Here is a 112,931-nt window from a genome sequence, read left to right on the forward strand (position 1 = left end):
GCTGGGCGTGCCGTGGCGCAGGGCCAGCACTTCGCGGAACTCCGCCTCGTGGGCGGAGGCGAAGTCGGCGATCTCGACGCAGGTCTTCTCGCCGCACACCAGCCCGCACAGAGCCAGGAACAGCAACTCCCCCAAGTCGTGGCGGGCCGTGAAGTCACGCGGATCGCGCACTTCACGCAGGATGACGAGCAGATCCTCCACCACAGCCAGGCCCCTCACAGAGAAAAGCTTGGTCAGAATCGATCAAACTCAAAAACGCAACGCCAACGATACTCATATGCGATTCCCCTGCCGCAGAGGGGGAGGGAAGAGCATCGGGCTCTTCGACGCCGCGAAAACTACTCGCTGACGATCTTGTAGCGCTCGCCGATCTTGAGCGACGCGCCGCGTTCCAGACCGTTGAGCACGAGGAAGCGCTCCAGCGCCTTGTCCGGCACCGCCATGCGGCGGGCGAGCTCGTCGGCGGCGGCGCTCTCCGCCGTCACCACCTCGATCCGCAAGGGGCGCAGGGAGCGCGCCTCCTCCGGCGTCACCGCCGAGAGGCTCGCCGTCCAGCGCCGGAAGGCGGGATCGGGATCGACGGCGCCCTTGGCCGCCATGATCATGCGGAAGGTCGCGTCGCCGACGCGGATGGCGGCGAGCCGGAAGGTCCAGTCCTTCCCGCGCGACAGGGCGACCGCCGCCGGGTGCCCGCCGATGGGGCGCGTCTCGACCGAGTTCGTCTCGATGGCGTCGTTCCAGGTGGCTTTCAGCACGTCGCCGAGCTCCTGGCCGTCCTTGGCTTCCACCTGATCGAACAGCAGGCGCCGGCTACCCTCGTTGGTGGTGCCGAGCACAGCGTTGCGGGTGTTCTCGATGGAGAAGGCGTCGGGCACCTCGAAGGCGATGCCGAGGCCCGGATGGATGAAGCGGCGCCCGCGCACGGCGCCTTCCGCCGGGTTGTCGCCATAGGCGATGCCGTCCACCGCCGCGAGGTAGCGCGCCCGGTCGTCGGCGCCGAGGCCCGGCGCGCCGATGAGACGCGCCGCGCGGGTGACGAGGGCGATGCGCTCGCCCGTCGCGGGATGGGTGGCGAGCATGTCGGGCTCGGCCTGGCCGCCGCCGGACTTGAGCGCGGAGGTGCGGTTGAGGGCGGTCAGGAAGCGGGCCGCGCCGAACGGGTCGTAGCCGGCACGCGCCAGGGTCTTCACCCCGGCCGCGTCCGCCTCGAACTCCTGCTCGCGCGAGAACTTGGCCAGCGCGAAGCGGGACTGGCTCTGCAACTGCATGCCGGTGGCCGGATCGTTCAACACGTCGGCCACCACCTTGCTGACGAGCTGGGCGCGCAGCTCCAGCTCGGTGCGGGCGTTGGCGTGGGCGAGCGTCACATGGGCGATCTCGTGGGCGAGCACCGCCGCCATCTCGGAGGTGTCGGCGGCGAGCGCGACGAGGCCGCGCGTGGCGTAGAGCCGCCCGTTCGGCAGCGCGAAGGCATTGACCACGGGCGAGTCGAGAAGCGTCACGGCATAGGTCTGGTCCGGCCGCTCGCCGGCCTTGACCAGCTTGTCCGTGACCTCGGTGAGGAGCCGCAGCGTCGCCGGCGCCCTGTACTCGCCCCCGAAGGCTGCGACGAGCTTGGCATGGTCGGCATCCGAGCCGCGCTCGCGGGCGGTGGTGGTGCGCGGGGCCTCCGGCGGCACCGTCACCGCCGCCGGCACGATCACCGAGCCCGTGCGGTCGCCCGCGCAGCCGGCGAGCCCGAGCAGCGCGGCGGCCAGCGCGGGCAGCACCGCGCGCGGCATCGCATGCGGCGATCGGCGCCCCGCGCCCCGCCGATCCCCCTCGCGGCCGATGAAAAGCTCCCTGCCCATCCCGATCAGCGCCGCGGCGCCCGCTCCCCTTCCGCTTCCCCGCCCTCCGGCGCCGCCCGGACGCCCGCGGGGTCCCTGTCGTCCAGAACCTGAATCGCCTCCGCGCTGGCGATGTCGAGGGTCGGCCCGCGCCGGATCTCGACGATGCCGCGCGCGCGCACGGTTCGGCCTGTCAGCCCGGCGGCAGTCAAACCACGTTCCAGCAAACGACGCCAAGTGCGTTTCGACACGATGACGGTCAGCCCGTCCTCGCCCCGTCGCGCGAAGTCGAGATAGATGCGCGCGCGCCGCTCTCCGACATGCAGCAGCCGCCCCGAGACGACGGTGAAGCGGCCGGCCCGCCCCCGCAGCGCCGGCCCGTCGCCGGCGGCGGCGACCGGCTCCGCCCAGACGCCGGTTCCGGCGGCTCTCGGGGCGTCCTCGAGGGAGAGCAGCGTCGGGCGGCAGAGCACGTCGCCCTCGTCGGCTTCCGCGAAGGCGAGCCCCGCCGCGACGAGCCCTTCCGCGAGGTCGGCCTCCGCCGCGCCGTCCCCGCCCGAGAGCCGCGCGTCGATGCGCCGGCGCCCCCAGCGGTCCGGCTCGCCGCGCGCCGTCACGACGAGGGGCCGCCCCCGGAACTCCGCCAGGAAGCGATAGGCCGCCGCCGCCATCGCGGGCTCGTCGGGCCAGCGGACCGAGCCGAGCACGGCCTTGCCGCCCGAGGAAAGCCGCATCTCGCCGCGCGCCCCGACCGAGGCGATGGAATCGCCCGTCGGCGGGGCGGTCCGGCATTCCGCCGGTCCGGGCGCCGGGGCCGCCAAGGCGGGCCATGCCGCGACTGCCAGGACGGCCGCCGACACCATCCGGCGGGCGCCGCGCGAAGATCTCGCCCCGATCGGACCCGTCGACACGGCCGCTTCTCCCGCTTCGCCCCCCGCATCATGCCGGACATCGGGGGCGGATTCTGCCCCGCCGCGCCGCTTGCCGGCGGGCCGCGACCGGAAGACCACAGCGCGTCGCCGATCCTGTTGGCCTTCGCCTGCGCGCGGTGCTAGGAACGGCGCCGGTCAGTCTCCGTAGCTCAGCTGGACAGAGCACAGGTTTCCTAAAAGACGTGAATTGGGCGCCGCGACCGGGAAACCGCGCGGCGGATCCGCTCAAATTCGGGGAACGCTCCCGGCGCCGCGAGGCGCCCTGCCGATCCCGAGCCAAGCCCGTCCGGCCACGGACGGGAAGGTGTAGAGACTAGACGGGCGGCACCTAAAGGCCCTCTGCCGGAGAGCCCAGGGTGAAGGGATAGTCCAGGCCACGAACGCTCCGCATGCGGGGCGGCGGCGAAAGCCGAAGTGGTATGAAACCTGGGGTCGCAGGTTCGAGCCCTGCCGGGGACGCCATCATTCATGGTCGAGGGGGCTGCCTCCCCTTCGCCGGGCGCGGGAACAGGACCGCGCCGCCGAGGACTCCCATGAGCGCGGCGAGAGCCCATCCGAGCCGGCGCGGCCGGTTGCGTCGGCTCGCCATCGTTCCTCCTCGCGCGTTTCCTCGAAAAAGCTTCAACGTCCCGCGTGCGGTCCGCGTTGCCTCGCGGGCGGGCGGCGGCCTATAACCCGCTCCCTCCCGACGCCTTTTTAGCGACCGATCGCACGCCATGGCCGGCCATTCCCAGTTCAAGAACATCATGCACCGCAAGGGCCGGGTGGACGCCGTCCGCTCGAAGCTCTTCGGCAAGCTCGCCCGCGAGATCACGGTCGCGGCCAAGCTCGGCACCCCCGATCCGGCGATGAACCCGCGCCTGCGCGCGGCGGTGCTCGCGGCGCGGGCCGAGAACATGCCCAAGGACAACATCGAGCGCGCCATCAAGAAGGCGACCGGCGGCGAGGGCGAGAACTACGAGGAGATCCGCTACGAGGGCTACGGCCCCGGCGGCGCGGCGCTGATCGTCGAGGCGCAGACCGACAATCGCAACCGCACGGCCTCCGACGTGCGCTCGGCCTTCACCAAGTCCGGCGGGAGCCTCGCCGAGACCGGCGCCGTCGCCTTCCTATTCGACCGCGTCGGCGTCATCGCCTACCCGGCCGCCGTGGCGAATGACGACGCGATGCTGGAGGCCGCCATCGAGGCCGGCGCCGACGACGTGCGCTCCGACGAGGAGGGCCACGAGGTCACTTGCGCGCAGGACGCCTTCGGCGAGGTCTCGAAGGCGCTGGAGGCCCGCTTCGGCGAGCCGAGCCGCACGGGGCTGGTCTGGAAGGCCCAGAACACCATCGACGTCGACGACGAGACCGGCGAGAAGCTGGTGCGGCTGGTCGAGGTGATCGAGGATCAGGACGACGTCCAGAACGTCTATGTCAACTTCGCCCTCTCCGAGGCGTTGATGGCGAAGCTCGACGCCTGACCTGAGCGGGGCCTCCGCGGGCGGTTTTCGCCCCGCGGAGATCGCCGATGTCAGCTCTTGAAATCGAACAGCAGCGCCGAACTCTGCTGGCCGTAGGCGTTGCTGGAGCCGCTGCCGGTGTAGCCGGCGGCGCTCGACTGGCTCGCCTGCACCTGCGCGATGAAGCTTTTCAGCAGGTCGCTCACCGAATCCGTGCCGGAATCGCTCGACGCGGAACTCGTCGCCGAGGATGAGCCGTCGGCGGCATCGTCGCTCGGCGGCGGTCCGGGCGGCGGCCCCCTGTGGCCGTGGCCGACGCGGCCCGTGCCGCCGCCCGAACCCGTCGCGTCGATGCCGAAGCCGTCCTGATCGTCGCCGCCGGACTGCTGGCCCTGCTGCTGGCCGGGGCCTTGCGCGGAAAAGATCTGCTTCAGGGTGTCGGCCTGGGCGCTGGTGAGCGTGCCGCTCGTGACCTGATCGGCGATCAGGCCGTCGATGCGGTCCTTGATCTTGGACGGGTCGAGGCGGCTGTCCGAGCCCGAGGAGGCGGGGGTCGCCGAGGACGAGCTCTGCGCCGAGGCGCGGTCGGCCGACAGGCTCGAATCGATGGAATCGAGGGCGCTCGTCAGCGCGGTGGCGTCGGTGGCGCTGATCTGGCCGGAGGCGGCCTCAGACTGGATGGCGTCGGAGACGCGGGTCTTGCCGCCGGAGGGCGGCGGCGGTCTCTGGGCGGCGAAGAGCTGGGACAGGTTGGTGCTGGAGATCGAGGTCATCGAACGGCTCAGGGCTCGGGGTCGGCCGGCTGCGCCCGGCGGCGGGTCCGCTGACGAGTGAGCGTCGATCGTGGTTAAGCGCGGGTTTCCGGCCCGGTGCCCCTCGGTATCGCCGCGTTGCGGAACGGGCGCCGGAAACGTTCGGATACCGAATTCCCGGCGCGCGCGGCGCTATTCCGCCGCCTGAGCCAGCGCCGGGGCGTCCTCGCCCGGCTGCGGCGGCGTCCCCTGCGCCGCGAGCGGCAGCTCGATGCGGGCGCGCAGGCCCCCTTCCGGCCGGTTCGAGAGCAGCAGGCGGCCGTGATGCGCCTCCACGATGGCGAGCACGATGGAGAGCCCGAGCCCGAAGCCGCTGGCGCCGTTGAGGTTGCGCGCCCGGTCGCCGCGCACGAAGGGCTGGAGCATCACCTCGCGCTCCTCCTCCGGGATGCCGGGGCCGGAATCGCAGACCTCCACGAAGACCGTGCGCGGGCCAGCGCTCATGGTCAGCTCGGCGCGGCCGCCGTACTTGACGGCGTTGTCGACGAGGTTCGTCACCGCCCGCTGCAACTCGTCCGGCCGGCCCCGCACCAGGATGTGCCGGCTCTCGCCCACGCGCACGTCCGCGCCCATGTCGACGAAGCCGTCGCAGACCGTCTGCACCACGGAGGCGAGGTCGAACAGCGTGGTGCCGCCGGAGGCCCCCCCCTGGCCGTCGCGCACGAAGGAGAGGGCCGCCTCGACCAGCGCGTTCATCTGGTCGAGGTCGCGTAGCGTCAGGGTGCGGACATGTTCGTCCTCGATGAACTCGGCCCGCAGGCGCAGCCGCGTGATCGGCGTGCGCAGGTCGTGGCTGATGGCGGCGAGCATCTGGGTGCGGTCGTCGATGAGCCGGCGGACGCGCTCGCGCATCCGGTCGAGGGCGCGGGAGACGGCGAGCACCTCCTTCGGGCCGCGCCGGGGGGGCGCCACCGGATCGCTCCGCGTGCCGAACGCTTCCGCCGAGCGGGCGAGCCGGGCGAGCGGCGCCGTCAGGGCGCGGGCGGCCCACATGGTGAGCAGCGACAGGGTCAGGCCCAGGAACACCACCGAGAAGAGGATGGCGCCCTGGCGCGGCGGCCCGAGGAACTCGTCGGGCAGGCTCGCCTGGAGGGAGGCGCCGCGCGGCGAGGTCACGCCGATGCGCAGGTGGCTCGCGCTCTCGGCGAGGTTGGTGACGGTGATCGGCCGGCCGGCGCCGTCGCGCATGCGCTGGACCACCGGATGGTCCGACAGGTCCGCCGGGACGGGAGCGCCGCTGCCGTCCCAGGCGGCGATGTGCAGGAACGGCAGGGCGGCGGCGGCGTGGCGCAGCAGCGCGGGGCGCTCCTCGGGCGGGGCCTCGTCGAGGAGGCGGACGATCACGGCGAGACGGTTGGCGGCGACCCCCGGATGATCGTCCGGCCGCCAGGGCTCGCGCAGCAGCACGAAGGCGATGGTCGCCACCGCGTGCGCCACCACGATGGCCGCGACGACGAGCAGCGCGATCTGGCCGGCGATGCTGCGCGGGCGCAGCCGGGCGAAGAGCGCGGCGAGGAAGCGGGGCCGACTCACGAGCGCGTCACCTCCGGCGTGAACAGGTAGCCGCCGGACCGGATCGTACGGATGATCTCGGGGTTGCGCGAGTCCCGCTCGATCTTCTGGCGGATCCGGCTGATGAGCACGTCGATGCTGCGCTCGAAGGGGCCGGCGGCGCGGCCCTGCGTGAGGTCGAGGAGCTGGTCGCGCGAGAGCACCCGGCCCGGCCGCAGGCAGAGCGCGTGGAGCAGGTCGAACTCCGCCCCCGTCACCGCGATGCGCGCCCCCTCGGGGCTGAGCACCTGCCGCAGGGACACGTCCAGCGTCCAGCCGACGAAGTGGAGCCGGCGCGCGCCCTCGTCCCCCGGAGGCTCGGCGGACGCGCGCCGCAGCACCGCCCGGATGCGGGCGAGCAGCTCGCGCGGGTTGAAGGGCTTGGCGAGATAGTCGTCCGCGCCGAGCTCGAGCCCGACGATGCGGTCGATCTCCTCGGATTTCGCCGTCAGCATCAGGATCGGGATGGAGGAGGCCGAGCGCAGGCGCCGGCACAGGCTCAATCCGTCCTCGCCCGGCAGCATCAGGTCGAGCACGATGAGGTCGACGGAGGCGTCGGAGAGGACGCGGTCCATCTCGCGGCCGTCGCCCGCGAGGCTGACCCGGCAGTCGTTGGCGCGCAGGTAGCGGGCCACGAGGCTCGAGATCTCGCGGTCGTCCTCGACGAGCAGGATGTGGGGGGTCGGAGAGGTGGTCATCGGCGGTTTCGCGTGAGGGACGCGATCCTTATGCCCGTTCGCGCGCAGGCGTCGAAGGGCGTTCCCGAAGGGGATTTGTAAGGCTGTGTTTCCGCTCCGCGCCCGGAAACCTCCCGCAATCCCTTGCGGGGAGGTGCCTTCGGCCGGCGCGGCATGTGGATGAGGCGCCGGGCGGCCCCGCCGCCGGGCCGTCACGCATTGCCCTGGACTCCGCCGATTCCTATGTCGGCACGCATGGGCCCGCATGACGGCGCGCCCCGCCATCGGAGTGCATCATGCCGCCCTCGAACCGCATCCTCGACGAGTTCGCCCGCATCGTGACCGACGCGGCCGGCGCCGCGCAGGGCGTGCGGCGCGAGGCCGGCACCCTGGTCAAGGGACAGGTCGAGCGCGTGATCCGCGATCTCGACGTCGCCACCCGCGAGGAGGTCGAGGTGCTGCGCGACCTCGTGGCGGCGCTGCGCGCCCAGAACGAGGCGCTCGCCGTCCGCGTCGCCGCGCTGGAGGCGAAGGCGGGGACGCAGGCCGGGCCGGCGGCCGGCGCCACCGAGATCGCCTGAGGCGTTTTCGGGGCGTTTCGCGCCTCCTCGGCGGGCCGAGGCGGGCGCGAAGAGGCTGTTTGTGCACAGGAAGCCGCGAGTCCCGTGCGTTTTCTTGTTCACCGGAGCGAAGGAACGCTTTGAACCGCGAGTCCTGCGCGGTTTATAGTCGGTGAGGCACTGATTCGTCTCACCCCCGGTGGAGCCGGCAACACCTAAGCTTTCCCGTCGAGACGCCGAACCTTTCCGGGGCGGCCCTGTCCTTGATGCGGGGCGCTGCGACGCCGCGTTTACTGCTTATCCCAATCAAGCTTCGGGCCGCATGGCCCGCGAGCCCGGAATCCCATGACCCAGTTGCACGTCGACATCGAAGTTCACGACCGGCCGGAGCATCCGCTCGACGTGGTGGAGCGCCTCGCCTCCCTGCGCGACTGGATCTTCGACCGCGCCGAAACCGACGAGATGTCGGTGGAGGTGGCCGGGCGCTGGGCGGACTACCACGTCGCCTTCACCTGGATCGAGGACGTGGAGGCCCTGCACGTCGCCTGCGCCTTCGACATCAAGGTGCCGGAGCGTCGCCGCCCGGAAGTGCTCAAGCTCGTCTCGATGATCAACGAGCAGCTCTGGATCGGCCATTTCGACCTGTGGTCGACGGACAGCGTGGTGATGTTCCGCCATTCGCTCGTGCTCGCGGGGGGCGCCGTGCCCACCGCGCCGCAATGCGCGATGATGCTGAAATCCGCCGTCGAGGCCTGCGAGCGCTACTATCAGGGCTTCCAGTTCGTGCTCTGGGCCGGCAAGCCCGCCCGAGAGGCCATGGACGCGGTGCTGTTCGAGACCGAGGGCGAGGCCTGAGCCGGTGACGGGGAGCGGGACGCCGGGCCGCCTGCCCGGATCGCTGACCCTCGTCGGCGCGGGCAAGATGGGCGGCGCCATGCTCTCGGGCTGGCTCGCCGGCGGGCTCGACCCCGCCCGGACCGTGATCCTCGATCCGGCGCCCTCGCCCGAGATCGCCGCCCTCTGCGCGGCCCGCGGCATCCGGCTGAACCCGAAGGCGGCCCCCGTCTCCGACGCCCTCGTGCTGGCGATCAAGCCGCAGGGGCTGGACGCCGCCGCCGGGGCGCTGGCCCCGCTCGCCGGGCCCGAGACCCTCGTCGTCTCGATCCTGGCGGGAAAGACCGTCGCCGACCTGCGCCGTCGGCTTCCGCAAGCCCGCGCCGTGGTGCGCGCCATGCCGAACCTCCCCGCCAGCATCGGGCGCGGGGCCACGGGCGCCGTCGCCAGCCCCGAGACGACGCCGAACCAGCGCGCCTCGGCCGATGCCCTGCTCGCCGCCGCCGGGCTCGTCGAATGGCTCGACGACGAGGCGCTCATCGACGCGCTCACCGCCGTCTCCGGCTCGGGGCCGGCCTATGTCTTCCTGCTGGCCGAGGCGCTCGCAGAGGCTGGCGTCGCGGCGGGGCTTCCCGCCGAGATGGCGGCCCGGCTGGCGCGCTCCACCGTGGCGGGGGCCGGCGCGCTCCTCGACGCCAGCCCGATCGAGGCGGGGCAGCTGCGCCGCGACGTGACCTCGCCCGGCGGCACCACGGCGGCGGCGCTCGCCGTGCTCATGCGCGAAGGGGGGCTGCCGGACCTCCTCGAGGAGGCCGTCGCCGCCGCCGCCGCCCGCGCCGCCGCCCTCTCGGGCTAAGCGGACGGGCTGCCGGATCGCGGGCGAGGCCCTACATGGGAGGCGGCGGGATACGCCTCACCCCGGACCACGGAGCTCGAAGCGCCATGACGCGTCCCACGGACGAGACCACCGGCACGGCCGCCCCTGCGGAGACCCCGAAGGCCCATCCCCGCGAGGCGGCGGTGGAGGCGCTCATGCGGCTCGCCGCCGAGCAGCCCTGGAACGACATCGAGGTCGGCGACATCGCCCGCGAGGCGAACCTGAGCCTGGCGGACCTGCGCGACCTCTTTCCCTCGAAGGGCGCCGTGCTCGGCGGCCTCGCCCGGATGCTCGACCGCAAGGTGCTGGAGGGCGACACGTCCGACCTCGCCGACGAGCCCACCCGCGAGCGCCTGTTCGACGTGCTGATGCGGCGCCTCGACGCCATGGCACCCTACAAGCCGGCGCTCCGGCGCATCGCCTTCGCGATGAAGGGCGACCCGCTCTCGATGCTGGCCCTGAACGGCGTGGCGCTGAACTCGCACCGCTACATGCTCGCCGCGGCCGGCATCGACACCGAGGGCCCCCTCGGACGGCTGAAGCTCCAGGGCTCGGTGGTGGCCTTCGCGCGCGTGGTCGAGACCTGGCTCGACGACGACGATCCGGCGCTCGCCCGTACCATGGCGCGGCTCGACAAGGAGATCCGCAAGGGCGAGAACGTGATGGAGCGGGCCGACGACCTGCGCCGCCTCACCGCGCCGCTGCGCGCCCTCGGCAGGGCCGCCCTGGAGCGCCGTCCCCGTCGCGAGCGCCGCGACGAGGGCGATTCCGCAGCTGTGCTCTGAGGAAAGGCGCCGATGCTCCTCCCGACCGCCCTTCCCGTCGAGCGCCGCTACGGCGCCGTCGCCCAAGCGCTGCACTGGATCACCGCCGCGCTCGTCGCCGCCGTCCTGCCGCTCGCCTGGGTCGCGGCGAGCCTCGCGCGCGACGCGCCGGCCAAGGGCACCTACTTCACGCTCCACAAATCGGTGGGGATCACCATCTTCGCGCTGGTGGTCGGGCGCATCGTCTGGCGGATGCTGCGCCCGGCGCCCCCCGATCCGGCGACGCCTCGCGGCCTCGCGCTTCTGGCACGCGTCAACCACTGGCTGCTCTACGCGATCTTCCTGATCATGCCGGTGAGCGGCTACCTGCTCTCCGCCTTCCGGGGCCGCGCGACGCCGTATTTCTGGCTGTTCGACATTCCCGGACTGCCCAAGAACGACGCGCTGCACGAGGTCTTCGAGAGCGTCCATCTCGTCGGGCAATGGGCAGTCTACGCGCTGGTGATCCTGCATGTCGCCGGCACCGTCTGGCACGTCGCCATCCGCAAGGACGGCGTGCACGAGCGCATGCTGCCGGCGCAGGCGCCCCGTTAAAGGCGGTTCAGGGTTCGATCCGGCGCAGCACGAAGGTCGTGCCGGTCTCGGGCTCGCGCCGCCAGGCCCCCTCGCCCATGGGGACGAGCTCGACCGTGTGGCCGCGCCGGGCGTTGAGCGTCAGGCGGCCCTTCGCGAAGCTCCAGGATACGGGGTCGAACACCGCGAGCCCGCTGTCGCGGCAGCCCTCCAGGATCCGCGCCGGGGCGGGGGCGGCCCCGGCGGCGAGGTCGATCCGGCAGACGTCCTTCTCGCGGTAGCGGTCGAGGGCGTAGACCCCCGGCCGGCCCGGCATCGGCCCGGCCTCCTTCGGCGAGGCCGCCGGGGGCACGGTCCCCGTCGTCGCCCCGTCGAGGGGCGGCGCGGTGGGCGCGTCGAATTCCGGGGTGGACCTCAACGCGGCGGAGTCGGGGGCAGCGGCGTCGGGAGCGGCGGCCTCTCCGGCGGGCTTCGGCGGCGCCATCGCCACGATATCGAGGGGCACGAGGCTGTAGGTCTCGCCGGTCTGGGCCAGGGCGAGCAGGCTGCGCTGGTCGGGCCGGCGGCCGAACATCAGGATCGGGCGCAGGTCCTTGTCCACGAGGCGCAGCCCCGCGTCGGTGAAGAGCCAGCCGGCGACGGCGCCGAGGATCGGCAGGGCGCGGCGGCAGCCGGCCGGGTAGCGCAGGCGGCGCCCGGCGGGGCCGGATTCCTCGGCCAGCGTCATCACGCAGCGCCGGAGCGAGCCGTCGCGCGACAGGTCCCAGGTGCCCGGCACCCCCGAGACGGTCTTCGGCAGGCTCGGGACGAAGAGCGCCTCCGTCGCGGGCGGGAGCGGGGCGGCCGCGTCCTGCGCGCCGGCCGGGCCTGTCGCGGCGCCGAGCGCCAGCGCGAGAAGGGCACCGGCGGTCCGTCCCGTCCGAGCGGACGGACGCGGCAGGGAGCGGCACGCGGGCAGGTGGGAACTGGACACGATGACGACGGCTCCCTGTCCGACCGGAAACGGCCCCGCCGGAAGCGGTTCCGGGGGGATGCCGGCGGCGGCGGATCATGGTCGCCGGCTCGCCGGGCGGCAAGCGCCTCGGGCGTCGCGGATGCGGCCTCGGGAAGACCCGCGCCGCGAGGCGCCCGCGCCGCCGCCACTTCCGAAATGGCGCCGCCGCCATTACTAAAGGGTCACGCCCTTCACTTCCGGCGGCGACTCCGATCGCCCGGCATCGCAGAAAACCGAACCCATGACGGCCCCGCGCACCCTCTACGACAAGATCTGGGACGACCATGTCGTCGACGTCGAGCCGGACGGCTCCACGCTCCTCTATATCGACCGCCACCTCGTCCACGAGGTCACGAGCCCGCAGGCCTTCGAGGGCCTGCGCGTGGCCGGCCGCACGGTGCGCCATCCCGAGAAGACCCTCGCCGTCGTCGATCACAACGTGCAGACCTCGGACCGCTCCAAGGGCATCGAGGACCCGGACAGCCGCGTCCAGCTGGAGACGCTGGCCCAGAACGTGCGCGACTTCGGCATCGAGTTCTACGACGCCCTCGACCGGCGCCAGGGCATCGTCCACATCATCGGGCCGGAGCAGGGCTTCACCCTGCCGGGCCAGACCATCGTCTGCGGCGACAGCCACACCTCGACGCACGGCGCCTTCGGGGCGCTGGCGCACGGCATCGGCACCTCGGAGGTCGAGCACGTCCTCGCCACCCAGACGCTGCTCCAGCGCAAGGCGAGGAACATGCGCGTGACCGTCGACGGCCGTTTGCCGGCCGGCGTCAGCGCCAAGGACATCGTGCTCGCGATCATCGGCGAGATCGGCACGGCGGGCGGCACCGGCCACGTCATCGAGTACGCGGGCGAGGCCATCCGCTCCCTCTCGATGGAGGGGCGCATGACCGTCTGCAACATGTCCATCGAGGGCGGCGCGCGCGCCGGTTTGGTGGCACCGGACGAGACCACCTACGCCTATGTGAAGGACCGTCCGAAGGCGCCGAAGGGGGCGGCCTTCGACGCGGCGCGGCGCTACTGGGAGAGCCTGCCCACCGACGAGGGCGCCCATTTCGACCGCGAGATCCGGCTCGATGCCGCCAACCTCCCGCCGCTGGTGAGCTGGGGCACGAGCCCCGAGGACGTGGTCTCGGTGGCGGGCAGCGTGCCCGATCCGGCGGGGATCGCCGACGAGAACGTGCGCCAGTCGAAGGAGCAGGCCCTCGCCTATATGGGCCTGACGCCGGGCATGCGGATGACCGACATCGCGCTGGACCGGGTCTTCATCGGCTCCTGCACCAACGGGCGCATCGAGGACCTGCGGATCGTCGCCAGGATGGTCGAGGGCCGCAAGGTCCATGACGGCGTCTCCGCCATGGTGGTGCCGGGCTCCGGCCTCGTGAAGGCGCAGGCCGAGGCGGAAGGGCTCGACCGCATCCTCAAGGCCGCCGGGTTCGACTGGCGCGAGCCGGGCTGCTCCATGTGCCTCGGCATGAACCCGGACAAGCTGCGGCCGCAGGAGCGCTGCGCCTCCACCTCGAACCGCAATTTCGAGGGCCGCCAGGGGCCGCGCGGGCGCACCCATCTGGTGTCCCCGGCGATGGCGGCGGCGGCGGCGGTCGCCGGCCGCTTCGTCGACATCCGCGAGTGGCCGCAGGGCTGAGCCCGGCGCTCATTTCGGCGGCAGGGAGCCGGCGAAGGCGAGGGCGGCGGCGATGAGCCGCTCCCGCAGGGCGTCGTCGCCGAAGGCGTCGGCGGTGGCGCGCACCCAGCCGCGCATCGCCCGTTCGCCGGAGGTCATCACGGCGATGCCCGGCAGCGCCAGGGCCCAGCCGTCGCGGTCCCGGCCGAGTCTCGCCAGCATCCCGTCGTCGCGCGCGCCGCAGACCAGATGGCCGTGGAGGAGCCAGGCGCGGCCGCCGAACATCGTCGTCTCGACGATGCCGGGCATCCCGTCCAGGCGCTCCCGGATCAGCTCCTCCAGCCCCCTGTCGCGCGCCATGCCGATCTCCCTTCTCGCCGGGAGGATGCCGGAGGGTGCCGTGACTGCAAGTCGAGACCGTCTGGCTTTCGCCGCGTAGCCCCTATCGCCGCCTGCCACCGGTGATAGACTCGCGCGCGGTATTTCCGAGTTGCGCGCCCAGCGCGTCGCGTAGATGGCCCGAGCCGCATCGCATGCACGACGTCGAGCCCGCGCCGGTCCTGCCGACCCTCGCCACCGCCTGCGCCACGCCCGTGCAGCGCCGTTTCGCGGTCTTCGTCTGCGCGCTGTTCTCCGCCGCCACCCTCGCGCTGCTGCCCGTGGCGAGCCGGCCGATGCCGCCGATGCCGGGCTTCGTGCCGGTCTACCAGTCGGCGCTGCTGACGGTCTACGCCGTCACGACCTGCCTGCTCTTCACGCAATATCGGCGCACGCGCTCGGCGGGCCTGCTGATGCTCGGCGCCGGCAGCCTCGCCACGGCGCTGATCGTGCTGGCGCAGCTTTTGTCCTTCCCGAACGGGCTGGCGCCGGGGCGCATCCTCGGCAGCGGGCCCGAGACGACGATCTGGCTGTGGGTGCTCTGGCATGTGGCGCCGCCGCTCTTCGCGCTGCCCTATGCGATCATGGAGGGCGGCGGCCGCAGCCGGCTCGTGCCTTCCGCCTCCGTGACGGCGGCGGAGGGCCTGTCGATCCTGGCGACGGCGGCGGCCGTGGGCCTGCTGACCTTCGGCGTCTCCGGCTACGCCCATCTCCTGCCGAAGGCGGTGGAGGGCGACGACTACTGGCTGCTGACCACCTCCGGGATCGGGCCGGCTGTGGTCGCGCTCACCGTGCTGGCGCTCGTCACGCTCTGCTGGACCACCCGCCTGCGCACGGTGCTCCAGCTCTGGCTGGCGGTGGCGCTGTTCCTGCTCGTGCTCGACAACCTCGTCACCCTGCCCGGCGCCGCGCGCGGCACGGTGGGCTGGTTCGCCGGGAGGCTGGAGGCGCTGATCGCCGGCATCGTGCTGCTCGGCGTCTATCTGCGCGAGGTCGATTTCCTCTACGGTCATGCGGAGCGGACCGCCGTCGCCACCGAGCGCCAGCGGGCCGAGCTTCAGCGCGCCCGCGACAACCTCGCCATCGCGCTGGACGCGTCCTGCATGGGGGATTGGGAGCTCGACCTCGCCACCGGCGTCTCGCGCCGCTCCCCGCGCCACGACCGGATCTTCGGCTACGACACCCTCCAGCCCCGCTGGGGCGTCGCGGAGTTCCGCGCGCATGTGCTGCCCGAGGACAGGCCGTCCGTCGACACCGCCTTGAAGGAGGCGCTGGAGCAGGGGGCGTTCGAGGCGGAGTTCCGCATCCGGCGGGCCGGCGACGACGCCCTCCGCTGGGTGGCGGTCCGCGGCAAGGCCCATCGCGACGCGGCCGGCGAGCCGCTGAGCCTCGCCGGCATCGTGATGGACACCACGGACCGGCGGCAGGCCCAGGAGCGCGCCGCCCAGGCCCAGAAGATGGAGGCCATCGGCCAGCTCACGGGCGGCGTGGCGCACGACTTCAACAACCTGCTCACCATCGTGGTGGGCAATCTCGACATGATCATGCGCCGGCCCGAGGACAGGGGGCGGGTCGAGCGGCTGGCGGGTTCCGCGATGACGGCGGCGCGGCGCGGCGCCGAGGTGACGGAGAAGCTGCTCTCCTTCTCGCGCCGGCAGGTGCTGCGGCCCGAGACCGTCAACCCCAACCGCCTGCTCACGGATTTCCGCACCCTGCTGCGCCGCGCGGTCGGCGAGACCGTTTCGGTGGAGTTCGACCTCGATCCGGCCCTCGATCCCGTCCGGCTCGATCCGGGCCAGTTCGAGAGCGCCGTGCTCAACCTCGCCGTCAACGCGCGCGACGCCATGCCGGGGGGCGGCACGCTCGCCATCGCCACCGCCAATGTCGTCGTGCCCGATCCCGAGCGGCCGGCCCCGCCCGAGCTCGCGCCCGGCGCCTATGTGCTCGTCTGCGTGAGCGATACCGGCGTCGGCATGGACGCGCAGACGGCGGCGCAGGCCTTCGAGCCGTTCTTCACCACCAAGGACGTCGGCAAGGGCACCGGGCTCGGCCTCAGCCAGGTCTACGGCTTCGCCAAGCAGGGCGGCGGCCATGTCGCCCTCGCCAGCGCGCCGGGGCGAGGCACGACGATCCGCATCTACCTGCCGCGCTCCTCCGAGCGGGCGGCGGAGGTCCGGCCCGAGGGCGGCATGCCCCTGCGCCGCGCGTCGGACGGCGAGGTCGTGCTCGTGGTGGAGGACGAGCCGGGGGTGCTCGAGATGGCCGTCGAGAGCCTGGCCGAGCTCGGCTACCGCACCCTGACCGCGACCCACGCCGTCGCCGCCCTGGACCGGCTCAAGGGCCCCGAGCGCATCGACATCCTGTTCTCCGACGTGGTCATGCCCGGCGGCACCAACGGCGTGCAGCTCGCCGTGGAGGCGCGGCGCCACCGGCCGGGCCTGCGGGTGCTACTGACTTCGGGCTATACCGGCTCGGCGCTCGGCGAGCACGGCGTCCCGGCGGATCAGCCGCTGCTCAGCAAGCCCTATCTGCGCGAGGATCTGGCCGAGAAGCTGCGCGTGGTGATGGGCCGGCACTGAGCCGGCACCGCCCGCGAACGAAGAGGGGCGGCGCTCCCGCGCCGCCCCTTCGGTCCCGTTCCGTCCCGCCTACCGCGTCGTCGGCAGCAGCAGGTCCGGCAGCCACAGGGCGATGCCCGGCATGAGGCAGAGCAGCAGGATCGCCACCGCCATCAGCATCACGAAGGGCAGCGTGCCCCAGATGATGTCCTTGAGCGGAATGTCGGGCGCGATGTTCTTGATGACGAAGATGTTGAGGCCCACCGGCGGGTGGATCAGGCCCATCTCCATGGTGATGGTCATCACCACGCCGAACCAGACGAGGTCGAAGCCGGCGGCCTTCAAGGGCGGCAGGATGATCGGCGCCGTCATCAGGATGATCGAGACCGGCGGCAGGAAGAAGCCGAGCAGGATCACGAGCCCGAGGATCGTCACCAGCAGCACCCAGGGCGAGAGCTGCATCGCCACGATGGCCGAGGCCGCCGATTGCGAGATGTGCAGGTAGCTCATCACGTAGGCGTAGAGCAGCGACATGCCGATGATGAGCATCAGCATGGTCGACTCCCGCAGCGTCGCGGTGAGGATCGGGCTGATGCCGCTCGGCCGCCAGACCCCGTAGATCACCGCGATCAGCGCCAGCGCCAGCAGCCCGCCGAGGCCCGCCGTCTCGGAGGGCGTGGCGTAGCCGCCGTAGAGCGCCACCATCACGCCGGTGAGCAGGATGACGAAGGGCATCACCCGTGGCAGCGTCGAGAAGCGCTCGCGCATGCTGTAGGCATCCTCCTTGAGGATCGCCGACTGCGTGCCGGAGCGTTCGTAGGCGGCCTTGGCGGCGGCGTATTCCGAGCGGAACCGGAACATGGCCCAGCCGGCGAACAGCGCCACCAGCAGGAAGCCCGGCCCGATGCCCGCGAGGAACAGCCGCCCCAGCGACTGCTCGGCCGCCACCGCGTAGAGGATCATGGTGATCGAGGGCGGCAGCAGGATGCCGAGCGTGCCACCGGCCGCGATGATGCCGGCCGCGAAACCCGGCGAGTAGCCGCGCTTCCTCATCTCCGGGATGCCCGCCGAGCCGATGGCCGAGCAGGTGGCGGGCGAGGACCCCGCCATGGCCGCGAACAGCGCGCAGGCGAAGACGTTGGCGATGCCGAGCCCGCCGGGGATGCGGTGCATCCAGGCATGCATGGCCGAGTAGAGATCCTGGCCGGCCCGTGAGCGCCCGATCGCGGCGCCTTTCAGGATGAAGAGCGGGATCGAGAGCAGGGTGATCGAGGCCATCTCCTCGTAGACGTTCTGGGCCACCGTATCGAGGGAGGCGGCGGGCATGAACGCGAACATGAAGGCCAGCGCCACGAAGCCCAGCGCGAAGGCGATGGGGATGCCCGCGAGCATCGCCGAGAGCGTCGCCCCGGCATAGAGGAAGCCGATCGCGGCGGTGCTCATGAGCGGGGTCCCATCACGTCGGGGCCTTTCGGGGTCACGTCCGGGCGGCCGTGCATGTCTGCGTTCACGTCGGCGCCGACGCCGATCTTCGGCTTGTCGAAGCCGGCCGCCTTCGGGCCGTGGAGGACGGCTTCCGCGATCTGGAGGAGGAGCTGGAGCCCGAGCAGGCTCATGCCCGCCGCCATCAGCGCGTAGGGGATCCACAGCGGCGGCCCCCAGCTCGATTGCGAGACCTGCCCGTCGACCCAGGCTTCGTGGAAGAGCGACCAGCTCTTCCAGGCGAAGAACGTCACGAAGACGAAGCTGATCGCGTCCGCCATCAGCAGGCGGGCGCGGTTGACGCCCGGCGAGAGCAGCCCCGTCAGCGCCTCGATGGCGACGTGCCCGCGCTTCGACTGCACGGCGGCGGCCGAGAAGAAGGTCGCCCCGACGATGAGGAACACCGCCATCTCGTCCTGCCAGTCGGTGGGCTGGTGGAGCACGTAGCGCACCACCACGCTGTAGCTGAGCACCAGGCAGGCGCAGACCAGGGCCACGCCGCCCAGGAGCATGATGGCGTGGTTCAGGCCGCGCACGGCCCGGTCGATGCTCCCGAGGACGCCCGGCAGGCGGGTCGTCTCGGGGGGGCGGCCGGCATCCGCCGCCGCCGAGGCCGCGTCGAAGGCGTGGCTCACGCGGCCTGCTCGGCGAGCTTGAGGAGATCGGCGCAGGAGGCGCTCTTGTTGGCGAAGTCCTTCCAGGCGGTATCGCGGGCGATGTCGCGCCATTTGCCCAACGTCGCCTCGTCCATGGACTGGACCTTGGCGCCGGCCTTGCCGAAGACCTCCTCGACCTTGGTGTCGTCGGCCTTGGCGCCGGCCTGCCCGAAGGATTCGAGCTCCGCGCCGACGCTCATGATGAGATCCTGCTGGTCCTTCGGCAGGCCGGAGAAGACGATCTTCGACATCATGATCGGCTCGAGCATGAACCAGTAGGAGCGCTCGCGGCCCGAGGTCAGGGCCTTCGACAGCTCCTCCAGGCGGAACGAGATCAGGCTGGTGGAGGAGGTGATGACGGCATCGCACGCGCCCGTCTGCATGGCGGCATAGGATTCGTTCGAGGGGATCGAGAGGGTCGCGGCGCCCGCCTGCTTCATCATCAGGTCCATCTCGCGCGAGCCGCCGCGGACCTTCATGCCCTTGGCGTCGTCGGGAACGAGCAGGGGCCGCTCGCGGCTCGCGACGCCGCCCGCCTGCCAGACCCAGGAGACGAGCACGATGCCCTTGGAATCGAGGATCTCGGTGAGCTTCCGGCCGACCGGGGCGGCCTTCCAGGCGACGGCCTGCGCGTAGGACGTCACCAGCGCCGGCATCAGGCCGATGTTCAGCTCGGGCACCTCGCCGCCGGCATAGGGCGAGGGATAGAGCGACATGTCGAGCGCGCCCTTGCGCATGGCGCCGAACTGGGCGTTCGTCTTCATCAGCGACGAGCCCGGATAGACCTGCACCTCCATCGCGCCCTTCGAGCGCTCGGCGACGGCCGCCGCGAACTTGCGGCACATGCGGTCGCGGAAGTCGCCTTCCTCGATGGTGCCGCCGGGGAACTGGTGGGAGAGCTTCAGGGTGGTCGCGGCCCGCGCGCCGCCGAGGCCCAGGCCGAGGATGGCGGGGGCGGCGAGGCCCGTGGCGAGGAGGCTGCGTCGTGTCACAGGCATGGCGTCTCTCTCCCGTGTCCGCCGGTGCGGCGGTTATTGTGCAGTGCAATATTTTATACGCAATGCACTATCTGTTATGAAGAAAGCCAGTTCTTGTATATTTTGTCAACGCTCTTGCATAATTTTGCGTGAGGGAAGAGGTTTGCCGGGAACGGGCCGGCGCGAACGGCCGGGAGGACGGCCATGAACCACGCCAAGCGCCTCAAGCAGGCGATCGAGGACGAGATCGTCGAGGGGCGTCTCGCGCTCGGTTCGCGCCTCGACGAGGTGCAGCTCGCCGAGCGGTTCGGGGTGTCGCGCACGCCGATCCGGGAGGCGCTGATCCAGCTCGCCATGACCGGGCTCGTCGAGACCAAGCCCCGGCGCGGCGCCATCGTCAGCGCGCCGGAGCCGCAGCACCTGCTGGCGATGTTCGAGACCATGGCGGAGCTGGAGGCGGCCTGCGGACGGCTCGCGTCGCGCCGGCTCGTGGCGGAGGACGAGGCGGCGCTCAAGGCGGCGCTCGCCGCCTGCACCCTCGCCGCCGAAGACGAGGACCCGGAGCGCTACTACCAGGAGAACTATGTCTTCCACGCGGTGGTCTACCGGGCCTGCCGCAATCCCTTTCTGTGCGAACAGGCGCGCACCCTGCATCGGCGGCTCGCGCCCTATCGCCGGCTCCAGCTCAGGGCCCGGCACCGGCTCGGCCAGTCGCTCGCCGAGCACGCGGCGATCGTCGAGGCGATCCTGTCGGGGGACGAGCTGCGCGCGGCGGATGTGCTGCGCGCGCATGTGGTGGTGCAGGGCGACCGCTTCACCGACCTCGTGGCCAACCTGCGCTCGCTCAACGACGCGGCGTGAGGGTGCCTCACGCCTCGACGGCGGCGTCTCCGAAATTCTCGGCGATGACGGTCTTCTTGCCGCGGATGTGCTCGCGCATCAGGCGGGAGAGGGCGGCGCCGTCGCGGGCGTGCAGGAGCGCGATCATCTGCTCGTGCTCGGAGACGGCGCGGGCCCATTGCGCGGCGGTCTGGTGGGCGGTGTAGCGCGAGCGCTGGATGCGGCCGGACAGGCTCGTGTAGATGCCGGTCAGGGTCGTGTTGCGGGCCGCCGCCATCAGCGCCTCGTGGATGAGGCGGTTGAGCCGGAAATACTCCCCCTCGTCGCCCCGCTTGAAGGCGACGACCATCTCGTCGTGGTCGGCCTCGATGGTCGCGATCTCGGCGTCGCTGACGGTGCGGCAGGCGATGTCGGCGGCGGTCGCCTCCAGGCCGGCGATGACCTCGAGCATCTCCTCGATCTCGACCTGCGAGATGCTGGCGACGCGCGCCCCGCGATTCGGCAGCAGCTCCAGCAGCCCCTCGGTGGCGAGGATCTTGATCGCCTCGCGCAAGGGGGTGCGCGAGATGCCGAAGCGCTCGGTCAGCTCGCCCTCGTTGACGCGGGCCTTCGGCTCCATCTCGCCGGACTGGATCAGCTCGCGCATCCGGTCCGCGACCTCGTCGTGGAGGTAGCGCCGGTTGATGCCGAGGCCGGGCTCAATCTTGTTCATGTGTCAACGATGTCGAACGGCGGAAAAGCGATATCCTGCAACGTTTAGGCCCGAGCGTATTCAGTGTCGAGACGTCATGGCGCGATCGAGTGTTCTGGCCACATGTTCCGCCTCGCGGCCGAGCCCGTCATGGATCTGGTGGCGGCAGGAGGTGCCGTCGGCGACGACGAGATCGTCGGGACCGGCCTCGCGGAGCGCCGGAAACAGCGACAGCTCGGCCATGGCGAACGAGGCGTCGATGGTGGCGGCGCCGTAGCCGAAGGCGCCGGCCATGCCGCAGCAGCTCGACTCGATGACCCTGACGTCGAGGCCCGGCACCCGGCGCAGCACGCTCTCCACCGCCCCCATCGCGCCGAAGGACTTCTGGTGGCAATGGCCGTGCAGATGCGCCACCCGGCCGCCCTGGTCGGCGAGCGGCAGCGCGATGCGCCCCGCCGCGAGATCGGCCGCCAGCAGCTCCTCGAAGAGCAGGCTGCCGCCCGCCAGGATCGCGGCGTCCTCGCCAGGCAGCAGCGCGGCGAACTCGTCGCGGAAGGTGAGGAGGCAGGAGGGCTCCAGCCCTACGATCCGCGCGCCGGCCTTCACGAAGGGCACCAGCGCGTCGAGGGTGCGCCTGGCCTCGGCGCGGGCCCTGTCGGTCTGGCCGGAGGCGAGATAGGTCCGCCCGCAGCAGAGCGGACGCCGCCCGCTCGCCGGGAAGACCCGGTGCAGGCGGTAGCCGGCGGCGATCAGCACGCGCTCGGCCGCCTCCAGGTTCTCGCGCTCGAAAGCGCGGTTGAAGGTGTCGCCGAACAGGACGACGTCGCGCAGGTCGCCGGCGACGTCCTGCGGATGGGCCGGCTCGCCGGTCTCGGCCCAGGGCCGGCGCCAGCGCGGCAGGCTGCGCCGCGCCGAGAGCCCGGCCACCCGCTCGGACAGGCGCGCGAGGGCGGGGATGCGGTCGCGCAGGTTCAGGAGAGGCGCGAGCAGCGCCGCGACGCCAGCATAGCGCGGGAGTTCGCCGACGAGCCGCTCCTTCAGCGGCAGCCCGTGCCGCGCGTGGTAGTGGTGCAGGAACTCGATCTTCATCCGGGCCATGTCGACGCCGGTGGGGCATTCCCGCCGGCAGGCCTTGCAGGAGACGCACAGGTCGAGGGCGCGCTTCATCTCGTGGCCGGTGAAGGCGTCCTCGCCGAGCTGGCCGGAGAGGGCGAGCCGGAGCGCGTTCGCGCGGCCTCGGGTGAGATGCTGCTCGTCGCGCGTGGCGCGGTAGGAGGGGCACATGGCGCCGCCCGCGAGCTTCCGGCAGGTGCCGTTGTTGTTGCACATCTCGACGGCGCCGCCGAGCCCGCCCCAGTCCGACCAGTCGAGGGCGGTGGCCACGGGCGCCACCGCGTAATCCGGCTTGAAGCGGAACAGCGCGCGGTCGTCCATCCTCAGCGGGCGGACGATCTTGTTGGGATTCAGGTGGTTGTCGGGGTCGAACCCGTCCTTCACCGCCTCGAAGGCGCGGGTCAGCCGGGCCCCGAACAGCGGCTCCACGAATTCCGAGCGCGAGATGCCGTCGCCGTGCTCGCCGGAATAGGAGCCGTGATAGCGCCGCACCAGCTCCGAGGTCTCCTCGGCGATGGCGCGCATCCTGGTGACGTCGCCGCCGTCCTTCATGTTCAGGATCGGGCGGACATGCAGGCAGCCGACGGAGGCGTGCGCGTACCAGGTGCCGCGCGTGCCGTGCCGGGAAAACACCTCGGTGACGGCGTCTGTGTAGTCGGCGAGGTGTTCGAGGGGGACCGCGCAGTCCTCGATGAAGGAGATCGGCTTGGCGTCGCCCTTCATCGACATCATGATGTTGAGGCAGGCTTCCCGGACCTCCCAGACCGATCGCTGCCGGGCGGGCTCGACCACCTCCACCACCGCGTCGGGAAAGCCGTGATCGGCCATGCAGGCATCGAGGCGCTTGAGGTCCGCGTCGAGCGCGGCGCGGTCGTCGCCGGCGAACTCGGTGAGCAGCAGGCAGTTCGGGCGGCCACGGGTGATGTCGGCGAGGGTCGCGCGGAAGAGCGGGATGTCGGCGCCGAGCACCAGCACGTTGTTGTCGACGAGCTCCACCGCCACCGGGTTCAGCCCGACGATGTGGCGCGTCGTCTCCATGGCGTCGCGGAAGCTCGGGAAATGACACACGCCCATCACCCGGTGCGCCGGCAGGCGCGAGAGCCTCAAGGTCACGGAGGTGGTCGCGGCGAGCGTGCCCTCGGAGCCGACGAGGAGATGCGCGAGGTTCGGGCGCGGCTCGATCAGGCTGTCGAGATTGTAGCCGCCGACCCGGCGCTGCACCTTCGGATACATCCGCTCGATCTCGGCGCGTTCGGAGGCCGCGAGCGCCAGCATCCGCCGGGCGAGGTCTTCCGCGCGCGCGGAGCCGGTGGCGCCGCTGGCATCGTTGCCTGTCAGGCCGAAGCCGAAGGGCTCGCCGTCGTGGAACAGCGCCTCCATGGCGAGGACGTTGTCGCTCATCTTGCCGTAGCGCAGGGAGCGGGCGCCGCAGGAGTTGTTGCCGGCCATGCCGCCGATGGTGCAGCGGGTCGCCGTCGAGGGCTCGACGGGGAAGAACCAGCCATCGGCCTTCACGCGGCTGTTCAGCCGCTCCAGCACCATGCCCGGCGCGACGGTGACGGTGCCGCCCTCGGGATCGTAGGCGAGGACGTCGTTGAAGTGGCGCGAGCAGTCGACCACCAGACCCGAGCCGATGGGCTGGCCGTTCTGCGAGGTGCCGCCGCCGCGCATGATGACGGGCACCTCGTGCTCGGCGGCGATCGTCAGGGTCGCGGCGATGTCGGCGGCGGTCCTCGGCAGCACGACGCCGGCCGGCATGATCTGGTAGATCGAGGCGTCGGTGGCGTAGCGCCCACGCGTGAAGGCGTCGAAGCGAACCTCGCCCTGGAGGGCTTCCGCCAGCCGCCGGGGCAGACCCGCGGCCGCGCGTGCCGTGGCGCGCGGGCTGGCCTTGGGCGAGCCGGCCCCGGTCGCATCGGCTTTGGGCACGCCGCCCTCGGGCTGCGCTGTCGCTGCCATCGTGTCGTTCTCTCCCGAAGGCGCCGTGCCTCGTTGGACCCGTTCAAATTGAATGCATAATGCAAAATTCAATTGGAATGAAGGCGCTTTCGGCGCTTATAGACCGATGACGGCGGAAAGGCTCGCGGGACCGTGCCGGCGGCCCGGAGCCCGCGCGATCCGCACCGGCCAGTCCGTCCTCAGGCAAGGCGAGCGAGCGACCCGTGACCATCGATCTGTTCAGCGACACCCAGACCCGCCCGACGCCGGGCATGCGCGCGGCGATGGCGAGCGCGGTCGTCGGCGACGAGCAGTCGGATTCCGACCCGACCACGCTGGCGCTGTGCGAGCGCGTCGCGGCGCTGCTCGGCAAGGAGGCGGGGGTGTTCATGCCGTCGGGCACGATGTGCAACCTCACCTCCGTCCTGGTGCAGACGCGGGCCGGCGACGAGATCATCGTCGACGACCAGTCCCACATCTACAACACGGAAGCGGCCGGGGCGGCGGCCATCGGCGGCGTCTCGGTGGCGCCGCTGAAGACGCGGGCCGGCGTCTACACGCCCGAGCAGTTCGAGGCGGCGATCCGCGCCCCCGGACGCACGGCCCCGAAATCCGCCCTCGTCTCCGTCGAGCAGACGACGAGCTTCTCCGGCGGCTCGGTCTGGACGCTCGAGGACATGCGCCGCATCCGCGACATCGCCCATGCCAGGGGCATGAAGGCCCATATCGACGGGGCGCGGCTCCTCAACGCCGTCGTCGCCACGGACATCCCGGCCAAGGACTACGCGGAGGGGTTCGACAGCGTCTGGCTCGATCTCTCGAAGGGGCTCGGCTGCCCGGTCGGCGCGGTGCTCTGCGGGTCGAAGGATTTCGTGAGCCAAGCCTGGCAGTGGAAGTACCGGCTCGGCGGCGCCATGCGCCAGTCGGGGGTGCTCGCGGCCGCCGGGATCTACGCCCTCGACCATCATGTCGAGCAATTGCGCGCCGACAACGCCAACCTCAAGCGCATCCATGAGGCCATCGCCGACATCCCCGGCCTCGGCTTCGACGAGACGGCGGGGCAGTCGAACATCCTGTGCTTCACCGTGGCTGGCTTAGGAGTCACGGCGCCCGATTTCGCCGCCGCCTGCCTGACGCATGATGTCCGTATCCGCGCCATCGGCTCGGTGATCCGGGTGACGACCCATCTCGACGTCAGCGAGGCGGATTGCGTCCGCGCGGCGGAGGTGATCCGGGCGGTGGCCCTGGCCTTCGCCGGGAAGCGCGCGTAGCTCGGGCGGGACGCCTCACGGGAGAGCCGCATGGACGCCTACGCCGCCCTGGAACGCAGCTTCGCGCGCCTGCACGCCTTGCAGGACGCCTCCGGCATCCTCGGCTGGGACGCGCAGACGCTGATGCCCGAGGGCGCCGCCGACACCCGCGCCGACCAGCTCGCGGTGCTGAAGGGGCTCGCCCACGACATCCTCACGGCGCCCGAGACCGCCGACCGGATCGACGCGGCGGCGCGGGCCGGCGGGCTCGACGGCTGGCGGGCGGCGAACCTCGCCGAGATGCGCCGCGCCCATCTCCACGCTTGCGCCGTGCCGCGCGACCTCGTGGAGGCCGAGGCGCGCGCCACCTCCCGCTCGGAGATGACCTGGCGGCAGGCCCGGCGCGATAACGACTTCGCGCTGCTCGCCCCTGATCTCGCCGAGGTGCTGCGCCTGGAGCGCGAGATCGGGCAGGCCAAGGGCGAGGCGCTGGGGCTGTCCCCCTACGACGCGCTCCTCGACAGCTACGATCCGGGCCTGCGCGGGGACGCCATCGATCCGCTCTTCGCCGAATTGCGCGCGGTGCTGCCGGGGCTCGTCGCGCAGGCGCGCGACAGGCAGGCGGCCGAGCCGGCGCCGCTGCCCCTCGACGGGCCCTTTCCGGTGGAGACGCAGCGCGCGATCGGGCTCGCGCTGATGGAGGCGGTGGGCTTCGATTTCAGGCGCGGGCGGCTCGATGTCAGCCTGCACCCGTTCTGCGGGGGCGCCACGGACGATGTCCGCATCACCACCCGCTACGACGAGACGGACGTGCTGCGCGCGCTGATGGGCGTGCTGCACGAGACCGGCCACGCCCTCTACGAGCAGGGCCGCCCGGCCGCGTGGCGCAGCCAGCCGGTGGGATCGGCGCGCGGCATGAGCCTGCACGAGAGCCAGTCGCTCATCGTCGAGATGCAGGCCTGCCGCACGCCGGAATTCGCCGAATACCTCGCCCCGCTGCTGCGCGACGCCTTCGGGCGCGACGGCGCCGCCTGGAGCGCGCGGAACCTGCACCGCCTGCACACGCGGGTGGAGCCGGGCCTGATCCGGGTCGATGCCGACGAGGCGACCTATCCGGCCCATATCCTGCTGCGCTACGGCCTGGAGACGGCGATGATCGCGGGCGATCTTCAGGTCGCCGACCTGCCGGGCGCCTTCGACGAGGGCATGCGCGACCTGCTCGGCCTCGCCGTGCCGGAGGACCGCCTCGGCTGCCTCCAGGACATCCACTGGCCGAGCGGCGCCTTCGGCTATTTCCCGACCTATACGCTCGGCGCGGTCGCGGCGGCGCAGCTCTTCGCGGCGGCGACGGGGGCGGATGCCTGCATCCGGCCCGGACTGGCGCGGGGCGACTTCTCCGGCCTGCGCGGCTGGCTGCGCGCCAACGTGCACGAGAAGGGGAGCCGGCTCGATACCAACGCCCTGCTCGCGGAGGCGACAGGCGCCCCGCTCTCCGCCGGGCCGTATCTCGCGCATCTGAAGGCGCGCTACCTCGACGCCTGAGCCTACAGCGCCAGCACCTCCACCGCCCCACCGAGACGCGCCCGCGCGATCTCGGCGACATGCGCGTGGTGGGTGAACAGGATCGGCTGGATCGCGCCCCCCAGGGAGGCCAGCGCCTCGATCCCGTGGCCGGTGCGGGCGTCGTCGAAGGTGAGGAAGAGGTCGTCCCCGACGAAGGGCGCCGGCTCGCTGCGCGTCGCGTAGTCCTCCAGATAGGCGAGGCGCAGCGCCAGGTAGAGCTGGTCGCGGGTGCCCTCGCTCATCTCCTCCACCGTGATGGTGCCACCCGAGGCCCGGCGCCCGGCGATGCGGGGGCTGTCCGCCTCGTCGTAATCCTGGGCGAGCCCGGCGAAGGCGCCTCCGGTGAGCCCGGAGAACAGAACGCCCGCGCGCGCCACCAGCGGATCCTGCTGCCCCGCCCGGTGCCGGCTGATGGCGCTGCCGAGCATCAGGCCGGCGATTCTGAGCACCGCCCAGTCCCGCGCCGCCGCCGCCATCTCGGCCTCCGCCGCCTTGCGCTGCGCGAGGGCGAGCTCCGAGCCCATGCCGGTCTCGAGCTGAAGGCGCTGCCGCTCGCAGGCGTCGCGCTCGGCATGCGTCCGCTGGCCGCGCTCCACCGCCTCCTCCTCCTCGACCGCGAGCCGGGCGAGAGCGGCCTCGATCTCGTCGGCCGAGACGGCGCCGAGTTCCTCCCGGAGCGCCGCCTCCGGCAGGCCGTCCGCGTTGCGTGCCAGCGCGTCGCGCCGCAGCGCGAGTTCCGCGCGCAGCGTGCGGCGGGCGGACAGCCGCTCGTGCAGGTCCGCCGGCGCGAAGGCCGCGGCGGCGGGGCCGGCGGCGAGAAGATGATCCGCGAGGTCGCGGCGCGCGGCCTGCGCCGCCGCCACGGCCGCCGCATGGGCCGCCTGCGCCGCGTCGCGGAACCGGCCGAGCTCGTCGCGCCGCGTCGCGTCGCCGATGGCGGCGCGCAGCCGGGCGTGAAGGGTCTTGACCGCCGCTTCCGGCGGCAGGGCCGACAGCTCGGGATCGAGGCCCTCGGTGACGCGGGCGACCTTCCGCAGATAGGCGTCCCGGTCCCGGCGGATGCCGTCGGCGCGGCTGCGCCGGTTGTCGCGCTCCCCCAGCGCGTTCGGGACGGCGCTCCAGGCGGCCAGCGCGCTCGCCGCCTCCTCCGGCGTCGCCGTGCCGGGAAGGCCGATGGCCGCCACCGCGTCCGCCCACAGGGAGGCCCAGGCGGCCTGTCTCGCCCGCGCCTCGGCGATGTCGCCTTCCGTGCGCGCGACCTGCTCGGCGGCGGCGCGGATGGCGCCTTGGGCCGCGCGCGCCGCTTCCCAGGCATCGGCGAGAGCGGTGAGACGCATCTCGATCCGGTCGAGGATCGATCCGACGTCGAGCCCGTCGAGATCCGCCAGACCGGCGCGCCGGCTGAGGTCGAGCAGGGGCACGCGCCGGCTCTCGATCCGGGCGGCCAGCGCGGCGTGGTTCCGGCGTTCGGCGGCGACGGCCTGCTGCGCCTCGATCAGCGCGTCGACCTCCGTGCGCCAGACCGCCATCTCGGCCGGATGCGTCGGCAGGATACCCGCTCCGTCCCAGGCCCCGCGCCAGTCGCGGGCGGCCGCCTCGCCGCGCTCCTCCGCCTCCTCCGCCGCGATCCCGGCCGTCCGCGCTGTCTCCTCGTCGAGGGCGAGCTTGCGCAGGTCCGCCGCGTGCTCGGCGGCGCGTTCGGCATCCGCCGCGAGATCGTCCGCCGCCCTGTCGGCCGCCGTCATCGCCGTCTCGAAACGCGGCAGAAGGTCCCCCGGCGCCGCTTCGCCGGAGAGGAGCGACGGCCGCAGGGCGGCGAGCAGCCCGTCGCGTTCCGCCCGCAGCGCGGTAAGATCCTCCTGCGTCCGGATCGGGCGTCCGCCCTCGCGCCGCCGCAGTCGCTCGCGGGTCTCGGCGACGGTCCGCCCTGCGAGCAGCATCGCGTCGCGGGCCTTCTCGCGCTCGCGTTCCAGGCTCTCGCCGTCGCGCCGGAAGCGGGCGATGGTCTCGTGGGAGGGTAGCGGGCTGCGCTCCAGGGCGGCGATGTCCGCCACGGGGGGAAACAGCCGCGCCGCCTGGGCCAGCACCGGCTCGGCCTGCCGCCGGATCGCCTCCTCATGCGCGTCGAGCCGCAGGAGATCGGCTTTCAGGGGCGCGAAGGTCTTCAGGTCGAGGCGCAGGGGGGCCGGGTCGAGGGCGGGCGCCGCGCCGGCCTCGGCGCGCGCGAGCCGGGCGGCCTCCTCCCTGCGTCGTTCCAGCTCCTGCCCGAGCCGGGCGAGATCGCCCGCGATGTCGCGCCCGCTCGCGATCAGGCCCTCGATGCGCGCGCGGACGGGGTCCGGGGGCTGGCGGTCGCGCAGGGCGTCGGGCGCCACGCCGATGCGGGCGGCGAGATCGGCCAGCGTGCGGGCGAAGCCGGCTTCCTGGTCCGCGACGCGGGGCAGATCGTCGCCGTCCTTCTCGAAGCGGTCGATGCCGCGATAAGCGTCCGTGATGGCGTCGGCGCGGGCCAGCAGGGGCTCGTCCACGCCGACCGCCTCGAAGGCGCGGGCGGCCTCGACGAGGGCGGCCTCCGATTCGCGCGCGGCCTTCGCGCTGGTCCCCTCGGCCGCGATGCGCCGCTCCAGCCCGTCGATCCAGGCGTCGCCGAGCCCGTCGGGCAGGCCGGCGAGGGCCGTATCCGCCTCCGCCCGTCCCGCGAGGGCGTCGATGGCGGCCACGAGCGGGCCGACGCGCTTCAGCCGCTCCAGCCGCGCCCGCTCGGCGGCCCGTGTCCCGCGCTCCGCCTTGAGCCCGTCGAGCAGGGCGCCGGAGGCCGCGATGCTCTCGTTCAGGGCGCGCCAGGGGCCGTCGCGCAGGGTGCTCTCGGCGGCGGCCCTGCGGGCGTCCTCGTAGCGCCGCAGCGCCTGATAGAAGATGCGGTCCCGGCTGGCGCGCGGGCCGAAGATGGCGTCCGCCTCGCTCTCCAGCCCCTTCTGGAGGGCGGCGTAGCCGCGAAGGCCGGAGGCGGCGGCGGCGAGGCTCGCGCCGACCTCGCCCTCGCTGCGCATCATCTCCTCGCCGCCCTCGCGCAGCTCCTCCGAGCCGAGGCCGAAGGCGTGGCGGAACACCTCGCGGGTCAGGCCGCCGAGGAAGGGCGCGAGGGCGTCGTCGGGCAGCGCCCGGTCGGCGGCGTCGATCAGCGTGTTGCGGTTGCCCTTGCGGCGGCGGAAGGCGAGGCGGCGGCCCTCCCGGTCCTCGATCTCGGCGCCGACGCGCAGGTTCGGCATCTCGTGGACGAAGGCGTGGCGGGTGCGCGCCTCGATCCCGAACAGCAGGTCGGTGACGGCGGACAGCGCCGAGCTCTTGCCGGCCTCGTTGGGGCCCAGCACCACATGCAGCCGCGCGTCCGGCCGGAACGAGAGGCTGCGCCCGGTGAAGGGGCCGTAGGCTTCGAGATCGAGGGAGAGCAGGCGCATCAGCGGGCCTCCCCGGACAGCCGGCCCAGGATCAGTGCCTCGGCCTCCGCGCAGAGCCCGTCGAGATCGCCCGCGAGGAGGCCGCCTTCCGCCGCGAGGGCCGGCGGCATCCTTTTCGCGATCTCGTCCAGGATCCCGGCGGCCTTCTCCCGGAAATCCGCATCGCGCTCGACGGAAGCGAGCAGGGCCGCCGGGTCGATGGAGAGCCCGGCCTCCGGGGTCCGCGTGGCGGAGCGCGGCCGGGTGGTGGCGAGGCTCAGCCGTTCGAGCCAGATGTCCTCGTGGACCCTCTGGGCCGCCGCCTGCACCTCGGCGGCGATGCCGGCGCGGTCGGCGGCGATGCGGTCATGTGCTTCCGTCTCCCCGTGCAGGCGCACGCGGACGGCGAGGAGCCGCCCCTCCGCTTCCGCCGCCAGCGGACGCAGCGCCTCCTCGACGGCGGCGGCCGCTTCCTGCGGGCCGGCGATCCCGGCGAGATCGACGTCGAGCCGGTGGAAGCGGGCATGGTCCACCACGAGGCGGCGGACGGCGCGGACCCGGCCGTCCTCCACGTCGACGGCCACCGCCCCCTTCGGCCCGCATTCGCGCACGCTGCGCCCTTGCAGGTTGCCGGGAAAGACGATCCACGGGTCGGTGGCGAGCTCGGCGTAGTCGTGGACATGACCGAGCGCCCAGTAGTCGTAGCCTCGCGCCGCGAGGTCGGCGACGGAGCAGGGGGCGTAGGTCTCGTGCGCCGCGTGCCCGGCGCAGGAGGTGTGCAGCACGCCGATGTTGAACCAGCCCGGCACGGCGGCGGGGTAGGTGAGCGCGTAGTTCTCGTCCACGGCGCGGTCGGGGAAGCTGCGCCCGTGCAGGGCGACGCGCAGGTGCTCCAGGCGGTGCGTGGCGGCGCGCTGGGTCGGGAAGGTCGTCACCGAGGGCGGCAGGCCGAGCTTCCTGGTGACGACGCTCTCGGCATCGTGGTTGCCCTTCACCATCACCACGGGGATGCCGGCGCGAGCCAGCTTGGCGACCTGCTGGGCGAAGAACAGGCCGATGGTGTGGTCCGGCCAGTCGCCGTCATAGACATCCCCGGCGACGACCATGAAGGCGGCCTGCTCCTCGACGGCGCGGGTGACGAGGTCCTCGAACGCGCGGCGGCCGGCGCCGGCGAATCGCTCGGCGATGGCGGCGTCCTTGGAGGCGAGCCCGGAGAGCGGCGAGCCGAGATGCAGGTCGGCGGCGTGGACGAAGGTGAAACGCGTCATGGGGTCCGGGTGTCGGAGGCCGGCGCCGCCGGTCTCGGCCGGCGATAGCACAGGGCGGGCGGGTTCCGGGAATGGGCCCGGCCGCGCGCCTACCGGATTCGAAAGCGATCCGTTTGCCAGGGCGGCGATGGCGGCGCAGTCTCCGCACGCTCTCGCGAACGTGAGACGCGTGGACGACGCGTTCAGCGCAAGTTCACGCGCCCGATCCTTCGATCGGCGCGTCACCAGGGGAGGTCGCCATGTCCCGATCGCCGTTCCGATCGCTGCCGCGTCTTCCGATGCTGCTGCTCGCCCTGGCCGCGCTCTGCGCCCTGCCGGCGGCGGCCGGGGCCCAGAGCCCGCCGGCCGGATCGCAGAAGCGGATCGCGCTCGTCGTCGGCAACGCCGCCTATGCCGCCGCGCCGCTCTCCACCGCCGCCAACGACGCGGGGCTGGTGGCGCAGACCCTCCAGGCGGCGGGCTTCGACGTGGTCGGCGCGCGTGACCTCGACGAGGATTCCCTGCGCCGGGCGCTGCGCGACTTCGCCGACAAGGCGGCGGCCTCCGGGCCCGACACCGTGTCCTTCGTCTATCTCGCCGGCTACGGCGTTCAGCTCGACGGCGAGAACTACATCGTCCCGGTGGACGCCAGGATCGCCTCGGCCGCCGATGTGCCCACGGCGGCGCTGCGCGTCTCCGACTACACCAAGCGCCTCGCCGCGCTGCCCTTGAAGGCGCGCTTCGTCGTGCTCGACGCAGCGCGTGCCAACCCCTTCGCGAAAGGCGGCGAGCCGCTCGCCGGCGGGCTCGCCCTGACGGAGGCGGATCCGGGCAGCCTCGTCGCCTTCAACGCCGCGCCGGGCACGGTCGGCCCGGTCGAGACCGGCTCCTACGGCGCCTATGCCGAGGCGCTGGTGGAGATGATCCGCGAGGGCGGCCTGCAACCGGCGGAGCTGTTCGACCGGGTGCGCCTGCGCGTCAGCGAACGCACCGGAGGCGGCCTCGTGCCGTGGGACGCGAGCCGCATCGAGGCGCCCTTCGTGTTCTTCGAGCGCGCCCCCGATGCGCCCCCCGCCGGCCGCCCGGCCGAGGTGGCGGCCCTGCGCGCCCGCCCGATCCGCGAGATCGGGGCGCAGGATGCCTTCGCCCTCTGCCTGGAGCGCGACACGCTCCAGGGCTACCAGGACTTCCTCGCCGCCTATCCGCAGGACCCGCTGGCCAAGCGCGTGCGCGCCATCCTCGCGGCGCGGCGCGAGGCGCTCACCTGGCGGCGGACCCTCGTCGCCGGCTCGCCGGAGGCGTTCTGGTCCTATCTCGACCGCTATCCGCGCGGGCCGCATGCCGCCGACGCCCGCCGCCGGCTGTCGCGGCTCGCCGCCGCCCTCGAGCCGCCGCCCTCCTACACGCCGATGGCCTTCGACGTGCCGCCTCCGCCCCCGGAGGAGATCGTCTATGTCGAGCGACCGGCGCTCTATTTCGACGATCCGGTCTACGCCTTCGCGTCGCCTCCGCCGCCGCCGGTGTTCTTCCTGCCGCCGAGGCCGGCCTATATCGTCGCGCTCGCGCCCCCGCCTCCCCCGGACGAATACTACGCCCTGCCGGTGCCGGCCTTCGTGCCGGTGCCGACCTATGTGAGCGCGCCGGTCTACGTGGCGCCGCCGCCGAACGCGGTGCTCTACGAGAACATTCACAACACCACGGTCATCAACCAGATCAACGCCGCCGCGCTCCAGCACGGACCGGCGCTCTCCCCCGGCGTCGCCATCGGCGCGGGGGCGGTGGTCGGGGCGGCTGCGGGATTCGCCGCCGCGCGCGTCGCCCTGCCGCCCTCCGTCGCGCAGAAGGCGGCCTTGCCGCCCGGAGGCGGTCAGCCGGGGCTTGGACAGATCGGACCTGGACAAGCGGGACCCGGACAGGTGTTCCACGGTCATGCGCCGGGCCAAGCCGGGCCGGGCCAAGCCGGGCCGGGGCAGATGGGGCCGGGGCAAGGGGCCCCCGGACAGGTGCAGGGGCCGGCTCAGATCTTCCAGGGGCAGGGCAAGGGCCTCGCTCCGGCTCAGGGGCTGCCCGTGCAGGCCGGGCGCCCCGGCCAGCCGCCGGGACAGGCGCTGCCGGGTTTCAACGGCGGCCAGCCGCTGCCGCAGCAGGCGGGCCGGCCGGGCGCTCCCGGCGCCGCGACGGGTCTCGGAAAGCTCCCGCCGCCCGCCGCCGGCCCCGGACAGATCCCGATGCAGGCGATCGGCCAAGGACCGGGTCAAGCAGCGGGTCAAGGGCTCAAGGGACCGGGCATCGCTACCGGACAGCAGGGCGCGCCCGCGACGGTGCAGGGTGCCGTTCCCCGGCCCGGCCGTGCGCCCGGCCAGCCGGCGGCCGTGTCCGGGCCGGCGAATGCCGCCAAGGTCCCGCCGGCCCCGGCCGGCGATCCGCGACAGGCGGCGCAGCAGCAGAAGCTCCAGGCGGCCCAGGAGCGTCAGCAGGCCATCGCCCAGCAGCGCCAGATGCAGGCGCAGCAGAGACAGCAGCAGATGCAGTCTCAGGCCGCCCAGCAGCAGGCGGCGTCCCAGCGTCAGCAGATGCAGGCGGCCCGGCAGCAGCAACAGATGCAGCAGCAGGCCGCCCGTCAGCAGCAGATGCAACAGCAGCAGGCGGCGCGCCAGCAGCAGATGATGCAGCAGCGTCAGATGCAGATGCAGCAACAGCAGGCGGCCCGCCAGCAGCAGATGCAGGCCCAGGCCGCCGCCCGCCAGCAGCAGATGATGCAGCAACGCCAGATGATGCAGCAGCGCGCCGCCCCCGCGCCGCGCGCGCCTCCGCCCCAGGCCGGCCGCTGCCCGCCGGGACAGCATTGCCGGTAGCGGACCGGGAACGGACCCGTCCGGCGCCTTCCGCGTTGACGTGCCGCCGCCGCGCGCCGAGAGACGGGCGCGAGACGAGGGAGGGGCCGCGACCCGCCGCATGGACGATTCCCGCCTGTTCACCCCGTTCGTGCCCGCGGGCGCGTCCGACGCGCCGATCCACCACGCGACGGTCCCCGCCAGGGCCCGCAAGATCGTCAGCTGGAACCTGCTCCGCCGCACCGGCGCGGCGGTGGAGAACGTCGTCGCCCTGATCGAGCAGGAGGCGCCGGACATCCTGCTGATGCAGGAGGCGACGCGCGGCATCTCGGCGATAAGGGAGCGCGTCGGAGGCGCCTATGCCTGGGCGCCGCTGCCGGGGCGCATCCACGGGCTCGCGATCTGGAGCCGGGTGCCCTGGGCGCATCCGCCGGCCGTGGTGGTGCTGCCCTCGGGCGCCCTCGTCCACCGGGTCTGCCAGGTGCTCGATCTCGGCGATTTCGGCATCGCCAACGTCCATCTCTCGCACGGGCAGGTGCTGAACCGGCGGCAACTGCGCTGCATCGAGCGCTCGCTGCCGAAGCGGGCGGCGGTGCTCGGCGATTACAACATCGTCGGGCCGGCCCTCCTGCCGGGCTTTCGCGACGTCGGCCCGAGGGCGCCGACGCATGCCATGGTGGACGTGCTGCCGCTTCGGCTCGACCGCTGCCTCGTGCGCGGGCTGACCTGCCATGACAGGGGCGTGCTGCCGCGCGGCCCCTCCGACCACCGCCCCATCGTGGTCCATCTCGCGCCCTCGGACGACGACGGCGCCCGCGAGCGGCGCATGGTGCAGCGGGTCAGAGGTATGGCAGCAGCAGTCGGACGGCTGCGTCGCGCAGGCGCACGGGCAGGGCGCGCGCCCTGAGGTCGTGCCGCGTCAGGCGCTTGTGCCGCTTGGCCCGGATGAAGGCGTCGAGATCCCCGGCGAGCGCCGGCTCGTAGAGCTCCACGTTCAATTCGAAGTTCAGGCGGAAGCTGCGCATGTCCCAGTTGGCGCTGCCGACGAAGCACCACGCCTCGTCGACGACGAGCAGCTTCGAGTGGTCGAAGGGCGGCGCGTCGAGCCAGATCGCGACGCCGGCCTCCAGCAGCGGGTCGAAATGGGCGCGGGACGCCCAGTCGATGAAGCGGTGGTCGCTCTTGCCGGGGATGACGACATCCACGGCGATGCCGCGCAGGGCCGCCAGGCAGAGCGCGTTCACCACCATCTCGGCGGGCAGGAAGTAGGGGGTCGCCAGCCGGATGCTGCGGCGGGCGCAGGAGATCGCCTCCAGCACCACGAGCTCGATCTTGCGCACGTCGGCGTCGGGGCCGGAGGTGACGACCCGCGCCGCCGTCGCGCCGGCCGGGGAGAGCGGCGGAAACCAGCGCGGCCCGTCGAGATCCTCGCCCGTGACGAAAGCCCATTCGCGGGCGAAGGCGAGGGCGAGCTGTTCCACCACCGGCCCCCGCAGGCGGAAATGCGTGTCGCGCACCGGATGCGGGGGATCGCGCGCCACGCGGTTGGCGTCGGAGATGTTGATGCCGCCGGTGAAGGCGGTGCGGCCGTCGACGATGAGGATCTTCTTGTGGGTGCGCAGGTTCAGGAACGGCATCCGCCAGGGCAGCGCCGAATGCATGAACAGCCCCGCCGGCACCCCGGCGGCGCGCAGGCGCTTGTAGGCGGCCGGGTTGAAGTAGCCGCCGCCGACCCCGTCGATGAGCACGCGCACCTCCGCGCCGCGCGCCTTGGCCGCCGCCAGCGCCTCGCAGAACGCCCGTCCCGTGTCGTCGTCGCGGAAGATGTAGCTCGACAGGGCGACGCTCTCGCTGGCTTGGCCGATCGCCTCCAGCATGGCGGGATAGGCGGCGTCGCCGTTGCGGAAGAGATCGACCGCGTTGCCGCCGACCAGGGGCAGCCCGGAGATCCGCCGCACCGCGTGCTCCAGCGGCTCGAACCCGTGCACGGCGGCGACGCCCGGTCCGCGCGCGCCCGCCTCGGTCTCCGACGGCTTGGGGCGCAGCTTCTGCGCCCGCCGCGACACCCGGTTGACGCCGAACAGCGCGTAGAGCCCCGAGCCGAAGACCGGCGACAGCCAGGCGAGCCCGATCCAGCCGATGGCGACGCTGACCTCGCGCTTGCGCAGCAGGGCATGCACGGTGACGGCCAGCGTGAGGGCGAACCCGATCCCGCGCAGCACCTCGGCGCGCACGGATGCCGTGGCCTCGATCCAGCGATACAGGACTTCTTCCAACGCGCGCGGCTCGGGCTCTCGGAGAATCAGCCCTGCATAGGCCAGGACGGGGAATGGAGACAGCCGGCGGCCTCGTTTTCCGAAAGCGCCGCCGGCCTCCTCAGTCTCGACGCATTCGTGGCCTCTCGTGAGGGCTCGTCGCCGCATCGGCGCGGTGGCTCGGCGAGGAGACGGACATGCCTGTCATCGGATTGTCGCTGGCGGTGGTGCCGATCGTCGCGATCCTCGCCGTGCGGGCGCTCCTGAAGCTCGCCCTGATGCCGGTGCGCGGCGTCTACGCCTATGCCCGCAACAAGCCCCGGCGGGCGCTTCCGGTGATCGCCCTGTGCGGGCTCGGCCTCCTCGCCGTCTCGCAGGCGGGAAGCGGCGGCGGTGCCTCCGTCACTAAGGCGTTCGCCCTGGTCGCGGCCCGCTAAAGTCTATCCAGGAAAAACGGTTTCCGGTTCTCCGTCCGGATGGACGGCAGACCCTTAGCACCGCTCGCGCTTCGCGACAGGCGGAGCCGCCGCCCGACGCGGCCGCTCATGCGCCCCAGGTCATGCGCCCTCGGTCATCGCGGCACCCGTCGCGGAACCCTTGGCGGCGGTCGTCTCCGGCGGCGCCTTGCGCGACACGTAATAGAGACCGACCGCGTGCCAGAAGGCGCCCTGCTCCTCGCTGGTGCGCCGCTCCAGGGCTGCCTGGAGGACGGCCATCGCCGCCTCGGCGGCCTCGTTGCACTTCACCTCGTCGATGAGGCTGGCAAGAACGTTCATGGCACGCACTCCGGGCTCGGCCTCAGGACGGTCAACCCCCAAGCTCGGGGATCGATCCGTGCGAGGCAAGCCCCATCCGCGCGCCGTCCTGCCGGCGGCCGCGCGAACGAGGGCCGCCTCAGGCGGCGGCGACGTCCACCGCGATGTTGCCGCGCGTGGCATGCGAGTAGGGGCAGACCACATGGGCGCGCGCCACGAGATCGGCCGCCTTGTCCGCGTCGATTCCGGGCAGGGTCGCGCGCAGCGCCACCGTGAGACCGAATCCGGCGCCGTCGTCGCGCTTGCCGATGCCGACGCGGGACTCGACCTTCGCATCGTCGGAGAGCTTCAGCCTGTCCTGCGCCGCCACGAACTTCAGGGCGCCGAGGAAGCAGGCGGCGTAGCCGGCGGCGAAGAGCTGCTCTGGGTTGGTGCCGGGGCCCGCGCCGCCGCCGAGCTCCTGCGGCGTCGAGAGCGTGACCGACAGGCGGTCGTCGTCGCTGGCGGCGGAGCCCTCGCGGCCCCCGGTGGCATGGGCGCTGGCGGTGTAGAGGACTTGCATCATGTATCCTTTCATACGTCCTGTGTCTTGTGCGAAGCAGGTTCGGCCGATACCCGCATCGCGCGGTACGGCCGTTCATAGCAGGGTATATAGATTGCGCACAATCTAGTTTGCCGTTTCCAGTTATCGATTGTGCGTGTTCATCGTGTCGGCTAAAATCCATCTTGACGAGCGTACGGGGCTTTGCGCCGTCGAGCATGCCCCGAGGAGTTCGCCCATGCCGGGCCATGGCAAGACCGAAGAGGTCCGCGACGCGCGGACGGCAGCGACCCCGGCGGGTCTGGACGGCGCCGCCCTCGATCCGCGCAACCCGCAGCTGCTGTCGAACCAGCTCTGCTTCGCGGTCTACGCGGCGGCGCATGCCTTCGGCCGGGCCTATCGCGGCCTGCTCGCCGCGCACGACCTGACCTATCCGCAATATCTCGTGCTGCTCGTGCTGTGGGAGGCCGAGGGGCTGACGGTCAAGGAGATCGGGACGCGGCTCTTCCTCGATTCGGGCACGCTCACGCCCCTGTTGAAGCGGCTCGAGGCGTCCGGCCATGTCCGGCGCACCCGCGACCGGGCGGACGAGCGGCAGGTGAGCATCTTCCTGACGGACAAGGGCCGCTCCCTGCGGGGAGTGATGGCCTGCATCCCCGACGAGGCCGGCGGCATGACGGGGCTCGACCTCGCCGCGCGCGATGCGTTGCTCGACCGGCTCGTCACCCTGCGCGACGGCCTGCACACGGGCGCCGCCTCCGCCGATTGAGGGATCGGGGCGCCGCTTTCCGTCCGCTTCGCCCTTCCCATGAAAAACGGGCCGCCCCCGCGAGGAGGACGGCCCGCCACGACACTTTCGGCAAGGCCTGCGCGCGGCCCCGAGCGGGCGGCGCGCCGGGCCCGTCCGATCAGGACTTCGTCTTGAGATAGGCGATGACGTCCTGGACCTTCTTCTCGTCCTTGATGCCGGGGAAGACCATCTTGGTGCCGGGGACCTTCTTCTTGGGGTCCGTCAGCCACTCCTTGAGGTTCGCCTCGTCCCAGGTGATGCCGGACTTCTTCATCGCGTCGGAGAAGTTGTAGCCATCGGCGCCCTCGCCGGCCTTCGCGCCGACGACGCCCTTGAGGGTCGGGCCGACGCCGTTCTTCTCGAAGCTGTGGCAGGCCTTGCAGGGCGCGAACGCCTTCTCGCCGGCGGCGGCATCGCCCTCGGCATGGGCCGTGAGCGGCAGCAGCGCGAGGGCGGCGCCGAGGATGAGGTGACGCATCATGTTTCCTCCTGAAAGACGGTTCGAACCGCCGATGCTTATAGCCGAGCTTATGCTTTAGAACAGGTCAAGTTCGAATCTGCGATCCGGGAACATAGGGCAACCGCGACGAAAGGAAGCCCCTGCCGGCGGGTTCGGTTCCGGGTGGAGTCTGGAATCGTTTCAGCTACACTTCCCCGATCGCGAGCCGTGGCCCGACCGTCAAGGAGGCTACGCCGCCCCGGCTGAGCGCTGGCTGAAGGGCGGGCGCCGGCCGCGCCAGGGAGACCGTCCATGTCGATCCGCTTTCCCGACCCCGACGCGGCGATCGTCGCCCGCCGCGAGGCGATCATCGAGGGCCTGCGTCCGCTGCTCGCCCCGGAGGCCCTGGTGACGAGCGAGGACGAGCGCCGCGCCTTCGAGACGGACGGGCTCACGGCCTATCGCAAGCTGCCGCTCGCCGTGGCGCTGCCCTCGACCACGGCCGAGGTCTCGGCGGTGATGGCCTATTGCCACGCGAACGGCGTGCGGGTGGTGCCGCGCGGGGCGGGCACGTCGCTCGCCGGCGGCGCCATCGCGCAGGAGGACGCCATCATCCTCGGCGTCGGCAAGATGACCCGCGTCCTGGACATGGATTTCGAGAACCGCACCGCCCGCGTCGAGGCCGGGATCACCAACCTCGCCATCTCCGGCGCGGTGAGCCACGAGGGCTTCTTCTACGCGCCCGATCCGTCGAGCCAGCTCGCCTGCACCATCGCCGGCAACATCGCCATGAACTCGGGCGGCGCGCATTGCCTGAAATACGGCGTCACCACCAACAACCTGCTCGGCGTCACGCTGGTGACGAACGACGGCACCGTGGTCGAGATCGGCGGCGCCCATCTCGACGCGCCCGGCTACGACCTGCTCGGGCTGATCTGCGGCTCGGAAGGGCAGCTCGGCATCGTCACCGAGGCGACGGTGCGGATCCTGCGCGCGGCGGAAGGGGCGCGGCCGGTGCTGGTCGGATTCTCGTCCGTTGAGGACGCGGGCGACTGCGTGGCGGCGATCATCGCCGCCGGCATCATCCCCGTGGCCATCGAGTACATGGACAAGGAAGCGATCCTCATCACCGAGGATTTCGCGAAGGCCGGCTATCCGCGCGACGCCGAGGCGATGCTCATCATCGAGGTCGAGGGGTGCGACGCCGAGTGCGAGGCGATGCTCGCCCGCATCGAGACGATCGCGCAGGGCTTCCGGCCGACGAGCATCCGGGTCTCGAAATCCGAGGCCGAGAGCGCCGCCATCTGGAAGGGCCGGAAATCCGCCTTCGGTGCCACCGGCCGGATCTCGGACTATGTCTGCATGGACGGCACCATCCCCACCGGCCGGCTCGGGCATGTGCTGGAGCGCATCGGCGCCATCTGCGCCGGGCACGGCCTGCGCGTCGCCAACGTCTTCCATGCCGGAGACGGCAACCTGCACCCGCTGATCCTGTTCGACATCAACAGGCCCGGCGAGCTCCAGAAGGCGGAAGCGGCCGGCGACGAGATCCTGAAGCTCTGCGTGGAGGTCGGCGGCTGCCTCACCGGCGAGCACGGCGTCGGCATCGAGAAGCGGGAGCTGATGCGCTTCCAGTACACGCAGGCCGATCTCGACCAGCAGATGCGGGTGCGCAACGTGTTCGATCCCCTCTGGCTGATGAACCCGGCCAAGGTGTTTCCGCTGGAAGGCCGCGTGGCGGCCTGAGCGCGTCGCGTCCGCCGCGATGGCCGCCCCCGCCTTGGCCGCCGCCGGGCCCGCGCGCCCGGCGCCCTCGCCCGTCAGCCTGCGCGAGGCCGTGCCGGTCTGGGCGCGGATCGCGGCGCTCTCCTTCGGGGGACCCGCCGGCCAGATCGCGGTGATGCACCGCGTGCTGGTGGAGGAGCGGCGCTGGATCTCGGAGCGGCGCTTCCTGCACGCGCTCAACGTCTGCACCCTGCTGCCGGGCCCCGAGGCGCAGCAACTCGCCACCTATGTCGGCTGGCTGATGCACGGGACGCGCGGCGGCCTCCTCGCCGGCGGGCTCTTCGTGCTGCCGGGCCTCCTCGCGATCATGGCGCTGAGCTGGCTCTACGCGCTCGCCGGCAACGCGGGCGCCGTCGCCGGGCTGTTCTTCGGGCTGAAGGCGGCGGTGCTCGCCATCGTGCTCCAGGCGGTGCTGCGCATCGGCAGGCGCGCGCTGAAAGGTCCGGCGATGGTCGGGCTCGCGGCGGCGGCCTTCCTCGCGATCTTCCTCTTCGGCGTGCCGTTTCCCCTGATCGTGCTGGCGGCGGGGCTCGTCGGCTTCCTCGGGGCCCGCGCCGGCCTGGCGTGGTTCACGGCCGGCGGCGGCCACGGCGCCGTCGCGTCCGCGGACGACGGACCCTATCTGCTCGGCGACGACGACCTCGCGGCCGAGGTCCCGCGCGGCCGCTCCCTGCGGGTGCTCGCCGTCTGGGGCGGCCTCTGGCTCGCGCCGGTGCTGGCGCTCCTGGCGCTCCTCGGCCCCGACGACGTGTTCGGCCGGATCGCGGTGTTCTTCTCGCAGATGGCGCTCGTCACTTTCGGGGGCGCCTACGCGGTGCTCGCCTATGTCGCGCAGCGGGCGGTGGAGGATTACGGCTGGCTCACGGCCGGCGAGATGCTCGACGGGCTCGGCATGGCCGAGACCACCCCCGGCCCGCTCATCATGGTCACGCAGTTCGTGGGCTTCATGGCGGCCTTCCGCCATCCCGGCGCGCTGCCGGCGCTGGCGGCGGGGACGCTCGGCGGGCTTCTCACCACCTGGGTGACGTTCCTGCCCTGCTTCCTCTGGATCTTCCTGTGCGCGCCCCATGTCGAGCGCCTGCGCGGCGACCGCGTGCTGGCGGGCGCGCTGGCGGCGGTGACGGCGGCGGTGGTCGGGGTGATCCTGAACCTCGCCGTCTGGTTCGCGCTGCACACGCTGTTCGCGCAGGTCCGCCCGCTCCGGGCCGGGCCGCTGCGGCTCGAGCTTCCGGTGCCGGCGAGCCTCGACCCCTACGCCCTGGCGCTCGCCGTGGCGGCGCTGGCGGCGGTTTTTCGCTTCCAGGCCGGCGTGGTGCCGGTGCTGGCGGGATGCGCCGCCGCCGGTCTCGCCCTGCGCCTCGGCGGTCTGGTCTGACGCCTCACTTCACCTGAACGCTGTCGACCACCTCGCGGAACTTCGCGAGCGTGCCGTCGCGCTGGTCCTCGCGCACGACGCCGAGCGCGCGCAGGTAGCCGTCGGGCGCGAAGCGGATGGTCTGCGAGACCACCACCGGCGTGTTCGAGGGCAGGTCCTTGGCCCGCGCCACGATCTCGTGCCAGTCGACGCCGTTCTGGCGGTAGCTCTGGGCGCGTTCGATCACGAAGTCCTTCATGGTCTGGTTGGCGTAGAGCGCCGCGCGGGCGAAGCCGTCGCGCTGGTCGGCGGAGGGCGGCTGCTGGACGGCCTGGGCCAGCACCAGGATCGGCTGCTCCAGATTCGCCATCTGGTCCTTGGGGCCCGAGGTGAGCAGCACCGAGTTGCCGGCCAGCACCCGCACCGGGCGGAAGCCGGCCGCGTCGGTGATGACGAAGGGCAGCGCCTGCACCTGCTGGTCGAGGCTCAGCGCCGGCCGGATGGTCACGCCCGCGAGCATGGCGCGCATGGTCGCCTCGGTCTCGGCGTCGGGCAGGCACTGGGCGACGATGATCCCGGTGACGGTGGGATCGCCCACGAGCAGCAGCCACTTGCGCACGGTCGGCGTGCCCTGGGCCGCGTCGGCGGGCTGCTCGCCGGAGAACAGCATCGCCTCCGCGCCGCCGATCTTGAGGGCGTCGCGCTTCTCGACGATGAAGCCCTGGCTCTTCAGGTTGTCGTCGGTGAAGTTGGCGGCGAGGTCGGGGAAGGCGCCCGGCGGCAGCTCCACCACGGAGACGGTGGCCCCGCCCTCCTTGCGCTCGAACCCAGAAAAGCGCCGCGAGGGAGCCATGTCCGGGGGCGGCTCGAAGCCGAAGCGCGAGCCGGAGGGGTAGACCGGCTCGGCCGCCGGAGCGGCGCCCGCGAGGACGAGGGTCAGGCACAGCCCGGCGAGGGGCGCTGCCAGGGTCCGCACGAGGTCACGCAACCGCATCTCGACCTGTCTCCGCATGCCGCCCCGCCGCGCGCGGGGCCTGTCCGTCCGCTGTCCGATGCGATGGGTCGGCTCGCGCCGGGCACCTGTCAAGCGGAGCGGGGGACGCATGGCGCGGTGACACGGCGCAGCGTCAGGTTGCAGCGCCAGCCGGCGGGCAGGAAGGGCGGTCCGCTCTCCGTCTCCGCCAGCAGGTCCGGCGCGGCGGCGAGGATGCGGTCGATGCCGTGGAAGGCGAGGCGGGAGGGCCCTCCCATCACGATCGCGTCACCGGGCTCCAGCCGGATCGAGCGCGTCGGGTCGGACCGCGACAACCCGCCGTAGCGGAAGCGGGCCGGGGCGCCGAGCGACAGCGACAGGACGGGGGCCGAGAGGTCGGCTTCGTCGCGGTCCTGGTGCAGGCCCATGCGGGCGTCGGGCGCGTAGAGGTTGACGAGGCAGGCCTCCGGCGGGGCGGCATCGGGCGCCAGCGCCGCCCAGGTCTCCAACGCCAGCGGCGGGATCGGCGGCCAGGGGCGTCCCGTCTCCGGGTGCGTCGCCTGATAGCGGTAGCCGGCCTCGTCCGAGACCCAGCCGAGCGGCCCCCCGTTCGACATCCGCACCGAGAACGGCTTTCCCGTGCGCGGCATCCGGGGGATGAAGGGCGGCGCGGCCGCGAGCAGCTCGGCGACCTCCGCCGCGAGCCTTTCGCGGGCGGCGGCGTCGAGCCGGCCGGGATGGTGGATCAGCCCCGGCGCGAGGACGATCGCCGCGGGGCTCACGCGGCGCCTCCCCGGCCCCGATCGGTCCGGCCCGTCGTGGTGTGGTCGATGCTGGACAACGGCAACGCTCTGTTCGACACGGGTATCCGGCTGAGAAACGGCCATGCGCCGACGCGCGATCGACGATTCCGGGCCGGGCGATGACTGCATACGAACCCCTCGAATCCGCCGAGGTTGCGGCCCCGCTGATCCATGACGGCGATCATCTGGTCGTCCGGCGCGAGGAGGGGGGCTCCGACTGGACCCTCGTCACCTTCAACGAGAGTTCGATGGTCGCGTCCGGCGGCCGTTACTGGGCCCAGAGCTTCGCGCGCAGGAACGGCCTCCGCGCGCTGGGCTTCGTCACCAGGGCGCCGAACTGGTTTCCGGTCGCCGGCATGACGACCGCGATCGGGCAGCTTCCGACTGAAGCGGGAGATCGGCGACCCCGGATTCTCTACGGTCATTCGATGGGTGCCTATGCCGCGATCAAGTTCAGCGCCGCCTTGCGGGCGGAGACGGTTCTTGCCTTTTCTCCGCAGTTTTCCATCGCGCCCGAGGATACGGGAGAATTCTCCCTCTATACGCCTTACTATTCTGCCCAAAATTCCGGCATGAAGATCGGGCCTGCGGACGTGTCGGGGCGTGTCTATCTCTTCTACGATCCATGCCTGGATCACGATCGATTCCATGCCGGCCGGATCGCTGACATCCACGACGTCGTGCTGATCCCCGTCAGGCATACGGGCCACGATACGATTCGCTGTTTCGCGTCGTCGTCGGTCGCGTTGCGATTGATCGCCGCCTGCCGATCCGACGATCGCACGAGCCTGCTGCGGCTTGTGGCTGCCCGACGGCGGCTATTTCCGAACCGCTATCGGAACGTGGCTCTCGCCGTGGCGAGACGGCGACCGCATCTTGCCGTCAGGATCATATCCCTCAAGGCCGAGAGCTTGAGGGTCGAAGACATCGCCGGCATCTATGCCGCCGCCGGAGAAGCGTATTTCAAGCGTGGCCGCATCGCGCTGGCGGAGCACTGCATCATGGCCGCGACCGAGTTGAACTCTCGGAACGTGATGCATCTGCTTCTTCGCAGCGCTTTCCTTCTCCACACGAAGCGACAGGAGGAAGCCCTTATCTGGGCCAGGGCGGCCCTGGAGAGGGCTCCCGACAATGCTTTCGCGCGATCGAGAGTGAGGGAGATCGAACAGGTTCTCGCCGATGCCCCGCGGAACTGAACGTAAAAATTATTGTCACTCGGAGGTGACGATGGTCGCCCTGGGCGCAAAAACCTTCGATTTGCTCGGTACGTCGAAGTGAACGACGGCATTCGCGCCGATGGTGACATCGCTGCCGATGGTGATCTTCCCGACGACGACCGCGCCGGTATGGATCGTGACGCGGTCCCCGATGACGGGAATGCCGCTCTTGCCGTCATATCCGATGGTGACGTTCTGGTTCACGAAGAAATCGTTGCCGATCGATTCGGCATGAACGATCGTGCCGTGACCATGGGAAACGATCAGTCCCGGACCGACATTCCGGCAGCCGATGTAAAGCTCCACCGTCCTCGGCAGGTGGTTGTAAACTTTTATTCTGCTTTCGAAGAGTCCGCTCAGATTGATGCGGTAATCCGTGATGGTCCTGAACTCGGCAAAGTTCGTGAGCAGGAAGATGATCGCGGCCTCCATGTTCTCCGGCGTCGGATCGATCGGCTTGCCGCGCCACATCATCCACCGGATCACGTCGCCCCTGTATGGGGAGGCATGGGGCGACGCCAGAAGCGTTTTCACTTCATCAGGGAGAACCATCGGATCGATCCCGAATTCATGGACCCGAACTCATGGATCGCGCGCTGCCGCGATCGCTGGCGGTCGCCCGGCCGATCCTGGCTTGGGGAAACGGATGCGCCTCCCCCTCAGCGCCGTCAGTGCTCGTCGATGTCCCGGTCGAGCACGGTCTTCATCGCGACCGTGGTGTCCGCCTTGAGGCGGTAGACGAGCGGCACGCCGGTGGCGATCTCGACCCCCGCGATGGTGGTCGGCGTCATCCGGTCGAGCACCATCACCAGGGCCCGCAGGGAGTTGCCGTGGGCGGCCACCAGCACCCGCTCGCCCGCCATCACGCGCGGCAGGATGGTCTCGATGTAGTAGGGCAGCACCCGCGCGGCGGTGTCCTTGAGGCTCTCGCCGCCGGGCGGGGGCACGTCGTAGGAGCGGCGCCACTCGTGCACCTGCTCGGCGCCCCAGCGGTCGCGGGCGTCGTCCTTGTTGAGGCCGGAGAGGTCGCCGTAGTCGCGCTCGTTGAGGGCCTGCGCGCGCACCACCTCGATGTCGGCGAGATCCATCTCGCCGAGGATGAGCGAGGCGGTGCGCTGGGCCCGCTTAAGGTTCGAGGTGAAGGCCACGTCGAAGCGGTAGCCCTGGTCCACCAGCCAGCGCCCGGCCTTGCGGGCCTCCTCGACGCCGAGATCGGTGAGGTCCGGGTCGCGCCAGCCCGTGAACAGCTTCTTGAGGTTCCATTCGCTCTGGCCGTGGCGAGCGAGGACGAGCAGGCGCTCCATCGGGATTGGGTTCCTTCGCGACCGGACGAGACTGGGCTGGCCCTTGGCTGTACCTTGGCCGGGCTCCTAGCAGAGGCCGGGCCACCGCCCAACCCGCACCGAAGACGGAGGGGCCGTGCCGGCTACAGTCCGAGCACGTCCGTCATGCCGTAGAGGCCCGGCTTGCGGTCGAAGGCCCAGAGCGCGGCCCGCACGGCGCCGCGCGCGAAGATCTCGCGGTCGGCCGCGTGGTGGCTGAGCGTCAGCTGCTCGCCGGGCCCGGCGAAGATCACGCTGTGGTCTCCCACCACGCTGCCGCCGCGCAGCGTCGCGAAGCCGATGTCCCCCGGCCGGCGCGCGCCGGTATGTCCGTCGCGGATGGAGACCCGCTTGTCCGCGAGCGCCGCGCCGCGCCCCTCGGCCGCCGCCTCGCCGAGCAGCAGCGCCGTCCCCGAGGGCGCATCGACCTTCATGCGGTGGTGCATCTCGACGATCTCGATGTCGAAATCCTCGCCGAGCGCGGCGGCGACCTTGCGCACCAGCCCGGCGAGCAGGTTGACGCCGAGCGACATGTTGCCCGAGCGCACGATGCGGGCGTGGCGCGCGGCGGCGGCAAGGCGCGCCAGTTCCACCTCGCCGAGCCCCGTGGTGCCGACCACATGGACGATGCGGGCCTGCGCGGCGAGCTCGGCGAAGAAGGTGGTGGCGGTGGGTGTGGTGAAGTCGAGCACGCCTTCGGCCGCCGCGAAGACGGGCAGCGGATCGTCGGTGATCGCGACGCCGAGTGGCCCGATGCCGGCGAGCGTGCCGGCATCCTGCCCGAGCGCGGCCGATCCCTCGCGCTCGATGGCGCCGGACAACTCGCAGCCCTCGGTGGCGGCGACCGCGCGCACCAGCATCCGCCCCATGCGCCCCTCGGCGCCGACCACGACCAGCCGCATTCCCGGCCCCCTGTTCATTCGCCAGACGCGGCAGGCGGTACAGGCTCCGGGCGGGGCGGACAAGCGAGGCGGACGAACCGGCGGCCTCCCGGCGGGTTGTCGAAGGACACGGCCCCGCGCGGCCGGTCCGGGAGAGCCTCATGGACATTGCCACCGACACCGTCACCGAGATCATCCTGCGGCTGCGCGCCGTCGAGGTGAAGGAGGGCGCCACCGACCCCGATTCCGGCTCGAACCCCACCGACGACGGCGCGACCGACATCCTCGTCTCGGGCACCGACGAGGCGACGGAGGCGGAGCTGCGCGGTCTCGTCGCGGGCCTCGACGTCGACGAGCGGGCCGATCTCCTGGCGCTCCTCTACGTGGGGCGCGGCGACATGGAGCCGGAGGAATGGGAGGGCGCGGTGCGCTTCGCCCGCGAGCGCGACGCCGCCGGGGAGGGGGGCGCCCGCGCGCTGCTCGCCGTGCCGGACGCCGCCGACTTCCTGGCCGAGGGGCTGGAGCGCATGGGGATCGCGCAGGATGTGGGACAGGGCTGAGCGCCGGCCGCCGGCCCGCGTTATCCGCGCGGATAGACGATGATCGACAGATAGGTCATCGGCGTCTCGACCAGCGACGCCGGGCCGTGCAGCGCCGCCGAATCGAACAGCAGCGCGTCGCCAGGCTCGAGGCGGTAGTCCCGGCCGGCATGCCGGTAGAGCACGATGCCACTGAGCATGTAGATGAATTCAATGCCCGCATGCCGGAAGCCCGTATAGGGCTCGGCATCCTTCTCCAGGGTGATGAGGTAGGGCTCCACCACCACGTCGCCGCGCAGGCCCGCGCCGAGCAACTCGTAGATGTGCCCGGCCTTGGTGCCGCGCCGCTCGATCACCACCCCCTGCCCGCGCCGGACATGGGAGCAGTCGCGGCTCTCCTCGAAGGCCGCGAACAGCGCCGTGATCGGCACGTTGAGGGCGCCGGCCACGGCGTTCAGGGTCGAGAGCGAGGGCGAGATCTGGCCGTTCTCGATCTTCGAGACCATGCCGGACGAGATCCCCGCCGCGCCGCCGAGATCGGCGACCGACAGGTCCCGCTCGCGCCGCAGCGCCCGCACCTGCTGGCCGATGGCCCGCTCCAGGGTGCGCGGTTCCTCGACGGGGGCGTTCGATGCGGTCTCGAGCATGGGGCGTCCGGTCGTTGGGCGCGGGGCGGGCGGCGGCGGCGCCCGGTCGGTGGAGGCTCTTGGTGGCAGGCGGGCCGCTGCCGCGCAATCCCGGTGCGTTCGCGCACGCGAGACGGAGGAGCGCCCGTCCCGTCCGCCGCCCCGAGCCGGCGCCGTGGTAACATCCGGCACATCAGTATTCGGCGGCGGGGGCTATCGCTGTCGAGGTCCGGTGACTGCATTCATCCGCCGGAGACCAGAGGAGGTCATCGCATGAACAGCATCAGGTTGCTCGCCATCGCCGCCGTCACGGCCGCCGCCGGCTTCGTCGGCTCGGCCCAGGCCGCGCCCTTCAGCCCGGCCCCGGTGGCGGTCGTCTCGGAGGAAGCCACCGTCGAGCGCGTCGCCGGGGGCTGCGGCTGGGGCTACCACCCGAACCCGTGGGGCATGTGCCGGCCGAACGGCTACGGCCCGCGCTACGGCTATTACGGCCCCCGGCCGTTCTACCGTCCGTCCGTGTACGGCTACGGCTACCGTTGGCACCGCCGGTTCTTCTGATCCGTCCCGGCGCCCCGCATTCGTCGCGGGGCGCCGTCGTTCTTGGGACCCCATCGCCGCTGCGCGGCGACCGTGACGGGAGAACAGCCATGAAGAATCTCAAGCAGAGCTTTTCGGACCTCGACGCCGAGGGCAGGAGCGTGGTCTTCGCCTATGCCATGATCGGGCTCGGCGTCGCCGTCATCGTCGGCGGCCTGATCGCCCAGTAACGTCTTTCGCGCGGCGTTCAGGCGCCGTGCATCCTCTCGAAATCGAGGGGCGCGGTCTCGATGACGATCTGTGTCCGGGAGATGACCTCGAGCTTTCGGAGGATCTCGGAGACATGGGCCTTGACGGTGGAATCGCCGACCTGGAGCTCGTGGGCGATCTGCTTGTTGAGCTTGCCCTGGCGGATCATCATCAGCACGCGCACCTGCTGGGGGGTGAGGCGGGCGACGCGCTCGGCCAGCGGCGCGCGGCGTCCCGGCGTGCCGCGCGCGGCGGGGTCGGGGGAGCGGCCGGGGGCTTCCGCGCCGGCGGCTCCGTCGACGCCCGGCGGCAGGTAGAGGGCGCCGCCGAGCACGGTGGCGATGGCGGTGGTGAGCGTCGCCTTGTCGACGGCCTTGGGCACGAAGCCGGCCGCCCCGTGATGGAGCGCCTCGCGCATGACGCGGGGGTCCTCGTGGCCGGAGACCACCAGCACCGGCAGGCGGGGGAAGCGGGCGCGCAGCGTCAGCAGGCCCTCGAAGCCCGAGACGCCCTGGAGGGCGAGGTCGAGCAGCACGAGGTCGAAGCCCCGCTCCGCCGACAGCAGCGCGCAGGCCGCCTCCAGCCCGCCCGCCTCGTGGAGGGACGCCTCCGGGTAGGCCAGGCGCAGCGCGCTCCCCAGGGCCTCGCGGAACAGCGGATGATCGTCGACGATCAGAAGACGCATGGCCGGGGCGGCCTCGGCCGCCGGCGGGGCGTCGACCCTGGACTGGACGTCAGGCGCGGCAGCCGACATCGATTCGACCTCTCCCTCGGCGTCTGGCCGACCCCGTCGCGGCAGGCGCGCGACAGGCTCGGTTCCCGCATCCGAACGGCTGTTGAGGGGGCCGCGCGGGGTGCGGGAACCTCGCTTGCACGGATCGGAGGCCGCCGCGAGCACGGCGGGCCGCCGGATCCGGAAGTTTGCCCTTCGGCGCACGGGCCGGAGCGGGGCTCCGGTTTCCGCGCGCCGCCGGTTTCTCAACGGGAGGCGAGGCCCCTCAGCGGGAAGCGAGGCTCTTGGGCAGCTTGAAGGCCCAGAAGCTGCCGCCCTGGTTGATGCCGGCGGTGGTCTTCGCCACCTCGCCGCCCCAGAGCGGAACCGCGCCGCCCCAGCCGGCCGCGACGCCGACCCACTGCTCGCCGTCCTGCTCCCAGGTGATCGGGGAGGCGACGACGCCGGTGCCGACCTGGAACTTCCAGACTTCCTCGCCGGTCTTGGCGTCGAAGGCCTTCAGGAAGCCCTCGGGGGTCCCCGTGAACACGAGGTTGCCGCCGGTGGTGAGCACGCCGGCCCAGAGGGGAGCCTTGTTCTTGTACTCCCACACGATCTTGCCGGTGGCGGGATCGACGGCCTTGAGAGAGCCGATATGGTCTTCGAAGACCGGCTTGATGGTGAAGCCGGCGCCGAGATAGGCGGCCCCCTTCTTGTACGAGACCGGCTCGTTCCAGATGTCCATGCCCCACTCGTTCGAGGGGACGTAGAACAGCTTCGTGTCGGGGCTGTAGCCGATGGGCATCCAGTTCTTGCCGCCGAGGAAGCCCGGCACCGCGAACACGCTCTTGCCCTTCTTGCCGTCCTCGCCCTTCGTCGGGTCGCCGGGACGGTTGGCGTCGTCGTAGATCGGACGGCCGTTCTCGTCGATGCCCTTGGCCCAGTTGATCTTGCTCACGAACGGCGAGGCCGAGATGAACTTCCCGTTCGTCCGGTCGAGGACGTAGAAGAAGCCGTTGCGGTCGGCGGTGGCGCCGGCCTTGATGGTCTTCCCGCCCTTGTCGAGCTCGAACGGCACGAACTCGTTCACGCCGTCGAAGTCCCAGCCGTCATGCGGCGTGGTCTGGAAGCCCCAGACGATCTCGCCGTTCTCGGGGTTGAGCGCGATGCGCGAGGCCGACCACTTGTTGTCGCCGGGGCGCAGGTGCGAGTTCCACGGGCCGGGGTTGCCGGTGCCGAAGAATATCAGGTTGGTGTCCGGGTCGTAGGTGCCGCCGAGCCAGGTGGCGCCGCCGCCGAACTTCCACATGTCGCCGGGCCAGGTCTCGTTGACCTTGCCGGTCATGGTCGAGGGCTTGCCGTTGAGCTCGCCCATATGGCCTTCGATGACCGGACGCTTCCAGACGATCTCGCCGGTCTCGGCGTCGCGGGCCTCGACGCGGCCGACGATGCCGAACTCGCCGCCGGACACGCCGGTGATGACCTTGCCCTTCACGATCAGGGGCGCGGCGGTGTAGCTGTAGCCGGCCTTGAAGTCGTCGATGTCCTTCTTCCACTTGACCTTGCCGGTCTTCTGGTCGAGCGCGACGAGCTTGGCGTCGAGCGTGCCGAAGATCACCAGATCCTTGTAGAGCGCGGCGCCGCGGTTCACGACGTCGCAGCAGGGCAGGATGCCCTCGGGCAGGCGGGCATCGTATTCCCAGATCTTCTCGCCGGTGCGCGAGTTGACCGCGTAGATGCGCGAATACGAGCCGGTGACGTAGATCACGCCGTCCTTGATGAGCGCCTGGCTCTCCTGGCCGCGCTGCTTCTCGCCGCCGAACGAGAACGAATAGGCCGGCACGAGGCCCTTGATGGTGTCCTTGTTGAGCGCCTTCAGGGGCGAATAGCGCTGCGCCTGCGGCCCGAGGCCGTAGCTGACGACGTCGCCGGTGGTCTTGGCGTCGTTCAGGATGTCCTGATCGGTGACCTCGGCATGCGCCGGTAGCGCCGTGGCGAGCCCGACGAGGAGGGCAGCCGCCCCCGCGGCGCCCAGGAAGCGATCTCTGACTCTCACGGCATATCCTCCGACTTGATTATGCGGCGCCGGTTTCTCCGGTGCCGTCAGGGCCCGCGTCTCCGTTCGGGGACCGCCCATCGCCGGCAGCTTAGAGGAGACGCGCGGCGTCCATTATTGGCCTTTAGTATGATCTTATGATAATAAGCGTTTGGAAAGGGCGGCTTTCATCGAAGCGAACGCAAGACGCGCCGGAATGCTGTGCATGTCCGGCGTCGATGACTTGCGGATTCTTGCGCCCGGCCCCCTGGGGCCGCCGCCGTCGCGTCAGTAACCTTCGGGCGGGGCGTATCCCACCCCGTAGCCGCCGCAAATCGCCTTCAGCCTGCCGTCTCCCGCCATGGCCGTGACGATCTCGCCCACGGCATAGGCGAGGTCGCGGGAATCGCTGCGCACGGCGCCGCCGAGCGCCCAATGCGTCTTGACGAGGCCCGGCACCGCCACCTCGACCACCGGGTTCTCCTCCGGCGAGGCGCCTGCCGCCCGCAGCGACGCCTCGATGCCGGCTCGGGTGCCGGCCAGGATCGGCGCCTCGCCCGCGAGATAGGCCTGCGCGGCGGCGTCGAAATCCTTGAAATGCTTGAGCCCGTTGCGATAGCGGCCGCCCTCGGCGGTCAGCAGCAGGGTGTCGGAGGCGCTGGCGCCTTCCACCGCGACCGGGTGGCCCTCGATGTCGCGGATCGCGTCGAAGCCCTCCAGCTTGCCCTTGCGGTAGGCGAAGGCGAGGCGCTGCTCGAAATAGGGGGTGGTGAGGAAGATCTGCTCGTTGCGGTTGGCGAGCATGCGGTCGTTGGGGACGTGCAGCATCAGGTCGGCCAGGGCCGAGCCGGCGAGATCGCCCTTCCAGAGGTTCAGGCGGAAATCGCCGTCGACGTTCTCGCCCGCGTCCACGAGGCGCAGGTCGAGGCGCACGCCGAGCTTGTCCGCCACGGCCTTCGCGAGATCGACGTCGATGCCGTGGGGCTTGCCCGCCTTCTCGAAGGAGAACGGCGCGTTGTCGGCGTAGAGCGCCACCCGCAGCACGCCCTCCGCCTTGACCTGATCGAGGGGGCGCGCCTCTCCCGGCGCCACGGGGCCGAGGAGCCCCGCCGCGACGACAAGACCGATGCCGAGCCGGCGAAGCACGGGGGGCACCGGGGCTATTCCTCGTGCTTGGATTCGAGGTAGCTGCGGATCGACCACAGCGCTTCCTGCGAGATGATGCCGTCGAAGACCGGCATCTTGGTGACGCCGTTGATGACGGCGCCGTGGCGCATGCGCTCGATGAAGATCTCGTCGCCTTCCTTTCCGGTGGGAAGGTAGCGCAGGTCCGGCGCGAGGCCGCCCGAGATCATCTGGAGGCCGTGGCAGCGGGCGCAGTTCTGGGCATAGCCGGAGGTGCCGATCTCGATGGCCCTGGCATTGCCGAGATAGGGGTTCTTGTCCTTCCACTCGGTCCCGAGGGAGTCGAGGCCGGTGGTGTCGACGGGCTGGGGCTGGACGTCGCCGTGGCCGAGCACGGTCCCGCAGGACATGGCGAGACCGAGCAGCAGACCACCGACGCGAACGGGCAACTTCACCATCGACTCTTGTCCTCCCTGGCCGGCGGCTCTTCTCGGCTTGCCCGCGAAGGGGGCGCCAAAGCTCGCCGATCGTTGTCGATGCGCGGGTCCTCGGACATCATCCGACCGGAAGCGCGCAGTTTGATTGCGTCCACGGTAGCAAGCGGGTCCGGCCAAACCCATTGTGCTTTGGTACCCCCTCGATCCTGGGTTGCGGGGGCTCCGCTCCCGGCGGCCGAGTGGACCTTGGTCCAATATCGAGGCCCGGCCCGGCCGGGCTACCGTTCCGCAAAACGGAAAGCATCGGGTGGAAACAGGATCGGCGCAGAGGCGCGGCCATGTGGGCTGCGTAGGGACGTGGTGTCGCCGGTGCGGCGCCGGTCTTGTCGCGCGCCGGACCCTGGCTCTCGCGGCGCTGGCCCTGGCGCTCCTCGCGCAGGCCGCTCCCGCCGCGCCGGCTCCGGTATCGATCCACTACATCGAGCGGCGCGTCGAGCGTCCGAGCCCGCTGAACAACGAGGACCCGATCCCGGCGGACGAGGGCCTGCGCGGGGCGGAGCTCGGCATTGCCGATTCCAACGCCGCCGGCCGCTTCGTCGGGCTGTCCTTCGCGCTCAAGACCACCGTGGTGGAGCCGGACGCGGACCTGCGCGCCGCCTTCGCCGCCATCGCCAAGGCGGAGGCGCCGCGCTTCGTCCTCGTCAACGCGCCGGCCGAGGACGTGCTGGCGCTCACCGATTCCGAGGAGGGCAAGGGCGTCGTCTTCCTCAATGTCGGCGCCCCCGATACGCGCCTGCGCGACGGCGACTGCCGGGCCGGGCTGCTGCACGTCCTGCCGTCCCGCGACATGCTCACCGACGCGCTGGTCGAGCTTCTCGTGTTCAAGCGCTGGACCCGCATCCTGCTGCTCTCTGGGCCCAACCCCGGCGACGCGCTCTACGCGGAGGCGCTCAGGCGCAGTGCCAAAAAATTCGGGGCGCGGATCGTCGCCGAATCGCGCTTCGACGCGCGCGGCGCGGACCTGCGCGATTCGGCGCTGCGCGAGTTCGCCACGGTCACGCGAGGCCCCGAGCACGACGTGGTGGCGGTGGCCGACGAGCTCGGCGAGTTCGGCGGAAACCTCGTCTACAACACCGCCTCGCCCCGTCCCGTGGTCGGCACGCAGGGGCTGACCCCTGCGGCCTGGGGCCGTCCGGTGGAAGCCTGGGCGGCGGTGCAGCTCCAGAACAGGTTCAAGAAGCTCGCCGGCCGGGCGATGGGAAGCGTCGACTATGCCGGCTGGTTCGCCGCCCATGCGGTCGCCGAGGCGGCGATCCAGCTCAAATCCGCCGATCCGGCCGCCATTCGCGCCCTGCTGCTGGGCCCTCGCTTCGAGGTCGGCGGCTTCAAGGGCCGTCTCCTCAGCTTCCGGTCCTGGAATGGGCAGCTGCGCCAGCCGGTCTTCGTGCTCTGGCCCGGAAACGTGGTCGCCGCCGCCCCCGTCGAGGGGTTCCTGCACAAGCGCACCGACCTCGACACCCTCGGCCTCGATCAGCCCGAGAGCGCCTGCCGGGCCATGAACGAGTGAGGACGGGCGGGTGAGGAGGAATGCCATGAGCCGACTGCGCGCGCCGCTCGCCCGCCTCGCCCTCGCGGCCCTCGGCGCGGCGGCTTTCGGGGCGCAGGCGCTCGCCCACGAGGTCTTCGTCTCGAACGAGCGCGACAACACCGTCTCGGTGATCGACACCGGCACCTGGGAGGTGACGCGCACCTTCCCCGTGGGCCGGCGCCCGCGCGGCCTCGTCTTCTCCAAGGACGGCAGCCGCCTCTTCCTCTGCGCCAGCGATTCCGACGCGGTGCAGGTGATCGATCCCGCCACCGGCAAGGTGCTGCACAACCTGCCCTCCGGCGAGGACCCCGAGCAGTTCGCGCTCGCCCCCGACGGCCGGACCCTCTTCATCGCCAACGAGAACAACGCCACCACCACGGTGGTCGACGCCGAGACCCGCAAGGTGCTCGCCCAGATCGATGTCGGCATCGAGCCCGAGGGCATGGCGGTGAGCCCGGACGGCAAGACCGCCGTCACCACCTCCGAGACCACCAACATGGTTCACTGGATCGACGCCGCGACCCTGAAGGCCGTCGACGCCACGCCGGTGGGCCAGCGTCCGCGCCACGCCGAGTTCAGCGCCGACGGCAAGCTGCTCTGGGCCTCCTCCGAGATCGGCGGCACCGTGGCGGTCATCGACGTCGCCACGCGGCAGGTGCTGAACACCGTCGAATTCGCCATCAAGGGCGTCGCCGGGGACCGCATCCAGCCGGTGGGCATCGCTCTCGGCGCGGATGGCCGCTTCGCCTTCGTGGCGCTCGGCCCCTCCGATCGGGTCGCGGTGGTCGATACCAAGACCTATCAGGTGGTGAACTACATCCTCGTCGGCCGCCGGGTCTGGCATCTGGCGCTGACCCCGGAGGGCGACCGGCTGCTCACCACCAACGGCGTCTCCGGCGACGTCACCGTGATCGACGTCGCCAGCCAGAAGGCGGTCAAGAGCATCAAGGTCGGCCGCTATCCCTGGGGCGCCGCCGTACGGCCGGAGGGCGCGGCGCGCGTGCCGGACAAGTCGGCCGGGGCGGCTCCGTGACGATCTGGCTGCGGATCCTCGCCTTCGCCGGCTGCCTTCTCGCCACCCCGGCCCTCGCCGGCCTCCTCGACCGCGCCGGCATGGAGAAGCACTTCCCGCCCCCCCTCGTCGTCGGCGAGAAGGACCCCGCGCTGCCGATCTGGCCGATCCTGAAGCAGCAGGCCGGCTCCTACGAGGTCTTCGCCTACGCCTTCGAATCCGTCGATTTCGCCCCGATTCCGGGCTTCGGCGGCACCCCGCCCGACATCCTGGTGGCGCTGGCGCCGGACGGCACCTTCCGCGACGCGCGCGTGCTCTCGCATCACGAGCCGGTCTTCCTGGAGGGCCTGGGCGAGGCGCCGCTCTTCGCCTTCGTCGAGCAATATGTCGGGCTCTCGGCCAAGCGCTCGATCCGGGTGGGCCGCCCCAACGCCCGCGCCGGCGGGGCGCCCCCCCAGACGGTGGTCGACGGCGTCTCCATGGCCACCGCCTCCACGCGGGTCATCAACGAATCGATCCTCGCCGCATCGCTCGCCGTCGCCCGCAGGAAGCTCGGGTTCGGAGCCTCGAATGCCGGGCTCAAGGTCGAGGCGCGCCAGGACGGGTTCACGCCGCTCTCCGTGGCGGAACTGGAGGAGCGCGGCTGGCTCAAGCGCTTCCGGCTCACCAACGCCCAGGCCGAGGCGGGGTTCGCCGGCACCAGCGTCGCCGGACAGTCGGAGGGGCCGCCGGACGCGGTGCTGGCCGATCTCGCCATCGCTTATCTCAACGTGCCCTCCATCGGGCGCAACCTCATCGGCGAGGCGGCCCATGGCAGGCTGATGCGCGAGCTCGGCCCCGGCGACCACGCCGTGCTGGTGGTCAGCTCCGGCCCCTGGAACCCGCTCGGCGAGGATTTCGTCCTCGGCTCCATCCCCGACGGGATCGCGGTGACGCAGAACGGCCTCTCGGTCACCGCCCGCGACATGGCCATCGAGCGGCGCGGCCTCGGCGCGCCCGGCCTGCCCGAGGGGCCCTGGACCATCCTCAAGATCGTGCAGGAGGCCGGCTTCGACCCCTCCGCCCCCTGGAACCTGTCAGTGCGCATGACCCGCGAGCGCGGCCAGATCTTTCCCGAGAAGGTCTCCCACGAGTTCGGCACGGGCTACGCGCTGCCCGCGGACCTGTTCATCCGCGAGAAGCCGGACGAGGGGCCGAGCTGGATCGATTCCTGGCGCGCGCGCGGGGTCGAACTCGGCGTCATCGCCGCCGCCTTCGGGTTGTTGGTTCCGGTGCTGGTGCGCCAGCGCGGATTGGTCGCCGACACCAAGCGATTCACGCCCTTCCGCCTCGCCTTCCTCGCCTTCACCCTTCTCTTCATCGGCTGGTACGCGCAGGCGCAGCTCTCCATCGTGACCCTGATCGGGCTGGTGCGGGCGGCCGTCACCACGCACGATCTCGGCTTCCTGCTCTACGATCCGCCCTCGCTCCTGATCTGGGCCTTTGCCCTGGCGAGCCTCGTCGTCTGGGGGCGGGGCACCTTCTGCGGCTGGCTCTGCCCCTTCGGCGCCCTTCAGGAGTTCGTCGCGCTGCTGGCCCGGCCGCTCGGCATCCGCCAGGTCGCCGTGGGCCCGCGCCTCGACCGGGCGCTGCGGACGCTCAAATACGGCGTGCTCGCCGCGATCCTGATCGCCGCCGCCTTCGCCTCGCCGCTCGCCGACAGCGTCGCCGAGGTCGAGCCGTTCAAGACCGCGATCACGCTGTATTTTGTGCGCAGCCTGCCCTTCGTGCTCTACGCGGCCGCGCTCCTGGCGCTCAACCTCTTCGTCTACAAGGGGTTCTGCCGCTATCTCTGCCCGCTCGGCGCGAGCCTCGCCCTCCTCGGCCGGGTGCGCCTGTTCGACTGGATCCCGCGTCGGGCCGAATGCGGAAGCCCCTGCCAGCTCTGCAAGGTGCGCTGCCGCTACGGCGCCATCGCGCCCTCCGGCAAGGTCGACTACGCCGAATGCTTCCAGTGCATGGACTGCGTCACCATCGTCCACGATCCGCGCCAATGCGTGCCGCAGGTGCTGGCCGCCAAGCGCGGGCGCCGCGTCCCCCTCCAGCCCCTGGCCGCCGAATGACCGGCAACGAACCCCGCGTCCGGCTGCGGCCGGCCCCCGAACGCCGCCGGGTGCTGCTCGGCGCGCTGGGCTCGCTGGCGGGCCTCGCGGCGGCGCCGGGCGTCTTTCGGACGATGGCGGCCGAGCATGGGCTCGTCGCGCGCACCCGCGCCGGGCTCGCCTTCGGCACCACGGTCTCGCTGACGCTCGCCGCCTCCGACGCGGATGCCGTCGAGGCCGCCTTCCGCGACGCCTTCTCGGCGATCCGCGCCGTGGAGGCCGCCGCCAGCCTGTTCCGGCCCGACAGCGCCCTCGCGCGGCTCAACCGCGACGGCGTGCTCGCCGATCCCGATCCCCTACTGGTGAGCCAGCTCCGCTTCGCCCTCGATCTTGCGCGCAAGAGCGATGGCGCCTTCGACCCCACCGTGCAGCCCCTGTGGACGCTCTGGGCCTCGGCCTCCACCGAAGGGCGCCGCCCGGACGCGGCCGAACTCGCCGCGACGCTCCGGCTGGTGGACTGGCGCGCCGTTTCGCTCAGCGACGACAGGATCGCCTTCGCCCGGCCCGGCATGGGCGTGACCCTGAACGGGCTCGTCCAGGGCTTCGCGGCGGACCGGGTGATGGCGGCGCTCGAGGCGCGCGGCATCGCCCATGCCTTCGTCGATACCGGCGAGTTCGGCGCGCGCGGCCGCCACGCCGACGGCACGCCCTGGCGGCTCGGCATCGCCGAGCCCCGGCCGCCGCACGCGCTCGCCGCCGTCATCGACCCGTTCACCGGCTTCGCTTCGACCTCGGGGGACGACGCGACATCCTTTTCCGCCGACCGCAAGGACCACCACATCTTCGATCCGGAGACCGGCTTCTCGCCGCCCGCCCTCTCCTGCGTGACCGTGACGGCCGGCAGCGGCCTCCTGGCCGACGGCCTCTCCACAGCAGCATTCGTCCTTGGCCCCGTGGCAGGCGCCGCCCTGGTCGCCGCCTATCCGGGCGCGCAGGCGCGCTTCACCGCCAAGGTCTGAGCGCACCCGCGCCGTCTCCGGCGTTGGTGGTGGCGTAACCCTTCGGCTGCTACCACCGGGACGCGCCCCGGCGGCACGGGGCGGGAAAGCGCCATGGTCCGATCGGTCCCGCATCGACGTTCCCGCCGCGCGCCGGCTCGTGGCGCGCGCGGATGAGCGCGCGCGTCCCGCCGGCCCTTGTGCTGAGCCTGCCCGTGCGCCTGTCCGGCTACGGTGCCATGGCGCTGCCGGCCGCAAGCTTCCGCCCCGATCAGGTGCTGTTCGGCGGCGATGCGCAGGCGGCGGTGCTGATCCGCCTGCTGGAAGCCGCGCGGGTGCCGGCGGTGTTCGTGCCCGCGCCGGAGATCTTCCACGACGCGGCGACCTTCGCCGCCATCGAGCGCCTGCTGCCCGATTCCTGGCGGGCGGGGGACGCGCCCCTGCGCCATCTCCGCCTCGGCCCGCTGAAAGATTGCCGGCTCCTGAAATTCTCCGAGAACGCGCATCTCCTCGCGGAAGCCGCGCGCCGGCCCGAGGTCGCGGTCAGCGGCAACCCCTTCGCCGGCCGGCGGGCGGTGCCGGCCGCCCTGCGGCGCATCCTGCGCTACGGGACGCAGGACAGGTTCGCCCGCCTCGACGGCACGCGGCCCGCCCATGTCGACCTGCCGGCCGATCTCGCGGTGGCGGATGCTGCCGCCTGGAGCGGCCCGGCCGGGCCCGATCCCGCCCGCGCGATCGCCGGGGAGATCACCCGCGACAGTCTCCACATCGAATCCTTCGCCGGCTATCGACGGGCGCGCTCGGTGCCGCCCGAGCCCTCGACCGCCCCCGTCAGGCTGTGTCCGAGCCTGGCGCTGCCGTTCAACTGCGCCGATCCGGGCAGTGCCGTGCCGGAGATCGTGTTCAACTTCGCCCGCTTCCCCGGCCCGGCGGAATCGGGCATCGCGCTGACGCTCCTGCCCTACAACACCTGCGACGGCGAGCCCCGGCTGGAGCGGCTCGTCAACCGCGCCGCGATGATGCTGGAGCGCCGCGAGGGCGCGGTGGCGGAGGACCGGCTCTTCGTCGCCCATCTGCGCCGGCCGCTGTCCGCCGCCCTGCTGCGCCACCTCTTCCCCGCCGCGATCCTCGACGGGGGCGACCCGGAATGCGCCTGGGTCGCGGCGCGGCTGGAGGCGCTCGGGCTGCCGGCGGTGGTCCACGGGCCGGCGGAGGAGCCAGAGGACGGCCTGCCCGTCGTCGGGCGCCGCTTCGAGCGCTTCGAGGATGCCCAGAGCCCACGCCTGATCGAGACCGACCGGCCCTCGCGCATCCGCTGCATGGAATTGCTCGCCGAGGTCCATGCCCTCGGGGCGCGCGCCGCTCGGGCGCCGGCCCCGGCTCCCCCGCGCCCCATCGATCTCGGCCCGTTCCTCGGAGGGGAGGCATGAGCGCGGCCGACCCCATCGCCACCTTGCGCGAGAAACTCGATGCGGCCGACGCGCGGCTCTATTGCGATATCACGCCGCTGCTGCCCGAGTTCTGGACCGGCATTCCCGTGGTGGCCGCAGCGCTCGCCGAGCGCTTCCTGGCGCATCTGCCCGAGCGCGTGACCTTCTTCCACGACGACACCCTGATCGAGCACGAGGATGTCGGCGAGGCGCTGGAGCGGCGCACCGGCGCCTTCCTCTCGCACGAGATGCACCGCCGCTCGCGGCCCTTCCGGGCGCTGGACCTCTATGCGCGCAGCGGGCCGAACATCGGCTTCTACCCGAGCGCGAAACGCGAGCCCGGCATGTTCGACCGCGAGGTCAGCATCGTCCACGACATCTCGACGCTGGTCACGCCCGAGTACCATGCCGCCAAGAACATCCGCTACCATCTCGAATATCTCCACGACGAGATCGCCAGCAACGACCTGACCGTCTGCGTGTCGGACGCGACGCTGGAGGACGTGGTCCATTATTTCGGCACCGATCCGTCGCGCCTCGTGCAGATGAACAACGCCGTGTCCTGGCCGGAGGATCACGCCCTGCGCTTTGCCGCCGAGATGGGGGGACACGCGGTCGAGCCCTTCGTGCTGGTGCTCGGCACCCGCGAGCCGCGCAAGAACCACCAGCTCATCTTCGACATGCTGGCGCGCGAGCCGGGCATCCTCGACCATTACCGCTTCGTCTTCGTCGGCGGCGCGGGCTGGCTGGAGGACAGGGTCTCGGTGCCGGAGGCGGTGCGCAAGGGGTTCGAGAGCGGCCGCATCCTGCATGCGGGCTTCATCGACGAGTACACCAAGTACAAGCTGCTGCGATCCTGTGCCTTCTCGATCTATGCTTCGCTGTTCGAGGGGTTCGGGCTGCCGGTACTGGAGAGCCTGTCGGTGGGCCGTCCCTGCCTCTCCTCGTGCAGTTCGAGCCTGCCCGAGGCCGGGCGCGACGCGGCGCTCTATTTCGATCCGCTCTCGGTGGCCGATCTCCATGCCCGCATCGTGGAGATGCACCACATGGCGCCGCAGGAGCGGGCGGCGCTGTCGCGGCGCTGCCTCGCGGCGGCGCAAAGCTTCTCCTGGGACGCCTCGTTCCGGGTGCTGTGCGCGGCGCTGGCGCGGCTGGTGTGAGCCACGGCCGCATCGTCTTCACGCGAACGAGTCTCCACCTCGCTCGATGATGTTTCAACCTGCGATCCGCGCTTCCAGCCGCCGCAGGGTGCGCCCGAAGACCTCGGGATCGTCCAGCGCCCGCGCCGTCACCAGGCCGCCCTGGATGCCGGAGACGACCTCCTCCGCGCGATCGCGCGCGTCCGCCGGGTCTCGGCCGGCGCGTTCGAGGGCCGAGGCGAGCGCGTCCCTCCAGGCGGCGAAATAGCCGTCGATGCGAGACGCGAAGCGGTCGCGCACCTCGCCGAGCGCGAAGACGCCGACGAGGCAGACCCTCCGGCCGGAGCGAAAGTAAGTGTCGGTGGCGGAGAACATCGCGGCGATGGCGGCGAGCGGGTCGGGATCCTCCCGCAGGGGCCGGTACATGGTCGTCTCGAACCATGCCTCGATCTCGTCGAGGACGGCCGCCGCCATCTCCTCCTTGCCGCGGGGGAAGAGGTTGTAGAGGCTGCCCTTGCCGAGCCCGGTGCGGGCGGTGATGAGCGCGAGGCTCGCCCCCTCGAAACCGTGCTCGCGAAACACCTCCCCGAGCAGCCCCAGCAGCTCCGCGCGTGTCCTCGCCATCAGAGTCCGAGTTCGGTCAGCCCCGGATGGTCGGCGGGGCGCGGCGAGCCGAGGTCCCAGTGGAACTTGCGCTCCGATTCGGCGATGGCGATGTCGTTGATGCTGGCGTGCCGCACCCGCATGTGGCCGCTCTCCGAGAATTCCCAGTTCTCGTTGCCGTAGGCGCGGAACCACTGCCCGGCCCCGTCGCGGTACTCGTAGGCGAAGCGCACGGCGATGCGGGTCTCCGTGAAGGCCCAGATCTCCTTGATGAGCCGGTATTCGTGCTCGCGCTCCCACTTGCGGGTGAGGAAGCCGACCACCTCCTCGCGGCCGTTCAGGAACTCCGAGCGGTTCCGCCAGCGCGTGTCGGGGGTGTAGGCCAGCGAGACCTTTTCGGGGTTGCGCCCGTTCCAGGCATCCTCGGCGGCGCGGACCTTCCTGACGGCGGTCTCGTAGGTGAAGGGCGGCAGCGGGGGACGGGAATCGGTCATGCGGAGACTCCGGCGGGGTTCTGTACCGATCGGTACAAAGCCCGGCATGAGCCGTCAAGCCCTGTCATACGACCGCACTCATGGCGACCAGCGTGAAGCCAATCGCTACCGTGCGGCAGCCGCCCGGTACGCATCCCGAAATTCGGTCTCGCGGTCGTGATGCGTGATGTGGACGATGAGCGTGTGGGTGAGCCCGACGCTCGGGTGATGGGCATGGTTGGCAGCGAAACGGAACACCTCCGCGAGGGTGTCTTCCTCGTGCCACGTCGTCATGACCGCCTGGCCTGTCGGCACCTCGCCATAGCCGAAAGCGGCGAGGTTGGCGTGGTCGACACTGTCATCCCATTCGCTGCATCGGTCGCCCCAAGCCAGCATGTAGAGGCATCCGCTCCGGACGAGCCATTCGCTGACCCGGTCGCGCCAGCCATCCGTGACCGCCTCATCGATCACGACGACGGCGCGGTAAGCACCCGCATCCAGAATGGGAAGCGGTTGCCCTGGCGAGAGCCCGATGTAGGTTAGTCCATCCATATCCATGGATCGGCGCTCATCCGAAGGTCGCGGACCCAGGTTCTTCCATCGCGGACCGACGTGCGGATCACGGGCACACGTAGAGCCGCACCCTCTCGCCCGCCACGCGCAGGAGCCGGGTGATGGGGGTGCGCGCCGGGTCGGCCTCCGGCGCCATGGCGGCGGCGAGCGCCGCGTTCTTCTGCGGGCCGTTCACGACGAGGACGATCTCGCCGCAATCCCGGATCGCCGGGATGCCGAAGGTGATGCGGGCATGCTTGTGGGGCGCCGTCTCGGGAAGGGCCGCCACGAAGGCGTCGCCCATGATCTCCGGCCGGTCCGGGAAGAGCGAGGCCACATGCGCGTCGGTGCCGATGCCGAGATAGGCCACCGCCGGCGGCCAGGGCAGGGCGCGGATCCGCGTCTCGTACGCCGCCACGGCCGCATCGAGCGGCAGGGCGGCGTCGATGCCGTGATAGGCGATCGGGCCGGCGGCTCCGGCGAGGGCCTTGCGCGCCGTGCCCTCGTTGGAATCGGGATGCTCCGGCGGCACCACGCGCTCGTCGCTGGAGACCACCGCGATCCGGCTCCAGTCGAGCCCGGCGCGCGCCACCAGCGGCAGCACGCGACCCGGCACCTGCCCGCCCGAGACCATGAAGGTCACGGCCTCCCGCTCGGCCAGCGCCGCCCGGAGCGCGGCGACGATCCGCGCGGCGCAGGCCGCCACCGCCGCGTCGAGGGAGGCGAGGGTCTCGACGACGACCATGCGCGCCGGTCCGCTCAGGCCTGCCCGACCCGGCGCAGCTCGCTGTAGAGCACCTTCCCCAGGGCGTGCTCGTTCTCGTAGATGCGGTCGATCAGGGTCATCACCTCGAGCGCCTGCTCCGAGGTGCCGAGCTTCACCGGCAGGCCGAGGCTGACGGCGTCCATGAAGTGCTCGGCCTCCTTGTCCCAGGAGGTGTCGACCTCGTAGGTCAGCTTCTCCTCGTCGGCCCAGCTCGCGGCCGGCGCCACGGAGCGGTTCTTGGCGATGGTGAGAACCTCCTCGCCATAGGTGCCCGACGAGGTTTTCAGCCCGTTGAGCACGAGATAGCCGCGCTCGGTGAAGACCTCCAGCGAAAACAGGTGCCGCCACTGCGTCATGGTCGAGTGGAAGGACACCTCCATGCCGGTCCTGGTGTCGCGCATGATGGCGAAGACGTTGTCCTCGATGCCGGGGATGTTCCAGTAATGGCTCGAGACGAAGGCGTTGACCTGATCGAAGGTCGTGCCGCCGATATACTGGAACAGGTCCAGCATGTGGATGCCCTGGTCCATCAGGATGCCGCCGCCGGCCATGGAACGGTCGGCCCGCCAGGTCTTCAGGTAGTCGGCATCCACGCTCTTGCCGTAGCGCCCGCGCATCCACAGCACCCGGCCATAGGCGCCGCTGTCGATGATGCGCTTGAGCTTGTCGACGCCGGCATGGTGGCGGTGGTTGAAGCCGTACATCAGCACCCGGCCGGATTCGGCCTCCGCCGCCATGATCTCGCGCACCTCGGCCGCGTTGAAGGCCGGCGGCTTCTCGCAGAAGACGTGCTTGCCGGCCTTGAGCGCCGCGATGGTGGTCGGCCGGTTGAGGTGGTTCGGCATGCACACGACCGCGATGTCGACCTCCGGATCGTTTACGATCGCCTCGATGCTCGGGGCGACGCGGTACTCCGTGTCGGTGGGCGTCTCGATGTCGTAGACGACCGTGACCTCGGCGCGGCCGTCCTTGCGCAGGGCCTCCGCGCGGATGCGGCCCATCTTGCCGAAACCGATGATCCCGACCCGGTGTGCCATGCTGCCCTCGTGACGATCTTTGTCGTGTGTGCCCGTTCGGGCCCCGCGCGACCGGCGCGGCAAGAACCGCGCCCGGTCTTCCCTTGTCCGGCGGATGCCGGCCGCGAATGTCAGCTCACGCTGTACTCGGCCTTGCCGACGAGCATGTCGACCACCGTGGTCAGCCAGATCATGTGCGTGCATTCGACGATGTTGTAGGCCTTGCTGTCGCACCAGAAGGCGATGTCCGACGCGGCCTTGAGCGGATTGTCGGCATTGGCGCCGGTGAAGCTGACCACCGTGATGCCGCGCTCGCGCGCGGTCCCGGCGGCGTTCACGGCGTTCTGCGAGCGGCCCGAGACCGAGATCAGCACCAGCGCGTCGCCGGCATCGCCATGGTGCTCCACGGCCTTGGCCATGAAGTTCTCGAAGCCGAAATCGTTGGAATAGGCGGTGATCAGGTTCGGCTCGTTGAAGTCGACGCCGCGCACCTTGGCCTGCTTGGTGAAATCCACCGCCCCGTGGGAGGCGATCGAGGCGCTCGCCCCGTTGCCGGCGAACATGAGCTTGCGCCCGTCCGCCCGGACCTTCACGGCCACGTCGTGGAACTGCCGCAACGCCTCGCGGATGCCGGGATCGAAGATCGCGGCCCGGTAGCGCGCATAGTAGTCGTCGAGCCAGCTATTCCATTCCACCACATGATCCCCCGTTTCAGGACCGGCCTCCGGCAGACCCTCCGGGCCGGCCGAAATGGTCGCGACTAAAGGCCGCGACGATCTTCCAGGCTGTCCTGTCTCTGCATTGGCGGAAAACAGCACGACACTCCCCGTCCGCGCAAGTCGCTGCAATGCGGGAAATCGCGATACCCTTAAGGATGGCGCGCGTTCCGCCGCTCAAAGGTCGATGGACAGCGCCTCGACCGCCGCGAGCGCGATGGACAGCACGCGGTAATCGGCCTCGCCGCGGTTGGTCGGCGAATCCGACAGGGCGGCGTCGATGTCGAGGCGCATCACCTGCGGCGGGCCGGGATCGCCGGGGACGGGCCGTGCGACGAGGACGACGCCCTCGCGCCCCTGCGTGATCGCCACGCTTGCCCAGGCGCCCTTGTCGAGGGAGACCTTCACCAGGGGCAGCGCCTCGCGCACGAAGACGCCGTAGAGGTGAAGGCGCACCTCGAGCGGGGCTTCGATGCGCGGCAGGTAGAGGGTGGCGCGGGGCTCCGGCCCGATCCAGCGGAAGCTGCGGCCCTGCGGCGAGAGCTCAGCCTCGTAGAAACCCTTGTGGACCAGCGAATCGTCGCAGCTCGCGATCACCCGCCGGGGCAGGGCCGGCTTGGGCGGCGGCGGGGGAGCCGGCGGCGTCGGCGCGGGCGCGGCGACGGGGGCGGATCTCGGAGCCGGGGCCGGGTCGGGAGGCGCGGGATCGGCCTTGCGGGCGGCCGGGGGCTTGCGCGCGGGCCTCGCCGCCGGCGGCGCGAAATCGACCTCGGGTTCCAGGTTCGCCTGTCCCTGCTGCAAGGTGATGACCTGGGCCTCGATGCCGGCGAGGCGGTCGAGCAGCCAGACCAGCGTGTCCGGGTTCGCCGTGCCGTCGAGGCTCTTGCGGTATCCGGCCAGCACCCGGCGCCTCAGCGTCTCGTGCTTGAGGCTGCCGGCATGGGAGAGGTCGCCGAGGCGCATGCGCCGGGCGAGCGCCTCGGTCAGCGCGACGGAGAGAAGCTCCGCGCCCGGCAGAGCGTCCGCGTCCTTCGCCTGCACGACCTTGGCGTCGGCCCCCTTCGCTTCCGTCTGCTTGGCCTCCGCCTGCTTGGCCGACGCCTTGTCGCCGCCTTTGCCCGCGATCTTCTCTGAGGTCTTGGCCATCGTTGTCAGCTCATGCTCCTGCGCGGCCGTTGGCGGCGTGCCGGAAGGTCGCGTCGAGGAGCCGCAGGCCGGCCCCGGCGCCTCCCGTCCCGGCCGGCCGCACGGTGATCTCGACGTCGACGAGCTCGGGCGTCGCGGCGAGCGAGAGCGTGCCGGAGGCGGGCGTCCCCGGCGGCACGGTCTCCGACAGCTCCGCGACCTCGCGCCGGCTCAGGCTTTCCCGGATCCGCATGCGCAGGTGCACCGGGTCCGCCGCGCCCTCCAGGGCGGCGGCGCGGTACTCGAACCGCGTGCGGCTGCCGAGCGACAGGCAGGGCACCACGAGCGCCACGCCCTCGCCGCCCTCCGCCGCGGGGGTGAGGGCGACGGCCGAGCGGTCCTGACGGTCGAGCCCGATGGCGCAGCCGGTCAGCGGGCGGCCCTCCCAGGCGGCGAGGCATTCGGTCAGCCGCAGGGGCTGGCGGCGCATGGCGCCCTCGCGGTCGAGGGGGTAGCCGGCCGCCTCCATGGCCTCGCCGCAGAGCTCGGAGAAGACCTCCTTCTCGGCATAGGACCAGGACACGTCGGCGAGCGTCGGCCCGCGCGCCCCGCCGAAGACCCCCGAGCGCCCGAGCCGGCGCATCCGCACCGCCGACACGAACCGGGTGCGGGCCTCCTCGCTCCAGCCGAGGAAGGCGCCGAGCTCCGCCGCGACGGCATCGGGGGAGGCGGAGAGCCGCCCCTGCTCGACCTCCAGGGCGCGGCGGCCGAGGGAGCCCTTCATGGCGGCCCAGGCCTCGGCATCCTCGATCCAGGCGAGGCAGTGGGCGGCGAAATCCACCTCGGGCAGCACGCGCATCCGGCTCTGCACGAAGTCGATGCCGTTGCGGCGCACATGCACGCAGCGCGCGGAGGGGATGGCGGCGGCGGCCACCGGCAGGGCGTGCAGGGCCGGCACGCCGGGCAGCAGGTTGGCCGCCCGCAGCACGTAGCCGTCGCGCGCCGGCAGGCGGTCGAGGAAGTCCTTGAGCACGGTCTTGCGCAGCCAGGGCTCGGCCTCCTGCACGGGGCCGGGCGCGAGCGCCGCCTCGAACGGCGCGAGCGCCGCCTCGTAGCCGCGCAGGGCCGCTGTCAGGGTCCAGAGCAGACCGAAGGTGGGGCCGGCCTCGACCGCCTCGTAACCGGCGGCGGCCGCGATGCCGGCCGACACGGCGGCCGTTCCGGCGCGCGCGGCGCCCGCCACGATGACGACCGGCAGGCCGTCGTTGAGCACAGTCATCGGGCTTCCCGGCTGCGGATACGGCCCCGGCCCGCCCGAAAGAGCGTCCGGCCGTCTCCACTCCCCTGTTGCAAATCCTCCTAGCCGGTCCCGCCTGTCATCGGAAGACGGGCCGCGCGCCGAATTCTCGCGCCGGCCAATAGGGGCGGGGTTTTCTACAGGGCTATCCTGCCGTTTTCCGCCGCCGGCGGACGGGCGATGGCGGCGGCGACCGCCTCCGCCGTCAGGCCGGGGGCTGCGTCGGCCTCGCCCTCCGCCCCCGCCATCGCCAGGACGGGGATGCCGGCGGTCCGGGCCGTGGCGATCAGCCCCGGCGTGTCCCCGTCCCAGCCCGCGACCACGAGCGCGCGGCAGCGCGGCAGCCATGCCTCCGGCGCCGCTGGCAGGAAGACCGCCGCCCGGCCCGTCCGGTAGCGGCGGGCCGCCAGCCGGTCGGGCACGATCACGTCGAGGTCGAGCCCGGCCCCGCCCAGTGCGTCGAGCAGCCCGCGCGGACCGAGCACGCCCTGGGCGTCGGCGAGCGCGACGGCGCCGCGCGCCTCGTCGAGGCCGGCGCGCTGGTCGGCGATCTGGATCGGCGACCAGGGGTCCGGCCGGCCGCCGTCCGGCGCGGCCTCCACGACGGGCCATCCCGTCGCGGCGAGGGCGGCGCGCGCCGCCGAAGCGGCGGCCCCCTGGGGTGCCGTGAAAAGGAGCAGCGCCTGCGACGGCCCCTGTCGTCCGAGGCTCGCGACGGCGGCCGCCCAGGCGGCGGTGGCGGCGGGATCGGCCGGCCCGCCTTTCGCCGCCTCCCGGTGGAGGCCGGGCGCGCGGGCGCGCAGCAGGTCGCCAGCGTCCAGGGCGAGCGGCAGGTGGCGCTGCCAGCCGGCGGCCGAGCCCTCCGCGCTCGCCGCAGCCGCCGAGATCGCCGCCAGCGGCCGGTCGTCCTCGCCCCCGATCCCGTCGAGCCGGCCTTCGAGCAGGCGCGGGCGCGGGCCGCCCTGGAGCGGCAACGTCACATCGAAGGCGTCCTCGAGGGCGATCGGCGGATACGCGACGCCTCCGCCCCCGCCGAGCTGGCGCGAGGACAGGCGCAGGACCAGGGGCGCCTCTGTCGTGCCCGACACGCGCAGGGCGCGGGCGCGGGCCGGCAGCAGCAGCGCGAAGGCGGCGCCGATCCGCCAGCCGGGCCCGTCCGGGGCGTCCGCCGGCTCCAGCCCGGCGACGGCCAGCGGCGCCGGATGGTTGAGGAAGCGGGCGCCCGCCTCGACGAGGCGGATCCGGGCGGCGGCATCCGCCCCCGCCGACCCGCCGGGGCCCACCGCGACGATGCGGTCGATGCGGGCCGAGGCGGGGGCGGGGCCCGAGAGCGGTGCCACGACGTCGATGCGCTCCGCCCCCGTGCCGAGCCGGTCTATGGCGGCGAGCAGCGCCCGCAGGCCCTCCTCGGTGTCGAGGGCGAGATCGGTGGCGACAACCAGCCCGGCGGAGGTGGGAAGCCGGCGCGGCCGGGCCATCAGCGCGGCGATCTCGGCCCGGTAGGGCAACGTCAGCCGGTCCCAGGAGAGGTGCGACTGCGCGAAGGCGCGCGCGCGGGCGCCGGCCTGCCGCCTGCCCTCCCGGTCGGCGAGCACGGCCTCGACGGCGCGCGCGAAGCCGGAGCGCGGGACGACATGGCCGAGCCCCTGCCGCGCCAGGGGCAGGCCGCGCCCGCCGAAGGGGGTCGCCAGCACCGGCAGGCCGTGGGCGAGGTAGTCGGCCAGCTTGAGGTTGGCGCCGCCGCCGCTCTCGACGGGGTTGAGGGCGAGCGCCCAGCCGTGGAGGGCCTCGGTCTTGTCCCGTGGCGGCAGCGGTCCGCACAGGCGGACGTTCGGCGGCAGCGGGCCGTCGAGCGCCGCGCAGACCTCGCCGACGATCTCGAAGACGACGCCCGGCAGGCGCGGGGCGATCTCGGCGGCGAGGAAGGCGGCGGCCTCCCGGTTCGGACCGTGGGCCGAGCCGAGGAAGCCCGCCACGGGCGGTCCCTCGGGCTCGACCTCGGCCGCCGGAACCGCCTTCGCGCCGTGCGGGACGAGGAGCGTGCGGGCGCCGAGCCTCTGGAAGACCGCGGCGTCGTCCTCGGCGCAGGCCACCACCAGCGCCGCCTCCGCGACGAGGCGCCGCTCCACGCCCTCCGCGATCCCCGCCGCGAGGGCGCCGGCGGCATGGCGCCCGCCGAGCCCGCGCTTGAGGGCTCCCTCGACGTTGTGGGAGGCGTAGACGACCGGAAGCTCCGGCCGCGCACGGGTCAGGAGGTCTAGGAGCGGGGCCATGTAGCCGTGCTCGAGGATCGCGGCGCCGGCATCGCGCGCGAGGTCCGCCGCGACGGCCGCGACCGGCCCGTTCCGCGCGACGAACAGCGCCGCGACGACATCCTCCGAGGGCACCTCCCAGACGGTGGCGAGGTCGCGCTCGAAGGCGCGGTGCGGGGCCGATTTCGGCAGGCCGAGGGCGACGACGTTCTCGGCGATCCGGCGGATGGAGGGGCGCGGGGCGAAGCCGAGAAGCACCACGTCCGCGTCGAGCCGCGACAGGGTCTCGCGGATGCGCACGGCGCCGCCGGTCTCCCGGCCGGCGACCGGGTAGTCGTTGAGGGCGAGCACCCGACGCTGGGCGGTGGGTGCGTGCGGGCCGAAACGGCCCTCGGCCGCCTCCGCGAGCAGGCGGCCGACCCCCTCCGCGATGCGCGGCCAAGCCAGCAGCTCCAGGGCGCCCATGGCGTTGGCGCTGACGAGGGCGGCGCGCATCGGATCGGCGAGCACCTCCCGGATACCGTCGACGAAGCCCGGTCCGCGCTCGCGCAGCAGCGCGTGCTGGCCGTCCCTCAGGTTCAGGCCGCGCACCCCGAAGGGCGTCGAGACGAGGGGGATGCCGGCGGCCACCGCCTCCAGCGCCTTCAGGCTGGTGCCGGAACCCGAGTCCACGGGGTTGAGGAAGGCGGCGGCGTCCGCCAGCAGGCCGGCCTTCTCCGTCTCGTCGAGGAGGCCGATCCGGTGCAGGTTCTCCGGCGGATCCTCGGGCAGGGCGTCGCCCGCCGCGCCGCCGATCACGATGTCCGCCTGCGGCAGCTCGGGGGCGATCCCCGCGAGGTAGCGCGCCGCCTCGACATTCGGCGGATGCGCCGAGCCGACGAAGAGCAGCGCCGGCCGCCGCCCCCGCGACGGGCCGAGCCCGCGCCGCGCCGCGACGGAGCGCGCCGCCTCCGGGTCGAAGCCGTTGGGGGCCTCGGCGAGGCGGTGCGGCTCGACCCCGTAGAGGATGCGCATCCGGTCGAGATCCTCGACCGAGGGGGCGAGCACCAGGGCGGCGCGGCGCGCCAGCCGCCGCTCCAGCCGCCAGACCCGGAGCCACGCCTCGGCCGCCCCCTCGCCCTCGCCGCCGGTCATGTCGCCGATCAGGCTCGCCTCGTGGTTGTGGGCGGAATAGACCTCCCTCACCCCGTCCCCGTCGCCGAACAGGGGCTCCGAAAACGGGGATTCGTGGACGACGAGGCTCGCCTTGCCGGCGGCGGCGCGGGCGAGCCGGCGCAGCGGCCAGTCGGGATCGGCGGCGGCCAGCGCGAAGGCGAGGCCCGCGACGTCCCCGGCGACGCCCGAGCGGCCGAGCGCGGCGGCGGCCCGGCTCCAGGTCGCGTCCTTCGGCACCCGCATCTCGCGGAAGCCCTCGGCATGCTCGACCTCCGCGAAGGCGGCATTGCCGTCGGTCGCCGAGATCAGCGTCACCGACCAGCCCTTGGCGAGCGCCCGGTAGAGATGCCCGAGCCGCATCTCCCCGCCGGACCGGGCCGGCCAGAAGGCGGGGAAGTAGCTGAGGACGAGGAGCGAGCGGGTCATGCGGGCTCACGGTGGCGGCGGCCACGATCCGAAGCGGGCCCCGGCTCCGGCGTCAAGCGTCGGGGCCGGCTGCCGCGGCGAGGAAGACGAAGTCGAGCCCGCGCGCCTTCCCCTCGTCGGAGCGGGCGAGCGCCTCGAGCAGCCCGCGCCGGCTCAGGCGCCCGGCCCCCACCGCCTCGACATAGCCGGCCGCCCCCTCGGCATCCGCCGCCCGGCCGAGCACCGCCTCGTAGGCGCGCCCGACGAAGGCCGCCGGCGCGAGGTCGGGGCCGAGGACGGTGCGCAGGCGGTACTGCGCCCTGGCCGGCGCGGAGGACGGCCTGGCATAGGCGCGCAGCTCCGAGGGCCGGGCGGGATCGGGAACGGCGCGCTGCGCCTTCGCGAGGGAGGCCGCGTCGAGGAAGGGCGGCCGCGCCGCTCCGGCGGGGCCTGCGTCGAGCCTCGCCGCCAGCAGGCCGGCCACCGCCTCGCGCAGGTCCCAGCGCGCCTTCGCCACGAACGGCGCGAAGGCCGCCGGCCGATCCTCGGGTCCGTCCATGGTCCGAGGGCTATCGCCGCCCCTCGGCGATGGCAAGGCTCGGCCTTCCCCGGCGACCGGGCGTCGGCCGTCTCCGTCGAGACTACCGAGGCCGGTCCGTTTTTCGCGCGCGCGGCTAGGCTCGGCGTGGCCAATTCGGCTATCGCGCCCCACACTACCAGACGTGAACCGGCTTGACCGTTCGGCAACTTGCGGTACGGCCAACGCCCCGCGTGCGTCGCGGCGCGGCGGCAGGGAGATCGGGCGTCCGGCGATGGAGAACGGGTTTCTCTCGGCGATCCTGGAGAGGCTGTCGGCGGCGAACCTCGTCGCGCTCGGCACCCTGCTGGGCACGGCGCTCGCCTGCGCGACCTATGCCTATCTCAGGACCGTGGCGGCCGGGGATCGGTCGCTGCGCGACTTCTTCGCCTTCATGCTGCCGCCCGACATCCTCACCCATCCCTCGGCCAAGGCGGATTTCCTATTCTGGATCACCAAGCGCGCCCTGATGCCGCTTCTGTTCCTGCCGGCCGGCGTCACCTTCGTGGTGGCGGTGGGCTATGCCACGAACAAGCTCGTCGGCGGCCTCCTCGGCATCCATGAGCCGCTGCTCGGCGGCCCCGCCGGCCCGGTGACGATCCTGGTCTTCACCGCGACCATGCTCGTGGCCTACGACATCTCCTACTATCTCTACCACGTCGCCCAGCACCGCTTCCCCTTCCTGTGGGAGCTGCACAAGGTGCACCACTCGGCCGAGGTGATGGTCGGCGTCACCAAGGACAGGGTGCATCCGCTCGACGAACTGATGAACCGCATGTGGGACGGCGTGATCCCCGGCATCTGCTTCGGGCTGTGGACGCTGGTCGCCCTCGATCCCGTCGAGGTGACGATCTTCGGCGTCAACGTCTACGTGATGCGCAACATCCTGATGATGGACTTCGTGCGCCACACCCACCTGAAGATCTCCTTCGGGCCGTTGAACGGCGTCATCCTGTGCCCGCACTGGCACCAGCTCCATCACTCGACGGCGCCGCGTCACTACGACAAGAATTTCGGGCTGCTGTTCTCGTTCTGGGACCGGATGTTCGGGACCCTCTGCGTGCCGGCGCCGGACGAGAGCTTCACCTTCGGCCTGATGGACCGCGACGTGCGCGACTACCAGTCGTTGAGGGGGCTCTACGTCATGCCGCTCAAGCGGATGTGGGGCCATGTCGCCGGCAGGTTCCGGCCGCGCGCCACGCCCTCGGAGCCGGCGGAGGAATCGCCGCGATGAGCGGCGGCGAGCGCATCGAGATCGTGGCCACGGCGGCGCGGCTCGCGGAGATCGGCCCGGCCTGGATGGCGCTGTGGCGCGCGGCCGGCGGCCTCGTCTTCCAGAGTCATGCCTGGGTGAGCGCCTGGTGGGAGACGGCTCCCGATCGCCGCCGCCGCTCCCTCGCGGTCGCCGTGGCCTGGAGCGGCGACGCGCTCCTGGCGGTTCTGCCGCTCGCGACCCGCCGTCACCGGGGCCTGCGCGTGCTCGAATGGGCCGCCAAGGACCACTCGGATTACGGCGACGCCCTCGTCGCGCCGGATGCCGATCCGGCCATCGTCGCGCGCCTGTGGGCCCGGCTCTGCGGGGAGGGCGGCTTCGACCTCGCCTATCTCAACCGCCTGCTGCCGGAGGCGGCCGCCCGCGCGCTGCTGGCGCCGGGGGGAGGGCGCTCGGTGCGCCTCCGGCCCAGCCACCGCAGCGAGGAGAGCCTGCGCGTCGTCGGCGACTGGCCCAGCGGCAAGGCGTGGTTCGAGGCGCAGTCCAAGAAGACCCGCCAGAACCACCGTCGCGGCCAGAAGTTCATCGGCGAGAAGGGCGCGCTGAGGTTCCGCCTCCTCGGTCCCGAGGAGCCGCTGGAGCCGGTGCTGGAGCGCGTCGCGGCGCTCAAGCGCCTCTGGCTCAGCGGCAACGCGCTCGAATCCGACCTCTTCGACGAGGGCTCGCCCACCCTCGCCGCCCTGGTGCGGGTGCTCGCCGAGACCGGCCTGCTGCGGCTCTTCGTGCTCGAATGCGACGGGGTCGTCGTCGCCGTCTCGATCAATTTCGAGCAGGCCGGCACGATGATGGCCTTCGTCACCACCTACGATCCGGCGCTGGAGCGCGGCTCCCCCGGCATGGTGCTGATGATGGACTACATCCAGTGGTCCATCGACCGGGGGCTCGGCGCCGTGGACTTCCTCTGCGGGGCGGAGCCCTTCAAGCTGAAATTCGCCACCCGGAGCGTGCGGCTCGATTCCCTCGTCGGCGCCCGCACCGTGGCGGGTGCCGCCGCCCTGCTGCTCGACCGGGGCCGCCACGCGGTGCGCACGCTGCGCGCCCGCCCGGTTCGGCCCGCGCGGGAGACCCCGGCTTCCGTCATCGTGGCCTGAGCGGACCGCAGGGCGAATTGCCTAGGCGCGCATCCTCGTGCATGCCTCCGGCCATGTTGCGCGGCACCATGTCCGCGCCCAGCCCGGAGACCTCGCCTTGACCCAGGACAACCCGCGCCGGCCCGACCATGCCGTCGATCCGCAGTTCCCGGAACGGCGCTCGCCCCGCGCCTTCACCGGCGAGGCGGTGCCGGAGGCCGAGCTGATGCGGATGTTCGAGGCGGCGCGCTGGTCGCCCTCGGCCTACAATTCCCAGCCCTGGCGCTTCGTCTACGCGCTGCGCGGCGACGCCCATTGGGACGATTTTTTCGGACTCCTGGTGCCGGCCAACCAGCGATGGGCCAAGGACACCGGGGCGCTCGTCATCCTGGTTTCCAGCGAGCGCATGAAGGTCGGCGAGGAGTTCAAGCCCGCTCCCAGCCATTCCCTCGATACCGGCGCGGCCTCCCTCGCCTTCCAGCTCCAGGCCAACCGCCAGGGCTGGCACGCCCACGGCATGGGCGGCTTCGACCGCGAGCGCGCGAAGACCCTGCTGAACGTGCCCGAGCATCACCGCGTCGAGGCGGCCTATGCCGTCGGCCGGGCGATCCCGCCGGACCGGCTCGACGAGGAGCAGCGCGTCAAGGAGGCCCCGAACGGCCGCCGTCCGATCGCCGATTTCGTCTTCGCCGGCCGCTTCCCGGCCCGCGAGGCCTGAGCCCGCCGTGCTGCGGCCCGCTCCCGACTACGACGCCCTGAGGGCGGGGTTCCGCTGGGAGATCCCCGACCGCTACAACATGGGCGTCGCCGTCTGCGACGGTTTCGGCGCGGCCGAGCTCGACCGTCCGGCGATCCTCGAGGTGTCGCCGGAGGGCGGCGTCCGCAGCGTCGCCTACGGCACGTTGCGGACGGATTCGAACCGCCTCGCCGACGCGCTCGGGCGGCGCGGGATCGCGCCCGGCGACCGGGTGGCGGTGCTGCTGCCGCAATCGGCCGACGTGGTGGTCGCGCATGCCGCCGCCTACAAGCTCGGCGCCGTCGCCTTGCCGCTGGCGGGGCTGTTCGGCGCGGAGGCGCTCGCCTACCGGCTCGCCGATTCCGGCGCGCGGGCGATCCTCACGGACACGGCGGGGCTCGCCAAGCTCGACACGATCCGGGAGCGCCTGCCCGATCTCGCCCTCGTCGTCTCCCGCGACGGGGCCCGCGGCGACGCGGTGGCCTATGCGGACCTGCTGGCGGAGGGCTCCCCCGGCTTCGTCCCCCGCGAGACCGGCCCCGACGATCCGGCGCTGATGATCTACACCTCCGGCACCACCGGGGCCGCCAAGGGAGCGCTCCATGCGCACCGGGTGCTGCTCGGCCACATGCCGGGCTTCCTGATGATGCACGACTTCCCTCCGAAGGGCGGCGACGTGATGTGGACGCCCTCCGACTGGGCCTGGGCCGGGGGGCTCCTCAACGTGCTGATGCCGAGCCTGACGCTGGGCGTGCCCGTCGTCGCCTGGGGCGCCACCCGCTTCACGCCGGAGGCGGCCTTCGGGCTCATGGCGGAGCGAGGGGTCACGAACGCCTTCCTCCCGCCGACGGCCTTGCGCATGCTGCGGACCGTCGAGACCCCCCGCGCGCGCTACGACCTCTCGCGCCTGCGCAACATCGCCTCGGCCGGGGAGGCGCTCGGCCCCGAGACCTTCGCCTGGGCCGAATCCGCCCTGGGCCTGACCATCGGCGAGGCCTACGGCCAGACGGAGTGCAACCTCGTGCTCGCCTCCTGCCGGGCGGCTGGAGTTGCGCGCGCCGGCTCCACCGGCCGCCCGGTGCCGGGCCATACCGTCGCGATCCTGCGCGAGGACGGCTCGGAGGCGGGCATCGACGAGCCCGGCGAGATCGCGGTGAAGGCGCCCGATCCCGTGATGTTCCTCGGCTACTGGAACCAGCCCGAGGCGACCGCTCGGAAGATCCGCGACGGCTGGATGCTCACCGGCGACACCGCGCGGCGGGACGTGGATGGCTACATCCATTTCGTCGGGCGCGAGGACGACCTCATCACCTCGGCGGCCTACCGCATCGGCCCCACCGAGATCGAGGACGGCCTCACCCGCCATCCGGCGGTGGCGCTCGCGGCCGCCGTGGGCAGGCCGGACCCGCTGCGCACCGAGATCGTGAAGGCCTTCGTGGTGCTGCGCGACGGGTTTTCGCCCTCCGAGGAACTGGCCGCCGAGATCCTCGCCTTCGGCCGCCGGGTGCTCTCCGGCCACGAGGCCCCGCGCGAGATCGAGTTCCGCGACAGCCTGCCGATGACCACCACCGGCAAGATCATCCGCCGCGCCCTCAGGGACGGCACCGGCTGAGGGCGCCCGCAGCTTGGAATTCGCATAAAGACATCTTTATGTCTTGATTGCCTGTTAGGCCGATCCCTGCTACACGCCTCGCCGAGAACGAGAGCAGCAAGGACAGGACGGACATGGCCAAGGACTACATCGTCAAGGACATCGGGCTCGCCGACTACGGCCGCAAGGAGATCTCGATCGCCGAGACCGAGATGCCGGGCCTCATGGCCACCCGCGAGGAATACGGCGCCAGCCAGCCCCTCAAGGGCGCCAAGATCGCCGGCTCGCTGCACATGACGATCCAGACGGCGGTGCTGATCGAGACCCTCAAGGCCCTCGGCGCCGACATCCGCTGGGTGTCCTGCAACATCTACTCGACCCAGGACCACGCCGCTGCCGCGATCGCCGCCGCCGGCATCCCGGTCTTCGCCGTGAAGGGCGAGAGCCTCACCGAGTACTGGGACTACACCGCCAAGCTGTTCGACTGGCATGACGGCGGCATGCCGAACATGATCCTCGACGACGGCGGCGATGCCACCATGTTCGTGCATCTGGGCCTGCGTGCAGAGAACGGCGACACCGCCTTCCTCGACAAGCCGGAGTCGGAGGAGGAGGAGATCTTCTTCGCGCTCCTCAAGAAGAAGCTCAAGGAGAAGCCCAAGGGCTGGTTCGCCGGCCTCGCCGACGCGATCAAGGGCGTCTCGGAGGAGACCACCACCGGCGTGCACCGCCTCTACACCCTCGCGCGTGAGGGCAAGCTGCTCTTCCCGGCGATCAACGTGAACGACTCGGTCACGAAGTCGAAGTTCGACAACCTCTACGGCTGCAAGGAGTCGCTGGTCGACGGCATCCGCCGCGGCACCGACGTGATGATGGCCGGCAAGGTCGCCATGGTCGCGGGCTTCGGCGACGTCGGCAAGGGCTCCGCCGCCTCGCTCCGCAACGCCGGCTGCCGCGTCATGGTCTCGGAGATCGATCCGATCTGCGCGCTCCAGGCCGCGATGGAGGGCTACGAGGTCGTGACCATGGAAGACGCGGCGCCCCGCGCCGACATCTTCGTCACCGCCACCGGCAACAAGGACATCATCACCATCGAGCACATGCGCGCCATGAAGGACCGCGCCATCGTGTGCAACATCGGCCACTTCGACAACGAGATCCAGGTCGCCGGCCTGAAGAACCTCAAGTGGTCGAACATCAAGCCGCAGGTGGACGAGATCACCTTCGCCGACGGCCACCGCATCATCCTGCTGTCGGAAGGCCGCCTGGTGAATCTCGGCAACGCCACCGGCCACCCGTCCTTCGTGATGTCGGCCTCCTTCACCAACCAGACGCTCGCCCAGATCGAGCTCTGGACCAACCCCGGCAAGTACGAGAAGCAGGTCTACACCCTGCCGAAGGCGCTCGATGAGAAGGTGGCCAAGCTCCACCTCGAGAAGATCGGCGTAAAGCTCTCCAAGCTCCGTCCCGATCAGGCCGCCTATATCGGCGTCAGCGAGAACGGGCCGTTCAAGTCCGAGCATTACCGCTACTGATACGCGGGCGGCCTCGCGGGGCCGCCTCCGAGATCTCGCGAAAGCCCGGCGCCCAGCCGGGCTTTCGTCGTTTCCGGGGTCCTCGGCCGGGCCGGACTGTGTCTTTCGTGTGTCGCCGACTCGCCACATGCGGGCCGGCCCGCGATGGCGGCGGCCGCCCCCTTCCGGCGCGAATCTCGGGCGCGCTAGAGTGGCGCGAATCCCGATGCGGGGCGGGCGGGGGCGTCCGCGGACTCGCTCGGGGACGGGGCGCGTGGGGGGCATCGCGGCATGGGGCACGAGCCCCGCGCCGGCGATGCGTGGAGGCCGGGCGGATCATGCGGGTCGAACGGAGGGTCCGGCGCGGATGGCGCGCCGGCTGTCTCGTCGTCGCCGGGGCCTGCTGCCTTGCCCTGGACGGCCGGCGGCCGGCGCTCGCCGCCGTGAGGGACCTCGCCGGCGGCGGCTGGCCCACCCACAACGTCGCCGGGCTCGCCATCCTCATCGGCATCACCGCCTTCGCCACGATCCTCGCCCTCCTGCATCTCTCCGAGCGCTCCCGCTGGACCCGCCGCGAGCGCGAGCTCAGCGCGGCGCTGGCGGCGCTGCGCGGCGCCCACGACCGGGCCGAGATGTTCCTCAATGCCGAGCGCCAGATCGTCGTCACCTGGGATGCGCGCGGCGAGCCCCAGATCGAGGGCGATCCCTCCCTGGCCTTCGACGGCATGCGCGGGGCCGCCGGCCCCTCCCGGCGGGTGCTCGCCTTCTCCTCCTGGCTGCTCCCGGCGGACGCGGCGGCGCTGGAGGAGGCCGTGGAGGCGCTGCGCGCGCGCGGCACCAGCTTCCATGCCTGCCTGAACAGCCAGTCCGGCCACAGCATCGACGCGCAGGGGCTCGCGGTGGCGGGCCGGGCGCTGCTGCGCCTGCGTGAGACCACCCGCGAGAACCGCGAGCTGTTCGAGCTGCGCGAGACCCTGGACGACGCGCGCCGGGGCCTCGCCTCGCTCGCGGGCCTCCTCGACGCGATCCCGCAGCCGGTCTGGCGGCGCAACCGCGAGGGCGGCCTCGCCTGGGTCAACCTCGCCTATGTCGCCGCCGTGGAGGCGCGCAGCCGCGAGGCGGCGCTGGAGGCCGGCACCGAGCTTCTCGACCGCCAGGCCCGCGACCTCATCGCCCGCGAGGACGGCCCGGTCCGCGCCGGGCTCGCCGCGCCGCGTCCCCCGCTGCGGCTCTCGGCGGTGGTGGCCGGCGGCCGCCGCATCCTCGACGTGACGGAGACCCCCCAGGAGCACGGCCGCGTCGGCATCGCCGTCGACGTCTCGGAGCTGGAGAGCGTGCGCGCCGACCTCCAGCGCCAGATGGACGCCAACGTGCGTACCCTGGACCAGCTCTCTACCGCCGTGGCGATGTTCGACGCCCGCCAGAAGTTGATCTTCCACAACGCCGCCTATCGCGAGCTCTGGGGTCTCGACCTCGCCTTCCTGGAGAGCGGCCCCACGGACGGCGAGATCCTCGACCGGCTGCGCGCCCAGCGGAAGCTCCAAGAGCAGGCCGATTTCAGGGCCTGGAAGCAGGGGGTGCTGTCCGCCTACCGCGCGGCCGAGGCGAGCGAGACCTGGTGGTATCCGCCGGACGGCCGCATCCTGCGCGTCGTCGCCGAGCCCAACCCGCAAGGCGGCGTCACCTACCTGTTCGACGACCATTCCGACCGGGTGAAGCTCGAATCGAGCTACAACGCGCTCCTGCTGGTGCAGGCCGAGACCCTCGACACCCTCACCGAGCCCGTGGCCGTGTTCGGCGCCGACGGCCGCCTGACGGTGGCCAACCGCGCCTTCGCCACCCTCTGGCGCCTGTCGCCCGAGACGCTCGCCGCCCGCCCGCATGTCGACCGCATCATCGAGAGCTGCCGGGTGCTCGCCCCGGACGAGGAATCCTGGCTCGACATCCGCGACGTGGTCGTCGCCCTCGAATCCCGCCCGGCGGTGGGCCGCCGCCTCAACGTGGTGGACGGCACCGTGCTCGACTGCTCCGCCCAGCCGCTGCCCGACGGCGCCACCCTCATCACCCTCATCGACGTCACCGCCAGCGTGAACGTCGAGCGCATGCTCACCGAGAAGAACGAGGCGCTGGAGAAGGCCGCGAAGCTGCGCGACACCTTCGTCCACCACGTCTCCTACGAGCTGCGCTCGCCGCTCACCAACATCATCGGCTTCACGCAGCTCCTCGGCGACGAGACGGTCGGCGCCCTCAACGAGCGCCAGCGCGAATATTCCGAGCACATCATGCGCTCGTCCGGCTCGCTGCTCGTCATCATCAACGACATCCTCGATCTCGCCTCCATCGACGCCGGCTCCCTCGAGCTCCAGCGCGAGACCGTCGACGTGCGCGCCACCATCGAGGCATCCGTGCGCGGCATCGAGGACCGGATGAAGGAATCCGGCGTGTCGCTGGATCTCGACGTGCCCGCCGGGATCGGCAGCCTGCGCGCGGACGGCAAGCGCGTGCGGCAGGTGCTGTTCAACCTGCTCTCGAACGCCGTGGGCTTCTCCGGGCCGGGCCAGACGGTCTCGCTGCGCGCGCGCCGCACCGCCGACGACCTCGTGCTCACCGTGGCCGATCACGGCCGGGGCATGCCCCCTGAGGTGGCCGAGCGCGTCTTCGACCGCTTCGAGAGCCACTCCTTCGGCACCCGCCACCGGGGCGTCGGCCTCGGGCTCTCCATCGTGCGCTCCTTCGTGGAGCTGCACGGGGGCCGCGTCACCCTCGACACCGCGCCGGGCCAGGGCACGCGCGTCACCTGCACCTTCCCCCTCCTCGGCTCGACGCCGCAGATGGAGGCGGCGGAGTGAGGCACGGAGCCGGCTCCCCGCCGGAGTCCGTTTCTCCGTCCCGATAGACGGCCCCGCGCCGGCCCTTAAGGCCCGAGGAGGTCGATCAGGAAGGGGATCAGCGGCGCGTCGGCCGGCGGCATGGCGAGGTCCCGCAAGCCCTTCGGGCGGACCCATCTCAGGCCCTGGCCTTCGAGGGCCCGCGGCGTGCCCTGCCAGCGGCGGCAGACATAGAGCGGCATCAGCAGGTGGAAGTCGGGATAGGCGTGGCTGGCGAAGGTCAGCGGCGCGAGGCAGGGCTCCTCGACGACGATGCCGAGCTCCTCGGCCAGCTCCCGGATCAGCGTCGCCTCGGGCCGCTCGCCGGGCTCGACCTTGCCGCCGGGAAACTCCCAGAGCCCGGCGAGCTGCTTGCCCGGCGGACGCTCGGCCACCAGCACCCGCCCGTCTCCGTCGACGAGCGCGACGGCGACGACGAGCAGCATGCGGACGGCCGGCTCGCTCACGGCACCACCGCGAAGACGGCCGCGACCTCCGCCGAGGCCGCGATGCTGCCGGCGACGAGCGGCACGGGCGCGCCGCCGCGCGCCTTGGCGCGCATGGGGGCGGCGAAGGCCATCGGCGCCCGCTCCTCGCGCGGCGGCGACTGGATCGAGATCACCGGCCCGAGCTTGACCCCGGCGGCCTCCGCGAGGAGGCTTGCCTGGGTCAACGCGTCCTTCACCGCCGCCACGCGCAGCGCGGCCTGCGCGGCGTCGGGATCCTTGAGCCCGAAGGAGATGCCCTCGATGCGGTTGGCGCCGGCATCGAGCGCCCGGCGCATCAGGTCGCCGAGCTTGCCTATGTCGGCGAGCCGGATGCGGACCTGGTTGGCGGCGCGGTAGCCGTCCGGCTTCTCCACCGCCGTGCCGTCCGGCTGGCGGACCATGCGCGTGACGGGCTGAAGGTTCACGGCGGTGGTGCCGATCTCGCCCTCCGGCACGCCGAACTCGGCGGCCAGCGCGATCAGCTTCCTGGCCGCCGCGTTGGTGCCGTCGAGCGCGTCGCCGGGCGTTGCTGCCTTCGCCTCGACGCCGATCTCGATGCTGGCGAAATCCGGCGCCGTCTCGCTCTGCGCGTGGCCGATCACGCTGACGGTGCCGGCGGAACGCTCTTCTCCGGCGAGCGCCGGGGAGGCGGCCAGCGCGAGCGCGACGAGCAGGGCGGCCCTCACGAGCGGTAATCCCCGTTGATGGCGATGTATTCCTTGGTGAGATCGCAGGTCCAGACGCGCGCCGAGCCCTGGCCGAGGCCGAGATCGACCCGGATGGTCACGTCCTGCTCGCGCATCACGGCGCTCGCCGCCTCCTCGCTGTAGGCGGGGTCGCGGGCCCCTTCGACGGCGACGCGTACGTCCCCGAACCAGATGGCGAGGCGGTCGCGGTCGGCGGGCTCCCCGGCCTTGCCCACCGCCATCACCACCCGGCCCCAGTTGGCGTCCTCGCCCGCCACCGCCGTCTTCACCAGCGGCGAGTTGGCGATGGACATGGCGATGCGGTGGGCGGAGGCCGGGCTCGTCGCGCCCTCGACCTTCACGGTGACGAACTTGCGCGCGCCCTCGCCGTCCTTGGCGACGAGCTGCGCGAGCTCCTCCAGGAGGTCGTTCAGCGCCGCGCGGAACAGGTTGAGGCGGCGGTCGGCGACGTCGGCGATCTCGACATTGCCGGCCTCGCCCGTGGCGAAGGCGAGCAGCGTGTCGGAGGTCGAGGTATCGCCGTCCACGGTCACGCAGTTGAAGCTGGTGTTCGCGCCCTCGGCGATCATCGCTTGGAGGACGGGCTGCGGGATCGCGGCGTCGGTGAAGACGAAGGCGAGCATCGTCGCCATGTCGGGCGCGATCATGCCGGCGCCCTTCGAGAAGCCGTTGAGGGTGACGGCGACGCCCGCGATCTCGGCGGTGCGGGTGGCGAGCTTGGGGAAGGTGTCCGTGGTCATGATCGCGCGGGCGGCCGCCTCCCAGGCGGAGGGGCCGGGCTCGGCGGCGGCGGCGCAGGACGCGAGCACGCCCTCGAACTTCGAGGCGTCGAGCGGCTCTCCGATGACGCCGGTGGAGGCGATATAGACTTGGGCTTCGGAGCAGCCGGCAGCGGCGGCGGCGATCCGCGCGGTGAGCGCCACGGCGTCGCGGCCCTTCATGCCGGTGAAGGCGTTGGCGTTGCCGGAATTGACCACGAGGGCGCGGGCGCTGCCGTCGGCGAGCGCCTCGCGGCACCAGTCCACCGGCGCGGAGGGGCATTTCGAGCGGGTGAAGACCCCCGCCGCGCTCGTGCCTTCGCCGAGCCCGACATAGAGCACGTCCGTGCGTCCCGAATAGCGGATGCCGGCCTGGGCGGTGGCGAGGCGGACGCCGCGAATCGGCGGCAGCTCGGGATTGTGCTTGGGGGCGAGCGGCGAGACGGACGGCGATTTGGCGGAGGACATCGGCGGCACGGTTCCCGGTTGCGCGGCATCCCGCTTACGGATGCCCTGTTGCCTCCTGGCGCGGTCGCACGTCAACCGCGTGACAGAGGCCGGAGGCATGCCCGTTCGGAAGGCAGCGGCGTCGGGAATCGCGGCGAAATCGCGGCAGGGGGCCTTGAACATCCATTCGAAGCCGGATTAGCATGGTGCGATGCAGCGCATGAACGAGGACGAGCCTCGGATGGCAGTCACCACCTCCCAACAGGGCACCGACAGGGCTCCGCAGGGGGGCTGCTACGGGGTGCAGGTTCTTATCGCCGGCCGCCGCAAACGCTGGCGGGACGAGGTCGTCGGCCAGATCCGCCGGGCGGGCTTCAGCACCACCGCCTGCGACAGCGGGGTCGACGCTCTGACGGTGCTGGCCCTCGGCCTGCCGGTGGACGTGCTGGTGATCGACGTCTCCCTGTCCGGCGCGCTCTGCTGCGCCAAGGTCGCCGTCGAGGCGCGCGCCCTGCGGCCGGGCCTGCGGATCGTGATGGCGAGCGATCTCTCGCAGCCGAACCTTCAGGAACTGGCCGGCGAGGTCGCCGATATCGAGCTGATCGCCCATGCCGCGCGCACCGGCGCCGTGGCCCATACGGTGCGGGAAGCGCTGTCGTCGCGCGGAATCCACTGATCGTCCCGAGCCGCGACGCTTCGAGGCTGGGGACGGCGGCGGCCGCCGCCGCTTGAGGCCCGTCCGGTCCGCGCTATCTTCCCGTTCCGGCGAATCCGCCGGATGCGGGTGACGCCATGATCCTCCACCGCCGCGACATGCTCGGGCTCCTCGGCGCTTCCTTCGTCGCGCCGGCTTTCGCGGCCGGTCCGGGCGGCCTGCGGGCGGGCGCCTTCTCGTTCGACAGGCCCGAGGGTGACGGTGCCCTGCCGCTCGCGGCCTATGCCGGGCGCCCGATCCTGGTGGTGAACACCGCCACCGCCTGCGGCTTCGCCGGCCAGCTCGCCGGCATGCAGACCCTGTGGACACGCTTCCAGGAGCGGGGCCTGACCGTGCTCGGCGTGCCCTCGCCGGATTTCGGCAACCAGGAGCCCCTCGACGGAGCGGCCATCGCCGAGGCGGCGCGGCGCGAGCACGGCGTCACCTTTCCACTCACCGCCAAGACCCATGTGAAGATGCCCGGCGCCCACCCGTTCTACCGCTGGGCCGCCGAGGAGAAGCCGGGGGAGACCCCGCGCTGGAACTTCCACAAGTACCTCGTCGCCCGCGACGGCACGCTCGCCGCCGCCTTCGGCACGCAGGTCGAGCCCACCGATCCGCGCGTGATCGCGGCCGTCGCCGCCGCCCTCGACAAGCCGGCCTGACGCGCGCTCAGCGCCGCAGGGACCCTGGCGCCGGTACGCTCCTGCGGCTGCGGCGTGCCTGCGCCGGATCGCGCGGGCGGGGCCGCGCCACGGCGGGAGGCGGGGCCGATGGATAGTTCGACGCGAAGGGATTGGACGGAACGCCCCCCGCCGGCAGGCCCAGGCTGCTGCCGGCGAAGCCTCCGCCCATTTGAGCGCGCGCGGGGAGCGTCCCGGCGATCAGCACGGCCGCGAGGAGCGCCGCCATGCAGAGCGTGCCCGGACGATCGAGCGCCGTCGACGACCTTTCCGTCCGATCCCGATCCCGATCCGTCGACAGCCGGCTGCGCATTATAATGTCCGATCTCTCGCCTCGAAGGCGGTCGAGGCCCTCCGCTTGGGCGGAAGGATGATAAACTGTGCACATTTTAACGGTCGATTGACCGTTCGAAACCACAATCGCTGGAACGATCCCTCGCCCCGAGCGCCGTCCATGCTTCGCTATTTCCGTCGCGCCGCCCCGCCGGCGATGCCGTCGCTCTCCGTGCTCGAGGAGCCGCGCGCCGTGCCGCTTCCTGCCCCGGCCCCCGTGGCCGCGCAACCGGCCGGCCCCGATCCAGCGGATATCCGCCAGCAGGCGCTGGTCTCCGCCGCCGCATCGGAAGCCGCCATCTCCATCGGCTGGATCACGCACGACGCCTCCCAGGTCGCCGACCAGACCCGCCTGATCGCCGCCGCGAGCGAGGAGGTCGCCGCCTCGACCAGCGAGATCGCGGCCCGTTCGCGGGTCTCCGCCGAGACCGCCGAGCGCGCCAGCTCCGGCATCGCCGAATGCGCCGGAGACATGCGCCAGGCCGGCGAGCGGATGCAGGTCATCGAGGCCCGCACCGGCGAGATCGGCGGCTGCCTCGCCGGATTCTCGGAGGCGGCCAAGCGCATCGAGGAGATGGCGAGCGCCATCGCCGCGATCTCGGCCCAGACCAATCTCCTGGCGCTGAACGCCACCATCGAGGCGGCCCGCGCCGGGGAGGCGGGTCGCGGCTTCGCGGTGGTCGCCGGCGAGGTCAAGGCCCTCTCCGCCCAGACCGCCAAGGCGACGGAGGAGATCCGCGCCCGGCTCGGCGCCCTCCAGGGCGAGCTCGCCTCCATGCAGTCGGCCGTCGAGCAGACGCGCGGGGCCGTGAACGCCGGCGCCGAGGTGATGGCGCGCGCCAATGCCCGCGTCGAGGCCGAGAGCGCCTCCGTCGCCGAGGCCGCCGCCGAGATGCGGGCGATGGCCGAGGTCATGGACCAGCAGATCATCGCCACCAGCGAGATTTCCGAGAGCGTGCTGCGCATCGCCGCCGGCACCGAGAAGTCGCGCGGCGAGATCAAGGACGCGGTGGGGAGCCTCGACAGCCTGGAGGCACTGAGCCGCACCGTGCTCTCGGCGCACGGCACCGAGTCCGCCGCCCTGCGCCTCGCCCGCCTGCCGGCCGATTGCGCGGGCTGGCGCCGCCGGCTCGCCGGCACCCTCGTCGGGCTCGTCGCGGCGTCCGACGAATCCGCCGTCTTCCCCGGCCCCGCCGGCCCGATGCCGCCGGCCGTGGCCAACGCGCTCGCCTCGGCCACCCGCAACGCCCAGACCATGGTCAAGGGGATCCGCACGCAGGATTGGGATACGGCTACGCAGTCCTTCCGCGACTTCGAGGCCGCCATCAAGGACGCGGTCGCCGCCGCCGACGCGCGGGCGATGGCGGAGGCAGCTTAGGGTCCGTCAGGCGCTTTCAGAAGCGCCTGACGGACCCTAAGCTATTGTTGTGCCGTATGTCCGGACGGAGAACCGGTAGCCACTTCTCCTGGACATCCTCTAACTCCGCCAGGCGCGCAGGCGCCGCACCGCTTCCCGGCAGTCCTCCTCGCTGCCGGCGAAGGAGAAGCGCACATGGTGCGCCCCCTCCGCCGCGTCGAAATCGAGGCCGGGCGTCGCCGCGACGCCGGCCTCGTCGAGCATGCGGCGGCAGAACCCGACGGAATCGTTCGTGAGGTCGGCGACGTCCGCGTAGAGGTAGAAGGCGCCGTCCGCCGGGTGCGTGCGGCCGAAGCCGAGCCCCGGCAGCGCGTCGAGCAGGATGGCGCGATTGCGGGCATAGCCGTCGCGCACGGCGTCGAGCTCGTCCGTCGCGTCGAAGGCGGCCAGCGCCGCCACCTGCGACAGGTAGGGCGCGGAGATGTAGAGGTTCTGCGCCAGCCGCTCCACCGGCCGCACCAGCGCCTCGGGCAGCACCATCCAGCCGATCCGCCAGCCGGTCATGCAGTAGTATTTCGAGAACGAGTTCACCACGATCGCGTCGGGCTCGTAGGCGAGCGCCGTCTGCGTCGGCACGCCGTAGCTCAGGCCGTGATAGATCTCGTCGGAGATCAGCGGCAGCCGCAAGCGCCGCGCCGCCGCGCAGATCTCGGCGAGGCGCTCAGGGGAGATCACGGTGCCGGAGGGGTTGGCCGGGCTCATCACCAGCAGTCCCGAGAGCGCCTGCTCCGCATGCGCGGCCCGCAGCGAGGCGGCGGTCGGCGCGAAACGGTCCTCCGCGCGCAGGGGCAGCCCCACGGGGGCGAGATCGAGGGCGGCGAGCAGGCTGCGATAGGCCGGATAGCCCGGCTGCGGCACGCCGACCCGCGCGCCCGCGTCGAACAGGGCGAGGAAGGCCAGGATGAACCCCGCCGAGGAGCCCGTGGTCACGACGACGCGTTCCGGCGGAACGCGCAGGCCGTAGCGCTCCCGGTAGTGCAGGGCGATGCGCTCGCGAAGCGGCGCCATGCCCAGCGCCTCCGTGTAAGGCACGCGGCCGGTGGCGAGGGCTCCTTGCGCGGCGATGATGGACGCGCGCGGCGCCGGCGCCGAGGGCTGGCCGACCTCCATATGGACCACCGAGCCGCCCTCCCGCTCGCGGCGGGCGGCCGCCGCCATCACGTCCATGGCGAGGAAGGGCGCGACGGCGGCGGCGCGGCGCGAGATCGCGGGGGCGAGCGGTTCGGTCATGCCGTCCCTGCTACGCCCTCGGGCGGCATGTCTCAAATGCCGATCCCCTCGGGGACCCGCGCGGCGAGGCGCTTGGGAGCGATGAGCCGGTAGCTGCGGCGCACCAGCGCGGCGACCTCGTCCCAGTCGGCTCCCGCGTCGAGCCGCATGCCGACCCAGCCCTTCGGCCCGACATAGGGCGGCACGAAGAAGCGCTCCGGGTCCGCCCCCACCAGGATCTCCTGGCTGTGCGGCGGCGCCTTCATCCAGACCGAGACACGCCCGTCGCGGTCGCGGGGCATGGCAAAAATCTTCTCCCGCACCCGGAAGGTCGGGCCGCCGAAGGTGAAGCGCTCGGCGGCCTCCGGCAGGGCGAGGCAGATGCGGCGCAGCCGTTCGATCGCGTCGTCCGACATCGCTCCCTCGCATGGCCGCCGGAGAATCGGCCGGCGCGGCGGCGATTTGACCACGCGCCGCGAAAACGCCTAACCCCGTGGCTAGCGTCGGTCTCGCGCCATCCGGGATGCACAGAGCGCCCGTCGCGAGCCCGCTTCAGGTTTCTTCGAGGACATCGATGCCCCTGCTCCGTTCCGTCTCCGCGCTCGTCCTCGCCATGGCGGTGGGCTGCGGCTCCGTCCTGGCCGTCTCCGCCGAGGAGGCGTCGCCCTTCACGGAGGCGCAGCGCAAGGGCATCGAGGCGATCATCAAGGACTACCTCGTCAAGAACCCCGAGGTGCTCCAGGAGGCCATCGCCGAGGGCGAGAAGCGCCAGCTCGAGACCCAGCGCCTCGCCCAGTCGGCGGCGCTGAAGGAATCCCGCGAGGCGCTGCTGAATTCGCCCAACGACGTGGTGGCCGGCAACCCGAGCGGCGACGTCACCATGGTCGAGTTCTTCGACTACAATTGCGGCTATTGCCGCAAGGCGCTCTCCGACGTGCAGGCGCTCATCAAGGCCGATCCGAAGCTGCGCGTCGTCATCAAGGACTTCCCCGTCCTCGGCCCGGAATCGGTCGAGGCGAGCCAGGCCGCGGTGGCGGTCAAGCAGCAGCTCAAGGGCGACAAGCTGTTCGAATACCACCAGAAGCTTCTGGAGACGAAGGGCCGCGTGAACGGCGCCCGCGCCATCGAGGTGGCCAAGACCTTCGGCGTGGATGTGGCCAAGCTCCAGAAGGACATGGCCGGCCCCGAGGTGAAGGCCGTGCTCACCGAGAACCGCGCGCTCGGCGACAAGCTCGGCCTCTCGGGCACCCCGGCCTTCGTCATCGGCGACGAGATCATCCCCGGCGCGGTGGGCGTCGAGCCGATCCGCAAGACCATCACCGACGTGCGCCAGTGCGGGCACGCGAGCTGCTGAGCCGGCGGCGTAGGGACCCCGTGTCCGAAAAAGCCGCCGCCGGGGCTGTGTCCTTCGCGGCGAAATGGACTACATCTGCGCGCCTGCGCCGCCGCGACAGCGGCGGCACCCGGCCGACCCCTGCGCGATGACTGCGATCCACGTCCTCAACGGACCCAACCTCAACCTGCTCGGACGCCGCGAACCCGGCATCTACGGCTCGGCGACGCTCGACGACATCGCGCGCGACCTCGCCGCGCGCGGGGCCGAGCTGGGCTGCGCGCTGACCTTCCGGCAGACCAATCTCGAGGGCGAGCTCGTCGCGTTCGTGCAGGAGGCGGGGCTCGCCGGCGCGGGCGTGCTCATCAACGCCGCCGCCTACACGCATACCTCGATCGCCCTGCGGGACGCGATCCTCGGCAGCGGCGCCGTCGCGGTGGAGGTGCATCTCTCCAACGTGCATGCCCGCGAGTCCTTCCGCCACACGTCGCTCATCGCCCCGGTCTGCGCCGGGGTGATCTGCGGCTTCGGCCCCTTGAGTTACCGGCTCGGCCTCGATGCGCTGGCGCATCTGATGGCCGCCCGCATCCCCAATGCCAAACCCTGAGGCGACAGCGCTAGAGCCCATGCCGAAGAACGATTCCATCGATTCCGATCTCGTCCGCGAGCTCGCCAACCTCGTCACCGAGACGGGCCTCAGCGAGATCGAGGTCGAGAAGGGCGACCTGCGCATCCGCGTCGTGCGGCGCATCGAGCCCGTCACCGTCCAGGTCGCGGCCCCGTCCGCCCCGGTCGCGGCGGCGGCGCCCCCGCCGGCTCCCCTCCCCGGTCCCGGCGGCGCGCCGGAGCGCGGCAAGGCCGGCGCCGGCCATCCGGGTGCCGTGCTCTCGCCCATGGTCGGCACCGCCTACCGGCGCCCCTCGCCGGACGCGAAGGCCTTCGTCGATGTCGGCTCCAAGGTCGAGGCCGGCGAGAAGGTGCTGCTGGTCGAGGCCATGAAGACCTTCAACGAGATCGTGGCCCCCCGCGCCGGCACCGTCACCGCGATCTTCATCGAGGACGGGCAGCCGGTGGAGTTCGGCGAGCCGCTCCTCGTGATCGAGTGACGGGCGCATGTTCGACAAGATCCTGATCGCCAACCGCGGCGAGATCGCGCTGCGCATCCTGCGGGCCGCCAAGGAGCTCGGCATCGCGACGGTGGCCGTGCATTCGACCGCCGACGCCGATGCCATGCATGTGCGGCTGGCAGACGAGAGCGTCTGCATCGGGCCGCCGGCGGCGCGCGACAGCTACCTCAACATCCCCTCGATCATCGCGGCCTGCGAGATCACCGGGGCGGACGCGGTGCATCCCGGCTACGGCTTCCTCTCCGAGAACGCCCGCTTCGCCGAGGTGCTCGCGCATCACGAGATCGGCTTCATCGGCCCCAAGGCCGAGCATATCCGGGTGATGGGCGACAAGATCGAGGCCAAGCGCACGGCCAAGAGCCTCGGCATCCCCTGCGTGCCGGGCTCCGAGGGCGGCATCGAGACGGCGGAGGAGGCCAAGAAGGTCGCCGCCGAGATCGGCTACCCGGTCCTCGTCAAGGCCGCCTCCGGCGGCGGCGGACGCGGCATGAAGGTCGCCCGTTCGGAAGCCGAGCTGGAGCAGGCCGTCGGCATGGCCCGCACCGAGGCCAAGGCCGCCTTCGGCGACGACGCGGTCTATCTCGAGAAGTATCTGGAGACGCCGCGCCATATCGAGGTGCAGGTGCTCGGCGACGGCCGGGGCGGGGCGGTGCATCTCGCCGAGCGCGACTGCTCGCTCCAGCGCCGCCACCAGAAGGTCTGGGAGGAGGGCGGCTCGCCCGCGCTCAACGCCGAGATGCGCGCCGAGATCGGCGAGATCTGCGCCGACGCCATGCGCAAGCTCGGCTATCTCGGCGCCGGCACCATCGAGTTCCTCTACGAGGACGGGAAGTTCTACTTCATCGAGATGAACACCCGCATCCAGGTGGAGCATCCCGTCACCGAGATGATCACCGGGATCGACCTCGTGAACGAGCAGATCCGGGTGGCGGCCGGCGGCGGCCTCTCGGTGAGCCAGTCCGACATCAAGGTCGAGGGCCACGCCATCGAATGCCGGATCAACGCCGAGCATCCGGCGACCTTCCGGCCCTCGCCGGGGCAGATCACCTATTGGCACCCCCCCGGCGGGTTGGGGGTCCGTGTCGATTCGGCGGCGTTCCAGGGCTACCGCATCCCGCCGAACTACGATTCGCTGATCGGCAAGCTCATCGTCCACGGGCGCACCCGCAACGAGTGCCTGATGCGCCTGCGCCGGGCGCTGGACGAGTTCGTGGTCGACGGCATCGACACCACGCTGCCGCTGTTCCGCACGCTGGTGCGCAACGCCGATGTGCAGAACGGCGCCTACGACATCCACTGGCTGGAGCACTTCCTCGCCGATGGCGGCATGGAAAGCTGAAGGACAATCCTTCCGTTTCGGGAACGCTCGGGGCGTCATGCCCGTTGATGGGCATCCCCTGACGGAAGGAGTTGCTCCATGCGTTTCCTCGCAATCGCAGCCACTTGCACCGCCCTGCTGGCCGGCCCCGCCCTGGCGGCGGGCGGCAATGCCGATCAGCCCAACCAGCCGACCCCTCAGACCGGCAAGACCAGCGGCGGCCCGCGCGACAACGCGCCGGGCATGACCACCGGAACGGTGAAGGCCCCCGCCGGCACGATGATGCGTTCGGGCTCCGGTGCCACGGACTCGGCCAAGGGCGGCAACGCCGCCGAGCCCAGCAAGCCGGTGCCGAACACCGGCTCCACCTCGGGCGGTCCGGCCCGCTGAGCCGGCTGCGAATACGTTGAGGAAACGGCGCCTCCGGGCGCCGTTTCTTCGTTCAGGCGCGGTGGACGATGGGAAACAGCGCCTCGGCGACCTCGAGGTCTTCCGCCGTCTTGATGACATGCCCGGCGAGCCGGTTCACCGGCGCATAGCCGATCCTGCCGGCATAGGTGGCGCAGCCTCCCGAGCGCGCGGCGGCGAGATAGGTCTCGCGCCGCCAGCCGGTGATCGACCATGAGATCCGGCGCACGGGCGCGAGGTCCTGCGAGTTCGTCTTCTCCGCGAAGGTGAAGTTCACGGGCTTGCCGTCGCAGACCGCCTCCAGGGTTTCGTCCACCACGCTCAGCATCACGTCGTGCTCGCCCTCGACCATGGCCTGCACGAAGTCGCGGGTCTCGCCCACCGTCAGCAGGGGCGCGATGGAATGGACCTGGAAGAGCCGCTCGCAGGGGTGGTTCTCCAGGAACTCCGCCACGAACTGCTCGCTCGTCGCGACGTTGTTGCCGAGATGCTCCGGCCGACGATGGAACTTCACGCCCTCCCGCTCGGCGACCTCCCCGAAGGTCGGGTGCTCGGAATTCACCCAGACCTCGGAGAACACGCCCGCCGCCTTGCACTTGCGGATGGCGTGGACGATGAGCGGCTCGCCCGCGAGCAACTGCAAATTCTTCTGCTTAAGGCGCTGGCTGCCCATCCGCGCCGGGATCATGGCGATGTTCACGGGGGTCGGTCCTTTATCTCAAGAGCGCGCCCATTCGGGGATGTGGCTGAGCGGATCGACGGCGTTCGACAGCCCGTCGATGGCCGCGCGCCCCATGGCGAGCACGGCCTCCTCGGCGCTGCCGCCGATATGCGCGGTGGCGAGGAAGTTCGGCAGGGCGAGCAGGCTCGTCCGGCTCGGCGGCTCGACCTCGAACACGTCGAAGCAGGCGGCGCCGAGCTGCCCGCTCACCAGCGCCTCCTCCAGCGCCGCCTCGTCCACGAGGCCGCCGCGCGCGGTGTTGACGATGATGGCGCCGCGCTTCATCCGCGAGAGGCGGTCGGCGTCGAACAGGTGCCTGGTCTTCGGCGTCAGCGGGACATGCAGCGAGATCACGTCCGCCTGCTCGGTCAGTGCGTCGAGGGAGACCGGAGTCACGTCGTTGGCGGCGTAGAACTCCGGAAAGTCGCGCAGGTCGTGCGCGATCACTCGGGTGCCGAAGCAGCGCAGCAGCCTGGCCAGCTCCTGCCCGACATGGCCGCAGCCGACGAGGCCGACCGTGACGTCGGACACCTGGCGCCCCGGAAACTGCCGCCAGATCCCGGCGCGGATCTCGGCCTGCGAGACCGTGACGCCGCGCAGGCCCGCGATCATGAAGGAGATGGCGAGCTCCGCCACGGAGCGGCGGTTCACGCCCCCGCTCCAGCCGAGCAGCATGCCTTGCGCGGCGCAGGCGTGGAGGTCGACATTGTCGAGCCCGACGCCGTACTTGCCGATGATCTTGAGATCGGTGGCCGCCGCGAGGGTCGCCGCGTCCATCTTCTCCAGCGCCACGATGGCCCCGTCATGGCCGGCGAGGAAGCCGAGCAGCTCCTCCCCCGCGAGGGTGCGGCCGGTGTCGTTGAAACTCGCCTCGGGATAGCGCGCCTGCAACTCCGCCCGCAGGATCGGGTGGCGCGAGAACGACCGGGACAGGACGGCGATGCGGGTGGGGGACGTGCTCACGCGGGCTCGAACTCCTGAAAAACTCTAAGTCATTGTTTTGCCGTATGTCCGGACGGAGAACCGGAACTCACTTCTCCTGGAAATACTCTAGGCGGGCGCGAAACGCATGGTGACGCCGGCACTGAGCGCCGCGAAGGACGCGGCGATCTCCCGGCCGCGTTCGACCACCTGGTATCCGGTGCAGGAGCCGGTGACGACGACCTCTCCGGCTCTCAAGGACAGCCCGCGCGCCCGCGCCCGGTTGACGAAGGCATGGATCGGACCGAAGGCGCCCCCGTCCATGACCGCGCCGGAGCCGGTCACGACGGTCTCGCCGTCGACGGAGAGCGTCACGGGAGCGTCGCCCAGGCTCTCGACATCGATGCCCTCGATCGGCGCGCCGAGGACGAGGGAGCCGAGCGCGCCCGCATCCGCCACGATGCCGACGCCGGCATATTCGGCGAGCCGCGAGAAGCGCGTGCCGGGGATCTCGATGGCCGGCAGCACCGCGTCAAAGGCGGCGCGCACGGTTCCTTCGTCGAGCGGGTCGGTGCCCGCCGGCAGGTCGCGCCCGAGCCGGAAGCCGTATTCGCACTCGACGCCGGTCTGGCGGGCGACGAACTCGGGCACCGAGGCGCCGTCCGGGAAGATGCGCGCGCGGGGGATCGGCGCGAAGAAGGCGCGCGGCAGGTTCAGGGCCTCGCGCACGGCGGGAATCGTCGCGCCGAGCTTGTAGCCGCCGGTCGCGCCGAGCAGCGGCATCCAGGCGTCCTGGAGGGCTTCGGCGCCCTCGATGGTGTCGGGCAGCTCGCCGGGCCGGGGCGTCACCACGTCGCGCCCGCCATAGGCCGCGGCGAGACGCTCCACCAGGGACGGGGCTGCCATGCGAAGACGCTCTCGACCGATCTTGACGGGTTGATCTCGACCTGCGCCCTCCTCACTCTGTCGAAGACGGAAGAGGCGAGGCGGATGAACGGCATAGCGGACGCGGACCTTGAGCGCCACCTCGAGCTCGCCTGCGAGGCGGCGCGGTCCACACGCGCGATCCTGGCGGCCGGGCGCGCCAACCGCCGGGCGCCCGCCTCGCAGATCGGCCGCGACATCAAGCTTCAGGAGGACGCCGAGTCCGAGGCGCTGATCCGGGCGCTGCTGATCTCCCACAGCGCCCATCCGGTGCTCGGCGAGGAGGGCGGCTGGGCCGGCGGTGAGGGCACCGACGGGCCGGCCTGGGTGGTCGATCCGCTGGACGGCTCGTTCAACTACTATGCCGGCATCCCGATCTACGGCGTCGCGGTCGCGCTCTGCGCCGGCCGCACGCCGATCCTCGGGGCGATCTACGATCCCGAGCGCGACGAGCTGTTCGCGGGTGGGCCGGGCCTCGGCCTGCGCATCAATGGTGAGCCCCATCGGCCGGTCGAGCCGCGCGGGCAGATCGTCGGCACCGGCTTTCCCTCGCAGGCCGATGTCGCGGCCACCGCCGCGCATGTGGCCGACCTCGCTAGGGACTGGAAGAAGATCCGCATGCTCGGCTCGGCGGCGCTGTCGCTGGCCTGGGTCGCCGCCGGCCGGCTCGATGCCTATTCCGAGCACGGCATCATGTGGTGGGACGTGGCCGCCGGCCTCGCCCTGGCGGGAGCCGTGGGGGCGCGGCGGATCGACTGCCGCTTCCTCGAAGGCCATGCCGTCGACGTGACGGTGGCGCGGTAGAGCGGCGGCCGGCTCAGCGCTGGCCGCCGGATTTCGGCTGCTGCGCCTCCATCTCCGAGGGGGACGCGGCGGAGGTCTTCGCCTTCACCGTCCTGATCTGGAGCCCGGCGAGCCGGATCTTCGGCATCGGCAGGGAATCGTTCTCGAAGGCGAAGGTCACGACGAAGGCGGCGCCGGTGGCGGTCTTGCGGGCCGGAACGGAGACGCGCAGGCTCTGCACGGGTTCGCCGGCGAGCGCGATGGCGCCGCGCGCGCGGATGCCGTCGACGGTGAGGCTGAGCGGCAGGATCCGGGCGCCGTCCTTGTCCGCCGCCCGGTCGACGGCGAAGCTCAGCATCACGTCGTAGCCGTCGCCCTCGCCGGGGGGCAGATCGAGGCGCAGGGCCGCCCGGCGGCCGGTGATGTCCAGAAGCCCCGCCCCGGCGACGGTGAAGCCCGCGAGCGCGTGCCGCGCCACCGCGATCGGGTGGGAGCCGTCGAACAGGCCGATCTGGAGCGGCGGCGGCGCGAGCCGGCGGACCTTTTCCGCGCGGGGCGCCTGCCCGTTCTTCTCCAGGACACCGGCCAGCGCCTGGCGCAGCTCGGCGTTCCAGGGGGCGACCAGCATGCCCTGCTCGTAGCAGTCGCGCGCCGCCTCCTTCTGCCCGGCCCCTTCGAGGCCCCGGCCGGTGAGGTGGTAGCCCTCCGGGTCGAGGGGGCGCTGCCCGATGACGATCGCCCCGTGCTGGGCCGCGCCCCAGGGGTCGCCGATGTCGAGGGCGAAGCGGGCGGCCATCGCCGCCGCGTCCGCGTCTCCGGCGCCGCGCGCCATCTCGCGCTCCACCAGGGTGCGTCCCTCGCCGCGCTTGCCGGCGGCCGCGAGCGCCACGCCCTTGGCGAGGTCGGGCCGGCCGGTCGGCTCGGGGGCCGGGCCAGCGTGGTCCCGGTCGAAGGGGGTCGTCACCGCGACCCAGCGGCGCGAGGCGGCCTTGCCGGACCAGCCCATGGCGCGGTCGATGTCCTTGTAGACCGCGCGCGCCGAGAAGCGCTCCTCGGCGACGGCCAGCGCGTCGGCGCGCAGGGCCTTCCAGCGGCGCTCGTCGGTGAGCAGCGCGATGCAGCCGGCGACGAAGCCCGGCCCGTCCTCCACGGGGATCGAGAAGCGGGCGGCCGAGTCCTCCAGCCCCTCGACCGCCTTCGGCAGGCAGACGCTCGGCAGGCCGATGCAGGCGGCCTCGACGGTCTTGATCTTGAGGCCGGTGCCGGCGACGCAGGGGTTGATGGCGATGCTGGCCTTGGCGCAGAGCGCGATCATGGCGTCGCGGTCGAGCTCCCCCAGGATCTCGATGTTCGGCAGCAGGCGTGGCCGCCACTTCTCGCCGATCTTGCCGCAGACCACGAGCTTGGCGTCCTTCACCGCCGCCAGGATCTCGGCCCAGCACTCGTCCACGAACCAGTTGAGCGCGGCGACGTTCATGGAGTTGCCGCTGCCGTTGAAGATCAGCGTCTTGGCGGAAAAGCCGCTCTCGGGCACGCGGCTCGCGCGCATCTCGTCGGCGGCGTCGTACTCGCAGAGCACCACCGGGTTCTGCACCCCGATCTCGCGGAAGTAGTCGGCCTCGCTGCGCGAGATGGCGATGACCACGCTGCCGGCGGAATCGAGCGCCGCGACCTCCAGTTCGCGGGTGGTCATCCGGTACATCGTGTCGAGCGGCTCGCCGAGGAAGCTCGTCGGCAGGCGCGAGAGCGCGTCGTGGGTGATGATGCAGGAGGGCGGCAGCGCCTCCACCGGCGCCAGCTCGCTCAGCACGCGGGCCATGTGGGTGTAGTTGCAGACGATGCCCGCATAGGCATGCGTCGCCACCAGCATCCGCGCCGTCTCGACCACCTCGTCCCGGACGATGAAGTAGGGGTGGTAGATGCGCGCCTGCCGGTCGAGCGCCTCGGCCAGCGCCGGGTCGTGGGCCTGCTCGGCCAGCGTCGCGGCGAGGTCGATGACCCCCTTGCGGCGCTTGGCCGTCTCGGACTGGTCCCAGTTCGGGAAGGGCAGCGACATGATGCGCACGCGTTCCCCGAAGGCGCGCACCGCCTCGTCGGCGTCGATCCAGCCCTGGAGCAGCACGTCGACGTCGAAGCCGATGTCGAGCAGGTGCTCGATGAAGTTGCGCGTCACCACCCGGTTGCCCTGGTTGGCGGGGGCGGGGGGCACGAGCGTGAGGAACAGGATGCGCGGGCGTTCCGACGTGGTCGCGCTGCGGGCCGGAGGCAGCACGCGGCCGCGCCTGCGGGCGTCGGCGACGAGCCGCGCGTGCAGGGGATCGCGCGCGGGCAGCGCCGCGTCCGGGAAGAGCAGCCGGGCCGGCTTCTGCTTGAGGATCTCGAGCTCGTCGAGGGTATGAACCTCGCCCGGATGCCCGTCGACGCCCGGATCGACGATGGTGTCGAGGGCGACCTCGGTCCCGTCCTTGGCCTTCGCGGTGCCGAGCACGCGCGCCACGCGTCCGCTGGCGAAGGTCAGCGCCGTGCCGCGCGCGAGGGCGACCTCGCCCTTCAGGAGCACGCGGGTGCCGGGGCGCCCCTCGGGGGTGTTCACGTCGAGGATGCCGCAGGGCCAGCCGGAGCCCTGGCGCGCGGTGGAGAGCTCGAGGGCCGAGCCCGCCGGGAAGCGGGTGCCCGCCACCACCTCGATCTCCTTCGGGGCGCCGTCGCCCAGCGGCCTGATCTCGTGGTCGAGCCAGATGCGGGTGTCGCGCCCTTCCGGGTTGATCGAGGCGATGCGGCGCAGGCCGCTGGCGGGGAAGCGCAGCAGCGCGCCGACCTCGAGCCCGAGGGCCTCCACGGTGGCGGTCTTCAGGAAGAAGCCGCGGCGCCAGCGATGGTCGCGCTTGTTCCAGACGCCGCGCCACCAGAGCGCGTCGCTCCAGTCGATCAGCGTCAGGTTGGGCTTGCGGCTCGCGGCGCCGGAGGCCGCGGTGTTGACGATCGCGTCGAGCTGCCCCGGCGCGCCGTCGAGATAGGGGTTGAGCGCGCCGTCGAGCACCAGGGTCGCGCGATCGGCGGCCATCTCGACGGACCGCACCGTGCGCGCGGTGCCCGAGGCGCCGCGCACCAGCAGGCCGGGCGCCAGGGCGGGGCCGCCCTCGGAGCGGGCGACGAGGACGGCGCCGGGCCGGTCGGCGGAGCCGGTGCGGGCGATGCCCGCCTGCCAGCGCTCGTCGGTGAGGTCGAGGATCTTGAGGGTGCCCTGCATCGGCAGGGGCGTCTGCGGCACCGCCGCCTGCGGACGCGCCGCCGGGCTGACGGGGGCCGCCGGGGCGACGTCCGGGGCCGGTTTCGCGACAGGCGCCGGCTGGGGCGCGGGAGCGGTGGCGACGAGGCCGTTCGCGCCGAAGAGCGAGCGCGGCGCCGGGTTCCAGCCGGTCAGGACCTCGCAGGCGCCGGCCCGGCCCAGCGCCACGATGCGGGTCTTCTTCGGATCGGGCGCGAACTCCTTCGGCAGGTCGAAGATGAACTGGCAGCGCGAGGTCGGATAGCCGGGGTTCTTGTCGAAGACGTCCTTGCGGGTGCCGTCCACGGGGGTGCGGTGCCAGGCGAGCCCGTCATTGCTGACGAGCACCGCGAGCAGCGGCTCCTCGCACAGGAGCCAGCCGCGGATGCGGCGTCGGCCCTGGACCTCGGCGTTCTCGCTGATGCCGCACAGCGCCGGCACGCGCGGCTTGCCCTCGACCCGGTCGATCTGGAACTCGACCGCATCGCCGATGGACCCTTGCGCGTCGCGGCAGGTAACGCGGATGCGCTTGCCCGCCGCGCTCGCGGGTACGACCACATGGAGATGCGTCGGCGTGAAGCCGTCGATGGCGGGATCCGCCGTCCAGGCGACGGAGACGGGGCCGCCATCGATCTCCGTCGCTTCTGCCCGCTCCACGGTGCCCGCGAGATGGGCGGTCACGGTGACGGCGATGTCGCCGCCGGTGGTCTGGCGGGCGCTCGCCGCGTAGCTCGGCAGCGGCGACAGCACCTCCTCGCGGTCGACCTCCTGCGTCGGCCGGGGCTTCGTGCGGGCGAAGGGGCCCATCGGCACCCGGTGCGGACGGGGCAGGCGGGGCTCGACCGAGTCGGCGCTGCGCAGGAGCACGTCGCCGAGCAGCCCCGCCGCGTTCTCGAAGGCGGCGAAGCGCTCGACGGCGCGGCGCAGCTCGGCCCGGCGCTCGGGCCGCGCCAGGGCGACGGAGAGCTGGCGGCTGAAGGCGGCCATGTCGCCCACGGGGGCGAGATGCGCGATCGACCCGACCGTCTCCCTGACCACCGGCAGGTCGAAGGCGACGGATTCGGTGCCGGCATAGGCCGCCTCCACCGGCGGATAGCCGAAGCCCTCGAAGCGCGAGGGGAAGAGCACGACCTGCGCCGCCGTCATGATGCGGAACTTCTCCGCGTCCGAGATGCGCAGCAGAACCTCGAGCGTGGCGCCCTTGGTCTTGGCGAGATGGGCGCGCAGGTCCGCCTCGAAGCTCTCCGAGAGCTCGCGGCCGGAGACGATGCGCAGCGTCCGCCCGGCGAAGCACTGCGGGTCGATCTGGAGCAGGCTGCCGGAGCCCTTGTGCAGGTCCGTCGGGCGCACGAAGGCGAGCAGGCTGCCGTCCTTCGGCGCGCCGTCGAAGCCGCGCGCCGCCACCGAGTTGATCGGCGGCGACCAGATGTCGAAGCGCAGCCGCGCGTTGTCGCGGGCGCGGTAATACTGCTTCGCGAAGGCGTGCGACTCGCGCGCGCTCGACAGCACGAGCCCGCCCTCGATGACGAGGCGGCGCCAGCCGTCCCACAGCCGGGGGTCGCGCGGCTCGGGCGCCAGCGCGTTGAACCAGTTGGCGGATTCGAAATTGACCAGCGCCACCCGTGCGCCGGCATTGGCCGCGAAGTCGAGGCAGGCCTCGTAGAAGTCCGGCAGGAACACGCCGGTGGGGATCACGACGACCCAGTCGAAGCGCCCCTCCGGCAGGCCGGAGACGAAATCCGCCGTGCGGTGGATCTTGACCCGGTTCGGCGCCAGCGGCTCGCAATCGGCGACGAAACCCGGAACGTGGTCGGTGACGACATAGGCCTCGCCCCCGGCCGCCGCGACGGCATAGGCGAGCATCAGCCCGTGATAGCGCCCGCCCGAATAGTTCCGGGGGTCGTTGGTGCCGACGACGGCGACGCGGAGGCCGGGGCGATCGGTCATTGCGGTCCGTGCTGGCTGTGGCGGCGGCTGGCGGTCATGCGGTCCGTCGTCAGGCTGCGGGGCTGCGTCGGGCGAGGCTCGACGGCAGCGCGTTCTCGAAGGGGGTGCGCTCGAACATCTCCAGGGCGCCGCCGCGGCTGGCGTTGCGCACGAAGCCGCCCTCGCGCTCCATCAGCAGCCGCGCGGTGAGGAAGGCGCAGCCGATGTCCTTGATGCTCGGCGGGCACCAGGGCTTGCCGGAGCGGTAGTTCTGGATGAAGTGGTTGCCGTCGCCGGTGGCGACCCGGAACCTGTCGCGCGAGCGGGCCTGGCCGAAGTTGAACTTGAAGTCGGCGCCGTAGATGTAGAACTTCCGCACGCCCATCTTGTAGGCGATCTGCATTGCCATGTAGAGCGACGAGCCGCCGGGCGAGACCTCGTAGTCCGGCGAGGTCGAGAACAGCGGCGGATAGATCGGCACCAGCCGGACCCAGATGTAGTCGCCGACGACGTCTGGGGCGGTGTCGTTGACGACGAACACCGTGCCGCCCGCCACGTCGACGATCTCCTGGCCGAAATCCTCGATCATCTGGCTGTCGCCCGTGACCGTGTAGGTCGGCCGGAACGAAGTCTGCCCGTAGGCGAGATAGAGCCGGTTGAAGCCGAAGGTGAGCTGACCTTTCAGCGCCTCCAGATCCTCGATCCGCACGCTCGGGCCGTTGCCGATGAGCCAGGCCGTCTCGCCGCGATGCTTGTCCGTGAACTGGTCGAGGCGCACCGACGAGGGGGAGCGCGGGGACAGCCAGGTCTTCGGGTTCCACAGCGTCTGCCCGACGCCGCTCTCCGTGACGGTGCGCAGATAGGCGCCGTCGGCGCTCGGCAGGCGCGCCTTGAACAGGCCGCGACGGTCGGCCGCCGTGGCCACCGTCTCCCGGCCCTTCACCTCGATGCCGATGGGCTCGGCCCCCGTGGACCAGCCGGTCAGCGCGATGCCCTCGTCGGTGCGCTCGCAGGTGAGGAGGCCGGTGCTCTCCTCCGGCATGTCCCTGGGCGGCTGCCGGCGCAGCACCTCGCGCCCCCAGGCCTCCAGCACCACGTTCGCGCGCTCGGGCGGGATGTCGAAGGGCAGCACGGCGGTGGTCTCCACCAGCACGAAGCCCTTGGCGCGCTCCTTCAGGGTGACGAAGGCGTTGGGCACCTCCTCGCTGGTGCCGAAGTCGAAATACCCGGCGAGCGCCTCGAACCCGGCGGCGAGCCGGACCTCGAAGCTCCACAGCATCACGCGGGTGAGGGCATTGAACGAGGCGGTCTCGTTGCGGATCTCGGCGCCGAGATTGGCCCCGAACACCGCCGCGCTCGCGGTGCGGTTGATCCCGAGATCCTGGAAGGCGCTCTCGACGATGCGCAGCAGCGCGTCGTGGGAATAATGTTCGTGGACGAAGCCGTGGCCGGCGAGCGCGATCTTCTGCGCCCGCGCGCGGTCCGCGAACAGCTCCACGATGCGGTCGGGGAAGGCGGCGAGGTCCGGCTCGATGACGGCATGCACGCCGTTCTCGGCCTCGATGCCCTCGATGCCGATGGGCGTCGTCAGCACCGGGCGGGCGGAGGCCATCGCCTCCAGGATCTTGAGCCGGGTGCCGCCGCCGAGCGTCAGCGCGATCGGGATGATCGCGGCGTCGTCCACGATCGGCTCGACGGCGGGCACCTCGCCCATCACCTGCACGGAAGGGGCGCCGACGGCCGCCGCGCGCACGCTCGGCGCGGCCCGGCCGACGAGGCGCATGCGGTGTTCGATGCCGCGCGCGTCGAGATGCTGCGAGACCGCGATGAGCCGCAGCGCCGCGTCCTCGTTGGGGTAGTAGCCGCCCTGGCCCACGAAGACGAGGTCGCGGGTCTCGGGGACGGGCGTCGGCGCCGACACGTTCCAGACATTCGGGACGACGCGGATCTTGTCGGCCGGCAGCAGGGCCGAGAAGCGGTCCTTGTCGCTGCGCGAGCAGACCCAGAGCTGATCGACGTAAGGGGCGATGAAGCGCTCGGCCTCGCCGAAGGCGGCGGCCGCCGCGCTGTTCCAGCGGGCGACTGCCGGGTCGGGGGCGGAGGCCGCCATGGTCGCGTAGAGGTCGCTGTCGAAATTATGCGGGCCGACGACGACGGGGATGCCGCGCGCCCGGCATTCCGGCGCGATGACGCCCATGGTGGTGTCGCACAGGACGACGAGATCGGGCCGCAGCGCCCGCACCCGGTCCATGATGCGGTCGATCCGGCGCCGGTTGAGGCAGTGGCGCACCAGCGCGTCGGCGCTCTCCAGATGCTCGTCGATATCGGCGGGCAGCCCGTCGAGGCCGACCACCTCCCACAGGCCCGGCTCGGTGAAGGAGCGCCCGGCGGCGACGGCCTCCTGGAGCTTGCGCGCCTGGTAGCGGCGCCGGGGCATGAAGACCGTGCCGGCCCGGCGCAGATGCGCGCGGGAGACCGCCGGCGGGGTATCGCCGACGACGATGGTGTGGACCTCCGCCAGCGCCGACATCGCCCGCCAGAGATGGTGGGAGCGCAGGCGCCCGCCCCGGTTCGGGGGCAGGACGGCGTTCGGCGTGATGTAGACGACCCTCGGAGTCATGCACGGTTCTCAGGCTGTCGAACGGACGGGCGGACGGAGGGTGACGATCCCGGCCGCACCGACCTTCCCGTCCCGAGGCGTTTCCACCTTGGCGCCCGTTCCCGGCGCTCGTGTTCTTGCGAAAGGGCCCGGCATGCGTCGCGCCGCCGGACGAAGGCCCGGACCGTGGGGTCAGGCGGGGGCGAAGGGTCTGCGCGGCGTCTGGCGGAGGAGGGGCGGCGACGCGGCCGTCTCGTGCGGGCGACGGCGGGAGCCGTGCCGGAGGAGGATGCCGGCCGCGACCGCGCAGATCCCGGAGACGGTGCGCGCCGACGGTCCCGGCGTACCGATCGGATTATCGGTCATGACCCCTCACGACGCTCTTCGGCGATCTGGCGATTGAATATCGGGCCGATGTTAAAAAGGCGAGACCGATTTTCGCCTCCCGCGAACCCATTTCACCGGCATGCCGCGTCGATCTGCAAGAGACGGACCGCTCCGCGACGACGGGGTCTCGGACGGCGAGATGCGAGATCAACAGTGACGCGGCGTCCATTCCGAACCTCGCGTCAGACTTCGCGGCGGGGATAAGCGCAGGGTTTCATGCCTGTGGATGACGACAGGGTGCCGATGGCGGTCTTGAGGCGGCGACATATCGACGGGATCCTTCACGATCCGCGAGATGTCCTTGTCGAACGAAGGCGGTCCGGGATCAATAATGCCGATATCGCGGTGCTATACCTTGTGTATTCAGGGGTATATGACTTATATTGCCGCTGCCGCGTTCCGGCATGACCCGTCCGCGACGGTCCCGCCGGGGTGGCGTCGCGGCGTTCAGAAGAGGACCTTCTCGTCCATGTCGAGCCAGTCGAGGTCCGCCACGGCGGCGGTGGGGACGTAGAGCGGGGCGGCCGGCGGCAGGCGGCCGGCCGTCGCGGGGCGCTGCGGGTCGAGGGTGAGCGCCGAGGGGACGGCGCGCGGCATGAAGGCGCTGGAGAAGGCGGCGGCGACGGCCATCTCGACCATCCGGGCGCCGCGGCCGAACCAGTCGACGGTGCGCGGGCCGATGACCTCGGCCGGGCGCCCGGCCGGCACGAAGGCGAGATCCTCCGGCCCGACGCCGTCGAGCCTGTGGCTCGCGACTCCCCCCGTGACGAGGGCCGTGGCGGCGTCGGCGACCTGTCCGCGTCCGGTCTCCGCGCGCTCCAGTTGCAGGGCGACCTCGGATGCCTCCTTGCTGAGCGCGTCGCCGTCGTCGAAGGCATAGGTGCCCCCGACGCCGACGAAGGTCGGGTCGAGCGTCACGGCGAAGGCCCCGGCCTCGTCGCGCACGAAGGGGTAGACCCTCAGCCAGAACGGCACATAGGCCGCCGTCCAGCTGCCGCTGGCATCGACGAAGCGGTTGGCGGTGCCCGCGATGTCGCCGAGATAGGCGACCGCCATCCAGCGGCCCTCTCCGTCCGGCGCCATCGCGATGGGGTATTCGCGGGCCACCCGCAGGATCTCGGTGTGGATCAGCGGGACGCTCAGGCGGTCCCGCGCGAAGCTGAAATCCTTGGGGAAGGACCAGCGCAGGTTCCGCAGGCGCTCGGGCTGAAGCGGCGTGCGCGAGAGGGTCATGCGCCTGGGGCTCCGGTCTGCGCGGCCTGGGCCGTCCGGTCGGCGAGGCGCCCCGACCGGAAGCGGTCCACGAGGCGCTGCATGTTGAACAGGGACAGGTCGTGGAACGTCACCAATTCCGCAAGCGGGAAGCCGTGCTCGAGGACCGCCGCGGCGAGGGCCGTGCGCGCCTTGTCGCCGGGGGCGAGCACGCAGAGCCCGTCGATCTCGACGGCGTCCTCGCCGATGCGCAGCCGCAGCGTCCAGTCGCTCATCAGGCCGGCGGCGGCGAGGGCGCGGGTGTAGGAGGCGGTGCGGGCCGCGTCGCTGGCATAGACCTGAAGGGCGGCCATCCGGCGGCCCGCGCTCGGCGACATCGCCCCCGAGGGCAGGAACACGGGTGTGCCCGTGGCTCCCTCCGGCGCGGGCACCGCGTCGATCAGGACGGTGCCCCGCTCCCCTTCCGATTCGGAGAACGCGATCGCGAGCGGATAGGCCTCGATCAGCAGCGGGCGGGGCATGCCCTGATCGAACTCTCCCCTGAGCTGGGTCAGATGAGGCGCGCTGATCGATAGCAACGCGACCATCTCGTAGCCGTCGCCCTGCCGTCGCCAGACGATCGGATAATGATGCGCGAGAACTCTCGCCTCGATCGCGACGACCGGCACCACCAGTATCTCGCCGAGCGATGCATACTCGATCGGTTCGAATAAGGCATGGTCGGCCCCCTGTTTCAGCGGGGCGACGGACTGATACATCTCAAATGCTCGACTGCTATCGGCCGACCGCCCGAGTCTACGCACCCGCAACATCGTTGCCGTTTGCAAGTGTTGCGGAGCGGAGGTCGGGCGCTCTCTGTGTGGGACTACACCGAACCGAGCACTTATCCGCAAGCGCCACGCAAAATCGACGCCGGACGGGCTCCGGAGTCTGAAAAAGCCACTTGACGCAGTGCGGTACATCGGGGAATGAGATACAACCAGTTAAGAACCGGTTAATTCGGCACTGCGTGAGGGGTGTAAGCATTGAACAGCGTCGGGACGGCGCGCGGCATGGTGTCCGCGCGGGCGATGCCGGTTGCGCGCGGGGTTTACGCGTTGCGCTACGTCGCATCAGCAGTCATGGGCGAGCCGCTGCGGGTGGTCGTGAGTATCGACCCCGATTGCGCGGATGATGTCCAGTTGCTGTTCGGTCCGGGCGCCACGGCGGGTGTGCTGCGGCAGCCGGGCGACTTGTGCGTCGTCTCTGCCGAGCGCGATGCGACCGTGCTGATCACGACCCTCGGAGACGGCGCAGACCGTCCGGAGGCCGTGACGCTGCATTTCGACCGGATCGACCAGGACGCCGGCGGCGGCTCCAGGCGTCAGGCGATGGTGGCGCTGCCCGGTCCGCAGGCCGCGTTCGATTCGGGTCCCGAGGTGGCGGAACGGTCGGTTCCGCTGCGGATCGGCGGCCATGTCGAGCGGCGCGGCGACCTGTTCGTGACGGGCGGAGAGTGGCTCGGCGACCCCAACGGGTCGGCGCGGATCGAGGGCTTCTCGATCCAGTGGCCCCGGCGCCCGGCCAATGTCGACATCTCCTACGGGTGCTCGCTCCTCGGTCTGGGGCGGATGCCGGAAGCGGTGGTGGGGGAGTTCGTCGGGACGCGGATGCAGGCCCGCGCCATCAACGGCATCTCCTTCCGCCTGATCGGCGAGCAGGCGGACTCCTTCGCCCTGATCGTCGAGGCGAGCTTCAGCGACGGGACCCGGTTCGGTCCGGCGATGGCGCCGGTCGACCTGCGGGGCCCGACGGGACGGGAATTCCTCGTGGGGCTGCGTCTGCAGCTCTCCGAGGTCGGTACGAAGAACCAGAGGCCGACCGGCGGGCGAGCGCCGGCGGCCGCGGGACGACAGGATGCGGGACCGCGAAAGCCGGCGCGCATCTTCAGGGCGCCCCGTTCGACGGTCGCGGTCTGAAAAAAATATAAAACCGAATACGAGGAGGCACACAGATGGCGGACCAATATACGGGCGACACGACTCAGTTAGAGGCCGATATTTCGGGCAGTAAGCCGAACGACACCCAGCTGTCGCAGGCCCTGAACGACGCGCTTTCGAAGTTCTCCACCGGCGCCGGCAGCACCAGCACCATCCAGGTGCAGAATGCAACTCCGGGCGAACCCACCACCGCTCCCGTCGCCAATGTCGATACGACGAGCGGCGGCGACGTCTCCGGCACCAGCGGTTCGGCCATCATCAACTTCCAGGGCTCCGGCAGCGTCTATGGCGACGTCACCGGCGGCGATCACGTCGTGGTCCTCGGCGGCGGCACGACCTCGATGTCGTTCACCAATTCCGGCACGAACTACATCTCGACCGGCACCGGCAAGACGACACTCGGCGTCTACAACAGCGGCGAGTCGACGGTTCATGCGGGCTCGGGCGAGCTCAACCTCAGCCTCGGCAACTACAAGACCACCGTCGACCTGTCCGACAGCACGGCCGCGACGGTCACCTCGGGCTACGGCAACAGCAGCACTACGCTCGGCACGGGCAGCTACACCGTCGACGCCGGCGGCGGCTACGACACCGTGATCCTCGATTCGAAGACCACCTACACGACCAAGCTCGACGCCAACGGCGACATCGTGCTCACCGACGCGGCGGGCAACACCTCGATCCTCAAGGGCGTCGAGGTGCTCCAGAACGCCGACGGCTCGACCATCGTGCACGCCACGAGCCAGGCCGAGGCCACCATCGCCCACATGTACGAGGCGGTGTTCGACCGGACGCCGGATGCCGACGGCATCTCGACCTGGTGGAACGAGTACAATACCGGCCGCATGTCGCTGACCGACATCGCCAACGCCTTCCTCAACTCGCCCGAGGCCCAAGGGGACGGGTTCACCTCGTCGCAGTCGTCCTCCGCCTATATCAGCGCGCTCTACCAGAACGCCCTGGGACGCGCCCCCGATGCCGGGGCCCTCGGCTACGAGGCCTCGCTCACGGCGGGGACCTCGACCCGCGCCGACGTGCTGATCTCCATCGCCGGTTCGGCGGAGGCGACCAGCCACAACGCCGCGAGCACGCTGTTCTCGACCGTGAGCGGCTCGACGGACACGACGCCCCACACGTTCAACGTGGTGCCGGACGGCTCGCAGACCGTCATGGGCGGCGCCGGCTTCGACGTGGTCAACTTCACCGGCAACAAGGGCGACTTCCAGGCGTCCTTCGACGGCGAGCACACCACGCTGTTCAACGCCAACCCGTCCTCGTCCACCCTTCTGGAGGATGCCGAGTACATCAGCTTCAGCGGCGGCGGCGTCATCATCAATGCCAACACCGAGGACCAGGCGGTCATCGCCCGCCTCTACGACGGCATCCTCGACCGCAACGCCGACGCCACCGGCCTCCAGTTCTGGTGGGGCCAGCACGATGCCGGCACCAGCCTGTCGAGCATCGCCAGCAGCCTGCTCTCGAGCCCCGAGTTCACGGCGGCGCATTCCAGCCTGTCGAGCACCGATTTCGTCGGCCTGCTCTACCAGAACCTGCTCGGCCGCACCGGCTCGAACAGCGAACTGGCGGTCTACGCCTCGCAGATCGATTCCGGCACCACCTCGCGCGCCGACATCGCGGTGGCCATCGCCCAGGCCGGCGAGGCCCAGGTCCACAACGCCGACACCATCCACGTCGTCTACAACGTCGAAAGCCACTAGGCGGCATTCGCATCGAGGAAGGGGGCCGGGCGAAAGCCCGGCCCTTTTCATGTCGCGGCTCCGGCTTTCCGGGCAGGGCTTGGCCGCGGAAGGAGTTGGGTCGCGCGCCGCTCCGCGCTACAGGCGGCGGGGTGATCGACCGCAGCGCGGCCGGGCCGCATCCACCGTCAACACGCGCACAGCACCGCGAGGACATGTCAGCTTGACCGAGGGTCCCGTCGGCCTCGCCGCCCAAGAGCGGAAGCGGGTCGTTCTCCATGTCGGATGCGGCATCTACGCGCCGGAGCGTCTGCATCCGAGCTTTCGCGGCCCGCATTGGCGCGAGATCCGGGTCGACCTCGATCCGAGGGTGAAACCCGACGTGATCGGTTCGGTGACGGACCTGTCCCCCTTCACCGACGAGTCGGTCGAGGCGGTCTGGTCCTCCCACAACATCGAGCATCTCTACGACCACGAGGCGACGAAGGCGCTGGCCGAGTTCCGGCGCGTGCTGAAGCCGGACGGCATCGCCCTCATCACCACGCCGGATGTCGAGGCGATCGCCAAGCTCGTCGCCGAGGGGAAGCTCGATCAGGTCGCCTACATGTCTCCGGCCGGCCCGATCACGGCGCTGGACATGCTCTACGGCCACCGCGACTCGATCCGCGCCGGCAACCACTTCATGGCCCACAAGACCGCCTTTTCCGCCGAGAGGCTGGGACGCCTGCTGATGGAGGCGGGCTTCTCGAAGGTGGTGATGCGCAAGGGGCAGAGCTACGACCTCTGGGCCTGCGCGCTCATGCCCAGGGCCGTCTTTCCCGAGCCCGCCTCCCCGCAGCCGGCGCAGGGCCGGCCGGAGTAGGGGGACCGATCAGAGCGGCCCCCCGGCGGCCGGACCGCGGCGCCGTCACGGCGGATTGTCCGCCGCGTCGGCGGGTTTCTTCATGCCGGTCGCGCTAAGCTGCCGCGAGGGTGCCCCGCCGGATGAGGCCGCCCGCAACGTGCTTTTCGAACGCAGGTCCGAATGCCGCTGAGCGTCCTGCTCGTCCACCAGTCCTTCCCCTCGCAGCTCTCGGCCGTCCTCGAAGCCCTGGAGGCGCGCGGGGACGTCGCGCTCGCGGGCATCGGCACCAACCCCTACGCGCGGCCGGGCCTGCGCTACCGCCGCTACATGCCGCCGCTGATCGAGCCGCGCGGCGACATCGTCCTCGACGACCTCGCCGCCAAGGCGTCCTTCGCGGCGGGGGCGGCAGCGGCGGCCCGCGCGCTGCGCTACGACGGCTTCGTCCCCGACGTGATCGTCGCCCATCCGGGCTGGGGCGAATCGCTCTACATGCGGGACCTGTTCCCGAAGGCGAAGATCGTCTGCTACTGCGAGTTCTACTACATGCGCAGCGGCGGCGAGGTCGATTTCGACCCCGAGTTCACGGTCACGACCCCCGAGATCCTGCACCGCATGCGGGCGCGCAACGCGATCACCCTGGCGAGCCTCGAGGACGCCGACATCTGCGTCGCGCCCACGAACTGGCAGCGCGCGACCTTCCCGGACTTCCTCTCGGGCCGGATGCGCGTCATCCACGAGGGCATCGAGGTGCCTCCCGCCCCGCCGCCGCGCCCCCGGCCCGCCAAGGGCGAGCGCCGGGCCGTCACCTTCGCGGCGCGGCATCTCGAACCGCATCGCGGCTTCCACATCTTCATGCGCGCCCTGCCGCGCCTGCTCGCCGCCGACCCGACGACGGACGTCGTCATCGTGGGCTCCGACAAGGGCGGCTACGGCGCCACGCCGACGGACGGGCGGACCTGGCTGGAGGTGTTTCGCGAGGAGGTCGGCGGGCTCGATCCGGCGCGGGTGCGCGTGCTCGGCAAGCTCGAACCGCGCCGATTCCACGAGGTGATCGGCGCCTCCTCGGCCCATGTCTACCTCACCTTCCCCTTCGTGCTGTCCTGGTCGCTGCTGGAGGCGATGGCGTTGGAGCGCCCGCTCGTGCTGTCCGACACCAGCCCGGTCCGGGACTTTTTCGACGGCGGCGAGGGCGGCAAGCTCGTCGACTTCTTCGATCCCGCCGGGCTGGCGGACGCGGTCGGCTCCCTGCTGTCGCGCCCGGCGACGGCGCGGAAGATGGGCGTGCGCGCCCGCGAGATGCTGTTCGAGCACGAACTGACGCGCGAGCACGGCCGGGCCAAGTGGCTCGACCTGATCCTCTCGCTGTAGGACGTTCCGTCCCGCCGCCGCCTCGGGCTGTCGCCCCGGTGCAACGCCCGCCGGCCGGGACTCGCCGGGTCGGCTCGGTGCCGCTGTTTCGCCGCATCCGCCCGGAAAGGCCGGGGCTCCTTCGTGAGACAGGGTTGCCGCCCCGATGCCGTTCGCCGTCCGATTCCTTGCGCCCGCGCTCGCCGCCGGGCTCGTCGCGCTCACCCTCGGCGGATGCGGGGGACCGACCATCCTCGGCGAGGCCGACCATGCGGCGAGTCCGGTGATCCTCGACGAGCAGGCGGCCGTGGCGGCGATCTCCCGCTATCGCGCCGAGCACGGCCTCGGGCCGGTGGTGCTCGATCCCGGCCTCGTCAAGGCGGCCTCCTATCAGGCCGGCACCAATGCGCGGGCCGGGCGGCTCAGCCACGAGATCGGCGGCACCTTCACCTCGCGCATGTCCCAGGCCGGCCTCGCCAAGGCCTATGCCGCCGAGAACCTGAGCGCCGGCTCGGAGACCTTCGATCAGGTGCTGGCGCGCTGGAAGAACTCGCCCGAGCACAACCGCAACATGCTGATGCCGCAGCTGCGCCGGGCCGGCATCGCGCGGGTCGACGCGCCCGACACCCGCTACAAGCGCTATTGGGCGCTGGTGATGGCCGGCGGCTGATGCCTCCCGTCCCCGTCTCGGCCGGTCCGCCTCACGCCGCCGTGGCGTAGGGCGAGGCGGCGGCGGCGTCGAGGGCGCGGTCGGCGGCCGAGCGCAGCGTCGCGATCCGGTCGAGGCCGCCGCCGGCAGGGGCCTGCATCCCGGCGCAGACGGCGGAGAGTTCCATGAAGCCGAGCTGCCCGGCCAGGGAGGTGACGGCGTGGGCGTGGGCGCTCAGGTCCTCCTCCGTCGCCTCCGCCGCCCCGAGCAGGGCGAGGCGGCGCTCGATGTCGCGCCGGAACGAGACCAGCATCGCCGCGATCTTGTTGGGGCCGAGCAGGGAGACCAGTTCGGCGAGGGCGTCGCCGTCCAGCACGGGCGGTTCCGCCGTCTCCCGCGCCGGCCCCTCGGCGGCGGCCTCCGGCGGGGAGGGGCAGAGCCGCTCGATGGTGCCGAACAGCGTCGTCCAGTCGATCGGCTTGGCGACATGCGCGTCCATGCCGGCGGCGCGGCAGCGGGAGACCTCCTCGGCCAGGGCATTGGCGGTCAATGCCACGATGGGGGTGGCGTCCCGCGACTCCTCCCGCTCCCAGGCCCTGATCGCGGCGGTGGCGGCGAGCCCGTCCATGGCGGGCATCTGGACGTCCATGAGCACCACGTCGAAGCTCTCCCGGCGAAAGGCGCGCAGGGCCGCCTCGC

At 71.8% G+C, this 112,931-nt stretch carries 98 protein-coding genes (1 of these 98 running past the window's edge); 46 read left to right on the plus strand and 52 right to left on the minus strand.

Annotation, left to right across the window (positions count from 1 at the left end; translation table 11 throughout):
- The 3 genes from ACP56T_RS09855 to ACP56T_RS09865 all read right to left on the minus strand — a co-directional run.
- Positions 1–201, minus strand: a 201-nt coding sequence (locus tag ACP56T_RS09855) for a transposase family protein (protein ID WP_430911974.1), incomplete at its 3' end; no start/stop codon positions are given.
- A gap of 137 nt (positions 202–338) precedes the next feature.
- A complete protein-coding gene (locus ACP56T_RS09860; RefSeq protein ID WP_430911975.1) occupies positions 339–1,781 on the minus strand; it encodes a M48 family metalloprotease in 1,443 nt (480 codons plus the stop codon).
- Between the two features lie 74 nt (positions 1,782–1,855).
- Positions 1,856–2,740, minus strand: coding sequence for a hypothetical protein (locus ACP56T_RS09865; protein ID WP_430911976.1), 885 nt, complete (start codon positions 2,738–2,740; stop codon positions 1,856–1,858).
- A gap of 737 nt (positions 2,741–3,477) precedes the next feature.
- Here ACP56T_RS09865 and ACP56T_RS09870 point away from each other — a divergent pair.
- Complete coding sequence (locus ACP56T_RS09870; protein ID WP_430911977.1) at positions 3,478–4,224, plus strand: YebC/PmpR family DNA-binding transcriptional regulator; 747 nt, start codon at positions 3,478–3,480, stop codon at positions 4,222–4,224.
- Between the two features lie 50 nt (positions 4,225–4,274).
- Here ACP56T_RS09870 and ACP56T_RS09875 read toward each other — a convergent pair whose 3' ends face one another.
- The 3 genes from ACP56T_RS09875 to ACP56T_RS09885 all read right to left on the minus strand — a co-directional run bounded on the left by ACP56T_RS09875 (position 4,275) and on the right by ACP56T_RS09885 (position 7,264).
- Positions 4,275–4,976 (minus strand): hypothetical protein, encoded by a 702-nt coding sequence (locus ACP56T_RS09875; RefSeq protein ID WP_430911978.1) that lies wholly within the window; start codon positions 4,974–4,976, stop codon positions 4,275–4,277.
- A 171-nt stretch (positions 4,977–5,147) separates the two neighbouring features.
- Positions 5,148–6,548 (minus strand): ATP-binding protein, encoded by a 1,401-nt coding sequence (locus ACP56T_RS09880; protein WP_430911979.1) that lies wholly within the window; start codon positions 6,546–6,548, stop codon positions 5,148–5,150.
- Positions 6,545–7,264 (minus strand): response regulator, encoded by a 720-nt coding sequence (locus tag ACP56T_RS09885; RefSeq protein WP_430911980.1) that lies wholly within the window; start codon positions 7,262–7,264, stop codon positions 6,545–6,547. The genes ACP56T_RS09880 and ACP56T_RS09885 overlap by 4 nt, the downstream gene beginning before the upstream one ends.
- Before the next feature lie 275 nt (positions 7,265–7,539).
- On the opposite strand from ACP56T_RS09885, the gene ACP56T_RS09890 reads away from it, so the two are divergent.
- The 5 genes from ACP56T_RS09890 to ACP56T_RS09910 all read left to right on the plus strand — a co-directional run bounded on the left by ACP56T_RS09890 (position 7,540) and on the right by ACP56T_RS09910 (position 10,872).
- Entirely contained in the window at positions 7,540–7,824 is a 285-nt protein-coding gene (locus tag ACP56T_RS09890; RefSeq protein WP_430911981.1) for an accessory factor UbiK family protein, read from the plus strand.
- Between the two features lie 324 nt (positions 7,825–8,148).
- A complete protein-coding gene (locus tag ACP56T_RS09895) occupies positions 8,149–8,658 on the plus strand; it encodes a type III secretion system chaperone family protein (protein ID WP_430911982.1) in 510 nt (169 codons plus the stop codon).
- Positions 8,659–8,662: 4 nt separating this feature from the next.
- Positions 8,663–9,493, plus strand: coding sequence for a pyrroline-5-carboxylate reductase (proC, locus tag ACP56T_RS09900; protein WP_430911983.1), 831 nt, complete (start codon positions 8,663–8,665; stop codon positions 9,491–9,493).
- Positions 9,494–9,579: 86 nt separating this feature from the next.
- Positions 9,580–10,299, plus strand: coding sequence for a TetR/AcrR family transcriptional regulator (locus ACP56T_RS09905; RefSeq protein ID WP_430911984.1), 720 nt, complete (start codon positions 9,580–9,582; stop codon positions 10,297–10,299).
- A 12-nt stretch (positions 10,300–10,311) separates the two neighbouring features.
- Positions 10,312–10,872 (plus strand): cytochrome b, encoded by a 561-nt coding sequence (locus ACP56T_RS09910; RefSeq protein WP_430911985.1) that lies wholly within the window; start codon positions 10,312–10,314, stop codon positions 10,870–10,872.
- A gap of 7 nt (positions 10,873–10,879) precedes the next feature.
- Here ACP56T_RS09910 and ACP56T_RS09915 read toward each other — a convergent pair whose 3' ends face one another.
- Entirely contained in the window at positions 10,880–11,824 is a 945-nt protein-coding gene (locus ACP56T_RS09915; RefSeq protein ID WP_430911986.1) for an AprI/Inh family metalloprotease inhibitor, read from the minus strand.
- Positions 11,825–12,086: 262 nt separating this feature from the next.
- On the opposite strand from ACP56T_RS09915, the gene leuC reads away from it, so the two are divergent.
- Positions 12,087–13,499: a 3-isopropylmalate dehydratase large subunit gene (gene leuC / locus ACP56T_RS09920; protein ID WP_430911987.1), complete on the plus strand. Its 1,413-nt coding sequence runs from the start codon at positions 12,087–12,089 to the stop codon at positions 13,497–13,499.
- Positions 13,500–13,508: 9 nt separating this feature from the next.
- Here the strand turns inward: leuC and ACP56T_RS09925 are convergent, their stop codons facing one another.
- A complete protein-coding gene (locus tag ACP56T_RS09925; RefSeq protein ID WP_430911988.1) occupies positions 13,509–13,838 on the minus strand; it encodes a TfoX/Sxy family protein in 330 nt (109 codons plus the stop codon).
- 173 nt (positions 13,839–14,011) lie between these two features.
- Between ACP56T_RS09925 and ACP56T_RS09930 the strand changes: the two genes are divergently transcribed.
- Positions 14,012–16,435, plus strand: coding sequence for an MASE4 domain-containing protein (locus ACP56T_RS09930; RefSeq protein WP_430911989.1), 2,424 nt, complete (start codon positions 14,012–14,014; stop codon positions 16,433–16,435).
- 69 nt (positions 16,436–16,504) lie between these two features.
- On the opposite strand, the gene ACP56T_RS09935 is transcribed toward ACP56T_RS09930, so the two are convergent.
- From ACP56T_RS09935 to dctP, 3 genes are read right to left on the minus strand one after another with little or no spacing between them, the layout of a single operon-like run.
- Positions 16,505–17,857, minus strand: coding sequence for a TRAP transporter large permease (locus ACP56T_RS09935; protein ID WP_430911990.1), 1,353 nt, complete (start codon positions 17,855–17,857; stop codon positions 16,505–16,507).
- Positions 17,854–18,531 (minus strand): TRAP transporter small permease, encoded by a 678-nt coding sequence (locus ACP56T_RS09940; protein ID WP_430911991.1) that lies wholly within the window; start codon positions 18,529–18,531, stop codon positions 17,854–17,856. Before ACP56T_RS09940 ends, ACP56T_RS09935 begins: the two co-directional genes overlap by 4 nt.
- Positions 18,528–19,550 (minus strand): TRAP transporter substrate-binding protein DctP, encoded by a 1,023-nt coding sequence (gene dctP / locus ACP56T_RS09945; RefSeq protein ID WP_430911992.1) that lies wholly within the window; start codon positions 19,548–19,550, stop codon positions 18,528–18,530. The genes ACP56T_RS09940 and dctP overlap by 4 nt, the downstream gene beginning before the upstream one ends.
- 183 nt (positions 19,551–19,733) lie before the next feature.
- Between dctP and ACP56T_RS09950 the strand changes: the two genes are divergently transcribed.
- On the plus strand, positions 19,734–20,390 hold the full coding sequence (locus ACP56T_RS09950) for a GntR family transcriptional regulator (RefSeq protein ID WP_430911993.1): 657 nt from the start codon (positions 19,734–19,736) through the stop codon (positions 20,388–20,390).
- A 7-nt stretch (positions 20,391–20,397) separates the two neighbouring features.
- On the opposite strand, the gene ACP56T_RS09955 is transcribed toward ACP56T_RS09950, so the two are convergent.
- Positions 20,398–21,081: a GntR family transcriptional regulator gene (locus ACP56T_RS09955; RefSeq protein ID WP_430911994.1), complete on the minus strand. Its 684-nt coding sequence runs from the start codon at positions 21,079–21,081 to the stop codon at positions 20,398–20,400.
- A gap of 60 nt (positions 21,082–21,141) precedes the next feature.
- Positions 21,142–24,132, minus strand: coding sequence for an FAD-binding and (Fe-S)-binding domain-containing protein (locus ACP56T_RS09960; RefSeq protein ID WP_430911995.1), 2,991 nt, complete (start codon positions 24,130–24,132; stop codon positions 21,142–21,144).
- A 203-nt stretch (positions 24,133–24,335) separates the two neighbouring features.
- On the opposite strand from ACP56T_RS09960, the gene ACP56T_RS09965 reads away from it, so the two are divergent.
- Entirely contained in the window at positions 24,336–25,382 is a 1,047-nt protein-coding gene (locus tag ACP56T_RS09965; protein WP_430911996.1) for a threonine aldolase family protein, read from the plus strand.
- Between the two features lie 30 nt (positions 25,383–25,412).
- Positions 25,413–26,903, plus strand: coding sequence for a carboxypeptidase M32 (locus ACP56T_RS09970; RefSeq protein WP_430911997.1), 1,491 nt, complete (start codon positions 25,413–25,415; stop codon positions 26,901–26,903).
- Positions 26,904–26,905: 2 nt separating this feature from the next.
- Here ACP56T_RS09970 and ACP56T_RS09975 read toward each other — a convergent pair whose 3' ends face one another.
- Positions 26,906–30,382, minus strand: a complete 3,477-nt coding sequence (locus ACP56T_RS09975) for an AAA family ATPase (protein WP_430911998.1) — start codon at positions 30,380–30,382, stop codon at positions 26,906–26,908.
- Positions 30,382–31,629: a metallophosphoesterase family protein gene (locus ACP56T_RS09980; RefSeq protein WP_430911999.1), complete on the minus strand. Its 1,248-nt coding sequence runs from the start codon at positions 31,627–31,629 to the stop codon at positions 30,382–30,384. Before ACP56T_RS09980 ends, ACP56T_RS09975 begins: the two co-directional genes overlap by 1 nt.
- A 239-nt stretch (positions 31,630–31,868) precedes the next feature.
- Here ACP56T_RS09980 and ACP56T_RS09985 point away from each other — a divergent pair, with 239 nt between their 5' ends.
- Positions 31,869–34,463 (plus strand): caspase family protein, encoded by a 2,595-nt coding sequence (locus ACP56T_RS09985; protein WP_430912000.1) that lies wholly within the window; start codon positions 31,869–31,871, stop codon positions 34,461–34,463.
- A gap of 100 nt (positions 34,464–34,563) precedes the next feature.
- Positions 34,564–35,349, plus strand: a complete 786-nt coding sequence (locus ACP56T_RS09990; RefSeq protein WP_430912001.1) for an endonuclease/exonuclease/phosphatase family protein — start codon at positions 34,564–34,566, stop codon at positions 35,347–35,349.
- Here the strand turns inward: ACP56T_RS09990 and ACP56T_RS09995 are convergent.
- A complete protein-coding gene (locus ACP56T_RS09995) occupies positions 35,282–36,718 on the minus strand; it encodes a phospholipase D-like domain-containing protein (RefSeq protein ID WP_430912002.1) in 1,437 nt (478 codons plus the stop codon). The two genes, ACP56T_RS09990 and ACP56T_RS09995, sit on opposite strands and share 68 nt — an antisense overlap.
- A 176-nt stretch (positions 36,719–36,894) precedes the next feature.
- Between ACP56T_RS09995 and ACP56T_RS10000 the strand changes: the two genes are divergently transcribed.
- Positions 36,895–37,134: a hypothetical protein gene (locus ACP56T_RS10000; RefSeq protein ID WP_430912003.1), complete on the plus strand. Its 240-nt coding sequence runs from the start codon at positions 36,895–36,897 to the stop codon at positions 37,132–37,134.
- Between the two features lie 120 nt (positions 37,135–37,254).
- Here the strand turns inward: ACP56T_RS10000 and ACP56T_RS10005 are convergent, their stop codons facing one another.
- Together ACP56T_RS10005 and ACP56T_RS10010 are read right to left on the minus strand one after the other, a co-directional pair.
- Positions 37,255–37,473 carry a hypothetical protein gene (locus ACP56T_RS10005; protein ID WP_430912004.1) on the minus strand — a complete coding sequence of 73 codons (219 nt, stop codon included), beginning with the start codon at positions 37,471–37,473 and terminating at the stop codon, positions 37,255–37,257.
- A 118-nt stretch (positions 37,474–37,591) separates the two neighbouring features.
- Positions 37,592–38,014, minus strand: a complete 423-nt coding sequence (locus ACP56T_RS10010; RefSeq protein WP_430912114.1) for an organic hydroperoxide resistance protein — start codon at positions 38,012–38,014, stop codon at positions 37,592–37,594.
- A gap of 217 nt (positions 38,015–38,231) precedes the next feature.
- Between ACP56T_RS10010 and ACP56T_RS10015 the strand changes: the two genes are divergently transcribed.
- The gene (locus ACP56T_RS10015; RefSeq protein WP_430912005.1) at positions 38,232–38,762 is read left to right on the plus strand and encodes a MarR family winged helix-turn-helix transcriptional regulator; all 531 of its coding nucleotides are present in this window, start codon (positions 38,232–38,234) and stop codon (positions 38,760–38,762) included.
- A gap of 139 nt (positions 38,763–38,901) precedes the next feature.
- Here the strand turns inward: ACP56T_RS10015 and ACP56T_RS10020 are convergent, their stop codons facing one another.
- Positions 38,902–39,261: a c-type cytochrome gene (locus tag ACP56T_RS10020; protein WP_430912115.1), complete on the minus strand. Its 360-nt coding sequence runs from the start codon at positions 39,259–39,261 to the stop codon at positions 38,902–38,904.
- Between the two features lie 273 nt (positions 39,262–39,534).
- Between ACP56T_RS10020 and ACP56T_RS10025 the strand changes: the two genes are divergently transcribed.
- Entirely contained in the window at positions 39,535–40,968 is a 1,434-nt protein-coding gene (locus ACP56T_RS10025; protein WP_430912006.1) for an FAD-linked oxidase C-terminal domain-containing protein, read from the plus strand.
- Positions 40,969–40,987: 19 nt separating this feature from the next.
- Entirely contained in the window at positions 40,988–42,382 is a 1,395-nt protein-coding gene (chrA, locus tag ACP56T_RS10030; protein WP_430912007.1) for a chromate efflux transporter, read from the plus strand.
- Between the two features lie 4 nt (positions 42,383–42,386).
- On the opposite strand, the gene ACP56T_RS10035 is transcribed toward chrA, so the two are convergent.
- Together ACP56T_RS10035 and ACP56T_RS10040 are read right to left on the minus strand one after the other, a co-directional pair.
- The gene (locus tag ACP56T_RS10035; RefSeq protein ID WP_430912008.1) at positions 42,387–43,355 is read right to left on the minus strand and encodes a hypothetical protein; all 969 of its coding nucleotides are present in this window, start codon (positions 43,353–43,355) and stop codon (positions 42,387–42,389) included.
- 89 nt (positions 43,356–43,444) lie between these two features.
- Positions 43,445–44,116 carry an alpha-ketoglutarate-dependent dioxygenase AlkB gene (locus tag ACP56T_RS10040; RefSeq protein ID WP_430912009.1) on the minus strand — a complete coding sequence of 224 codons (672 nt, stop codon included), beginning with the start codon at positions 44,114–44,116 and terminating at the stop codon, positions 43,445–43,447.
- A gap of 140 nt (positions 44,117–44,256) precedes the next feature.
- On the opposite strand from ACP56T_RS10040, the gene ACP56T_RS10045 reads away from it, so the two are divergent.
- Positions 44,257–45,333, plus strand: a complete 1,077-nt coding sequence (locus tag ACP56T_RS10045; RefSeq protein ID WP_430912010.1) for a hypothetical protein — start codon at positions 44,257–44,259, stop codon at positions 45,331–45,333.
- Positions 45,334–45,348: 15 nt separating this feature from the next.
- Here ACP56T_RS10045 and ACP56T_RS10050 read toward each other — a convergent pair whose 3' ends face one another.
- The 3 genes from ACP56T_RS10050 to dapB all read right to left on the minus strand — a co-directional run bounded on the left by ACP56T_RS10050 (position 45,349) and on the right by dapB (position 47,578).
- Positions 45,349–45,906 carry an LbetaH domain-containing protein gene (locus tag ACP56T_RS10050; RefSeq protein WP_430912011.1) on the minus strand — a complete coding sequence of 186 codons (558 nt, stop codon included), beginning with the start codon at positions 45,904–45,906 and terminating at the stop codon, positions 45,349–45,351.
- Between the two features lie 116 nt (positions 45,907–46,022).
- Positions 46,023–46,658, minus strand: coding sequence for a 2,3-bisphosphoglycerate-dependent phosphoglycerate mutase (locus ACP56T_RS10055; protein WP_430912012.1), 636 nt, complete (start codon positions 46,656–46,658; stop codon positions 46,023–46,025).
- Positions 46,659–46,780: 122 nt separating this feature from the next.
- A complete protein-coding gene (gene dapB, locus ACP56T_RS10060) occupies positions 46,781–47,578 on the minus strand; it encodes a 4-hydroxy-tetrahydrodipicolinate reductase (protein WP_430912013.1) in 798 nt (265 codons plus the stop codon).
- 140 nt (positions 47,579–47,718) lie between these two features.
- Here dapB and ACP56T_RS10065 point away from each other — a divergent pair, with 140 nt between their 5' ends.
- On the plus strand, positions 47,719–48,117 hold the full coding sequence (locus ACP56T_RS10065; protein WP_430912014.1) for a DUF3775 domain-containing protein: 399 nt from the start codon (positions 47,719–47,721) through the stop codon (positions 48,115–48,117).
- Between the two features lie 20 nt (positions 48,118–48,137).
- Here the strand turns inward: ACP56T_RS10065 and ACP56T_RS10070 are convergent, their stop codons facing one another.
- Positions 48,138–48,743: a helix-turn-helix domain-containing protein gene (locus ACP56T_RS10070; RefSeq protein WP_430912015.1), complete on the minus strand. Its 606-nt coding sequence runs from the start codon at positions 48,741–48,743 to the stop codon at positions 48,138–48,140.
- Between the two features lie 252 nt (positions 48,744–48,995).
- On the opposite strand from ACP56T_RS10070, the gene ACP56T_RS10075 reads away from it, so the two are divergent.
- Positions 48,996–49,280, plus strand: coding sequence for a GCG_CRPN prefix-to-repeats domain-containing protein (locus tag ACP56T_RS10075; RefSeq protein ID WP_430912016.1), 285 nt, complete (start codon positions 48,996–48,998; stop codon positions 49,278–49,280).
- A gap of 226 nt (positions 49,281–49,506) precedes the next feature.
- On the opposite strand, the gene ACP56T_RS10080 is transcribed toward ACP56T_RS10075, so the two are convergent.
- From ACP56T_RS10080 to pedF, 4 genes are all read right to left on the minus strand, one after another.
- Positions 49,507–50,193, minus strand: a complete 687-nt coding sequence (locus ACP56T_RS10080) for a response regulator transcription factor (RefSeq protein ID WP_430912017.1) — start codon at positions 50,191–50,193, stop codon at positions 49,507–49,509.
- Between the two features lie 313 nt (positions 50,194–50,506).
- Positions 50,507–52,276, minus strand: a complete 1,770-nt coding sequence (locus ACP56T_RS10085) for a PQQ-dependent methanol/ethanol family dehydrogenase (protein ID WP_430912018.1) — start codon at positions 52,274–52,276, stop codon at positions 50,507–50,509.
- Between the two features lie 267 nt (positions 52,277–52,543).
- Entirely contained in the window at positions 52,544–53,410 is an 867-nt protein-coding gene (locus ACP56T_RS10090) for a substrate-binding periplasmic protein (protein ID WP_430912019.1), read from the minus strand.
- 5 nt (positions 53,411–53,415) lie between these two features.
- Positions 53,416–53,838, minus strand: a complete 423-nt coding sequence (gene pedF / locus ACP56T_RS10095) for a cytochrome c-550 PedF (RefSeq protein ID WP_430912020.1) — start codon at positions 53,836–53,838, stop codon at positions 53,416–53,418.
- Between the two features lie 379 nt (positions 53,839–54,217).
- Between pedF and ACP56T_RS10100 the strand changes: the two genes are divergently transcribed.
- The 6 genes from ACP56T_RS10100 to ACP56T_RS10125 all read left to right on the plus strand — a co-directional run bounded on the left by ACP56T_RS10100 (position 54,218) and on the right by ACP56T_RS10125 (position 62,086).
- Complete coding sequence (locus tag ACP56T_RS10100; RefSeq protein WP_430912116.1) at positions 54,218–55,384, plus strand: ABC transporter substrate-binding protein; 1,167 nt, start codon at positions 54,218–54,220, stop codon at positions 55,382–55,384.
- A 25-nt stretch (positions 55,385–55,409) separates the two neighbouring features.
- A complete protein-coding gene (locus ACP56T_RS10105) occupies positions 55,410–56,438 on the plus strand; it encodes a YVTN family beta-propeller repeat protein (RefSeq protein WP_430912021.1) in 1,029 nt (342 codons plus the stop codon).
- Positions 56,435–58,519, plus strand: coding sequence for a 4Fe-4S binding protein (locus ACP56T_RS10110; RefSeq protein ID WP_430912022.1), 2,085 nt, complete (start codon positions 56,435–56,437; stop codon positions 58,517–58,519). The genes ACP56T_RS10105 and ACP56T_RS10110 overlap by 4 nt, the downstream gene beginning before the upstream one ends.
- Positions 58,516–59,517 carry an FAD:protein FMN transferase gene (locus tag ACP56T_RS10115; RefSeq protein WP_430912023.1) on the plus strand — a complete coding sequence of 334 codons (1,002 nt, stop codon included), beginning with the start codon at positions 58,516–58,518 and terminating at the stop codon, positions 59,515–59,517. Before ACP56T_RS10110 ends, ACP56T_RS10115 begins: the two co-directional genes overlap by 4 nt.
- Before the next feature lie 152 nt (positions 59,518–59,669).
- The gene (locus tag ACP56T_RS10120; protein WP_430912024.1) at positions 59,670–60,926 is read left to right on the plus strand and encodes a hypothetical protein; all 1,257 of its coding nucleotides are present in this window, start codon (positions 59,670–59,672) and stop codon (positions 60,924–60,926) included.
- Complete coding sequence (locus ACP56T_RS10125) at positions 60,923–62,086, plus strand: glycosyltransferase (RefSeq protein ID WP_430912025.1); 1,164 nt, start codon at positions 60,923–60,925, stop codon at positions 62,084–62,086. Before ACP56T_RS10120 ends, ACP56T_RS10125 begins: the two co-directional genes overlap by 4 nt.
- A 54-nt stretch (positions 62,087–62,140) precedes the next feature.
- On the opposite strand, the gene ACP56T_RS10130 is transcribed toward ACP56T_RS10125, so the two are convergent.
- The 10 genes from ACP56T_RS10130 to ACP56T_RS10175 form a co-directional block, all read right to left on the minus strand.
- Complete coding sequence (locus ACP56T_RS10130) at positions 62,141–62,689, minus strand: TetR/AcrR family transcriptional regulator (protein ID WP_430912026.1); 549 nt, start codon at positions 62,687–62,689, stop codon at positions 62,141–62,143.
- On the minus strand, positions 62,689–63,162 hold the full coding sequence (locus ACP56T_RS10135) for a nuclear transport factor 2 family protein (protein ID WP_430912027.1): 474 nt from the start codon (positions 63,160–63,162) through the stop codon (positions 62,689–62,691). Before ACP56T_RS10135 ends, ACP56T_RS10130 begins: the two co-directional genes overlap by 1 nt.
- Before the next feature lie 105 nt (positions 63,163–63,267).
- Positions 63,268–63,699 (minus strand): DUF7684 family protein, encoded by a 432-nt coding sequence (locus ACP56T_RS10140; protein ID WP_430912028.1) that lies wholly within the window; start codon positions 63,697–63,699, stop codon positions 63,268–63,270.
- 61 nt (positions 63,700–63,760) lie between these two features.
- Positions 63,761–64,438: a 6-phosphogluconolactonase gene (pgl, locus tag ACP56T_RS10145; protein ID WP_430912029.1), complete on the minus strand. Its 678-nt coding sequence runs from the start codon at positions 64,436–64,438 to the stop codon at positions 63,761–63,763.
- A 14-nt stretch (positions 64,439–64,452) separates the two neighbouring features.
- Positions 64,453–65,496 (minus strand): Gfo/Idh/MocA family protein, encoded by a 1,044-nt coding sequence (locus ACP56T_RS10150; protein WP_430912030.1) that lies wholly within the window; start codon positions 65,494–65,496, stop codon positions 64,453–64,455.
- Between the two features lie 110 nt (positions 65,497–65,606).
- Positions 65,607–66,170 carry a D-sedoheptulose-7-phosphate isomerase gene (locus ACP56T_RS10155; RefSeq protein WP_430912031.1) on the minus strand — a complete coding sequence of 188 codons (564 nt, stop codon included), beginning with the start codon at positions 66,168–66,170 and terminating at the stop codon, positions 65,607–65,609.
- A gap of 198 nt (positions 66,171–66,368) precedes the next feature.
- Entirely contained in the window at positions 66,369–67,337 is a 969-nt protein-coding gene (locus ACP56T_RS10160; protein WP_430912032.1) for a hypothetical protein, read from the minus strand.
- A gap of 10 nt (positions 67,338–67,347) precedes the next feature.
- On the minus strand, positions 67,348–68,595 hold the full coding sequence (locus tag ACP56T_RS10165; protein WP_430912033.1) for a hypothetical protein: 1,248 nt from the start codon (positions 68,593–68,595) through the stop codon (positions 67,348–67,350).
- A gap of 155 nt (positions 68,596–68,750) precedes the next feature.
- Positions 68,751–72,446, minus strand: a complete 3,696-nt coding sequence (locus ACP56T_RS10170; RefSeq protein ID WP_430912034.1) for a glycosyltransferase — start codon at positions 72,444–72,446, stop codon at positions 68,751–68,753.
- 52 nt (positions 72,447–72,498) lie between these two features.
- Positions 72,499–72,984: a DUF4214 domain-containing protein gene (locus tag ACP56T_RS10175; RefSeq protein ID WP_430912035.1), complete on the minus strand. Its 486-nt coding sequence runs from the start codon at positions 72,982–72,984 to the stop codon at positions 72,499–72,501.
- Positions 72,985–73,237: 253 nt separating this feature from the next.
- Here ACP56T_RS10175 and ACP56T_RS10180 point away from each other — a divergent pair, with 253 nt between their 5' ends.
- From ACP56T_RS10180 to ACP56T_RS10205, 6 genes are all read left to right on the plus strand, one after another.
- Positions 73,238–74,236 carry a sterol desaturase family protein gene (locus tag ACP56T_RS10180; RefSeq protein ID WP_430912036.1) on the plus strand — a complete coding sequence of 333 codons (999 nt, stop codon included), beginning with the start codon at positions 73,238–73,240 and terminating at the stop codon, positions 74,234–74,236.
- The gene (locus ACP56T_RS10185; RefSeq protein ID WP_430912037.1) at positions 74,233–75,366 is read left to right on the plus strand and encodes a GNAT family N-acetyltransferase; all 1,134 of its coding nucleotides are present in this window, start codon (positions 74,233–74,235) and stop codon (positions 75,364–75,366) included. Before ACP56T_RS10180 ends, ACP56T_RS10185 begins: the two co-directional genes overlap by 4 nt.
- 97 nt (positions 75,367–75,463) lie before the next feature.
- Entirely contained in the window at positions 75,464–76,063 is a 600-nt protein-coding gene (locus ACP56T_RS10190) for a nitroreductase family protein (protein ID WP_430912038.1), read from the plus strand.
- 7 nt (positions 76,064–76,070) lie between these two features.
- Positions 76,071–77,693 carry an AMP-binding protein gene (locus ACP56T_RS10195; protein ID WP_430912039.1) on the plus strand — a complete coding sequence of 541 codons (1,623 nt, stop codon included), beginning with the start codon at positions 76,071–76,073 and terminating at the stop codon, positions 77,691–77,693.
- 113 nt (positions 77,694–77,806) lie between these two features.
- Positions 77,807–79,207, plus strand: a complete 1,401-nt coding sequence (gene ahcY / locus ACP56T_RS10200; RefSeq protein ID WP_430912040.1) for an adenosylhomocysteinase — start codon at positions 77,807–77,809, stop codon at positions 79,205–79,207.
- 317 nt (positions 79,208–79,524) lie between these two features.
- Positions 79,525–82,035 (plus strand): sensor histidine kinase, encoded by a 2,511-nt coding sequence (locus tag ACP56T_RS10205; protein ID WP_430912041.1) that lies wholly within the window; start codon positions 79,525–79,527, stop codon positions 82,033–82,035.
- Between the two features lie 65 nt (positions 82,036–82,100).
- Here the strand turns inward: ACP56T_RS10205 and ACP56T_RS10210 are convergent, their stop codons facing one another.
- From ACP56T_RS10210 to argJ, 3 genes are read right to left on the minus strand one after another with little or no spacing between them, the layout of a single operon-like run.
- Positions 82,101–82,499 carry a (deoxy)nucleoside triphosphate pyrophosphohydrolase gene (locus tag ACP56T_RS10210; protein WP_430912117.1) on the minus strand — a complete coding sequence of 133 codons (399 nt, stop codon included), beginning with the start codon at positions 82,497–82,499 and terminating at the stop codon, positions 82,101–82,103.
- A 17-nt stretch (positions 82,500–82,516) separates the two neighbouring features.
- Positions 82,517–83,227, minus strand: coding sequence for an SIMPL domain-containing protein (locus ACP56T_RS10215; protein ID WP_430912042.1), 711 nt, complete (start codon positions 83,225–83,227; stop codon positions 82,517–82,519).
- On the minus strand, positions 83,224–84,474 hold the full coding sequence (argJ, locus tag ACP56T_RS10220; protein WP_430912043.1) for a bifunctional glutamate N-acetyltransferase/amino-acid acetyltransferase ArgJ: 1,251 nt from the start codon (positions 84,472–84,474) through the stop codon (positions 83,224–83,226). Before argJ ends, ACP56T_RS10215 begins: the two co-directional genes overlap by 4 nt.
- A gap of 220 nt (positions 84,475–84,694) precedes the next feature.
- Here argJ and ACP56T_RS10225 point away from each other — a divergent pair, with 220 nt between their 5' ends.
- The 3 genes from ACP56T_RS10225 to ACP56T_RS10235 all read left to right on the plus strand — a co-directional run bounded on the left by ACP56T_RS10225 (position 84,695) and on the right by ACP56T_RS10235 (position 87,541).
- Positions 84,695–85,129, plus strand: a complete 435-nt coding sequence (locus tag ACP56T_RS10225) for a response regulator (protein WP_430912044.1) — start codon at positions 84,695–84,697, stop codon at positions 85,127–85,129.
- 116 nt (positions 85,130–85,245) lie between these two features.
- Positions 85,246–85,812, plus strand: coding sequence for a glutathione peroxidase (locus ACP56T_RS10230; protein WP_430912045.1), 567 nt, complete (start codon positions 85,246–85,248; stop codon positions 85,810–85,812).
- Positions 85,813–86,284: 472 nt separating this feature from the next.
- Positions 86,285–87,541, plus strand: a complete 1,257-nt coding sequence (locus ACP56T_RS10235; protein WP_430912046.1) for a methyl-accepting chemotaxis protein — start codon at positions 86,285–86,287, stop codon at positions 87,539–87,541.
- Between the two features lie 99 nt (positions 87,542–87,640).
- Here the strand turns inward: ACP56T_RS10235 and ACP56T_RS10240 are convergent, their stop codons facing one another.
- Positions 87,641–88,810 carry a pyridoxal phosphate-dependent aminotransferase gene (locus ACP56T_RS10240; RefSeq protein WP_430912047.1) on the minus strand — a complete coding sequence of 390 codons (1,170 nt, stop codon included), beginning with the start codon at positions 88,808–88,810 and terminating at the stop codon, positions 87,641–87,643.
- A gap of 32 nt (positions 88,811–88,842) precedes the next feature.
- A complete protein-coding gene (locus ACP56T_RS10245; RefSeq protein ID WP_430912048.1) occupies positions 88,843–89,205 on the minus strand; it encodes an MmcQ/YjbR family DNA-binding protein in 363 nt (120 codons plus the stop codon).
- Between the two features lie 158 nt (positions 89,206–89,363).
- Here ACP56T_RS10245 and ACP56T_RS10250 point away from each other — a divergent pair, with 158 nt between their 5' ends.
- The 5 genes from ACP56T_RS10250 to ACP56T_RS10270 all read left to right on the plus strand — a co-directional run bounded on the left by ACP56T_RS10250 (position 89,364) and on the right by ACP56T_RS10270 (position 92,957).
- Positions 89,364–90,143 (plus strand): DsbA family protein, encoded by a 780-nt coding sequence (locus ACP56T_RS10250; RefSeq protein WP_430912049.1) that lies wholly within the window; start codon positions 89,364–89,366, stop codon positions 90,141–90,143.
- Between the two features lie 127 nt (positions 90,144–90,270).
- The gene (gene aroQ / locus ACP56T_RS10255; RefSeq protein WP_430912050.1) at positions 90,271–90,729 is read left to right on the plus strand and encodes a type II 3-dehydroquinate dehydratase; all 459 of its coding nucleotides are present in this window, start codon (positions 90,271–90,273) and stop codon (positions 90,727–90,729) included.
- A 19-nt stretch (positions 90,730–90,748) separates the two neighbouring features.
- Positions 90,749–91,228 (plus strand): acetyl-CoA carboxylase biotin carboxyl carrier protein, encoded by a 480-nt coding sequence (gene accB / locus ACP56T_RS10260; protein ID WP_430912051.1) that lies wholly within the window; start codon positions 90,749–90,751, stop codon positions 91,226–91,228.
- Between the two features lie 7 nt (positions 91,229–91,235).
- Complete coding sequence (gene accC, locus ACP56T_RS10265) at positions 91,236–92,588, plus strand: acetyl-CoA carboxylase biotin carboxylase subunit (RefSeq protein WP_430912052.1); 1,353 nt, start codon at positions 91,236–91,238, stop codon at positions 92,586–92,588.
- A gap of 78 nt (positions 92,589–92,666) precedes the next feature.
- Complete coding sequence (locus ACP56T_RS10270; protein ID WP_430912053.1) at positions 92,667–92,957, plus strand: hypothetical protein; 291 nt, start codon at positions 92,667–92,669, stop codon at positions 92,955–92,957.
- Between the two features lie 52 nt (positions 92,958–93,009).
- On the opposite strand, the gene ACP56T_RS10275 is transcribed toward ACP56T_RS10270, so the two are convergent.
- The 3 genes from ACP56T_RS10275 to ACP56T_RS10285 all read right to left on the minus strand — a co-directional run bounded on the left by ACP56T_RS10275 (position 93,010) and on the right by ACP56T_RS10285 (position 95,523).
- Complete coding sequence (locus ACP56T_RS10275; protein ID WP_430912054.1) at positions 93,010–93,675, minus strand: acylneuraminate cytidylyltransferase family protein; 666 nt, start codon at positions 93,673–93,675, stop codon at positions 93,010–93,012.
- Positions 93,676–93,693: 18 nt separating this feature from the next.
- The gene (locus ACP56T_RS10280) at positions 93,694–94,659 is read right to left on the minus strand and encodes a phosphoglycerate dehydrogenase (protein WP_430912055.1); all 966 of its coding nucleotides are present in this window, start codon (positions 94,657–94,659) and stop codon (positions 93,694–93,696) included.
- An 87-nt stretch (positions 94,660–94,746) separates the two neighbouring features.
- Positions 94,747–95,523 carry a 2-keto-4-pentenoate hydratase gene (locus ACP56T_RS10285; protein ID WP_430912056.1) on the minus strand — a complete coding sequence of 259 codons (777 nt, stop codon included), beginning with the start codon at positions 95,521–95,523 and terminating at the stop codon, positions 94,747–94,749.
- Positions 95,524–95,607: 84 nt separating this feature from the next.
- Here ACP56T_RS10285 and ACP56T_RS10290 point away from each other — a divergent pair, with 84 nt between their 5' ends.
- Positions 95,608–96,345 carry an inositol monophosphatase family protein gene (locus tag ACP56T_RS10290; protein WP_430912057.1) on the plus strand — a complete coding sequence of 246 codons (738 nt, stop codon included), beginning with the start codon at positions 95,608–95,610 and terminating at the stop codon, positions 96,343–96,345.
- A 13-nt stretch (positions 96,346–96,358) separates the two neighbouring features.
- On the opposite strand, the gene ACP56T_RS10295 is transcribed toward ACP56T_RS10290, so the two are convergent.
- The 4 genes from ACP56T_RS10295 to ACP56T_RS10310 all read right to left on the minus strand — a co-directional run bounded on the left by ACP56T_RS10295 (position 96,359) and on the right by ACP56T_RS10310 (position 106,474).
- Complete coding sequence (locus ACP56T_RS10295; protein WP_430912058.1) at positions 96,359–101,539, minus strand: glycosyltransferase; 5,181 nt, start codon at positions 101,537–101,539, stop codon at positions 96,359–96,361.
- Between the two features lie 49 nt (positions 101,540–101,588).
- A complete protein-coding gene (locus ACP56T_RS10300; RefSeq protein ID WP_430912059.1) occupies positions 101,589–104,138 on the minus strand; it encodes a glycosyltransferase in 2,550 nt (849 codons plus the stop codon).
- Between the two features lie 813 nt (positions 104,139–104,951).
- Positions 104,952–105,737 carry a SapC family protein gene (locus ACP56T_RS10305; protein WP_430912060.1) on the minus strand — a complete coding sequence of 262 codons (786 nt, stop codon included), beginning with the start codon at positions 105,735–105,737 and terminating at the stop codon, positions 104,952–104,954.
- The gene (locus tag ACP56T_RS10310) at positions 105,734–106,474 is read right to left on the minus strand and encodes a SapC family protein (protein WP_430912061.1); all 741 of its coding nucleotides are present in this window, start codon (positions 106,472–106,474) and stop codon (positions 105,734–105,736) included. Before ACP56T_RS10310 ends, ACP56T_RS10305 begins: the two co-directional genes overlap by 4 nt.
- 267 nt (positions 106,475–106,741) lie before the next feature.
- On the opposite strand from ACP56T_RS10310, the gene ACP56T_RS10315 reads away from it, so the two are divergent.
- The 5 genes from ACP56T_RS10315 to ACP56T_RS10335 all read left to right on the plus strand — a co-directional run bounded on the left by ACP56T_RS10315 (position 106,742) and on the right by ACP56T_RS10335 (position 112,253).
- Positions 106,742–107,674, plus strand: coding sequence for a hypothetical protein (locus ACP56T_RS10315; RefSeq protein WP_430912063.1), 933 nt, complete (start codon positions 106,742–106,744; stop codon positions 107,672–107,674).
- A 35-nt stretch (positions 107,675–107,709) separates the two neighbouring features.
- Positions 107,710–109,413: a DUF4214 domain-containing protein gene (locus ACP56T_RS10320; protein WP_430912064.1), complete on the plus strand. Its 1,704-nt coding sequence runs from the start codon at positions 107,710–107,712 to the stop codon at positions 109,411–109,413.
- 202 nt (positions 109,414–109,615) lie between these two features.
- The gene (locus tag ACP56T_RS10325) at positions 109,616–110,254 is read left to right on the plus strand and encodes a class I SAM-dependent methyltransferase (protein WP_430912065.1); all 639 of its coding nucleotides are present in this window, start codon (positions 109,616–109,618) and stop codon (positions 110,252–110,254) included.
- A gap of 162 nt (positions 110,255–110,416) precedes the next feature.
- Positions 110,417–111,604 (plus strand): glycosyltransferase, encoded by a 1,188-nt coding sequence (locus tag ACP56T_RS10330; protein WP_430912066.1) that lies wholly within the window; start codon positions 110,417–110,419, stop codon positions 111,602–111,604.
- A 145-nt stretch (positions 111,605–111,749) separates the two neighbouring features.
- Positions 111,750–112,253 (plus strand): CAP domain-containing protein, encoded by a 504-nt coding sequence (locus tag ACP56T_RS10335; RefSeq protein ID WP_430912067.1) that lies wholly within the window; start codon positions 111,750–111,752, stop codon positions 112,251–112,253.
- A 31-nt stretch (positions 112,254–112,284) separates the two neighbouring features.
- Here the strand turns inward: ACP56T_RS10335 and ACP56T_RS10340 are convergent, their stop codons facing one another.
- Positions 112,285–112,931, minus strand: partial view of a PAS domain S-box protein gene (locus ACP56T_RS10340; RefSeq protein ID WP_430912069.1) — the 3' end only. Its footprint extends 2,920 nt past the window's final position; the window shows 647 of its 3,567 coding nt (coding positions 2,921–3,567); the start codon falls outside the window, past its right edge; it ends in the stop codon at positions 112,285–112,287.

The sequence above is a fragment of the Methylobacterium endophyticum genome, assembly GCF_050591105.1.
In the GTDB taxonomy this organism is placed as follows: Bacteria; Pseudomonadota; Alphaproteobacteria; order Rhizobiales; family Beijerinckiaceae; genus Methylobacterium.

What these genes read in the sequence shown, in the direction of transcription:
- ACP56T_RS09860 (WP_430911975.1), bottom strand. Translation starts at nt 1,781, where the DNA reads ATGCCGCGCGCGGTGCTGCCCGCGCTGGCCGCCGCGCTGCTCGGGCTC.
- ACP56T_RS09870 (WP_430911977.1), top strand. Translation starts at nt 3,478, where the DNA reads ATGGCCGGCCATTCCCAGTTCAAGAACATCATGCACCGCAAGGGCCGG.
- ACP56T_RS09875 (WP_430911978.1), bottom strand. Translation starts at nt 4,976, where the DNA reads ATGACCTCGATCTCCAGCACCAACCTGTCCCAGCTCTTCGCCGCCCAG.
- ACP56T_RS09885 (WP_430911980.1), bottom strand. Translation starts at nt 7,264, where the DNA reads ATGACCACCTCTCCGACCCCCCACATCCTGCTCGTCGAGGACGACCGC.
- ACP56T_RS09890 (WP_430911981.1), top strand. Translation starts at nt 7,540, where the DNA reads ATGCCGCCCTCGAACCGCATCCTCGACGAGTTCGCCCGCATCGTGACC.
- ACP56T_RS09895 (WP_430911982.1), top strand. Translation starts at nt 8,149, where the DNA reads ATGACCCAGTTGCACGTCGACATCGAAGTTCACGACCGGCCGGAGCAT.
- ACP56T_RS09905 (WP_430911984.1), top strand. Translation starts at nt 9,580, where the DNA reads ATGACGCGTCCCACGGACGAGACCACCGGCACGGCCGCCCCTGCGGAG.
- ACP56T_RS09910 (WP_430911985.1), top strand. Translation starts at nt 10,312, where the DNA reads ATGCTCCTCCCGACCGCCCTTCCCGTCGAGCGCCGCTACGGCGCCGTC.
- leuC (WP_430911987.1), top strand. Translation starts at nt 12,087, where the DNA reads ATGACGGCCCCGCGCACCCTCTACGACAAGATCTGGGACGACCATGTC.
- ACP56T_RS09925 (WP_430911988.1), bottom strand. Translation starts at nt 13,838, where the DNA reads ATGGCGCGCGACAGGGGGCTGGAGGAGCTGATCCGGGAGCGCCTGGAC.
- ACP56T_RS09930 (WP_430911989.1), top strand. Translation starts at nt 14,012, where the DNA reads ATGCACGACGTCGAGCCCGCGCCGGTCCTGCCGACCCTCGCCACCGCC.
- ACP56T_RS09935 (WP_430911990.1), bottom strand. Translation starts at nt 17,857, where the DNA reads ATGAGCACCGCCGCGATCGGCTTCCTCTATGCCGGGGCGACGCTCTCG.
- dctP (WP_430911992.1), bottom strand. Translation starts at nt 19,550, where the DNA reads ATGCCTGTGACACGACGCAGCCTCCTCGCCACGGGCCTCGCCGCCCCC.
- ACP56T_RS09950 (WP_430911993.1), top strand. Translation starts at nt 19,734, where the DNA reads ATGAACCACGCCAAGCGCCTCAAGCAGGCGATCGAGGACGAGATCGTC.
- ACP56T_RS09955 (WP_430911994.1), bottom strand. Translation starts at nt 21,081, where the DNA reads ATGAACAAGATTGAGCCCGGCCTCGGCATCAACCGGCGCTACCTCCAC.
- ACP56T_RS09960 (WP_430911995.1), bottom strand. Translation starts at nt 24,132, where the DNA reads ATGGCAGCGACAGCGCAGCCCGAGGGCGGCGTGCCCAAAGCCGATGCG.
- ACP56T_RS09970 (WP_430911997.1), top strand. Translation starts at nt 25,413, where the DNA reads ATGGACGCCTACGCCGCCCTGGAACGCAGCTTCGCGCGCCTGCACGCC.
- ACP56T_RS09975 (WP_430911998.1), bottom strand. Translation starts at nt 30,382, where the DNA reads ATGCGCCTGCTCTCCCTCGATCTCGAAGCCTACGGCCCCTTCACCGGG.
- ACP56T_RS09980 (WP_430911999.1), bottom strand. Translation starts at nt 31,629, where the DNA reads ATGACGCGTTTCACCTTCGTCCACGCCGCCGACCTGCATCTCGGCTCG.
- ACP56T_RS09985 (WP_430912000.1), top strand. Translation starts at nt 31,869, where the DNA reads ATGTCCCGATCGCCGTTCCGATCGCTGCCGCGTCTTCCGATGCTGCTG.
- ACP56T_RS09990 (WP_430912001.1), top strand. Translation starts at nt 34,564, where the DNA reads ATGGACGATTCCCGCCTGTTCACCCCGTTCGTGCCCGCGGGCGCGTCC.
- ACP56T_RS10000 (WP_430912003.1), top strand. Translation starts at nt 36,895, where the DNA reads ATGCCTGTCATCGGATTGTCGCTGGCGGTGGTGCCGATCGTCGCGATC.
- ACP56T_RS10005 (WP_430912004.1), bottom strand. Translation starts at nt 37,473, where the DNA reads ATGAACGTTCTTGCCAGCCTCATCGACGAGGTGAAGTGCAACGAGGCC.
- ACP56T_RS10010 (WP_430912114.1), bottom strand. Translation starts at nt 38,014, where the DNA reads ATGCAAGTCCTCTACACCGCCAGCGCCCATGCCACCGGGGGCCGCGAG.
- ACP56T_RS10015 (WP_430912005.1), top strand. Translation starts at nt 38,232, where the DNA reads ATGCCGGGCCATGGCAAGACCGAAGAGGTCCGCGACGCGCGGACGGCA.
- ACP56T_RS10020 (WP_430912115.1), bottom strand. Translation starts at nt 39,261, where the DNA reads ATGCGTCACCTCATCCTCGGCGCCGCCCTCGCGCTGCTGCCGCTCACG.
- ACP56T_RS10025 (WP_430912006.1), top strand. Translation starts at nt 39,535, where the DNA reads ATGTCGATCCGCTTTCCCGACCCCGACGCGGCGATCGTCGCCCGCCGC.
- chrA (WP_430912007.1), top strand. Translation starts at nt 40,988, where the DNA reads ATGGCCGCCCCCGCCTTGGCCGCCGCCGGGCCCGCGCGCCCGGCGCCC.
- ACP56T_RS10035 (WP_430912008.1), bottom strand. Translation starts at nt 43,355, where the DNA reads ATGCGGTTGCGTGACCTCGTGCGGACCCTGGCAGCGCCCCTCGCCGGG.
- ACP56T_RS10045 (WP_430912010.1), top strand. Translation starts at nt 44,257, where the DNA reads ATGACTGCATACGAACCCCTCGAATCCGCCGAGGTTGCGGCCCCGCTG.
- ACP56T_RS10050 (WP_430912011.1), bottom strand. Translation starts at nt 45,906, where the DNA reads ATGGTTCTCCCTGATGAAGTGAAAACGCTTCTGGCGTCGCCCCATGCC.
- ACP56T_RS10055 (WP_430912012.1), bottom strand. Translation starts at nt 46,658, where the DNA reads ATGGAGCGCCTGCTCGTCCTCGCTCGCCACGGCCAGAGCGAATGGAAC.
- dapB (WP_430912013.1), bottom strand. Translation starts at nt 47,578, where the DNA reads ATGCGGCTGGTCGTGGTCGGCGCCGAGGGGCGCATGGGGCGGATGCTG.
- ACP56T_RS10065 (WP_430912014.1), top strand. Translation starts at nt 47,719, where the DNA reads ATGGACATTGCCACCGACACCGTCACCGAGATCATCCTGCGGCTGCGC.
- ACP56T_RS10070 (WP_430912015.1), bottom strand. Translation starts at nt 48,743, where the DNA reads ATGCTCGAGACCGCATCGAACGCCCCCGTCGAGGAACCGCGCACCCTG.
- ACP56T_RS10075 (WP_430912016.1), top strand. Translation starts at nt 48,996, where the DNA reads ATGAACAGCATCAGGTTGCTCGCCATCGCCGCCGTCACGGCCGCCGCC.
- ACP56T_RS10080 (WP_430912017.1), bottom strand. Translation starts at nt 50,193, where the DNA reads ATGCGTCTTCTGATCGTCGACGATCATCCGCTGTTCCGCGAGGCCCTG.
- pedF (WP_430912020.1), bottom strand. Translation starts at nt 53,838, where the DNA reads ATGGTGAAGTTGCCCGTTCGCGTCGGTGGTCTGCTGCTCGGTCTCGCC.
- ACP56T_RS10105 (WP_430912021.1), top strand. Translation starts at nt 55,410, where the DNA reads ATGAGCCGACTGCGCGCGCCGCTCGCCCGCCTCGCCCTCGCGGCCCTC.
- ACP56T_RS10115 (WP_430912023.1), top strand. Translation starts at nt 58,516, where the DNA reads ATGACCGGCAACGAACCCCGCGTCCGGCTGCGGCCGGCCCCCGAACGC.
- ACP56T_RS10120 (WP_430912024.1), top strand. Translation starts at nt 59,670, where the DNA reads ATGAGCGCGCGCGTCCCGCCGGCCCTTGTGCTGAGCCTGCCCGTGCGC.
- ACP56T_RS10125 (WP_430912025.1), top strand. Translation starts at nt 60,923, where the DNA reads ATGAGCGCGGCCGACCCCATCGCCACCTTGCGCGAGAAACTCGATGCG.
- ACP56T_RS10130 (WP_430912026.1), bottom strand. Translation starts at nt 62,689, where the DNA reads ATGGCGAGGACACGCGCGGAGCTGCTGGGGCTGCTCGGGGAGGTGTTT.
- ACP56T_RS10135 (WP_430912027.1), bottom strand. Translation starts at nt 63,162, where the DNA reads ATGACCGATTCCCGTCCCCCGCTGCCGCCCTTCACCTACGAGACCGCC.
- ACP56T_RS10140 (WP_430912028.1), bottom strand. Translation starts at nt 63,699, where the DNA reads ATGGATATGGATGGACTAACCTACATCGGGCTCTCGCCAGGGCAACCG.
- pgl (WP_430912029.1), bottom strand. Translation starts at nt 64,438, where the DNA reads ATGGTCGTCGTCGAGACCCTCGCCTCCCTCGACGCGGCGGTGGCGGCC.
- ACP56T_RS10150 (WP_430912030.1), bottom strand. Translation starts at nt 65,496, where the DNA reads ATGGCACACCGGGTCGGGATCATCGGTTTCGGCAAGATGGGCCGCATC.
- ACP56T_RS10160 (WP_430912032.1), bottom strand. Translation starts at nt 67,337, where the DNA reads ATGGCCAAGACCTCAGAGAAGATCGCGGGCAAAGGCGGCGACAAGGCG.
- ACP56T_RS10165 (WP_430912033.1), bottom strand. Translation starts at nt 68,595, where the DNA reads ATGACTGTGCTCAACGACGGCCTGCCGGTCGTCATCGTGGCGGGCGCC.
- ACP56T_RS10170 (WP_430912034.1), bottom strand. Translation starts at nt 72,446, where the DNA reads ATGACCCGCTCGCTCCTCGTCCTCAGCTACTTCCCCGCCTTCTGGCCG.
- ACP56T_RS10175 (WP_430912035.1), bottom strand. Translation starts at nt 72,984, where the DNA reads ATGGACGGACCCGAGGATCGGCCGGCGGCCTTCGCGCCGTTCGTGGCG.
- ACP56T_RS10180 (WP_430912036.1), top strand. Translation starts at nt 73,238, where the DNA reads ATGGAGAACGGGTTTCTCTCGGCGATCCTGGAGAGGCTGTCGGCGGCG.
- ACP56T_RS10185 (WP_430912037.1), top strand. Translation starts at nt 74,233, where the DNA reads ATGAGCGGCGGCGAGCGCATCGAGATCGTGGCCACGGCGGCGCGGCTC.
- ahcY (WP_430912040.1), top strand. Translation starts at nt 77,807, where the DNA reads ATGGCCAAGGACTACATCGTCAAGGACATCGGGCTCGCCGACTACGGC.
- ACP56T_RS10205 (WP_430912041.1), top strand. Translation starts at nt 79,525, where the DNA reads ATGCGGGTCGAACGGAGGGTCCGGCGCGGATGGCGCGCCGGCTGTCTC.
- ACP56T_RS10210 (WP_430912117.1), bottom strand. Translation starts at nt 82,499, where the DNA reads ATGCTGCTCGTCGTCGCCGTCGCGCTCGTCGACGGAGACGGGCGGGTG.
- argJ (WP_430912043.1), bottom strand. Translation starts at nt 84,474, where the DNA reads ATGTCCTCCGCCAAATCGCCGTCCGTCTCGCCGCTCGCCCCCAAGCAC.
- ACP56T_RS10225 (WP_430912044.1), top strand. Translation starts at nt 84,695, where the DNA reads ATGGCAGTCACCACCTCCCAACAGGGCACCGACAGGGCTCCGCAGGGG.
- ACP56T_RS10230 (WP_430912045.1), top strand. Translation starts at nt 85,246, where the DNA reads ATGATCCTCCACCGCCGCGACATGCTCGGGCTCCTCGGCGCTTCCTTC.
- ACP56T_RS10235 (WP_430912046.1), top strand. Translation starts at nt 86,285, where the DNA reads ATGCTTCGCTATTTCCGTCGCGCCGCCCCGCCGGCGATGCCGTCGCTC.
- ACP56T_RS10240 (WP_430912047.1), bottom strand. Translation starts at nt 88,810, where the DNA reads ATGACCGAACCGCTCGCCCCCGCGATCTCGCGCCGCGCCGCCGCCGTC.
- ACP56T_RS10245 (WP_430912048.1), bottom strand. Translation starts at nt 89,205, where the DNA reads ATGTCGGACGACGCGATCGAACGGCTGCGCCGCATCTGCCTCGCCCTG.
- ACP56T_RS10250 (WP_430912049.1), top strand. Translation starts at nt 89,364, where the DNA reads ATGCCCCTGCTCCGTTCCGTCTCCGCGCTCGTCCTCGCCATGGCGGTG.
- aroQ (WP_430912050.1), top strand. Translation starts at nt 90,271, where the DNA reads ATGACTGCGATCCACGTCCTCAACGGACCCAACCTCAACCTGCTCGGA.
- accB (WP_430912051.1), top strand. Translation starts at nt 90,749, where the DNA reads ATGCCGAAGAACGATTCCATCGATTCCGATCTCGTCCGCGAGCTCGCC.
- accC (WP_430912052.1), top strand. Translation starts at nt 91,236, where the DNA reads ATGTTCGACAAGATCCTGATCGCCAACCGCGGCGAGATCGCGCTGCGC.
- ACP56T_RS10270 (WP_430912053.1), top strand. Translation starts at nt 92,667, where the DNA reads ATGCGTTTCCTCGCAATCGCAGCCACTTGCACCGCCCTGCTGGCCGGC.
- ACP56T_RS10285 (WP_430912056.1), bottom strand. Translation starts at nt 95,523, where the DNA reads ATGGCAGCCCCGTCCCTGGTGGAGCGTCTCGCCGCGGCCTATGGCGGG.
- ACP56T_RS10290 (WP_430912057.1), top strand. Translation starts at nt 95,608, where the DNA reads ATGAACGGCATAGCGGACGCGGACCTTGAGCGCCACCTCGAGCTCGCC.
- ACP56T_RS10295 (WP_430912058.1), bottom strand. Translation starts at nt 101,539, where the DNA reads ATGACCGATCGCCCCGGCCTCCGCGTCGCCGTCGTCGGCACCAACGAC.
- ACP56T_RS10300 (WP_430912059.1), bottom strand. Translation starts at nt 104,138, where the DNA reads ATGACTCCGAGGGTCGTCTACATCACGCCGAACGCCGTCCTGCCCCCG.
- ACP56T_RS10305 (WP_430912060.1), bottom strand. Translation starts at nt 105,737, where the DNA reads ATGACCCTCTCGCGCACGCCGCTTCAGCCCGAGCGCCTGCGGAACCTG.
- ACP56T_RS10310 (WP_430912061.1), bottom strand. Translation starts at nt 106,474, where the DNA reads ATGTATCAGTCCGTCGCCCCGCTGAAACAGGGGGCCGACCATGCCTTA.
- ACP56T_RS10320 (WP_430912064.1), top strand. Translation starts at nt 107,710, where the DNA reads ATGGCGGACCAATATACGGGCGACACGACTCAGTTAGAGGCCGATATT.
- ACP56T_RS10330 (WP_430912066.1), top strand. Translation starts at nt 110,417, where the DNA reads ATGCCGCTGAGCGTCCTGCTCGTCCACCAGTCCTTCCCCTCGCAGCTC.
- ACP56T_RS10335 (WP_430912067.1), top strand. Translation starts at nt 111,750, where the DNA reads ATGCCGTTCGCCGTCCGATTCCTTGCGCCCGCGCTCGCCGCCGGGCTC.